Source organism: Aquimarina brevivitae (genome assembly GCF_004216895.1).
In the GTDB taxonomy this organism is placed as follows: domain Bacteria; phylum Bacteroidota; class Bacteroidia; order Flavobacteriales; family Flavobacteriaceae; genus Aquimarina; species Aquimarina brevivitae.
Window position 1 is genome coordinate 1 of record NZ_SGXE01000001.1, and the last position, 115343, is coordinate 115343.

The 115343-nt window shown below is 36.5% G+C and carries 94 protein-coding genes, 1 tRNA gene and 1 pseudogene (1 of these 96 running past the window's edge); 42 read left to right on the forward strand and 54 right to left on the reverse strand.

Annotation, left to right across the window (positions count from 1 at the left end; genetic code table 11):
• Positions 1 to 271 precede the first annotated feature (271 nt).
• The 11 genes and pseudogenes from EV197_RS00005 to EV197_RS00055 all read left to right on the forward strand — a co-directional run bounded on the left by EV197_RS00005 (position 272) and on the right by EV197_RS00055 (position 10085).
• Positions 272 to 847, forward strand: a pseudogene (locus EV197_RS00005) (REP-associated tyrosine transposase).
• Between the two features lie 430 nt (positions 848 to 1277).
• Complete coding sequence (locus EV197_RS17245) at positions 1278 to 1556, forward strand: transposase (RefSeq protein ID WP_341273002.1); 279 nt, start codon at positions 1278 to 1280, stop codon at positions 1554 to 1556.
• 685 nt (positions 1557 to 2241) lie between these two features.
• Positions 2242 to 2862 (forward strand): hypothetical protein, encoded by a 621-nt coding sequence (locus tag EV197_RS00015; RefSeq protein WP_130284684.1) that lies wholly within the window; start codon positions 2242 to 2244, stop codon positions 2860 to 2862.
• Between the two features lie 175 nt (positions 2863 to 3037).
• Positions 3038 to 3775 (forward strand): hypothetical protein, encoded by a 738-nt coding sequence (locus EV197_RS00020; protein WP_130284685.1) that lies wholly within the window; start codon positions 3038 to 3040, stop codon positions 3773 to 3775.
• Between the two features lie 197 nt (positions 3776 to 3972).
• The gene (locus EV197_RS00025) at positions 3973 to 4902 is read left to right on the forward strand and encodes a hypothetical protein (RefSeq protein WP_130284686.1); all 930 of its coding nucleotides are present in this window, start codon (positions 3973 to 3975) and stop codon (positions 4900 to 4902) included.
• A gap of 2 nt (positions 4903 to 4904) precedes the next feature.
• On the forward strand, positions 4905 to 5375 hold the full coding sequence (locus EV197_RS00030) for a hypothetical protein (protein WP_130284687.1): 471 nt from the start codon (positions 4905 to 4907) through the stop codon (positions 5373 to 5375).
• Positions 5376 to 5419: 44 nt separating this feature from the next.
• Positions 5420 to 6649 carry a hypothetical protein gene (locus EV197_RS00035; RefSeq protein WP_130284688.1) on the forward strand — a complete coding sequence of 410 codons (1230 nt, stop codon included), beginning with the start codon at positions 5420 to 5422 and terminating at the stop codon, positions 6647 to 6649.
• A complete protein-coding gene (locus EV197_RS00040) occupies positions 6637 to 6948 on the forward strand; it encodes a hypothetical protein (protein ID WP_130284689.1) in 312 nt (103 codons plus the stop codon). The genes EV197_RS00035 and EV197_RS00040 overlap by 13 nt, the downstream gene beginning before the upstream one ends.
• A complete protein-coding gene (locus tag EV197_RS00045) occupies positions 6942 to 7406 on the forward strand; it encodes a PulJ/GspJ family protein (RefSeq protein ID WP_130284690.1) in 465 nt (154 codons plus the stop codon). The genes EV197_RS00040 and EV197_RS00045 overlap by 7 nt, the downstream gene beginning before the upstream one ends.
• A gap of 2 nt (positions 7407 to 7408) precedes the next feature.
• Complete coding sequence (locus EV197_RS00050; protein WP_130284691.1) at positions 7409 to 8539, forward strand: type II secretion system F family protein; 1131 nt, start codon at positions 7409 to 7411, stop codon at positions 8537 to 8539.
• Between the two features lie 94 nt (positions 8540 to 8633).
• Complete coding sequence (locus EV197_RS00055; protein ID WP_130284692.1) at positions 8634 to 10085, forward strand: pyridoxal phosphate-dependent decarboxylase family protein; 1452 nt, start codon at positions 8634 to 8636, stop codon at positions 10083 to 10085.
• A 1-nt stretch (position 10086) separates the two neighbouring features.
• Here the strand turns inward: EV197_RS00055 and EV197_RS00060 are convergent, their stop codons facing one another.
• Complete coding sequence (locus EV197_RS00060; protein WP_130284693.1) at positions 10087 to 10881, reverse strand: DUF2797 domain-containing protein; 795 nt, start codon at positions 10879 to 10881, stop codon at positions 10087 to 10089.
• A gap of 117 nt (positions 10882 to 10998) precedes the next feature.
• Here EV197_RS00060 and EV197_RS00065 point away from each other — a divergent pair, with 117 nt between their 5' ends.
• Positions 10999 to 12537: a GH3 auxin-responsive promoter family protein gene (locus EV197_RS00065; RefSeq protein WP_130284694.1), complete on the forward strand. Its 1539-nt coding sequence runs from the start codon at positions 10999 to 11001 to the stop codon at positions 12535 to 12537.
• A 160-nt stretch (positions 12538 to 12697) separates the two neighbouring features.
• Positions 12698 to 13006 carry a hypothetical protein gene (locus EV197_RS00070; RefSeq protein WP_130284695.1) on the forward strand — a complete coding sequence of 103 codons (309 nt, stop codon included), beginning with the start codon at positions 12698 to 12700 and terminating at the stop codon, positions 13004 to 13006.
• 87 nt (positions 13007 to 13093) lie between these two features.
• Here the strand turns inward: EV197_RS00070 and clpX are convergent, their stop codons facing one another.
• The 8 genes from clpX to EV197_RS00110 all read right to left on the reverse strand — a co-directional run bounded on the left by clpX (position 13094) and on the right by EV197_RS00110 (position 21452).
• Entirely contained in the window at positions 13094 to 14326 is a 1233-nt protein-coding gene (gene clpX / locus EV197_RS00075; protein WP_130284696.1) for an ATP-dependent Clp protease ATP-binding subunit ClpX, read from the reverse strand.
• A gap of 41 nt (positions 14327 to 14367) precedes the next feature.
• Entirely contained in the window at positions 14368 to 15042 is a 675-nt protein-coding gene (gene clpP, locus EV197_RS00080) for an ATP-dependent Clp endopeptidase proteolytic subunit ClpP (RefSeq protein ID WP_130284697.1), read from the reverse strand.
• Positions 15043 to 15144: 102 nt separating this feature from the next.
• Positions 15145 to 16467 (reverse strand): trigger factor, encoded by a 1323-nt coding sequence (gene tig / locus EV197_RS00085; RefSeq protein WP_130284698.1) that lies wholly within the window; start codon positions 16465 to 16467, stop codon positions 15145 to 15147.
• Positions 16468 to 16559: 92 nt separating this feature from the next.
• Positions 16560 to 16901 (reverse strand): phage holin family protein, encoded by a 342-nt coding sequence (locus tag EV197_RS00090; protein WP_130284699.1) that lies wholly within the window; start codon positions 16899 to 16901, stop codon positions 16560 to 16562.
• 104 nt (positions 16902 to 17005) lie between these two features.
• Positions 17006 to 18589: a G-D-S-L family lipolytic protein gene (locus tag EV197_RS00095; protein WP_130284700.1), complete on the reverse strand. Its 1584-nt coding sequence runs from the start codon at positions 18587 to 18589 to the stop codon at positions 17006 to 17008.
• Positions 18590 to 18593: 4 nt separating this feature from the next.
• Complete coding sequence (locus tag EV197_RS00100; RefSeq protein WP_130284701.1) at positions 18594 to 19841, reverse strand: OmpP1/FadL family transporter; 1248 nt, start codon at positions 19839 to 19841, stop codon at positions 18594 to 18596.
• A gap of 120 nt (positions 19842 to 19961) precedes the next feature.
• The gene (locus EV197_RS00105; RefSeq protein ID WP_130284702.1) at positions 19962 to 20729 is read right to left on the reverse strand and encodes an alpha/beta fold hydrolase; all 768 of its coding nucleotides are present in this window, start codon (positions 20727 to 20729) and stop codon (positions 19962 to 19964) included.
• 6 nt (positions 20730 to 20735) lie between these two features.
• Positions 20736 to 21452 (reverse strand): pyridoxine 5'-phosphate synthase, encoded by a 717-nt coding sequence (locus tag EV197_RS00110; protein WP_130286161.1) that lies wholly within the window; start codon positions 21450 to 21452, stop codon positions 20736 to 20738.
• Between the two features lie 98 nt (positions 21453 to 21550).
• On the opposite strand from EV197_RS00110, the gene EV197_RS00115 reads away from it, so the two are divergent.
• The 8 genes from EV197_RS00115 (at position 21551) to murI (ending at position 29631) form a co-directional block, all read left to right on the forward strand.
• Entirely contained in the window at positions 21551 to 22207 is a 657-nt protein-coding gene (locus tag EV197_RS00115; protein WP_130284703.1) for a CBS domain-containing protein, read from the forward strand.
• A gap of 34 nt (positions 22208 to 22241) precedes the next feature.
• Positions 22242 to 23126, forward strand: a complete 885-nt coding sequence (locus tag EV197_RS00120; RefSeq protein ID WP_130284704.1) for an NAD kinase — start codon at positions 22242 to 22244, stop codon at positions 23124 to 23126.
• Positions 23127 to 23226: 100 nt separating this feature from the next.
• Positions 23227 to 23910, forward strand: coding sequence for a type IX secretion system protein PorG (porG, locus tag EV197_RS00125; protein WP_130284705.1), 684 nt, complete (start codon positions 23227 to 23229; stop codon positions 23908 to 23910).
• A gap of 3 nt (positions 23911 to 23913) precedes the next feature.
• A complete protein-coding gene (locus EV197_RS00130; protein WP_130284706.1) occupies positions 23914 to 24651 on the forward strand; it encodes an isoprenyl transferase in 738 nt (245 codons plus the stop codon).
• A 4-nt stretch (positions 24652 to 24655) separates the two neighbouring features.
• On the forward strand, positions 24656 to 27322 hold the full coding sequence (locus tag EV197_RS00135; protein ID WP_130284707.1) for a BamA/OMP85 family outer membrane protein: 2667 nt from the start codon (positions 24656 to 24658) through the stop codon (positions 27320 to 27322).
• Positions 27323 to 27357: 35 nt separating this feature from the next.
• Positions 27358 to 28191: an OmpH/Skp family outer membrane protein gene (locus tag EV197_RS00140; RefSeq protein ID WP_130284708.1), complete on the forward strand. Its 834-nt coding sequence runs from the start codon at positions 27358 to 27360 to the stop codon at positions 28189 to 28191.
• Positions 28192 to 28237: 46 nt separating this feature from the next.
• Positions 28238 to 28747: an OmpH/Skp family outer membrane protein gene (locus tag EV197_RS00145; RefSeq protein WP_130284709.1), complete on the forward strand. Its 510-nt coding sequence runs from the start codon at positions 28238 to 28240 to the stop codon at positions 28745 to 28747.
• An 86-nt stretch (positions 28748 to 28833) separates the two neighbouring features.
• A complete protein-coding gene (gene murI, locus EV197_RS00150) occupies positions 28834 to 29631 on the forward strand; it encodes a glutamate racemase (RefSeq protein WP_130284710.1) in 798 nt (265 codons plus the stop codon).
• Between the two features lie 4 nt (positions 29632 to 29635).
• Here murI and EV197_RS00155 read toward each other — a convergent pair whose 3' ends face one another.
• Both EV197_RS00155 and EV197_RS00160 read right to left on the reverse strand, forming a co-directional pair.
• Positions 29636 to 30373 carry a LytR/AlgR family response regulator transcription factor gene (locus EV197_RS00155; protein WP_130284711.1) on the reverse strand — a complete coding sequence of 246 codons (738 nt, stop codon included), beginning with the start codon at positions 30371 to 30373 and terminating at the stop codon, positions 29636 to 29638.
• 12 nt (positions 30374 to 30385) lie between these two features.
• A complete protein-coding gene (locus tag EV197_RS00160) occupies positions 30386 to 32599 on the reverse strand; it encodes a tetratricopeptide repeat-containing sensor histidine kinase (protein ID WP_130284712.1) in 2214 nt (737 codons plus the stop codon).
• Positions 32600 to 32819: 220 nt separating this feature from the next.
• Between EV197_RS00160 and EV197_RS00165 the strand changes: the two genes are divergently transcribed.
• Positions 32820 to 33995 carry a vWA domain-containing protein gene (locus EV197_RS00165; RefSeq protein ID WP_130284713.1) on the forward strand — a complete coding sequence of 392 codons (1176 nt, stop codon included), beginning with the start codon at positions 32820 to 32822 and terminating at the stop codon, positions 33993 to 33995.
• A 60-nt stretch (positions 33996 to 34055) separates the two neighbouring features.
• Here the strand turns inward: EV197_RS00165 and EV197_RS00170 are convergent, their stop codons facing one another.
• Entirely contained in the window at positions 34056 to 35087 is a 1032-nt protein-coding gene (locus EV197_RS00170) for a PorP/SprF family type IX secretion system membrane protein (RefSeq protein ID WP_130284714.1), read from the reverse strand.
• A 238-nt stretch (positions 35088 to 35325) separates the two neighbouring features.
• Here EV197_RS00170 and EV197_RS00175 point away from each other — a divergent pair, with 238 nt between their 5' ends.
• From EV197_RS00175 to EV197_RS00200, 6 genes are all read left to right on the forward strand, one after another.
• Positions 35326 to 36231, forward strand: coding sequence for a NifU family protein (locus EV197_RS00175; RefSeq protein ID WP_130284715.1), 906 nt, complete (start codon positions 35326 to 35328; stop codon positions 36229 to 36231).
• 103 nt (positions 36232 to 36334) lie between these two features.
• Entirely contained in the window at positions 36335 to 36535 is a 201-nt protein-coding gene (locus tag EV197_RS00180; protein WP_130284716.1) for a dodecin family protein, read from the forward strand.
• Positions 36536 to 36614: 79 nt separating this feature from the next.
• The gene (locus EV197_RS00185; protein WP_130284717.1) at positions 36615 to 38642 is read left to right on the forward strand and encodes a thioredoxin domain-containing protein; all 2028 of its coding nucleotides are present in this window, start codon (positions 36615 to 36617) and stop codon (positions 38640 to 38642) included.
• 34 nt (positions 38643 to 38676) lie between these two features.
• A complete protein-coding gene (locus tag EV197_RS00190) occupies positions 38677 to 39453 on the forward strand; it encodes a hypothetical protein (RefSeq protein WP_130284718.1) in 777 nt (258 codons plus the stop codon).
• A gap of 220 nt (positions 39454 to 39673) precedes the next feature.
• Positions 39674 to 40384: a hypothetical protein gene (locus EV197_RS00195; protein WP_130284719.1), complete on the forward strand. Its 711-nt coding sequence runs from the start codon at positions 39674 to 39676 to the stop codon at positions 40382 to 40384.
• A 227-nt stretch (positions 40385 to 40611) separates the two neighbouring features.
• Positions 40612 to 41316 (forward strand): hypothetical protein, encoded by a 705-nt coding sequence (locus EV197_RS00200; protein WP_130284720.1) that lies wholly within the window; start codon positions 40612 to 40614, stop codon positions 41314 to 41316.
• On the opposite strand, the gene tsaB is transcribed toward EV197_RS00200, so the two are convergent.
• The 34 genes from tsaB to EV197_RS00370 all read right to left on the reverse strand — a co-directional run bounded on the left by tsaB (position 41270) and on the right by EV197_RS00370 (position 85065).
• Positions 41270 to 41932: a tRNA (adenosine(37)-N6)-threonylcarbamoyltransferase complex dimerization subunit type 1 TsaB gene (gene tsaB, locus EV197_RS00205; RefSeq protein ID WP_130284721.1), complete on the reverse strand. Its 663-nt coding sequence runs from the start codon at positions 41930 to 41932 to the stop codon at positions 41270 to 41272. The genes EV197_RS00200 and tsaB overlap by 47 nt on opposite strands.
• 57 nt (positions 41933 to 41989) lie before the next feature.
• The gene (locus EV197_RS00210; protein WP_130284722.1) at positions 41990 to 43252 is read right to left on the reverse strand and encodes an efflux RND transporter periplasmic adaptor subunit; all 1263 of its coding nucleotides are present in this window, start codon (positions 43250 to 43252) and stop codon (positions 41990 to 41992) included.
• 48 nt (positions 43253 to 43300) lie between these two features.
• Positions 43301 to 44698: a TolC family protein gene (locus EV197_RS00215; RefSeq protein ID WP_130284723.1), complete on the reverse strand. Its 1398-nt coding sequence runs from the start codon at positions 44696 to 44698 to the stop codon at positions 43301 to 43303.
• A 108-nt stretch (positions 44699 to 44806) separates the two neighbouring features.
• Positions 44807 to 45919 (reverse strand): efflux RND transporter periplasmic adaptor subunit, encoded by a 1113-nt coding sequence (locus tag EV197_RS00220; RefSeq protein WP_130284724.1) that lies wholly within the window; start codon positions 45917 to 45919, stop codon positions 44807 to 44809.
• A gap of 27 nt (positions 45920 to 45946) precedes the next feature.
• A complete protein-coding gene (locus EV197_RS00225; RefSeq protein WP_130284725.1) occupies positions 45947 to 47206 on the reverse strand; it encodes an ABC transporter permease in 1260 nt (419 codons plus the stop codon).
• A 1-nt stretch (position 47207) separates the two neighbouring features.
• Positions 47208 to 48452 (reverse strand): ABC transporter permease, encoded by a 1245-nt coding sequence (locus EV197_RS00230; protein WP_130284726.1) that lies wholly within the window; start codon positions 48450 to 48452, stop codon positions 47208 to 47210.
• Positions 48445 to 49146 carry an ABC transporter ATP-binding protein gene (locus EV197_RS00235; RefSeq protein WP_130284727.1) on the reverse strand — a complete coding sequence of 234 codons (702 nt, stop codon included), beginning with the start codon at positions 49144 to 49146 and terminating at the stop codon, positions 48445 to 48447. The genes EV197_RS00230 and EV197_RS00235 overlap by 8 nt, the downstream gene beginning before the upstream one ends.
• Before the next feature lie 191 nt (positions 49147 to 49337).
• On the reverse strand, positions 49338 to 49478 hold the full coding sequence (locus tag EV197_RS00240) for a hypothetical protein (protein ID WP_341273003.1): 141 nt from the start codon (positions 49476 to 49478) through the stop codon (positions 49338 to 49340).
• Positions 49479 to 49542: 64 nt separating this feature from the next.
• Complete coding sequence (locus tag EV197_RS00245; RefSeq protein ID WP_130284729.1) at positions 49543 to 50085, reverse strand: DUF420 domain-containing protein; 543 nt, start codon at positions 50083 to 50085, stop codon at positions 49543 to 49545.
• Positions 50078 to 50812: an SCO family protein gene (locus EV197_RS00250; RefSeq protein WP_130284730.1), complete on the reverse strand. Its 735-nt coding sequence runs from the start codon at positions 50810 to 50812 to the stop codon at positions 50078 to 50080. Before EV197_RS00250 ends, EV197_RS00245 begins: the two co-directional genes overlap by 8 nt.
• Before the next feature lie 6 nt (positions 50813 to 50818).
• Positions 50819 to 51472 carry a thioredoxin domain-containing protein gene (locus tag EV197_RS00255; protein ID WP_130284731.1) on the reverse strand — a complete coding sequence of 218 codons (654 nt, stop codon included), beginning with the start codon at positions 51470 to 51472 and terminating at the stop codon, positions 50819 to 50821.
• A 125-nt stretch (positions 51473 to 51597) separates the two neighbouring features.
• Complete coding sequence (locus tag EV197_RS00260) at positions 51598 to 51957, reverse strand: cytochrome C oxidase subunit IV family protein (protein WP_130284732.1); 360 nt, start codon at positions 51955 to 51957, stop codon at positions 51598 to 51600.
• A 22-nt stretch (positions 51958 to 51979) separates the two neighbouring features.
• Complete coding sequence (locus EV197_RS00265) at positions 51980 to 52960, reverse strand: cytochrome c oxidase subunit 3 (protein WP_130284733.1); 981 nt, start codon at positions 52958 to 52960, stop codon at positions 51980 to 51982.
• Between the two features lie 48 nt (positions 52961 to 53008).
• A complete protein-coding gene (locus EV197_RS00270) occupies positions 53009 to 53590 on the reverse strand; it encodes a cytochrome c oxidase subunit 3 (RefSeq protein ID WP_130284734.1) in 582 nt (193 codons plus the stop codon).
• The gene (gene cyoE, locus EV197_RS00275) at positions 53581 to 54483 is read right to left on the reverse strand and encodes a heme o synthase (protein WP_130284735.1); all 903 of its coding nucleotides are present in this window, start codon (positions 54481 to 54483) and stop codon (positions 53581 to 53583) included. The genes EV197_RS00270 and cyoE overlap by 10 nt, the downstream gene beginning before the upstream one ends.
• A 171-nt stretch (positions 54484 to 54654) precedes the next feature.
• Positions 54655 to 55398, reverse strand: a complete 744-nt coding sequence (locus tag EV197_RS00280; RefSeq protein ID WP_165388966.1) for an energy transducer TonB — start codon at positions 55396 to 55398, stop codon at positions 54655 to 54657.
• A 246-nt stretch (positions 55399 to 55644) separates the two neighbouring features.
• Complete coding sequence (locus EV197_RS00285; protein ID WP_130284737.1) at positions 55645 to 56370, reverse strand: energy transducer TonB; 726 nt, start codon at positions 56368 to 56370, stop codon at positions 55645 to 55647.
• Positions 56371 to 56501: 131 nt separating this feature from the next.
• Positions 56502 to 56921 (reverse strand): VanZ family protein, encoded by a 420-nt coding sequence (locus EV197_RS00290; protein WP_130284738.1) that lies wholly within the window; start codon positions 56919 to 56921, stop codon positions 56502 to 56504.
• Positions 56893 to 57273, reverse strand: coding sequence for a glycine cleavage system protein GcvH (gene gcvH, locus EV197_RS00295; RefSeq protein WP_130284739.1), 381 nt, complete (start codon positions 57271 to 57273; stop codon positions 56893 to 56895). The genes EV197_RS00290 and gcvH overlap by 29 nt, the downstream gene beginning before the upstream one ends.
• A gap of 117 nt (positions 57274 to 57390) precedes the next feature.
• Complete coding sequence (sov, locus tag EV197_RS00300; protein ID WP_479722828.1) at positions 57391 to 64542, reverse strand: T9SS outer membrane translocon Sov/SprA; 7152 nt, start codon at positions 64540 to 64542, stop codon at positions 57391 to 57393.
• Positions 64543 to 64547: 5 nt separating this feature from the next.
• Positions 64548 to 65129 (reverse strand): Holliday junction branch migration protein RuvA, encoded by a 582-nt coding sequence (gene ruvA, locus EV197_RS00305; protein ID WP_130284741.1) that lies wholly within the window; start codon positions 65127 to 65129, stop codon positions 64548 to 64550.
• 118 nt (positions 65130 to 65247) lie between these two features.
• Positions 65248 to 67557 carry an NADP-dependent malic enzyme gene (locus EV197_RS00310; protein ID WP_130284742.1) on the reverse strand — a complete coding sequence of 770 codons (2310 nt, stop codon included), beginning with the start codon at positions 67555 to 67557 and terminating at the stop codon, positions 65248 to 65250.
• Between the two features lie 127 nt (positions 67558 to 67684).
• Positions 67685 to 69637: a trehalase family glycosidase gene (locus tag EV197_RS00315; protein ID WP_242610667.1), complete on the reverse strand. Its 1953-nt coding sequence runs from the start codon at positions 69635 to 69637 to the stop codon at positions 67685 to 67687.
• A gap of 110 nt (positions 69638 to 69747) precedes the next feature.
• On the reverse strand, positions 69748 to 70671 hold the full coding sequence (gene queG, locus EV197_RS00320; protein WP_130284743.1) for a tRNA epoxyqueuosine(34) reductase QueG: 924 nt from the start codon (positions 70669 to 70671) through the stop codon (positions 69748 to 69750).
• Between the two features lie 21 nt (positions 70672 to 70692).
• A complete protein-coding gene (locus EV197_RS00325) occupies positions 70693 to 72024 on the reverse strand; it encodes a cytochrome P450 (protein ID WP_130284744.1) in 1332 nt (443 codons plus the stop codon).
• Between the two features lie 12 nt (positions 72025 to 72036).
• Entirely contained in the window at positions 72037 to 73059 is a 1023-nt protein-coding gene (ruvB, locus tag EV197_RS00330; protein ID WP_130284745.1) for a Holliday junction branch migration DNA helicase RuvB, read from the reverse strand.
• A gap of 158 nt (positions 73060 to 73217) precedes the next feature.
• Positions 73218 to 75035, reverse strand: coding sequence for a cytochrome c oxidase subunit I (locus EV197_RS00335; protein WP_130284746.1), 1818 nt, complete (start codon positions 75033 to 75035; stop codon positions 73218 to 73220).
• A gap of 44 nt (positions 75036 to 75079) precedes the next feature.
• Positions 75080 to 76156: a cytochrome c oxidase subunit II gene (locus tag EV197_RS00340; RefSeq protein ID WP_130284747.1), complete on the reverse strand. Its 1077-nt coding sequence runs from the start codon at positions 76154 to 76156 to the stop codon at positions 75080 to 75082.
• 40 nt (positions 76157 to 76196) lie between these two features.
• Positions 76197 to 77516 (reverse strand): quinol:cytochrome C oxidoreductase, encoded by a 1320-nt coding sequence (locus tag EV197_RS00345; protein WP_130284748.1) that lies wholly within the window; start codon positions 77514 to 77516, stop codon positions 76197 to 76199.
• 37 nt (positions 77517 to 77553) lie between these two features.
• Complete coding sequence (locus tag EV197_RS00350; RefSeq protein WP_130284749.1) at positions 77554 to 78228, reverse strand: c-type cytochrome; 675 nt, start codon at positions 78226 to 78228, stop codon at positions 77554 to 77556.
• A 5-nt stretch (positions 78229 to 78233) separates the two neighbouring features.
• Positions 78234 to 78767 carry a DUF3341 domain-containing protein gene (locus EV197_RS00355; RefSeq protein WP_130284750.1) on the reverse strand — a complete coding sequence of 178 codons (534 nt, stop codon included), beginning with the start codon at positions 78765 to 78767 and terminating at the stop codon, positions 78234 to 78236.
• 4 nt (positions 78768 to 78771) lie between these two features.
• Positions 78772 to 80511 carry an NrfD/PsrC family molybdoenzyme membrane anchor subunit gene (gene nrfD, locus EV197_RS00360; RefSeq protein ID WP_130284751.1) on the reverse strand — a complete coding sequence of 580 codons (1740 nt, stop codon included), beginning with the start codon at positions 80509 to 80511 and terminating at the stop codon, positions 78772 to 78774.
• Between the two features lie 35 nt (positions 80512 to 80546).
• The gene (locus EV197_RS00365) at positions 80547 to 83669 is read right to left on the reverse strand and encodes a TAT-variant-translocated molybdopterin oxidoreductase (RefSeq protein ID WP_130284752.1); all 3123 of its coding nucleotides are present in this window, start codon (positions 83667 to 83669) and stop codon (positions 80547 to 80549) included.
• A gap of 64 nt (positions 83670 to 83733) precedes the next feature.
• A complete protein-coding gene (locus EV197_RS00370) occupies positions 83734 to 85065 on the reverse strand; it encodes a c-type cytochrome (protein ID WP_130284753.1) in 1332 nt (443 codons plus the stop codon).
• Between the two features lie 218 nt (positions 85066 to 85283).
• Here EV197_RS00370 and EV197_RS00375 point away from each other — a divergent pair, with 218 nt between their 5' ends.
• Positions 85284 to 85751 (forward strand): SPOR domain-containing protein, encoded by a 468-nt coding sequence (locus tag EV197_RS00375; protein ID WP_130284754.1) that lies wholly within the window; start codon positions 85284 to 85286, stop codon positions 85749 to 85751.
• A 71-nt stretch (positions 85752 to 85822) separates the two neighbouring features.
• On the opposite strand, the gene infB is transcribed toward EV197_RS00375, so the two are convergent.
• From infB to rimP, 3 genes are read right to left on the reverse strand one after another with little or no spacing between them, the layout of a single operon-like run.
• A complete protein-coding gene (gene infB / locus EV197_RS00380) occupies positions 85823 to 88594 on the reverse strand; it encodes a translation initiation factor IF-2 (protein ID WP_130284755.1) in 2772 nt (923 codons plus the stop codon).
• Between the two features lie 46 nt (positions 88595 to 88640).
• Positions 88641 to 89873: a transcription termination factor NusA gene (nusA, locus tag EV197_RS00385; protein ID WP_130284756.1), complete on the reverse strand. Its 1233-nt coding sequence runs from the start codon at positions 89871 to 89873 to the stop codon at positions 88641 to 88643.
• A 12-nt stretch (positions 89874 to 89885) separates the two neighbouring features.
• Positions 89886 to 90386, reverse strand: coding sequence for a ribosome assembly cofactor RimP (rimP, locus tag EV197_RS00390; protein ID WP_242610668.1), 501 nt, complete (start codon positions 90384 to 90386; stop codon positions 89886 to 89888).
• A gap of 166 nt (positions 90387 to 90552) precedes the next feature.
• Between rimP and EV197_RS00395 the strand changes: the two genes are divergently transcribed.
• A complete protein-coding gene (locus EV197_RS00395; protein ID WP_341273006.1) occupies positions 90553 to 91386 on the forward strand; it encodes a universal stress protein in 834 nt (277 codons plus the stop codon).
• A 203-nt stretch (positions 91387 to 91589) separates the two neighbouring features.
• Here EV197_RS00395 and EV197_RS00400 read toward each other — a convergent pair.
• A tRNA-Gln gene (locus EV197_RS00400) sits at positions 91590 to 91662 on the reverse strand.
• A 185-nt stretch (positions 91663 to 91847) separates the two neighbouring features.
• Between EV197_RS00400 and EV197_RS00405 the strand changes: the two genes are divergently transcribed.
• Positions 91848 to 95156: a glycosyltransferase family 117 protein gene (locus EV197_RS00405; RefSeq protein WP_130284757.1), complete on the forward strand. Its 3309-nt coding sequence runs from the start codon at positions 91848 to 91850 to the stop codon at positions 95154 to 95156.
• Between the two features lie 78 nt (positions 95157 to 95234).
• A complete protein-coding gene (locus EV197_RS00410) occupies positions 95235 to 95876 on the forward strand; it encodes a polysaccharide deacetylase family protein (protein ID WP_341273007.1) in 642 nt (213 codons plus the stop codon).
• Here EV197_RS00410 and EV197_RS00415 read toward each other — a convergent pair.
• A complete protein-coding gene (locus tag EV197_RS00415; RefSeq protein ID WP_130284759.1) occupies positions 95857 to 96153 on the reverse strand; it encodes a thioredoxin family protein in 297 nt (98 codons plus the stop codon). The genes EV197_RS00410 and EV197_RS00415 overlap by 20 nt on opposite strands.
• 70 nt (positions 96154 to 96223) lie before the next feature.
• Complete coding sequence (locus EV197_RS00420) at positions 96224 to 97462, reverse strand: metallophosphoesterase (RefSeq protein ID WP_130284760.1); 1239 nt, start codon at positions 97460 to 97462, stop codon at positions 96224 to 96226.
• A gap of 406 nt (positions 97463 to 97868) precedes the next feature.
• Between EV197_RS00420 and polA the strand changes: the two genes are divergently transcribed.
• Complete coding sequence (gene polA, locus EV197_RS00425; RefSeq protein ID WP_130284761.1) at positions 97869 to 100691, forward strand: DNA polymerase I; 2823 nt, start codon at positions 97869 to 97871, stop codon at positions 100689 to 100691.
• 98 nt (positions 100692 to 100789) lie between these two features.
• Positions 100790 to 101623 carry a TerC family protein gene (locus tag EV197_RS00430; protein WP_130284762.1) on the forward strand — a complete coding sequence of 278 codons (834 nt, stop codon included), beginning with the start codon at positions 100790 to 100792 and terminating at the stop codon, positions 101621 to 101623.
• Here EV197_RS00430 and EV197_RS00435 read toward each other — a convergent pair.
• Positions 101620 to 102804 carry a serine hydrolase domain-containing protein gene (locus EV197_RS00435; RefSeq protein ID WP_130284763.1) on the reverse strand — a complete coding sequence of 395 codons (1185 nt, stop codon included), beginning with the start codon at positions 102802 to 102804 and terminating at the stop codon, positions 101620 to 101622. The genes EV197_RS00430 and EV197_RS00435 overlap by 4 nt on opposite strands.
• Positions 102805 to 102862: 58 nt before the next feature.
• Positions 102863 to 105550: a DUF5916 domain-containing protein gene (locus EV197_RS00440; RefSeq protein WP_423190643.1), complete on the reverse strand. Its 2688-nt coding sequence runs from the start codon at positions 105548 to 105550 to the stop codon at positions 102863 to 102865.
• 278 nt (positions 105551 to 105828) lie between these two features.
• Between EV197_RS00440 and rplM the strand changes: the two genes are divergently transcribed.
• The 8 genes from rplM to EV197_RS00480 all read left to right on the forward strand — a co-directional run.
• On the forward strand, positions 105829 to 106284 hold the full coding sequence (rplM, locus tag EV197_RS00445; RefSeq protein ID WP_130284765.1) for a 50S ribosomal protein L13: 456 nt from the start codon (positions 105829 to 105831) through the stop codon (positions 106282 to 106284).
• Entirely contained in the window at positions 106284 to 106670 is a 387-nt protein-coding gene (gene rpsI, locus EV197_RS00450) for a 30S ribosomal protein S9 (protein ID WP_130284766.1), read from the forward strand. The genes rplM and rpsI overlap by 1 nt, the downstream gene beginning before the upstream one ends.
• Positions 106671 to 106797: 127 nt before the next feature.
• Complete coding sequence (rpsB, locus tag EV197_RS00455) at positions 106798 to 107601, forward strand: 30S ribosomal protein S2 (RefSeq protein WP_130284767.1); 804 nt, start codon at positions 106798 to 106800, stop codon at positions 107599 to 107601.
• 141 nt (positions 107602 to 107742) lie between these two features.
• Positions 107743 to 108564, forward strand: coding sequence for a translation elongation factor Ts (gene tsf, locus EV197_RS00460; RefSeq protein WP_130284768.1), 822 nt, complete (start codon positions 107743 to 107745; stop codon positions 108562 to 108564).
• Between the two features lie 441 nt (positions 108565 to 109005).
• Positions 109006 to 109713: a UMP kinase gene (gene pyrH / locus EV197_RS00465; protein WP_130284769.1), complete on the forward strand. Its 708-nt coding sequence runs from the start codon at positions 109006 to 109008 to the stop codon at positions 109711 to 109713.
• Between the two features lie 50 nt (positions 109714 to 109763).
• On the forward strand, positions 109764 to 110327 hold the full coding sequence (gene frr / locus EV197_RS00470; RefSeq protein ID WP_130284770.1) for a ribosome recycling factor: 564 nt from the start codon (positions 109764 to 109766) through the stop codon (positions 110325 to 110327).
• A gap of 91 nt (positions 110328 to 110418) precedes the next feature.
• Positions 110419 to 112866, forward strand: coding sequence for a DUF5686 family protein (locus EV197_RS00475; protein WP_130284771.1), 2448 nt, complete (start codon positions 110419 to 110421; stop codon positions 112864 to 112866).
• Between the two features lie 87 nt (positions 112867 to 112953).
• Positions 112954 to 115343, forward strand: partial view of an efflux RND transporter permease subunit gene (locus tag EV197_RS00480; RefSeq protein WP_130284772.1) — the 5' portion only. Its footprint extends 22 nt past the window's final position; the window shows 2390 of its 2412 coding nt (coding positions 1-2390); it begins with the start codon at positions 112954 to 112956; the stop codon falls past the right edge of the window.

Here is a 115343-nt window from a genome sequence, read left to right on the forward strand (position 1 = left end):
TAAGTCTATAAACTTTGCGGCGCTCCTAATTCACCTTTATCGGTTGGGCTGTTATCCACAATTAATGAGGTTATCAACAAAGAAAATAAAAAGAAACAAAAACAAAAGAAAATCAACCACTTACATCAATATTAACTTTGTTAAATTATCTCTATGTGAACAACTATACTAAACTAAGGGCTAGCGCTCGACTCCTGTCGAGTGCCGTATAAGAGTAAGAAATCAAACAAAAGCTATTTCAATAAGAAGTAGCTTTTGTATTTTTAGACATATGAGTAGGAAATACAAGTTTGATAATAAAAATGGTCTGTATTTTGTAAGCTTTGCAACCGTGTACTGGATAGATGTTTTTACCAGGCAAGTCTATTTTAATGTACTAGCAGATAGTATAAAATACTGCAGGAAAGAAAAGGGTATGGAATTGTACGTATATTGTTTTATGCCAAGCCACGTACATCTTATTTTTCGTTCATCAAACGAACAACCCGTGGAATTATTGAGGGACTTCAAGAGGTACACATCCAATAAGGTTATTGAGTCAATATCAAGAAATCCACAAGAGAGCAGAAAAGAATGGTCCCGATAGCTATCGGGATGGATGTTTGAGAGGGCTGCAAACAATAAATCAAATGTAACTAAATATCAGTTTTGGCAGCATCATAATAAACCAATTGAATTATGGACAGATAAAGTTATTCAACAAAAGATTGATTACATTCATAATAATCCTATAGCGTCAGGTTTCGTAACCGATCCTGTGGATTGGAAATATTCCAGCGCAAGAAACTTTCAAGAAGACGAAACAATTTTACAAATAGATAAAACAGGATTTATTGAACTTGATTAGTATTATGTTTAGCATATTCGGCACCCGACAGGAGTCGAGCGCTAGCCGAGGCTGGTATTGTAAGTAAAGCTTCACATTATATCTATTCAAGCGCTTCAAATTATGTTAATGGAAATGGTAAAGTAAACATTATGCTAGCTAACAACCCTGTTGTAAATGTACATAGTGATAATGATTTTTGGAAAAGTATCTCTTGGTAACCATAAAATTGAGACCGCGAAGTTGCAAACTTCGCAGAGCTAAGACCAGCTCTTCGAAGTTTGTAACTTCGAAGCACATTATAAACAGCCAATAGACTTTTAAGTATAAAACTGTGGTATTCACTAAAATTAGTACTACAGTTATGTCTTATTATAATTTACAACTGCGAAGTTGCAAACTTCGCAGAGCTAAGCTTCACAGAACCTGATTTTATTACTATATTTCTTCAATGCAATTAGATGGCTACAAAATAAGAGAGCAATCAAAACCACATTTTATAACATTAACCGTTGTAGATTGGATAGATATATTTACCAGAAAGATTTACAAAGACACTATTATTGATAATCTCAACTACTGTATACAAAACAAAAGTATGGTATTCTATGGTTATGTCATTATGAGTAATCACGTTCATATGATTTTGCAAAGTGACAATAATGATTTATCTGGGTTGATAAGAGATTTCAAAAAACATACAGCAAAAAAGATCATACAACAAATTTAAAATGAACCTGAAAGTAGAAGAGTATGGATACTAGAATTATGTGCTAAAGCTACTGAATCTCACAATCGAAATAAAGAGTATCAATTTTGGAAATACGGCAATCATCCCGAAGAAATTTACAGTCAAAAATTTCTGTGGTCTAAACTGGATTATATTCATCTTAATCCGGTTAGAGCTGGTATTGTAAGTAAAGCTTCACATTATATCTATTCAAGTGCTTCAAATTATGTTAATGGAAATGGTATAGCAAACATTATGCTAGCTGACAACCCTGTTGTAAATGTACATAGTGATAATGATTTTTGGAAAAGTATCTCTTGGTAACCATAAAATTGAAACTGCGAAGTTGCAAACTTCGCAGAGCTAAGAAGAGCTAAGATCCCAGATCTCACAACGCTTCTGGACCGAAAAGAGAATCTCAAGCATCCGTCATCCGACTTCACACCCCTGTCATCCACCCCCCCCATCTTCAATCAGCTTACATCAGACATCTGTCATCGGACCTCAAACACCTAACATCAATCATCCGTTCTCCTTCACCCGTCAACAAACACCTAAAACCCGTCACCGGTCATCGGACCTCAAACAACCACCACCCGTCTACCAACCTCCAAATTTGCATAGTATACATAACCGCTTATCTTTGCACCAACCAAAATAATAATAAACGCTACAACCCCATGCTATGAAAAAGATACGCCCCTACCTTATTATCATTACCTGCCTGATCTGTGTACACGCCTACAGCCAGCGCAATAAAGCAATTCTGGTTTTTAAGGACGGAACCAAAATTGAAGGATTAGCAAAAATTAACCGCGCTGGTATCATCAAATTCAGAAAAGCCAAAGGAGAAAAACGAGTAAAATACAGTTTCGAAACCTTACAATATGCCACCCTTTATGATCGAGATGGAGGCAACACCTACTTTCGCTTAAAGGTAAAAGGACAATCCAGTCCCGAAATTTTACAACGCATGCAGTCAGGCAAAGTATCCTTATATAAAATTAATACCTCTGGTGTAAACACCATGATGATGGGTGGCGGTGCCGGTGGTGGATTTGGAGCCCCTATGGTCATGACTACACCCTACTCGATTAATGATTATTATGTAAAGAAAGAAGGAGAAGAGGCCGTGACGCACTTAGGCTCCACCCAATTGTTTAGCAAAAATTTTAAAAAAGCTGCTTCCGATTACTTTGCGGACTGCCCAGTATTGGTTGAAAAAATACAGCAAAGAGAATTTAAGAAAAAAGACATTGAAGCGATAGTTCGATTTTACAATAGTCAGTGTACAATTATGAAATAAGTACGTCTTTTGAAATACATCAACTACCTGACATCGATCATCCGTATACAAAAAAATCCCACTTTTAAGAGTAACAATTGTACTATCCAAGACACATACCTATAGAAAAAGCCAAGATGCATTGGTATAATCCTAGTACATCACGTATCTTTGTCCGCTAATAGCTATGATTTCAATGAACTACATACGATTTGGTTACTGCATATTAATGATGTTAGTACTCTCCGGGTGCTCTATTTTACAACCTAAAGATGCTACCCCAACCTATACCCCTAAAGGTGATATTGCGGTTTTGGGCGCTATCGGCACTGAGGATAAGCAGTTGTTAGCCACAGAATTTACCGTAAACGCATTACCTCAATATCTCCAGGGGATCCGGGTGTATGCTACAGCGAAGCCATTTAACAAAAATGCGTACAAAAAATTACTTAAATCTCCCGAGGCTACAAAAGTTCCGGTAAAGTATGTAGATTCTATACCCAATAAACCCAATTATTTACAGCTGCAGCTTATTGATCGCATTGCTGTGCTCGAGGCGCTAAAGACCAGCGCAAATAGCAGTATTGCTAACTATATTGAAACACAGAACGACAGCAGACTGGTTAGTGCAATAACTGTAGTATTTCCTAAAACCGTACAGGATGAAATTCTTAAGGCAGATGCCTTGTTTTTGCAAAACAACCGCTATAAACAATATGAACTTGCTTTGGTAAAGGACGGCAATAGGGTTCAACAAATTTCGTTACAAGAGGCAGTGGTATTTGACTATGAGTTGTCTTGCTTCTGTTGGGGTGAAAATAAACGCAGAAAAATAGTGCTACAAGCTTTAGTAGATACTAACGATTCCTGTCCCAAAGGTACTTACCAAAGTGCGGACAAGGCCAGGGATAAAATGGATTATTTTAAATTATAAATTGGCGTAGGCCATAATCCTATTACTAAGAATAAACACTCAAAAGCTTCGAGATTCAGGAGCTTATAAAGGATAAGCGACGCGAAGTTTTGAGAGTGGTTTTTGGTTTACCAAAAAATTCCCTGTAAAAGGTACCCTTTCTTTTGGTTCCGTTTTCTTTGGGCAGGCAAAGAAAATGAACAATATATCAAAATATTATGAAGAAATATTTTATCTACATAGGTATAACAATTATATCGCTTATTAGCTGCGAAGAAATACTTATCGAAGAAGACTTATCTGATGATACCGTTACCCTAATCGCACCAGTTGATGGATCCACTGTAGCGAATGCCAGTGTTAATTTTAGCTGGGAGGCTGTGGATCCGGCTACGTCGTATCGTTTACAAATTGCCAGACCTTCTTTTGCAAGTGCTGTACAGGTAGTTAAAGATACCACCTTAGCACTAACAAGTTTTAGTACCACACTTACTAGCAATACCTATGAGTGGCGAGTCCGAGCTCAAAATGCAGGGTCTAACACCGTCTATACATCTGCGGCATTTAGTGTTACCGAAAGTGATAATTTTCCTGCTAGAGATGTAGTACTGCTTAGTCCACAGAATAATCAAATCATAAATACTGCGACAATTACCTTAACCTGGGAGCAAGTTACAGATGCTACTACCTACAGAGTACAACTGTTAGATGACACCAATCAGGTCATTGATGAACAGGCAGTGACAACAACTTCCGCCCAGTTTGTTTTTCCTGAAGGTACCACCACCTGGCAAGTACGTGCAGAAAACGATACCCAAAATACTTTATACAGTTCGCGTACCATTACAGTAGATAGCACTAATCCTGCAAAACCGGTTGGTACTACTCCTGCAAATCAGGCTACACTAACAAGCACATCGGTCGATTTTTCGTGGACCAGAGAACTGATTGAAGGTACAACGGAGTTTGACAGCATTTATGTATATCGCGATCAGCAGCTTACCGATCTCGTTACTAAAGATCAGGCCACTGCTCCTACAACCATTACACTAGGCGCGTCCTCAACCTACTTTTGGGTGGTACAAGCCTTTGACGAAGCAGGTAACGAAAGTGAAACCAGTGATACACTCACCTTTTCAATCAATTAACGATGCTAAAAGGTAAAAAAGGTTTATACATATTATTGCCATTAGTGCTTTTGATCTGGGGAGCGATTATCTACCAGGTCGTAGATGCTTTTGCGGATGAGGATCCAATACTAACCAATGCAGCCATAGTCAACGTTAAAGATATAAAGGTTAATGAAAGGAAAGCCTTTACCTTAAGCACAGTAGACCGGGATCCTTTTTTAGGAACCGTATACAAACCCAAAAAAGTGACACCTTCACCAACCCGAAGACCTAAGGCTACCTCTATTTCCTGGCCAAGCATTCAATACAAAGGCGTAGTAAGCAATGGAGATGCTACCCAGGCTATTTTTTTGGTGAGTATCAATGGTACTGATCAGTTAATGCAACTTGGAGAAACGATGGCTGACATTACCCTGGTAAATGGAGATCAACAAAAGATTAAAACCCGGTACAAAGGAAAAATCAAAGAGTTTACTATTCTTAGCAATTAATACAAAAAACGATTAAAACAAGTATTAAAATAAAAGCCCAGGCGTTGCAGTTTGCGCTATTAGTTTCGGTAATAGTAGCATTACTATTGGGCGCCTTTATTTTATTAACCCATACACAATCTGTTTTTAAAATTAAATCAGATGAGTTAATCACAGCCTATGAGGAATTGAATACGGCACTGCTTCAGCTCCCAGAAAAGATTACCATTAACGATACAATAAGAGAGGAAAGTCCCAACAGTGTAACAAAGCTGCACCTGAGCTATTATGGTTTATGGCTTAAGGCACACGCCCAGGTTACTAAACACGGACGCTCCGTTGCCAAAACGGCGTTAATCGGTTCGGCCAGTATACCTCAATCACCAAATCTTTATCTGTGCAATACCAACGCTCCATTAGTGGTTGTAGGCAGCACCCGATTAGAAGGTAATGTTTATCTCCCGGAACAAGGTATCAAAGCTGGTAATATTGCTGGCAATTACTACCAGGGTACGCGCCTGTATTACGGCACTGCATATCAAAGTAGTACAACATTACCAGAATTGGACCCACAATGGATAGCATACCTCAATGGCTTAATTGATCCTCCACAACAATCGCGGGACACCTTTACAACCTTAACTAATGAGGTAAAAAATAGCTTTCAGCATCCTGTTCGCTATGTTTTCAATCCTGATCCCGTATTTATCGGTAATCAAAAGTTGTATGGCAATATCATTATACAATCCTTATCTAGTGTGACCATAAGTGCTGCTTCAGACCTGCAAGACGTTATTATCGTTGCTCCGAGAATTAAGATTGAAAATGGGGTAACCGGAAGAATGCAGCTTTTTGCTACGCAAAAACTAGAAATCGGCAGTAATTGTCAATTGAACTACCCATCTTCGGCATTACTCTATGATACCCAGGTAAACAAACCCACAAACAATACGGCTATAGATAGAGCACCAGATTTTAGGATTCAACCTAACACCGAAATCCAAGGCACAGTGCTTTACCTGAAAAAAAGTAAAGAACGAACCAGTAATGTAAAAACCAACCTTAAAATTGATCCCGAAGTAATGATAACAGGAGAAGTGTACTGTCAGGGTAATTTAGATATGTTGGGTACTGTGCAAGGGGCTTTGTACACCCAGCAATTTACTGCGAATCAATCCGGATCGATATATCTCAATCATCTATATAACACTAAAGTACTGATTAATCCTGTTGAGGACTATGCAGGATTACCCTTGGGAAACCAAACACAACGGCTGGCCAAATGGTTATACTAAAAAAAATAAAAGCAGCTACCCTGGTGGAAACGCTAACCGCTTCCGTTATCATAATTATTGTTTTTATGATCGCCAGTCTTAGTTTCAATACTATTTTTATCAATCATCAAAAACGAGATCATTCCGCAATTGACAATCGCCTCAAAGAGTTAACCTATAAAAGCAGGCACAATGTAATCCAACTGCCGTATCAAGAACGGTTTGCGAATTGGGATATATATATTGAAGTACAAAACGAAGCGCTACTAATATCAGCAGAACGGAACGGGTATACCATCACAAAAAAACAAAAATGGTGAAACACGCTAACAAAATAAAAAGCTTTACCTTAACAGAGATGATGGTTGTTCTGGTCATATCTGCTATAGTAGTTGGATTAGCATTTACCATTCTAAGTATTGTACAAAAAAACATGGTGAGTATCGAACAAAACTATAGCTATGCCACCGAACTTACGCAACTCGAAGTTGCGCTTACTGCTGATATGAATTCATGTACTCAGGTAGCCTGGATCGCCAAAGAAGATAAATTACAGTTTTCATCTCCAGTAGCAACAAGAAGTTATCGGTTTTATCAGGATAGTATCGTTAGCGATATCAATACATTTAAGGTCGCCGTAAAAGAAAAATCGTTTTTCCTTGAAGGTAAAGACGTTGCCTCAGGGAGCATTGATGCGATAAAGCTAGAGTTTGACAAAACTACCAAGGAGTATTGTATCTTTGTCTACAGAAAAAACGATCCTGCAATACATTTCTGAATATGGGTATTAAAGTATCAAATACTAAAAACAAAGTAAAAAAAGACAGCGATTTTGATATTTCAGAATTACTGACTAAAGAAATTACACTCTTTGGTAAATCCTTTAATACGAAAAAGAAAGAACAATTTTATTCAGAATTAAGTGTGTTGCTTAAATCGGGGATTGATCTCAAAAGTGGATTAGAATTACTGGCCGAAACTCAAAAAAAACAACACGATCAGCAGTTGTTTGCTGCTATGACCAACCAATTAATTGATGGAAGCTCCCTATCAGAAATCCTGAAGAAGGATAGCAATTTTAGCGATTATGAATTCTATGCGATTAAAATCGGAGAGCAAACCGGAAGATTAGCACAGATTACCGCAGAATTAAGTGAGTTCTACAAGCGCAAAAATGAGCTAAAAAGAGAGATTGTATCAGCGCTAACGTATCCCGTAATTGTATTATGCACAGCACTATTGGTAATTTATTTTATGCTAAAATATGTGGTTCCCATGTTTGTCGATATCTTTAAACAAAATAACGTAGAACTACCAGGTATTACCAAAGCTATAGTCAGCTTTGCTGAATTTACAGAACAACATGGATTACTTATACTGGTGCTACTTTTGTTGATAGGTATAGGCAGTCGATTTGCCGCAAAGACCGAAGTGTATCGTAAAATCACTGGCAATACACTGCTAAAATTACCGGTATTGGGTAATTACTTCAAAAAGATCTATCTCGCCCAGTTTACACAAGCATTATCCCTGTTGACCGCTGCCAAAATACCTATGGTGGACAGTATAGATTTGGTTAAAAATATGATTAACTTTTATCCGCTTCAAAGTGGACTACAAAAAGCGAATCACGCAGTGATATCTGGTGAAAAACTAAGTACAGCGTTTGGCCAAAACCCAATTTTTGACAGAAAAATGATCGCCCTCATTAGAGTAGCCGAAGAAACCAATCAAACCGAGTTTATTTTCCAAAAGCTGAATGAGCAGTATAATACTCAGGTAAAATATCAATCGCAAGTGATCTCCAATGTTCTAAATCCTTTTCTAACAATCCTAGTAGGGTTGATTGTGGGTGTTATACTCATCGCTATGTACTTACCGATGTTTAGACTGAGCAGCGTTATTGGTTAAATGATAAAATATCAACTAGTACGGGTGCTATTCGATAAATTATCTCAATTAAAGTACCTTTGCACTGCAAAAGAGTAGTAAAAGGATATTTGTAATGAAAAAGAGCGAATCAAACGACAAATTGGAGCTATCCAAGGCAGCCATGAAGGAATATGGCTATAAGGTGATCGACTTAATCGTTGAGCACTTTGACACCCAAGATCAAAAAACTCCGGTAAGCCAAGCCACTCGAAAGGAAATGGATAACTTATTGGCCGAGGACATTCCGATGACACCCACAGATAGTAATCAGGTCCTCGATTTTGTTATGGAAAATGTGATACCACACAGTAATATCGTATCCCACCCTAAATCCTATTCTTTTGTCCCCGGTCCTAGCAATTACATCAGTACTATGGCTGATACCCTGGCCACTGGATTCAATATTTTTTCTGGAGGCTGGGCGGCTTCTCCTGCTGCTGCAGAAATAGAGATTATTACCATGAACTGGTTGTTGAAAATTTTTGGTTTTCCACCAAAAAAAGGAGGCGGTATCTTTACCAGTGGGGGTTCCATGGCCAACCTTACAGCCTTAGTCACCGCTCGGAGAATTAAATGTGGTGAAGACTTTTCCAAAGCCACCATATACCTATCGGACCAGGCACACTCATCGAATATCAAAGCGATCAAAGTAATTGGTTTTAAAAAAGAACAAATCCGTATCATACCTACAGATTCTGAATTTAAGATTGGACTTAACAAGTTAAAAAATGCGATCGCCAAGGACCGCATAGCAGGCTATCATCCTTTTTGCATGATCGCCTCTGCTGGCACAACTAATACCGGAACCGTTGATCCATTAGATGAGATTGCCAAAATTTGTAAAGAAGAAAGCCTATGGTTTCATATTGACGGCGCCTATGGTGGAGCGGCCATTTTAGCAGATCAGGGTAAAAAAGCATTAAAAGGCATTAAAAAAGCGGATTCATTAACCGTTGATCCACACAAATGGTTTTTTCAGCCGTATGAGATTGGTTGCCTGCTCGTTAAAAATCACAATTGGTTAAAAAACACCTTTACCGAAAAACCAGAGTACCTCAGAGATGTTGAAGGTAACACCTCGGAAATTAACTTTTTTGATCACGGCATTCAACTAACCCGAAGGTTTAGAGCGTTAAAATTCTATATGTCTCTTAAAACATTTGGACTTTCTTCTTTTCAAAAAGCCATACAATACAATATTGATTTAGCAGAGCAAACTGAGGCCTTATTAAGGAAAAGCGGCGAGTGGGAAATCGTTTCTCCTGCCACCTTGGCTATTATCAACTTTAGATATCATCCTATTGCAAAGCAGTTAACAGAGCATCAATTGGATACTATAAATCAAAGCATATCCAAAAAAATAACTGACAAAGGCGAAGCGCTACTGGTGACCACTGTGCTTCAAGGTCAAATCGTATTGCGTATGTGTTTAATCAACCCAAGAACTACGCTAGAAGATGTAAAATCAACCATTACCCAATGTACCCTTTTTGGACAGGAAGAAATACAGCGCTTGGGGTATTGATTTATTGAACTTCAAGACGAACTACATAGCCTTCGCTATTGCGTACGTTGAAGACTGTATTGTCTTCAAATATTAAATATTGTCCTTTGATTCCTTTTAAAACACCACTGTAATCGGGTGTTTTTTCAAGGTTCAGGCTTTTTAATTTTGTTGGATATTGTAGTACCGGGAAGTGTATTTCCGTTTCCTTGCCATTATCAATAAAATACTCTTGTACTTCTTCAGGGATAAATTCTTTTAGCTTTGCCTTAAAAGCAACCAAATCCTCGTCCACTACTTCATTTTTTAGCATGGTTCGCCAATTGGTTTTATCAGCTACCTGATCCTTTAATGCTACTTCGGTTATACCGGCTAAATAACGATTAGGCACCTCAACAAGCTCAATAGCTTCGTGTGCGCCCTGATCAATCCAACGTGTAGGCACTTGAGACTTTCGGGTCACTCCTACTTTGATATTACTAGAATTTGCTAAATAGACAATATGTGGCTGCAACTGCATCTTTTTTTCATAGGCTAAATCTCGATCCTCTTGGTCCAGGTGAGCCGTACTTAATTCTGGTCGTATTACCCAATCCCCGACCTGCGGTTGATTATAAAAATCATCATAGCAATAGCCTTGTCTAAATATTTTTTTGTCCTTTCCACAGGCCAAACACTGATACCTGACGAATGAAATCGACAATTGCCTGTTTAATAACTGATTGACGTGTATAAAATCCGTGTCAAAAATTAAATAATATTGAATAGGATCTCCGAATTCCGTTTTCATCTTGGTTAATACCCCTTCATAGTTCATAAAAAGTCCGTGTTTAAAATGTAGTCTGTTATAAAATGAAATATTTTTTATTATTTTAGATTCCTAAGACTAGGTAATAAAAGACATCTTAATTTTTGTCTAAAGATACATTAAAAAATGCCAATTCCTTTAGTAAACTCTATAGCCAGCTGGTTTTTGAAGAAACGTTTTCACCAGATGGAACTATTCCTAAAGTATCCTAATGAAGTGCAATTAGAGTTGTTGCACGTTCTTTTGGATACAGCCAGAAACACGGAATTTGGCAAAGAATATGGCTTTAGCAGTATTCATAATTACGAAACTTTTAAACAACGTGTCCCCATACGATCCTATGAGGATTATGAGCCTTATATCGAACGTTGCCGGCACGGTGAAAACAATATTTTTTGGCCATCCACCATTAAGTGGTTTGCCAAATCCAGTGGGACTACCAATGCCAAGAGTAAGTTTATACCCGTAAGCCAGGACTCGCTGGAAGATTGTCACTTTGCTGCCGGTAAGGACTTGTTATGCATGTATCTTAACAACAACCCTGAATCTCGCTTATTTACAGGAAAAAGCTTACGCTTAGGCGGCAGTAAGGAATTGTATAAAGAAAACGGTACTTATTTTGGTGATTTGTCGGCAATAATTATTGACAATATGCCTTTTTGGGCAGAGTTTAGCTCTACACCGAGTAACGAAGTTTCTTTGATGAGCAATTGGGAAATCAAGATGCAAGCCATCGTTAATGAAACCATATTAGAAAATGTGACCAGTTTAGCAGGAGTACCTTCTTGGATGTTAGTTTTACTTAACAAAGTATTAGAAACCACAGGTAGAGAGGACCTTTTAACGATTTGGCCTAACCTAGAAGTGTATTTTCACGGAGGCGTAAGTTTTGAGCCCTATAGGGAACAGTATCAAAAAATTCTTCCTAGACCAGATTTTAGGTACTACGAAATATATAATGCTTCAGAAGGGTTCTTTGCCATACAAGATCGTAACGACTCCACTGAGCTCTTATTGATGTTGGATTATGGGATCTTTTACGAGTTTATTCCTATGGATACCTATGGTACGCCTGAAGAAATAGTGATACCCCTTAGCGAAGTAGCAATTGGTGTCAATTACGCCATTATCATAACCACCAATGCCGGGCTATGGCGTTATAAAATTGGAGATACGATTCGATTTACCTCTATAAACCCTTACAGAATTAAAATATCCGGACGTACGAAGCATCACATTAATGTGTTTGGAGAAGAACTCATTATTGAAAATGCAGAAGAAGCATTACGCAACACCTCGCTGGCTACTAATAGTGAAATCGTAGACTATACGGTAGCACCCATCTTTATGAAAGGTAAAGAAAAAGGTGCCCACGAGTGGATTATTGAATTCAAAAAGAAACCCGAGTGCCTTAACGAATTTGCACAAATTCTTGATGACAATTTAAAGCGTGTTAATAGCGACTACGAAGCAAAACGTTTTAACAACACTACTCTTACAATTCTACAATTAAAAGAAGGTCGAAAGAATTTATTCTACGATTGGTTAAAAAAACATGATAAGTTAGGCGGACAACATAAAATTCCCCGGTTATCCAATTCTCGCACCTATGTGGATCAATTATTGGAATTGAACAAGGCAAATACACTTACCTCCGACCTATAAAGATACGGGGTTCACTTATTTTTTTGAAGTTTTTGCTATAATTTGAGCTTTTTATCCTGTAAAAAAAACGCTTTATCTAAAACTTATCTATTTGTTTTTATCGCAGATAAAAACATACTAAATTTAGAATCAGAAACTTAACCCTAAGCTTTTTTGCCAGATGAAAACAACCAGTACATTTATCGTTTTATTTTTTCTTGCTCTGAACATATTTGCGCAAGATAACGAGATACAAACTCAAAACGTACAAGAAACAACTACGAATTACAAGGCAACTAAGAAATGTGTTAAGTTTAATGCTGAAGAAAAGGCGTGTTTCGCTGAAAAATCAAAATTAAGTTTTTACGAATCCTTAATAAGTGAAAACGGTTTTAATATTCACCTAAAGGATAGTGATCGACTAGCCATTCGAAAAACTAGAGAAATTATTGAAAAAAAGCGTAATCAAACCTTATATACTGAAAAGTAAATCTATATAAAATACATAACTGGTAACAAAAAAGAAACCTGAAATCATATGATTTCAGGTTTTTTAGTTTTAGTATCTTTCAACCAATTAAGATACTGCTTTAAGCTTTTTCACCGTAAGCTTATTCAATTTCTGTTCTGCATAATCCTTTGTTACTTTAAAGGACTTCTCTTTACTTTCAGGAAGCTCATACATCGCATCCGTTAAAATAGCCTCGCATAGGGAACGCAAACCACGAGCACCTAATTTATATTCTACTGCTTTTTCTACAATATATGCTAAAGCACCTTCAGTAATGGAAAAGTCAATATCATCCATTTCAAACAGCTTTATATACTGCTTGATAATGGCATTTTTAGGCTCTGTAAGAATAGATCGAAGTGTTTTATTATCCAATGGATTCATATAAGACAACACCGGAAGTCGCCCAATAATTTCAGGAATTAATCCAAACTCTTTCAAATCCTTCGGGATGATATATTGCAATAAATTGTTTTTTTCAATACTATCTTCAGTTTTTGAAGCACTAAAACCAACAGCTTGCATATTCAAACGTTTCTGAATGATTCGCTCAATACCATCAAAAGCTCCACCGGCTATAAATAAGATATTTTCGGTATTTACTTCAATAAACTTTTGATCCGGATGTTTTCTGCCTCCTTTAGGCGGTACATTAACAACAGTTCCCTCTAAAAGTTTTAGCAAGGCTTGCTGCACCCCTTCTCCAGATACATCTCTGGTGATACTAGGATTATCGCTTTTTCGTGCAATCTTGTCGATCTCATCAATAAAAACAATACCGCGTTGTGCTTTCTCTAGATTATAATCCGCCGCTTGTAACAATCTGGTAAGTATACTTTCTACATCTTCACCTACATAACCGGCTTCAGTTAATACCGTAGCGTCTACTATAGCTAAAGGCACATTAAGCATTTTCGCAATAGTTTTAGCAATCAGGGTTTTTCCGGTACCAGTTTGCCCAACCATAATGATATTACTTTTTTGAATTTCAATATCATCATCAGATTGTGGCTGTAATAATCGCTTATAATGATTATACACTGCTACGGACATTATTTTCTTCGTAAACTCTTGACCAATAACATATTCATCTAAAAACTTTTTGATTGCCATTGGTTTTCTCAACATCAGCTCATTGCTCAGCTCTCCTGTATCATCTTCTTTCGCTTCTTCTACAACAATACCATGTGCTTGCACGATACATCTGTCGCAGATGTGGGCATCTAATCCCGCAATTAGTAAATTTGTTTCAGGCTTTTTCCTACCGCAAAATGAACATTCTAAATCTTCTTTAGCCATATCTTTCTTTTTTTGAGTAAACTAGTAGAGATCTTACTTTTTTACTCCCTGGTTAAAATTTCATCTATCATTCCGTACTCTAGGGCTTTATCTGCTTTCATCCAGTAATCTCTATCACTATCTTCATACACTTTTTCAAAAGTTTGACCTGAATGCTTTGCAATTATTTTGTACAGTTCGTCCTTTAATGTAAGGATTTCTCTTGCTGTGATCTCTATATCGCTTGCTTGTCCTTGTGCTCCTCCTAGTGGTTGATGAATCATCACCCTACTATGTGGAAGCCCTGAACGTTTACCCGTTTGTCCTGCACATAATAGTACAGCTCCCATAGAGGCTGCCATACCAGTACAAATGGTAGCTACATCTGGCTTGATAAACTGCATGGTATCATAAATACCTAAGCCAGCGTATACACTACCGCCTGGAGAATTAATATATATCTGTATATCCTTAGATGAATCTACACTCTCTAAAAAGAGTAATTGCGCTTGAACAATATTTGCTACCTGGTCATTGATACCTGTTCCTAAAAAAATGATTCTATCCATCATTAATCTTGAAAAGACATCAAAAATAGCAATATTCATTTGGCGCTCCTCGATAATATTGGGAGTCATTCCCAGAGGATTCATACTACTGATAATATCATTATAGTAATTACTATTAATTCCGTGATGCTTAGTCGCGTATTTTTCAAATTCTTTACCGTAATCCATATTTTTCTATTCCTGAATTTATCTAAATAAAAAAGGCGTTAACCTAATACTGTTTAACGCCCTAAATATAAGTATAAAATTCATTATAAGCTGTAACAATAACTATTTGTACACTTCTTTTACAAATTCATCAAAGGTTACTTCTTTAGTTTTTAACTTTGCATTTTCTTTATAAAAATCAAGTAATTTCTGGCTCATCAACTGCTCTGACATACGCTTTACCTCATCTTGATTTGATAAAATTCTGGCTGCAATATCTTCCAATTCTTTGTCCTCTGGAGCGTTTTGACCAAATTGAGCCATTTGCCTTTTGATCAAATCCTTAGCGAAATCTTTCAATTCTTCAAAAGTTACCTGAAGATTGTTATCGTTAATAATCTTACCTTCAATTAACTGATAGCGTAATCCCTTCTCACTTTTTTCATATTCGTCCTTCGCTTGATCTTCAGTAAGTTCCTCCTCACCGGTGGCTCTAATCCATTTCTGTAAAAAGTCTACTGGTAATTCAAACTTTGTATTTTCTAATAAATGCTCTGTAATATCATTTAGCAACTGCTGATCTGCTTGTTGTGAAAACTGCTTTTCTGCATCTTCTTTTATACGCTCCTTTAATTCAGTAACTGTTTTGATGTTACCAGGACCATATAATTTATCAAATAACTCCTGATCTAAATCTGCAAGCTCTTGCTTATTGATTTCAGCTATGGTAAATTCAACTTCTACATCAAGATCTTTTGCTTTGTCCTCTTCAATTTTAAGGGCAGCCATTACATCTTTATCCTCGTTGAATAATCCTTTAGTTTTTAAGGTTAAGGTATCTCCAACCTTAGCACCTACAAACTTATCGATGTTCTTTTTGCCTTTTATGGCATCTAGGCTAACTGTTGTTTCATTTTCAATATCTTCAGCTTCATTAGTAAAAGTACCTCTTACTAAACTATCCTTGTCAACAGCTTCCTGAGAAATTAATTTACCATATTGCTTTTGGATGGTCTTTAATTGATTCTCAATCATTTCATCGCTAGCAACAATCTTATATTGTGTAATTGCTTTTTTGCTTTTAAGATCAACTTCAAATTTTGGCGCTAAACCTAATTCAAATTCAAAAGAGTAATTATCAGCATCCCAATCGAAGCCTTCCTTTTCTTTAGGTAGTGGATTACCTAACACATCAAGTTTTTCTTCCGTTAGGTATTTGTTTAATGCATCCTGAAGCAACTTATTCACCTCATCGACCAAAACAGCCTTACCATATTGCTTTTTTACCAAGCCCATAGGCACGTGTCCTTTTCTAAAACCTGGTATATTCGCATTTTTGCGATAGTCTTTTAAAATCTTATCAACTTTATCGCTATAATCTTTTTTATTGATATCTACTGTAATTACAGCATTTAAATCGTCTAGTTGCTCTTTAGATATATTCATTAGCTCTACGTATTTGTACTAAAAATCGGGTTGCAAAAGTAATACTTTTTTACAACCCGACAAAGTTTTAACTTCTTGAAATACAGTTACGTTTAATCTTTCTTTAATCCCGAATGTAGTATGGATTGAAAAAATGACAATAACAGACTAAAGATCAAAGCCCACAGCCATCCTGAAACTGTGAATCCATCAATAAAATAATCTGCCAATAAAATAATAGCAGCATTAATAACCAGTAAAAATAACCCTAGGGTAATGATGGTTACTGGCAAGGTTAAAATCACAAAGATGGGCTTTAAAATTGCATTAAATAAAGCCAAAACCAGCGCAACTATAATGGCTATCCACAAACTTTCTACAGCAACGCCTGGCAAAACCTGAGCTAAAATTAATACCACCACTGCGCTTAATACTATTTTTAATAAAACTTTCATACGTAAGATCTAATTTAAGAATTAAAGTATTTAAAAATACATCAAAAAAAGAAAACCGCTTTGCAGTTGCAAAGCGGTTTTTATTATCTATTAGAAATATAGTACTAATTCACTTCATTACTTAAGGTTATCGTTCCATAATCTCCAGGATTAACACTTGGCAAACTAGCTCCGTAAGTATTTTCAATTGCCTCTATAATTCCATTAGTAACAATAGCATGTCCTCTTGGAGTAGGATGTACGCCGTCTAGTGAAAAACCACCACCGGTCACAAAATCAGAAGTAACTACACCTCCGTCAAAGGGTATACCGGTATTAGCCAAAATAGCCAGGTCAGCCGCAGCATCATAGAACGCCAATCCATTCTCTTCTGCTACTGCTCTAATACTTGCATTATATGAAGTTCTTGCCGCAGAAATTAAAGCTTGTTCCGCTGCCGTTAATACGTATTGATCTTCTAGAGGAAAAGTAATTCCATTAACCGACAATTGACCTGCCTGCTCCTGAGTTAAACCAAAACTTACTAGCTCTGTCAATCTATCAGTATTTAGCTGTGCAATCGCTGATGAACTTGGCAATACCAGTAAATCATTTGCGTTTGCTTGTCTTGCCTGCCCGTATTGTGCTCCATAAATAGCAGCTAATTCTGCTCCAAAGGTTGGTGTTAATACTTGGGTTAACTGTGCTGAAATATCTGTTAAAGACTCATCTTTAATAACTACAGCACTAGCTGCGGTAGTAGAAAACTGAATTGATCGTTCTGGCACCCCTAAAAATGCAAACGCCTGGTTTAAACCTGCGTATGTTGCATTTAAAGTTGGTATTTGCGGACCAAAATCAGGGTTAAGCGGGCTTAATGGCGCAAACGGCACTGTAGTGAAATAAGGAATAGAGGTTACATCTGGTAAACTCAACACAACTCCCTTTGATCCACTTGCTACTAGTGTTCCTACCATGGTTCTGTATACATTATCAAAAAGGCCTGGATCTGTAATATCATTTCCTCCATAAGTAGAAGGATCTGGATTCCCAGTTTGATCAACGCCAACCCCACCAGAAGTAGCATAACTTAAGATATCATTATTTCCAATCCACAAGCTAAAAAATGTTGGGCTCTGTGCTACAGCATCTCCAAGAATACTTGCATTATCTGCACTAGCAAAGCGTGCATAGTAGGGATTAGCTAGGCCAATTGGCACATTAGCCGTATTACCATATCCTTCTGTAACTAAATGAAAACTTTTAGCACCTGGAGCACCAAGGTTATTAAATGATCCTGTCAACCTATTTGCTATGTCGGTTGTAGGTGCTGCACCAGCATATCTTGCAGGACCGGGATTACCATTTTCATCAATTGCCAAAACAAATCGATTAGGTGTAATTTGATTACCTCCTAAAAGCAATCCTCCTGTATTATCTTCTACTAATGGTTGTGTAAAATCACCACCACCTGCTAGCTGAAACTGTTGCGCTAATAGGTTAGGATAAGAATTTTCTTGTCCTGTAATATATAATGCCCCATCAGCATAACCCGCTGTTAAAGAATTTCCTAAAGCTACATAAGTGCTGAAATCAGCTTCTCCACTAGCGTATATACCAGATTCTTCTATTGGATTGTCAAACTCTGGCTCACAAGCAACTAATCCTAAAGCCAGAATTGCAAAATATTTTATAGTGTTCTTAATCATTATTTTATAATTTATAAGTTAAACCAAGTCCTGGTGCAAATGCACTGGATTTATAGGTTCCTTCAAATGGAACTTGCTGACCGTTTTCTTCATAGTAATCATAAGAAGCATTAACCTCTTCAAATCGCAAATAAAAGAAAGATGCATCAATAGCTAACTTAGAATTAATAGCAAAACTAAGTCCTCCTGTAAATCCATCAGAATCATTTCTTGGTGTTTCAGGAGCAAAGTAACCTGGTTGTACAGGAGATTCATCTCTGTAATATCCTGCTCTTAATGAAATTTTATCCGTTGCTTTGTATTCCGCACCAAAACGATATACCGACGAATTTTTATAATTTCTTGGGTTAATGGATGTTGCACCGTTACCAAACTGAAGATCTAAAGATTCATACACATCCCAGAACTGTCTGTTGTAATCAAAGGCAAATGTCCATTTTTCTCCATACTGATACGAAACTCCGATAGTTAACTCAGCAGGTAATGGTAGTTCTGCACTAAATGTAGTAGTACCATTTGCTGGCGCTGCCGGTGAATTAGGGAAATTAGCAAAAGTTGCTTCTCCACCTTCGGCTTCTAATATAATCTCGCTTCGGTAGTTAAATCCTACTCTAAAATTGTCTGTTGGAGAGAACATCGCTCCTACACTCCAACCCCAGTTAGTAACCCCAGAATCATCTACTGTAATATTTGCACGATTCCCTTCAAGGTCGGTTGTCGTACGATTGGCATTTCTATTAAAATTAACCGATCCAGTTACATAGATAGGTCCACCACCAATACTAAAGTGGTCAGAAATTTTAAAAGAAACGACCGGCTGTACAAATATAGCGGCCAAATCAATATTGTTCACCAGGTGTGATCCCGACCAATCCGTTGGCCAGCTTACTTCACTACCATAAGGAGTATACACCCCAAGACCAACAGCCATCCAATCATTAACCTGGTAAGATCCGTATAAATTTAAAGGAGTACCTACAGAGCTATCTGTTTGAAAAGAAGTACCAAATTCTTCATTTTGATAGATAACATCGGTAAAAATACCACTGGCACCAGCACTCACATTAAGTTTGTTTTCTAAGTAAACCAGACCCGCCGGGTTAAAAAATACAAGTTCAGCATTGTCAACCACAGCTACCCCAGTGTGCCCCATTGCAATGGCTCGTTGCCCCTGTACACCTACCCTATACCCTCCGGCAAAAGTGGTGTATGAAGCCAAGACCAATACAACTAATAATAAAAGTTTTTTCATAATAAATTAAGAATTGTTTTTGATTTTAGAATTCTAGAAATTTGAGGAACCAAAATTACAGGAAAATACCAATCTACCAACGGATTCATTAAAATATTATGCATACATAGTAAATTTTAATTATTTTTTGAGAAACCTTAAAACTTCTTCTAAAAATAGATCCGGCTGCTCTGCGTGTAACCAATGTCCAGCCCCTGTGATTTCTACAAGTTGATACTGTGGAAATTGCGCTTGTATCAAAGCTTCGTCCGCGGCTTCAATATATCCGGAATTTGACCCTTTAAGGAATAATGTACTACCTTCAAACGATAAATCTGAATCTAATACCTTACCGACTTCTTCGATATTTTTGATAAGCGAGCTAAGATTCATACGTAATCCCAGTTCTCCTTTCTTTTTCCAATATAGATTTTTTAATAAAAACATTCGTACTCCAGGCTCTTTTACATATTCAGACAGTGCTTTATCGGCTGCTCCTCTACTTTTGATAACACTAAAGTCCAATGCATCTAGACCCTCCAATATTTTCTGATGATGCTGTGGATAATGCTTTGGTGCAATATCGGCAATAATAAGTTGGTCCATATATTCTGGAAATAATGAGGCAAACAACATAGCCGTTTTACCGCCCATCGAATGTCCTAAAAGTTTTATCGAGGACAAACCCTTTGCTATGCAATATTCTTTTAGATCATCCGCCATGAGCTCATAACTAAAAGCATCACTATGAAAGCTCCTACCGTGATTGCGCTGATCTATTAAATGCACCTCATATCCTTCTTCTGCTATTTTTCTCCCCAAAGTCTTCCAGTTATCACCCATTCCAAGAAAACCGTGTAGAATGATAAACGGTTTACCTGTTCCTATCACATTAGCATATAATTCCATAGTCAATTATTTTAATTTATTGAGATACATATTAACCACGTTATCAAGACCCATATAAATGGATTCGCAAATCAAGGCGTGACCTATAGACACTTCTAATAAGCCAGGAATATTCTCTTTGAAATATTTAATATTATCCAAAGAAAGATCATGCCCCGCATTAATTCCCAGGTCTATAGCATTAGCTACAATAGCACAATCCCGGTAGGGTTTAACCGACGCATCTCCTTTGCCTGCGGCATAGTCTTTGGCAAAATCTTCGGTATACAACTCAATTCGATCTGTACCTGTTTGTTTAGCTCCCTCAATCATAGCCGGAACAGCATCCACAAAAATAGACGTTCGTATGCCATTGGCTTTGAATTCTGAAATCACCTCCTGCAAAAAAGCCTTATGTTTTATCGTATCCCAACCAGCGTTACTGGTTATTGCGTCTTCAGCATCTGGCACCAGTGTTACTTGTGTTGGTTTAATTTTTAATACCAGGTCTACGAATTTAGCTATAGGATTCCCTTCTATATTATACTCTGTGTGCACCACCGATTTTAAATCTAGAGCATCTTGATATTTAATATGCCTTTCATCTGGTCGAGGATGTATAGTGATTCCTTGTCCGCCAAATCGTTGTACATCTTTAGCTACTTGGATCAAATCAGGAACATTACCTCCTCTTGAATTTCGTAACGTAGCAATCTTATTGATATTAACACTTAGTTTAGTCATCATTTTTTGTCGTTTATCTAAAAAAACAAAAATACAAACTTGAGTGTGCCTTGATTGTATATTTTTTGATTAATTTGCATACGTAAGGCAGTCAATCTATGAAAACGAATTTGTACATAGTAAGAGAAATTGAACCATTAACTACGGATAGTACAGTTAAAGAGGCGCAAATTCACTTTAATGAACTTACCTATACCCATTTCCCCATTGTAAAGGATGGAGTGTATCTGGGTTGTGTATCCGAAGCTGACATCAGGTGTTATGAATCCGACAAAAAACTCAGTGAATATCAATATGCATTAGAACATTTTTTTGCCAGAGAAAACGACAACTGGTTAGATATCCTCGAATCTTTTGCACAAAATCAATCCAATATTATTCCTGTTCTGGATGATGACAACAAATACCTTGGCTTTTTTGAGCTAAGTGATATTATGAACTTTTTTAACGACACTCCTTTTTTAAGCGAACCTGGCAACGTACTCATCGTTGAAAAAGGAGCGATGGACTATTCATTCAGCGAAATCGCTCAAATAGTAGAGTCCAACAATGCCAAAATTTTAGGTTTATTCATATCTAAACTAGAATACGATGTAGCTGAAATCACCGTGAAAATAAGTGATGCTGACATTAATAATATTGTACAAACGTTTAGAAGGTATAGCTACAACATCGTATCAAAACATCAAGAAGACACGTTTTTGGAAAACTTAAAAGAGCGATCAAAATATTTAGATAAGTATCTAAATATGTAAGCCGACAACCACCTAACCAAAACAAACTTATTTCATGAAGATCGGAATTTACGGTCAATTTTACCACGAAAACTCAGGGATTTATATACAGGAGTTACTAGATATACTCGACAAAAATAATGTCGAAGTTGTCATAGAAAAAGACTTCTTGGCCTTAATAAATGCCAATGAAACCATACATAAGTCCTATTCCCACTTTAGTACTTTTGAAGAATTAGACAACACCTATGATCTTTTTTTTAGTATTGGTGGCGATGGAACTATATTAAAAACCATTACATATGTGAGAGACCTGGGTATCCCAATCGCAGGTATCAATACCGGACGGTTAGGATTTTTAGCCACGATCCAAAAAGAAGATATAAAAAACAGCATTGATCTTATTCTCAACAAAAAGTATCATATATCCGCAAGAAGTCTCTTAAATATTCAAACTGATCCTCCTAGCGAAGAATTTGGAACATTAAACTTTGCCATGAATGAAATAGCGGTAAGTCGTAGAAATACTACTTCGATGATCACCGTACATACCAGTTTAAACGGGGAGTTTTTAACCTCATACTGGGCTGATGGTTTAATCGTTTCGACTCCTACGGGATCTACTGGATACTCACTGAGCTGCGGAGGACCTGTAATTATGCCAGACTCAGAAAACATTACACTTACTCCCATTGCTCCTCATAACCTTAATGCTCGACCGCTAGTGATACCTGATGACAAAGAAATTACGCTACAGGTTTCAGGAAGAGAGGATACTTACCTGGTTTCCTTGGACTCAAGAATTCATACCTTAGCCAATGAAACGATTGTGCGTATTAGAACCACACCCTTCAAAATTAATATGGTGGTTTTGGAAGGAGATAGTTTTTTAAAAACATTGCGGAAAAAAATGCTTTGGGGTGAGGATAAGCGTAATTAAACAATAAAATTAAGTAAAAACTGTTTTTAAAAACAGACTATTTGGCACAAATTCTTGTGTAGTAAACTTAATTGTTATATTTGCAAACTTTTGAAAATCTATGAGATACTTAGCAGCAATCATATTTATATTATTTTTTGGTCAAATTTCATCGGGTCAAACTTACGAAGTTGGGCTGATGTTAGGAGGTTCTAATTACATCGGTGATGTAGGTTCCACTTATTATTTAGCGCCAAACGATGTTGCTTTTGGAGTTATTGGAAAATGGAATCGCAGTAAAAGACACGCATTTAGAGCTTCTTTTCTATATGCAGAATTATATGCTAACGATGCTAACGGTGATACCAGAAGAGAACAACGAGGCTATAGTTTTAATAATGCTGTTAAAGAATTCTCCGTGGGTCTAGAGTTTAATTTCTGGGACTGGTACTTATATGATTATGAGTCTCAATTCACTCCCTATCTGTATACAGGTTTAACAGGTTTTAATTATACCGCTAAAGCCTTAGACCCTACCAATGGTAATCAAATTAGTGCCTATGGTGATAAGTGGAGTGCAGCTATTCCCATGGTTTTAGGAATAAAAAAGACGATTGGTCGACAATGGATATTAGGCGCCGAAATTGGGGCTCGATATACATTCACTGACAATTTAGACGGGAGCAACCCGGATAGTGATAATGGAAATGGTTTTGGTAATCTGGATAATAATGACTGGTATGTTTTTGCTGGCATCACATTATCCTTTACCTGGGGTAGAATGCCCTGCTATTGTGCTTTTTAAGAAATGATTACTAAAGAACAACTAACACATAACATCCCTCAGCATATCGCCATTATTATGGATGGTAACGGCAGGTGGGCTAAACAAAAAGGCTTATTTAGAGTTGCTGGACACGAAAACGGCACTAAAGCAGTAAAAGAAGCTGTTGAAGGGTGTGCAGAATTAGGGGTTAAATTCTTGACTCTTTATGCCTTTTCCACCGAAAACTGGAACAGACCTAAACTGGAAGTAGAAACCTTAATGAAGCTTTTGGTTAAAGCACTCAAAAAAGAGATCACCACCCTTCAGAAAAATAACATTAGGCTTAATGCTATTGGGAATTTAGATCTGCTACCAGAAAAAGCAAAAAAAGAACTGTTAGAAGTTATTGAGAAAACACAAGAAAATAAGCATATGACGCTAACCCTAGCTTTGAGCTATGGAAGCCGGGAAGAACTCGTAAAAACTATACAAGAAATAAGTATTAAAGTTAAAAATAACGTAATTTCGCCACATTTAATAAATGAGGCAGTCATTAATGAGCATTTGTATACCAAAACGCTACCTGATGTAGATTTATTGATACGCACTAGCGGGGAAAAGCGTATCAGTAATTTTTTGTTATGGCAAATAGCATATGCAGAATTATATTTTACAGACATATTATGGCCAGATTTTAAAAAACCCGATTTATTTGAAGCCGTAAACAACTATCAACAAAGAGAAAGAAGATTTGGAAAAACAAGTGAGCAGCTTAGTTAAGAAAATGATAAGAAAATTACCTATTACCAATTTCATCACATTTTTATTAGTATTATTTACTCTACATATTTCAGCTCAAAACTTACCTGAAACCAATGGCAAAATATACGAACTAGGTGAAATCAAAGTTACCGGTACTACAACGTATAATGAGAGTACCGTAGTTACTTTTACCGGTTTGAAAAAAGGGGAGCGTATTGCCTTGCCAGGAGATCGTATCAGTCAGGTGATTAAAAAATTATGGGATCTAGAATTATTCAGCGATATCAATTTTTACATTACCAATATTGATGGTGATGTTGCTGATATTGAAATCAACATTAAAGAAGTTCCTGAGTTAAATGAGATCAAAATCACTGGTGTTAAAAAAAGAAAAGCCGAAGAGCTCATTAAAGAAAATGGCCTTACTAAAGGTGCTAAGGTGACAGAGAATTTAGTAACTACTACCAAGAATTTTATTGCCAATAAGTATAAAAAAGAAGGGTTTTTAAATACTAAAGTTGCCGTAAATCTCTCAGAGTTTAAAGATACTATTCCTGGAAACAAGGTAAATATGCTGGTCAGAATTGACAAAGGAGATCGTGTAAAAATCAGCAATATCTATGTAGAAGGAAATGAAAAGTTTTCGGACAGCAAGGTCAAGAAAGCCATGAAAAACACCAAAAAGAAAAAGTTTTGGAGATTCTGGAAGCGATCAAAATACATCAAAGACGATTATGCTGAAGACAAAGAAAATATCGTAAAGAAATATAAGGAAAAAGGATATCGAGATGCTCGTGTAGTTTCTGACACCCTGATTAAAAAAGAAGACGGTGATATTGCTTTACAACTTGAAATTGAAGAGGGTAACAGATATTATTTTGGTAATATTTCCTTTATCGGAAATAGTGTTTATACGGATAAGCAGTTAGCGCGCCAATTAGTGATTAAAAAAGGAGATGTATACAATGGTGTTTTATTAGAAAAGCAAATCGCAGATGGTAGCAGACCTGATGCCGATGACTTAACCAACTTATATCAAAATAATGGATATCTATTCTCTAATATTGACGGAGTAGAAACAAAAGTGTACAATGATACCATCGATTTTGAGATACGAATACGAGAAGGCAAATTAGTTCACTTTGACCATATCACAGTTACTGGTAATGATAAAACCAACGATCACGTTGTTTATAGAATGCTTCGAACAAAACCAGGAGAAGTCTATAGTAAAGATGCCGTAGTTCGAACCATAAGGGAATTAGGACAATTAGGATTCTTTGATCCAGAACAATTAGAACCGCAGTTTCAAAATGCAAATCCACAAGATGGAACGATAGACATCAATTACCCTGTAGTAGAAAAAGGTTCAAGCCAGATCGAGCTACAAGGAGGTTTCGGCGGCGGAGGTTTTATTGGTACACTTGGACTAGCCTTCAACAACTTTTCGCTTAGAAATATATTTAACAAAGAAGCCTATAGTCCATTACCGATGGGAGATGGGCAAACCATGCGATTAAGAGCACAAGCCAGTCAGTTTTTTCAAACCTACAGTTTGTCGTTTATTGAGCCTTGGTTAGGTGGTAAAAAACCATATCAATTATCTACCTCAATATCACATACCGTACAATTTTTATTCAATAACCGTACAAGAGATGTAGATAGAGATAGACGCTTCTTAATTACCGGAGGATCAATCGGTGTTGCCAAAAGGTTAAACTGGCCAGATAACTACTTTACCCTTTCGCAGGCTGTAAGTATACGTCATTACAACTTAAAGAACTATAATACCGGTTTATTTACCTTTGGTAATGGATCCTCTAATGATGTGTCCTATACCGTAGGTATAAATAGAAATAATACCCGTATAAACCCAATATTCCCAACAGGCGGTTCGGAGTTTAATCTAGTAGCTAAGCTTTCCCTACCTTATTCTATCTGGGATGGGGTTGATTATAGTGCTTTGTCACAAGAACAAAATAATTTAGAAGCTGAACAAGAAGAAATTCTTAGGGATAATCCAGGCATCAGCAATAATCCTAATATAAATCCACAAGCCTTTGACCGATTGCAGGAAATTAACGGGGAAATCGGTGATATTGATCAAGAGCGCTTTGATTGGTTAGAATATTATAAGATCAAATTTGACGGAACCTGGTATACCAGTCTTTTTAAACTTGGTAATCAACCGTTAGTTCTTAAAACACGGGCTGAGTATGGATTCTTAGGTGCATATAATAATAATAGAGGTAACATTCCTTTCGAACGGTTTTTCTTGGGTGGTGATGGTTTAGGAGCAACCGCATTAGATGGAAGAGAAGTTATTGCCCTTCGTGGATATCCAAACCAATCCATTGTTCCGTTAAACAGAGCTGATGACAGTGATTCAGGATTAGATGGGGCAACAATTTATAATAAATATTCGTTAGAATTACGATACCCAATTACTCTTAAACCTTCAGCATCCATTTACATGCTAGGATTTATTGAGGGAGGTGCATCGTATGACAGTTTTAAAAGTTTTAACCCATTTTTATTAAATCGTTCTGCCGGTGCAGGTATTCGTATCTTTATGCCTGCTTTCGGTTTATTAGGTATTGATTTTGGATATGGATTTGACCCTATCCCTGGAACCAATACTGGACCTAATGGATGGGAAACTCATTTTATAATTGGTCAACAATTTTAAATTTGGCACGATTATTTCTATAAACACAACAGATCATGAAAACACAAGTTCTTTTAATCTTAGCGGCCCTAACTTTACTTTTCTCTACAAGCGAAATACTGGCGCAACGAAGTATCAGAATTGGGTATATAGACATGGATTACATTTTAGAAAATGTACCTGAATATAACCAGGCTGCAGCAGAGTTGGAGTCCAAAGTGCAAAAGTGGAAAGTAGAAATTGAAGCTGAATTGAAAGCGGTTGAGCAAATGAGAAAAGATCTAAATAACGAAAGAGTATTGCTAACCAAAGAATTGATCGAAGAAAGAGAAGAAGATATTTTGTTTAAAGAAAAAGAAATATTAGAATATCAGCAAAAACGATTTGGTCCTAATGGAGATTTATTTCTTCAAAAGAGAAGGCTAGTACAACCTGTACAAGATCAGGTTTTTGTAGCGGTGCAGGAAATTGCCAAAAATAAAAGATACGATTTCATTTTTGACAAATCTGCAGATTTGGTTATGTTATACTCCGCCGATAGATATGATATTAGTGATCAGGTTTTATTAAGAATCAATAGAGCTTCTAAAAGAAAGCAGGTCACGGAACGAAGAGAGAAAAAACAAGTAGAACGAGCTGAAGAACGAAATCTAGAGCAGGAAAATGAAATTAGCGATAGAGAACAACAAGCCTTGGAGCGACAATCTGAAAGAGAGCGATTACTAGCAGAACGCAAGGCACAAAGAGATTCAATAAGAGCAGCGAAAAAGAAAGAGTTTGAAGCACGAAGAGCGCAATTATTAGAAGCACAGCAGCGAAAAAGAGATTCGATAAATGCGCTTCGAAACGAAAACCAAGAAACAGAAGACGAAGACAACGATAATAATTAGAAAAACAATCAATTTTAAAATTTATACACACTTAATATTACTGAAAATGAAACAGATTAGAACACTATTAGTAGCTTGTGCATTGGTATTAGGAGCATCTGGATTTGTTAACGCACAATCTAAAGTAGCACATATTGCTTCTCAGGAATTAGTAGAAGCTATGCCTGCTTTTAAAGCCGCTAAAGCTGAGATTGAAAAGTTAAACAAAACCTATGACGCTGAAATAAGAAACATGGTATTGGAATTACAAAATACGATGAAGAAATATCAAGCAGAGGCACCGAATAAAACGGAAGAAGAAAATACAAAAAGAGCTCAAGAAGTTCAGGCAACAGAAAAAAGCATTGGTGATTACAGACAAAATGCTTTAAAAGATCTTCAGAAAAAAGAAATGGAATTACTAAAGCCAATCTATGAGTCTGCTAGAGTTGCTATTCAAAAGGTAGCTAGAGCACAAGGCTTTCAATACGTATTGGATTCCACTACCGGAACAGGTGTAATTATGGCTGATGGAAAAGACCTAATGGCAGATGTTAAAAAAGAATTAGGTATTTAATACATACCTCAATTGTATAGAAATTCAAAAAACAGTGGGTAAAAAACCCACTGTTTTTTATTTTTAGCAAACGTAAAATTGTTATAATGAGCCATGATGCTATAGGTATTTTTGATTCAGGTATTGGAGGTACTTCCATATGGAAGGAGATACATCAGCTATTACCACAGGAAAATACTATCTATTTGGCCGATAGCGCCAATGCACCTTATGGAGAACGCTCTAAAGAGGAAATCATTGAGTTGAGTATTAAGAATACCGAAAAACTGTTGGAGCTAGGTTCTAAAATAATTGTTGTTGCCTGTAATACAGCGACCACTAACGCTATTAAAATTCTTAGGAATAGGTACCCCATCTCCTTCATAGGTATTGAGCCTGCTATTAAACCAGCAGCGTTGCAAACCAAAACCAAGACTATAGGGATACTAGCTACCAAAGGAACACTTTCAAGTGAACTTTTTTCAGAAACCTCAGAAATTTATGCGAAAAACATAGAAGTCGTCGAAGTTATAGGTAGCGGTCTGGTGGAATTGATCGAACAAGGTGAGCTGAATTCAACATTAATACGGAATAAGCTCCTGGATTTCATTCAACCGATGATTGCAAAGAACATTGACCATCTGGTCCTAGGGTGCTCTCATTACCCATACCTGATTCCCTTGCTTCAACAATTACTTGACGATAAAGTAACCATTATAGATAGTGGGCAAGCAGTTGCAAGGCAAACTCATAAGATTTTAGAGCAATCAAAATTACTGAATAGCTCAGCTAGTGAAGGTAATTGCCTATTCTATACAAATGCTTCATTAGCCGTACTTAAAAATATCCTGCAAGCCAATAACCCTAACTATTCACGGATTACGGTTCAACAATTGGATTTTTAGTTAGTTATACAAAGTAATCCAACAACCTGGATTTCTTGGATGATGAAACTGGTAATTCCTTACCTGAACTCAGAACTACGCTTCCTCCTTTACCTTTTTTAAACTTCTTAACCGCAGTAACATTTATAAGATAGCTTTTATGAATCCTTGCAAAACCCTTATCCGTTAAAAGATCTTCAAAATACTTTAAGGTTTTGCTGACCAGTTTCTGACCCTTATCCAAATATATCTTAGTATAATTATCATCTGCTTCGCAGTATAAAATCTGCGCAACACTGAGAACATCAAAGCCCTCTTGAGTAGGGACAGTAATTTTATCGGATACTATTTCAGTTTTTGGAGTCAGCACTTTATCAGATAAAGCTGCTTCTTTCTCTTTAATTTCTATAACGTGCTGAACTGCCTTGATTAATTGGTCAATTGCTATAGGTTTCAGTAAATAATACGTGGCTTGCGCGTTTAGCGCCTCTACAGCGTAATGATCATATGCAGTAACAAATACAATCTCAAAATTCCGTTCTGGAACTTTTTCTATAAAATCAAATGCATTACCATAGGGCATTTCCACATCCAAGAATAAGATATCAATCTCATATTTTACTTTTTCTAACAAGGAAAGTGTTTCAGCTACACTTTCGGCTTGTCCGATAACGGTCACCGATGGACAATACTTTCTCAGATAATTATCTAAAATTTTTCTACTATTAATCTCATCATCGACTATGATTGCTTTTAAATTCATAGCGTATTGGTATTAGTTTTTGTCTTTCTTTAAAACCAGGCGAACCACTGTACCTTCTCCATTATGCGTAAGATCTTCGACCTCAACGTCCACTTTATCCTTGTACATAGCATTAAGAATAGTAATTCGCTTTTTAATATTACTCATTCCCTGTGAGCGCTGTCTTTTTTGATTAGCCGTCTTTAATTCTTTTGACCGTTGTCTTCCTATGCCATTATCAGAAATCAGAATTTCGATAGAGTGCTCATCAAGTTTGGTAAAAGCTATCGTCAACTGACCGTCGTTTTCTTTATACCGTAGTCCGTGCCATACTGCATTTTCTACATAAGGCTGCAGAAGCATTGGTGGTATCACATATTCATCAACAGCAATAGTAGGATCAATATGTATTTGATAATCGAATTTATCTTGAAATCTAAAATGCTCTAACTTAACATAAAGTGAAATGAGTTCGATTTCTTTAGACAATGGAATAAAATCCTCTTCACTATTTTCTAAAACTGATCGCATTAATAACGAAAAATCAGTCAAATATCTATTGGCAGCCAATTCATCATTAGTAGCAATAAAAGTATTTACTGAATTTAAGGCATTAAAAATAAAGTGAGGATTCATCTGTGAACGTAATGATTTTAATGCCAGTAAGTTATTTGCGTATTTTTGCTGTCGAATATTTCTATACATCAAATAACCCGCTAATAAAAATAGAAGCATGACTCCTATTAAGGCATAAATTATAACCTTTTGCTTTACAGCTTGCTGTTTCGCCAATTCTTGCGAAGCTAATACCAGATTATACCGATTTTCGTTGAGTTCCCTATCTTTTTCTAAAGTAGTAATTCGGTTAGCTCTGGCAACCAACTCACGACTTAATCTAGCTGCCTGAGCAATTTCTTGTTCTTTTTGAATGTATAACTTATCAATTATAGCTTCATACTCTTCAAACACTTCAGAAGCCTTTTTCAACTCCCCTTTCTCTCTATACACCTCACCTAGTTTTCGGGTTGCATCTTTTTGTACTACTAAATCATTTCGTGATTCCGCCTCTTTTATACTTTCTTTTAAATACGGTATAGCCTCTTCATACGCTGACTGTGCCGCAAAAGCATTTGCAATTTTATAATTTTGAACCTGTGGTGTTATAGTTCTATCCTCTTCTGTAGTAGAGGTTGTATCACTTTTTGTCTCACCCTCTAACTCCTCAATATCTTTCAGTGCCTGTTGACGTAAGGCTATCTCTTCCGTATACCGATTACTCTTACTATACATATCGGCAGCTCTGGAGCGTTGTCTTGCTACTGCCTTTTTACTCGTTTTTTCTGCTAATTGAACGGAATTGTCTAGATATGAATTTGCTTCGCGCATTTTACCTTGTTTTTGCAAAACCTCGGCTAGTTTAGAGTTAATCTGGATTATACGTTCTGAATCGTTTAATGATTTCGCTAAATCTAATGCCTTTGTATAATAGGTATTGGCACTATCAAAGCGGTCTAACTTATCATATGCATCCGCAATACCTTCGTATATCTGTACTAACTGCCCTTTATCTTTTACTTTATTTAGTAGATCTTTGTAACTTTTTAATGCCTTATTGTAGGAACCATTCGCATATTGCACCTTAGCCATTTTTAATTGTACGGTACTATCGTAGCGATTAGACAAACTGGTCAAATAATTACTTGCTGCTAAATCAGGTTGATTCCAATACCCATAAATATCACCCAATAGCTCATATAAGGTAGCTTTCTTAGCATCTGCTTCCGAATCATCATCTGTGATAGATTCTAAAGCCTTTGCTGCAAAGTCAATGCTAGTTGCTGCATCTTTTTTTAGGTTTGTACGTGCTGATTGAATATTATATTGATACAAAGAGCTTTTGCGCCTTGCCGCTGATGGCTGATTTGCGACCACTATGGGATTTTCTTTTACTTTGATATCAATTCTATCGGATGAAGTTACGGTATGGAAGATCGTCTCAAAGCTTGGGTGCCTGATTACCAATTGATCTCCAATAGTTGCTTGTATTCTAAAATTACCAAATTGATCTGACACATAGGCTCCCTTGCCTAAAACCTGTATTTCAACATCCTGTACTGGTTTTAAGGTTTTAGCTTCCTTTACAGACCCCTTGATATCAAAAAGTTCCGGAATACTTGCCTCAGCTTCCACCTGAGCAAAAATAACAAAGGGACAAAGGAATAGTATAAGCGCTATAATCTTTTTCATTACTACTCTAATTACCAGTAAACATAAACTATTTGTGCGGGATAATAAAATACAGGATAACCCAAGACCAAAGATATATGCCAATTACCAGTAGTTTTCAATAGGATTACTAATTCAAACGATGGGTTTACTCATCTAAAAACAGCTATAACTCATTCTTCATTTTTAGCTCAAAAAGTTGACACTACATTTATCAACGAATCCTTAAAAAAACAAAACCATGAAAAGTAAAGCCATACTTCTTATAGCACTAGCCATTGTATTTCATTGGTCGTGCAATGCTAACAGCAAAGCTGATCATTACACCACATCATCTAATGATTACAACACTACCGAATTGTTTACAGTTAAAACCAACCCCAAGACAAGGAATATCCAAGTCGCGCTATTGTTGGATACAAGTAACAGCATGGATGGTCTTATTGATCAAGCCAAAGCACAATTATGGAAAATTGTTAATGAGTTATCCTATGCTAAGTGTGGTGATTATGCTATAAAACTACAAATAGCATTATATGAATATGGCAACAGTGGTTTGCCCTCAACCGAAGGTTATTTAAGACAGGTACTCCCCTTTTCCGAAGATCTCGATGAAATCTCTAAAGAACTTTTTGGGTTAACGACCAATGGGGGGAACGAGTTTTGTGGCAAAGTTATCGCTTCTTCAATTAATGAATTGGATTGGAAAAATGGTGACAAGCACTTGAAACTAATATTTATTGCGGGCAATGAACCTTTTACACAAGGCCCTGTAAATTACAAAGATGCTGCAACCGACGCCTTGGAAAAAGATATTTCTATCAATACGATTTATTGTGGTGATTATCGACAAGGAATAAATACACATTGGAAAGACGGAGCTGACATCGCCGAAGGAACCTATACTGCGATTGATCATAATCAAAAAACAATACATATAGCCACACCGTATGACAACGTTATATTGGAACTTAATAATAAGCTAAATAACACCTATATCCATTATGGCGATGCTGGCAGAAAGAAAATGGAACTACAGGCCCAGCAAGATAGTAATGCCCGTTCTTACAGTCCAGCTAATGCGGTAAGCCGTACGGTAAGTAAATCGTCAAGATTTTATAAGAATAAGAGTTGGGATTTAGTTGATGCGGCGGAAGCTGAGGAGTTTGATATTTCTGAAGTTGCGGAAGAAGAATTGCCCGCTCAATTACAAAATAAAACCACAGCTGAAAAAGAAGCGTTTATCAATGAAAAGAAGCAGGAGCGACAACAGATCCAAGATAAGATTCAGGAATTGAATAAAAAACGTATCTCCTATATAGCAAAAAATAAAGAACAAGAAGGGGGAGGACTTGAAAACGCACTAATTAAAGCCATCAAAGCACAAGGCCAGGAAAAATCATTTAGTTGGGAGTAAGTGTAAACTAAGTTTGGGTGTTTTTAATCAAGATGGCTTGCCATAAACTAGCAGGTCATCTTAATTTTTGCTATTAACCGCGGGACAATTACAATCCCAACGTTCTTCACGCTTACCAAAATCGTAACCTAAGGTCAACTGATGAAACCCACCGTTACTAAGTACCACTGAGTTTGATTGATAACTAAACGTATAGCCAACCATCCATTTTTTATAATTTACCCCAATAAAAGGTGTAAAATATTGTAATTGTTGACTTTCTATGGAAGTACCATTTTGTGAAAACTCAGCGCCATCTAAACTTCTACGATAGGATAGTCCACCCCATAATAAGGCGTTCTCTAATCCGTAGTAGGCTTTAAGATTTAAATCAAAGGTACTTTCCTGTGTTTCGTCGGTAGCTTGAAACATCATACTTGGTTCTAAACTCCAAGGTCCATAAACACTAAAAGTATATCCTGTAGAAAATATGTAACGTCTTTGATTGTTAGAATCTCTTACTGAAATATTAGGATCATCTGTATTATCAAAAATATCCCTAGCTGTGGGTAATAAATTTTTAACCGTAAAATGTGCATACCAATCTAAATAATTGTATGACATCCCGAAATCAGCATTAAAGTAAGCATCCTTTTGTACGCGATCTAAAATTACTGGATCTGGGTCAAAAGGGTCGTCCAAACCTCTTAAATCAACATTTGATTGGATGATAGCACCACTTAAACCAAAGGAAAGCATATTTAGATCCGTTCTGTCTCTTGAAAAAAGCAAGTGATACGCAAATGTGGCATAAAAGCCAGTTTGTGAAAATCTTCCATTTTCATCTCTATAAACAACGCCACCGAGACCAACTTTATCACCGGTTCTAAAATTAATATTTGCAGACTGAGTACTTGGTGCATTGTCTACATCAAACCATTGCTTCCTGGCTGTCAATCTTATTTTGTTAGCATTACCCGCTCCAGCCATTGAAGGGTGGATCAGATATAAATTATCAGATAGATAATCTGCGTACACAGGAATTCCTTCTTGCGAATAACTTGCAATTGAAAATAAGGCAATAAACAAAAAGAGAGATTTATAAATATTCATCCTTGTAAAGTCGATAATTTTTAGGGCCAATTGATACTTAAATTAAACTATTAAAAACAGTTAATATTGTGGGCTTTAGCATTTCTTTATCAAAAAAGATAGTTTATTGCCGTGCCAAATATAAAATTTTTTTTACTAGTCCACCTAAAAGATTGGTTCTAACTATAGATACTATGAATATCTCAATGAGTTATTTTATTAATTCAGTACTCTTTTCACTAAATTTGCAAAAAAAAGTATGGAACAAGCGTATACCATTACGATAGAGCCTACCTCAAATGCTAGTATCGTTAAATTTGAAGCCAATCAGTTTTTAACTAATTATGATAGTTTTGAATATGAAAATATAGATCAAGCCAAAAATTCTCCCTTAGCGCAACAGCTATTTCATCTACCTTTTGTAAAACGAGTTTTTATTGCTCAGAACTTTGTTGCCATTGACAAATATGATATAGTGGAATGGAACGATGTACAGGATGAAGTTGCACAACAAATAGAAACCTATCTCAATAGCGGAAAAGCCATACTAACAGCAACGGAAAACACTACAAAAGTGCCTGTTACTGTTTATGCAGAAAGCACTCCTAACCCCGCGGTCTTAAAATTTGTGGCTAATAAAAAACTGGTAACTGGCACACACGAGTTTAAGAATATAGATGATGCTAAAAATGCACCATTAGCCCAATCTCTATTTCATTTTCCTTTTGTCAAAGAGATTTTTATTGAGGATAACTACATCTCAATAAACAAATATGATATGGCAGATTGGAATGATATTACCTTAGAGCTGCGAGAATTTATTAAAAATTACATTGAAGAAGGTAAGGAAATAATTAATGCTACTCAAGTACAGCAAGTAAAACAAAAAGAAGAACAATCCGTTACGGATTTTGATAATTTGGATGATGTATCAAAAGATATTGTTAGTATTATCAATGAGTATATCAAACCAGCAGTAGCCAGTGACGGCGGAAATATTGTATTTGATTCTTATGACCCAGCTAGTAAACGAGTAAAAGTCATTTTACAAGGTGCATGCAGTGGTTGTCCATCTTCTACGTTCACGCTTAAAAATGGAATTGAAAACATGCTTAAAGAAATGCTTACTGGAAAAGTTGAAACTGTTGAAGCTATTAATGGGTAATTCTTAATTTTTTAATAAAAAAAATAAATACGCTGCGATAAAGTTTTAAAACCAATACCAAACGCTTAACTTTAATAGGTATTAATTTTAAAATTTTCACACAATGGCAATAGTTAAAGTAATCGAGGTTATCGCAACTTCAGGAAAAGGATGGGAAGACGCAGCAAAAAACGGAATAAAAGAAGCTGGAAAAACCGTTAAGAATATCAAATCTGCCTGGGTTTCCGATCAGAAATTAATAATAAAGAACAATGAAATTACAGAGTATCGAGTTATTTTGAAGGTTTCCTTTGAAATCGATTAAACGTAATTAAGTTACATATACAAGCACCCTCTCAAATATGGGTGCTTTTTTTATTAAACATATTGACCACCATACATCTATGAGTTCATCCGCTAATCAACTTATCAACGAAACTAGCCCCTACTTACTCCAACACGCTTATAATCCTGTTGACTGGCGCCCTTGGAATCCAGAAACACTACAAATAGCAAAAGAAAACAACAAACTAATAATAATCAGTATTGGGTATGCAGCTTGTCATTGGTGCCATGTTATGGAGCATGAAAGCTTTGAAGATAGTGATGTAGCCACCCTGATGAACAAATTCTATGTACCGATAAAGATCGATCGAGAAGAACGCCCCGATATTGACCAGGTATATATGTCAGCAGTTCAATTGATGACAGGTCAAGGTGGTTGGCCTTTAAATATAGTAGCCTTACCGGATGGAAGACCTATATGGGGAGGCACCTACTTTCCAAAAGAAAATTGGATGCAGGCATTAGAGAAGATAGCACTCTTGTTTCAACAACAACCAAAGAAATTAGAGGAATACGCTGATAAGCTACAGCAAGGCATGTTTACCCTTACTACTATTGAAGGTACATCTTCCAATGACTACACAGCAATTCTTTCTGAATCCATTTCTAAGTGGAAGACCTACTTAGATAATGAATTGGGAGGCATAAATCGAGTACCTAAATTTATGATGCCTTGCAATTACAAATTCTTACTGCACTATGCACATCTGAAGAAAGATAACAACCTACTTGATCATGTATTACTAACCCTAGATAAAATGGCTTATGGCGGTATCTACGATCAAATTGGAGGTGGTTTTTCTAGGTACTCAACTGATGAAAAATGGCATATCCCGCATTTTGAAAAGATGTTATACGATAATGCACAAATAGTTAGTCTGTATTCCGAAGCTTTTAAACTGACTCAAAAACCATTATATAAAGAAATCGTATATCAAACTCTGGATTTTATAGCAGAAGAACTAACCGCTCCCGAAGGTATATTTTACAGTGCACTCGATGCAGACAGCAAAGATGCTACCGGAAAAAGCAAGGAAGGCGCATTTTATGTTTGGACCAAAGCAGAATTAATAGAATTATGTTCAGATTCATTTTCGCTATTTAGCACATATTACAATATTAATAGTTATGGTTATTGGGAGGAAGAAAACTATGTATTAATACGCACACAATCGGATGAAGATTTTTGCAAAAAACAAGGCATTACACAGCAGCATCTCGCTGAGTTGAAACAACATTGGAATACTACTTTAAAAAAGGAGCGTGCAAAACGTAACAAACCCCCTTTAGATGATAAATGCTTGACAGGTTGGAATGGATTAATGATATCCGCTTATATTGATGCTTTTACTGCTTTCAAAGAAGATAAATTTAAGGATAAAGCCATATGTTGTGCCAACTTTTTGGCAAAGCATCTAATTGAAGAGAATGGCAGTCTCTATCGAAATTATAAAAATGGAAAAGCCACCATCAATGGGTATTTAGAGGACTATGCTACACTTATCCAGGCTTTTATAAAAATGTATAATATTACATTGGATCCAAAATGGTATCGTTTAGCTAAAAAGCTAAGCTCATATACCATAACTCACTTCTACAATACTGAAAAAAGATTATTCCATTTTACATCAGATCTGGATCCAAAGCTAGTGGTAAGAAGTATTGAATATGAAGATAACGTAATTCCGTCTTCTAACTCTATTATGGCCACAAACCTATTCTTACTTGCTAAATTTGAGAACAATCTAGATTTTAAAAATATCAGCAATAAAGCCCTACAAACCATATTGACCAAAATAGAAGATTATCCAATGGGCTACGCCAATTGGTTACAGCTATTATTACATAACAGCGCTAAATTTTATGAGCTAATCGTTGTTGGTGATTCAGCCAATGAACAGATCAAAAAGCTACATCAACGCTACCTACCTCATACTTTAATAACGGGAAGTACTGATAAAGATGCTGAGCTAATCCTTTTTAGTCAAAAATACAAAAGCGGTAAAACCTTAATTTACTTGTGTACTGATCAAGCTTGCCTTAAAACAACAGAGAATATTTTTGATATTGACTGGAAAAATATCTAATTTAATACCTGTCATTCAACAAATTATCTTAGTCATGAGGAATTACTTATTTTTATCAACGCTACTATTTATTTATCTTTTTATAACTCCTATTATTGTATACGCCCAATCTGAGCTCAGAGCAGCATCAGACCTTGCAGGAGGTTACAACTTTTCTGTTAGAGATACCTATAATGCACAACGCATTAAAGATGAGTTCCTCAATAGTATGATCAAAGAAACTACTATTGCCTTAGAAGATATCAAAGGCTCCCCTTTCTATACGGAACAATTTCTTCCAGGAACTCTAGTAGATAATCTAACCGGCAAGGTTGCTGAAGTATTCCTACGCTATAATGTGTATAGCGATATATTTGAGGTAAAGTACGATTTAAATTCTTCAGAAAGTTTTGGATTTATACAAAAACCAGGCTTAGATTGTATAATGGACGGTACAAAATTTATATATACTTCCTTTAAAAACCATAAAAACGTTAGTCAATCAGGATATTTACAACAAATCAACAAATTTGACAGTGACATCACTCTGCTCAAGCGAAACTATCAAAAGCTTCATATGCCAAAACCTGCCAAAACATCATTAGAAAAAGATGTTCCAGCTAAGCTAAGTAATCATCAAGAATATTATATCGCAATAGCCAATGAAATTTCACTATTGAATTCTAAAAAATCAAAAATTCATAAGGACTTTCCCAAACATCAAGCAGAACTTAAAAAATATGTCCAAAAACAAAAATTGAAATTCAAAACTGAAAAGGACTATACTATACTGGTGAGTTATTATGACTCATTAATTTCTAACAAAAAATAATATGTAAGAATTTTCTTATTTATTACAACGTTATAACCATAATTATTATTAAGAAATTTAAAGCACAAATCTTCTAAACACCAAGTAAAATAAGTCAATAAGGTCTATTTTAGTTTTGTATATAAAAAAAATTAGATTGTTAAAGTTTTAGTGTTTTGTCGAATTTTATTGTGTTTTGTCGAATTTATTCATACATTTCAATTCTTAAAACTTAATAATTATGAGAAATTCTTATGTATCTTCCCTAATAATAATGCTGTTTGTTTGTTTACAGTCAACGGCTCAATTATCTCAAAGCATAGCTAGACCCATACAGAAACCATCTGCATTTAATGACTATGACGGAAGTGTATACGAACGTGTTGCTTTTAGAAAAGCGGAGATATCAGATAAACAACATGGAACTCATATCGCCGAATTGAGATATAATATCCATACGGACGCTTTAGAATACGAAAACGATAATGGATACTTCGAACTCTACAAGCGAACTACGCTCAACGTAAGATTTGACGACGAGTATTTTTATTATTGTAAATTTAAGAATGAGCGAGGAGCTGACAGAGAAGGCTATTATGTTTTAATTGAAAAGCATGAAAATTACAGTATTTATAAAAAATACGACCTTGAGTTCAGAGAGCCTAAAAGAGTAACGATGACTCAAGTAGAAGAATCTGGTAAAATTAATCAAGTCATAACTTATTATCTTGAAGAACGAGGGGTAATCACTGAATTACCTATGCGCAAAAAGGATTTCTTGGCCATCTTTCGTGATAAAGAAACCGAATTGGAAGATTATATGAAAGAAGAACGCATACGTCTGCGCAAAGAAGAAGATCTTATCAGAATTGTAAGCAGATATCATGCCCTTAAAAATATTGATGGGGACATCTCTAACGGACTTTTAACCAACAGAAACGGTATTGACTAATTCCTATAAAGAAATATATATTTAAAAGCCATCATTGATGGCTTTTTTTATGATTTCATAATTTCTACTATTTATTTCAATAAAATTTGCTTTTATGAATCTTATAATGAAAGGCTACTAAAATTAAGGCTTTCCAATTATTTTTACGGTAAAAACGTATTTTGTCTATTTTTTTAGCTCATTTATCGATATTATTTTGTAGTTTAGCGTATCAAAACCCCAATGTTATGAGAAAACTACTACAAATTATAATTGTACTATTCACTGCTAGTGGTATGGCGCAATTACCGCAAGAACTTTTAACTGCGACAGAAAAAACTACGGTATTTGATTCTTATGTTGGATCTATCTATTCCAACGACGATTATCAGGGAGCTACAGTAGTTGCAGAAAAAACAGGAACCTTTAAAGTACCTGTACGTTATAATATATTTAATGACGCTATAGAATGCGAAGATGGTTCTCAATTGTATGAACTTGCTAAGACCCCAACTACACACGTTCGTATTGGTGATGACTATTTCTACTATTGCAAATTTAAAAGCGAACGCGGTTTCAACAAAGAAGGATATTATGTTTTGGTTGAGTTAACTGATTTCTACAGAGTCTATAAAAAATATGAGTTAGACGTCACTGAAGCTAAGGCTATGGATGCCAATACTGGTGCTGCCCAAATTGCAAAAATCGAAACCAGAGAAACCTATTTTTTAGAAGAAAATGGTACTATAGTTGAACTTCCTACCAATAAAAAAGATCTACTCGCAGTATTTTCTGATAAAGAAGAAGCGTTAAAAGAGTATATGAAAGAAGAACGTATCAAGCCAAAAAAAGAAGAAGATCTACTTAAATTCGTAGCCAAGTATAATGGCTTAAGGAATTTAGATGCTAACCCGACACGAAGTCTTTTAAGTAATAGGGTTCAAAATAACTAAGATCGACAAATTTTTTGTTTTGAAACGATTGAAAACCTAAGATTGCCATCTCCTTTGCAGATGGCAATTTGTTTTTAATAAAAACTGCATTTGGGTGTTGACATAGCTCTTCAAACTTATCAACACCATTACCTATAAAAAAGACTTTGGATTCATTAAGGTAGGTAGCAAATGATTGTTCCGTTACTATTTCTGCTTGAGTTGCTCTTAGTTGCTTCTTTGTTTCAGCAGAAATTACAGTAGAATATACTTCCATTCTTCTCGCATCTATCATAGGTACAACGATTCCTTGATTCTCTTTGACCTGTAACGCTAAGGATTCAAGCGTGGGGATTGCTATTAATGGCTTATCCAAAGCGTAGCATAACCCCTTAGCTGTTGATACACCAATGCGTAACCCTGTGTAAGATCCTGGCCCTTTACTAACAGCGATAGCATCTAGCCGATCCATTGCTACACCAGTTTCCATTAAAAGCTCTTTGATGAAAACATGCAGAGATTCTGCGTGAGAATAGGTTGCACTGTTATCTTCTTTTACTCCAAGTAAATTTCCATTATCAGAGATTGAAACCGAACAATTGGTAGTGGCTGTTTCTATGGCTAAAATAAAACCCATCTTTATCATATAAATTTAGACAAAGATAAGTTTATTAATTTGGAGAGTAAACCGAAATTATTCTTTAGTCTTTTCGGTGACCTTATCTCCTGTTTTTAAAGTTTTAGTAACTACATTATAGGGTCCAGTTATCACCTTATCCCCTTCTTCTAATCCTTCCAAAATTTCAATATTGGTATCATCTTGTATACCTGTTTTAACCACCTGAAGCTTGGCCTCATCACCTTTGGCGATAAAGACACATTCAAATTTTTGTTCAACCAATTCGTCTTTTTCTTTATCTTCAAAAGATTTGGTCGCACTAGTATCATTCTTAATAACAATTGCACTAATCGGCACAGCTACGATATTATTTCGAGTTTTGGTAATAACATCTACAGTAGCCGTCATACCAGGCCTAAAAGGTGAGTAGTTTTCTGGTTTGCCTTCGATAAGATCCGCGTAAGACTCCTCTAAGATGCGTACTTTAACTTTAAAATTAGTAACCTGATCTGCACTTAAAGCATTCTCAGCGGAATTAGCGATTTCTGTAACGATACCTTTAAATTCTTTCTTTAAGTACGCGTCCACCTCTACGATAGTAGAATCCCCAATGGCTACCTTAACAATGTCGTTTTCATTAACATCTACCTCAACTTCCATATTGTTTAGATTTGCCACTCTAACAATTTCCGTTCCTGCCATTTGCTGAGTTCCTACAACCCGCTCCCCTAACTCTACCGAAAGTTTAGAAATTGTTCCACTCATGGGAGCGTATATAGTTGTTCTGCTAAGGTTATCTCTAGCTTCGTTAACTGTAGCTTGCGCACTACGAACGTTATAAAAGGCGGATTGCTTGGATGCTTCTGCCACTTCATAAGCGGAAACGGCTCTATCCCATTCTGCTTTAGAGATAACTCCTTTATCAAACAGACCTTTATTACGTTCGTAACTATATTTTGCTTCTTTGAGACTTGCTTCTGCTTGCTGTAAACCCGCTTTAGCATTTTCTAAAGTAGCTTGTGATCTATTTAATCCTGCTTGTATAATATCTGGATTAATCTTGACTAGTAGATCCCCTTTTTTTACTTGCTGCCCTTCTTTTACGGGTAATTCAATTATTTCACCAGATACTTCTGATGATAGTTTTACCTCTACTTCAGGCTGTATCTTTCCTGTAGCAGCTACTGTTTCCACGATATCCAAACGCTCAACAGATTTTATAGTCACTTCTTTAAAGTTGCCGGATTTACCAAACCACCCTGCTTTTTTACCTGCAATTAATAGCACGACAAGAATGACTACAGAAATGATAATATAGAGTAATGTTTTTCTACTCATGACTTTTGTGTTTTTTAGGATCTATGGTTTTTAAAGAATTTTGCGCTTTTAGAGTTTCATATCTGCTACTTTAATTCCAAAGTACAGTTCTAAAACTTTTAGTTTAAAGATATAATCAAATTTATTTTGCACCAATTGACTCTGCGCATTCTCAAGTCTAAACTTGGATTGACTAAAGTCAAATGCATTGGTCAAACCAACATCGTATCGTTCTTTAGCATACTCATAAGCTCTTTCTTGTGCTTTAACTGCTACCTGAGACGCTTCATAAGCCTCTGCAGCACCCTTTGCATCTAAATAAGCTTGATACACATTACTATCTAAATCTAATTCTGCCTGCTCCAATTGAAATGCAGCTCGCTTTACACTTACTTTACTACGTTTTACTTGGTTTCTAACGGAAAAACCGTTAAAAATAGGTATGTTAAGTGAGACTCCATAACGATAACTTCTATTGTCTGAAAATTGGTCCCATATTGGATCGGGATCAGTTAATACCGGTGTTCCATCAGCAGGATTAAAAACAGGATCGCCATTGTCATCACGTAATATCTGATCCCTATCTGTTTCAAAGGTATTTACTCCTGCAGAAAAGCTTAGTGTAGGATAATATGCCCCTCTGGCTATTTGTAAATCTTTTTCTGCGATTAATTTATTTTGTTCTGCAATCTGTACTTCATATCGATTTTCTTTTGCATTGGCAATAACACGTTCTACGGGAGTATTTAGCACCTTGGCATCAGGCATCATATAATCTTCATCCGCAATATCAAAAGTTTCGTAATCTTTAATTAGTAGCGTTTGTGCTAAACTAATTTTAGAAATCTGTACTGCATTCTGCGCTTGTACAATTCTGGTAATTTCATCAGCTGATGTGGCTTCAATTTCTAATAAATCTCCCTGCGGTAAGACCCCTGCCTCCACCAAATCCTTAGTTCTTGTTAATTGTTCTAAGGTAATTTCGTGTTGTTTTTCTATTACTTTTAGGGATTCTTTGTTTAGTAATATCTGCAAGTAACTATTCGCTACAAACAACGCAATATCATCTTTAGATTTCCCCAAATTGTATTGACTTAAAAGTTGGTTTAACTTAGCTCTCTGAAACTGACGTATGTTTCTTAGCCCATCAAAAATATTAAGGTTTAGATTTGCTGCGTAGTTCGAGCTTCTGATGGTTTGTTCTATATTGGTTCCAGTTCTAGGATCATTTACAAGACCTGAATTCCAAAAGTTAGATGCCGATGCATTTAAAGTTGGTAAAAAACCACCAAATGCATCCGATTTTGCAATATCCGCTGTTTCAATATCTAAAGCAGACTGCTTAATACTTATATTATTTTCTAATGCGTATTCTACACATTCTCGTAGTGTCCATTGCTTATTTTGAGCACTAATTTTTGAAAAACCTATAAGTAATAGTAAAAGTATTGCGGTATTAAATTTCATTTGTGTGCAATTATTTAATAAATATGATGTTGTAAAATTACCAAAGATTACTACTCATTCTTTGACTATATGTATACAATACATATGTGTTGTTACAATTTATTTGAATTAATTTCTAAACTCTGGTTTTTTAATCTGGTTCCAGACCTTTATTTTGTCAGATGCAGAGACCCCTTCTTTTACCTCTACATTAATTCCATCGCTGATACCTAAGACCACATCTTTTCTTTCAAATTGTTGATCTCCTTTCTGGATTTCTACATAAGGTTGTTGTGTTTTGGGATCATATTGTACCAACGCTTCTTTTAGCGCGATGACACTATCTGCCTTAGCCAGTATAATTGAAGCGTTAGCGCTTAAGCCAGCTCTGATGAAGGTTGTATCATTTTTATTCAGCGTACCTTTTATTTCAAATTGTATAGCACCATTTTCTTCAACTCCCTTTGGAGCAATGTAGTCTAATATGGCGTTAAACTTTTTGTTTTCTATAGCACCTACGGTAATTTCAAGAGGAAGGCCTTCTTTAATTTTTCCTACTTCACTCTCGTCTACTTTTCCTTCAAAAATCATATTACCTACATCAGCAACCGTAGCAATTGTAGTACCATCATTAAAGTTATTCGCTTCAATCACCTGATTCCCTGTCTTAACTGGTACTTCCAAGACCATTCCAGACACTGTAGATCTAATATTAGTGTTAGCAGCACTTGCCAAGCCTTTAGCCGTTCCTGTTTTAACAATTTGGTAATTCTGCTGCGCAGATTCATAACTCTGTTTTGCTTGTTGATAAGATACATCGACCTGGTCAAATTCATTAGCCGAGATCACCCCTTTATCAAATAATTCTTTTTGTCGTGTATACACTTTTTGTTGGTTTTCTAACGCTATTTTTGCAGACTCCAATGCGTTTTTGGCGCTTTGCAAAGAAGAAACATTGGGGACTACCCTTATTTTAGCGATTAAATCTCCAGATTTAATTTTTTGACCTGGCTCAATATAAATCTCTTCTATGATACCAGAGATATTTGGTTTGATCAACACTTCCTCTTTGGGAACAATACTCCCCGTGGCCACCGTTTTTTTCACGATATTCTCTGTGGTTGGAGACTCTGTTTGATACACTACCGGGTCTTCTTGATTTTTAGAATACAAATAATACAGCGCTCCTACGAAGAACACTACTATAAAAAGTAAAATGATAATGGTAACAACTTTTTTCACCTTTGATTGCTTTATTTTTGGTTAAATTTATTCTGTTCGTAATGCATCTACGGGTTTTATTCGTATTGCATTTTGTGCAGGCAGTAAGCCTGCTAATAATCCTGATATGATTAAGATAGACAATGCTATCATCACTACCCCCAGATTGATACTGGGATTCGCAAACATATCCACTGGCCCGCTACTATCCAGTATATAATTAATGAGATAGATGAGACCTGAACCCAGTATGATACCTACCATACCAGATATAATGGTTAAAAATACTGACTCTAATAAAATTTGTCCTCTTATAGACCAGGGGGTGGCCCCAATGGCACGTCGAATTCCTATTTCTTTGGTTCGCTCTTTTACAACTATCAGCATGATATTGCTAATACCGATTACTCCGGATATAAGCACTAAAATTCCAATAACATACCCAACAATCCGCAGTGCAGTAAATAAGCGTTCAATTTTTTGATATTGTGCATACAAGTCAAAATTACCAATAGCTCTGTTGTCTTCAGGGTGTATGGTATGTCGCTCTTTAATAATATCAAAAACTTCAGTTTTTAATTCTGTAATGGAATAACCATCCTTAGCTGTGATCGCCATCCAACCCACTTTATCTCCTCTATTAAAAGCTTGGGAAAAAGAAGTGAAAGGAACGTAGATTTCCTTTTGAGCCTCTTCCGCATCACCATTGTTTGATTTTTTCTTGTAAGTACCAATGATCATAAAGTTTACCCCATTGATTTTTATATAATCACCTATAGGGTTTTCATTGATTTCGAACATTTCTCTTTGCACCCCTTCGCCAATTACAGCTACTTTTCGTTTTTCATCAATATCGCCATAATTTACAAAGCGACCCATAGTGATATCCATAGGTTGTTGTTCAATTATTTCAGGATAATCGCCGTATACATTATACGCACCCGTTTTCAAGCCTCGTACTACATTATTAGATCCTCCAAACCCTCCTAATTGATTTCTGGGAGAAACAAATTTCAGCTCTGGAACATTTTGTTTTAAGGCTTCAACATCATTTACTCGATAGTTGAACCTTCTTCCTTTTGGTAAACCCTTATACGGTTTAGAAGCAATCTGAGTCCACATAAACATCGTATTGGTTGCAATGCCATCAAAATCCTTTTTTACACCATTTTCTAAGCCTTTACCAGCAGCCAGTAACACAATAAGGATAAAAATACCCCAAAGTACCCCAAAAGCGGTTAGAATGGTTCTAAACCAATTGCTGGTTAAGGCTTCTATTATTTCACTCCATCGATCTCTGTTAAACATATTATTCGTCTCTTAGTGCTACAATGGGTTTTATCTTTGCCGCTCTTCTTGCCGGAAAAAAACCTGCTAAAGCACCAGCAAAAATGAGTATAAACACTGTAGTCAGCGCTACATTAAAGTTAACCGAAGGATTAACAATATAATCTACTTCAATATTTGGCCCTACGAGTTCTAGCAAGCCCGCTCCAAACAACAAACCCGTAAAACCAGCAATTGCAGTAACGAAAATAGCCTCATGAAGAATCATTGCAATTATCGACCAGGGTTGTGCCCCAATAGCTTTACGAATACCTATTTCGCGGGTTCGTTCCTTTACAATAATCAACATAATATTACTCACACCTACTACTCCTGCTATAATTGTACAAATTCCAACCACCCAAAAGAAGAGCTTTATCATCGTTATCAAATCAAAGAAGCGCTTGACTTCGGTAAGCGTATTAAATACGTTGATTGCACTGGTATCTTGCGGTGCTACGGTATGTCTTTCTTTTAATATCTTTTCAAGTTCTTCGGAAAATACTTTGGACTGAGCAAGGGTTTCTTCAAAGGTGTTTTGTGGCTGCATGGTAAAACCCATATTTCGGATTACATTTGACCCATTGTAAACACGCTGGGATGTGGACAAAGGAATAAAGACTCTATTTTCTTCTCGCTCTCCTCCTGGATCTGTATAGACGCCAACCACTTTAAAGTTAATACCTGATAATTTTACAATCTTGCCTATAGGATTTTCCTTTTTAAAAAGATCTTGCTGGACTCTATAACCGATAACTGCGACTTTTTCGATATTCCTATGATCTTCGATATTCAAAAATCGTCCTGCGGTCATCGATGCATTTTCGATAAACTGATAATCTGGGTAGACGCCTTCAATGCGATAGCTTCCATTTTCTTTTTTATACGATGCTAAACCCGACCAGATCCTGTTCACAGAAGATTTATATTCTAAATCATTTTCAAACTTTGTTTTAATAAAATCAAAATCTTCATTTTTCATCTGGATAAACCTACCCGGATTTAAACCTTTATACTCTACTGAGGTTACGCCGGACCACACTGATACTCTATTTGATGCATCTTGCTCAAACTCTTTGCTAATACCATTCTGCATGCCCTGACCCAGGGCTAATAAAATCACAAGAATAAAAATTCCTGAAGCCACAGAAACTCCTGTAAGAAATGTTCTAAGTTTATTTTTTCTTATCGTATCAAATATCTCTTCCCAACGTTCAATATCAAACATTTGCTGAAGCTTTAACCTGTTCTACCTTAGAGTCGTCGATAATAATACCATCTTTGAGATTCACAATACGTTTGGTCATATTGGCAATATCCCTTTCGTGAGTAACAATTAAAATGGTTTTTCCTTCGTCATTTATCCCTTGTATCAAGTCCATTACTTCGTAAGAAGTTTTAGTATCTAGGGCTCCTGTTGGCTCATCTGCTAATAAAACTTTAGGCTCCGAGGCTAAGGCTCTCGCTATTGCCACCCTTTGTTTCTGCCCTCCTGAAAGTTCGTTTGGTAAATGATCAGACCAGTTGGCAAGACCAACCTTTTCTAGATAGTGCATGGCTTTTTCCGTTCTTTCGGCACGCTTAACTCCTTGATAATATAATGGCATAGCCACATTATCCAAGGCACTTTTATAACCAATAAGATTGAAGGATTGAAATATAAAACCTAGAAATTTGTTGCGATAGCGTGCAGCAATTTTTTCGTTTAAGTTTTTTATCGGAATTCCATCTAGGGTATAACTACCGGCATCAGCTTCATCCAGCATTCCCAGTATATTTAAAAGTGTAGATTTTCCTGAACCCGAAGACCCCATTATTGCAACTAACTCTCCCTCTGCTACATTGAAGTTAATCCCTTTTAACACATGCAATTCATTGCTACCCATTTTATAGGATTTATGCAAGTCCTTTATTTCAATCATCCTTGTTCTCTTTTGTTTCTACCAACAGCCTAACGCAATACCTAAAAGAGCCTTCAGTCTTAAAAATAAAGAAAAAAGCAGATGGTTAGCGCTATCTCTTACTATGTAAGACTACTAACCTAAACTATTGTTACAGTGTGAGCTGTTAGTAAAATGTTAAATAAAAGAGTACGAAGTGATTAGTTTTCGATTTATGATTTTTTTGACTTGAATACAAAATAACCCACCACTGCTACCAAAATATATGGAATTACCATAAGATACATAATTCCATTGTTTACCCCTTCAGCTACTTTTTGATCAGAACCACTTTCTAAGACTGCTCTACACATAGCGCATTGAGCGCTAACTATAGGCGAGGACAAAAGTCCTACTAGTAGTATTATGTATCTTTTATTAACCATAGTATGGTGAAATCATTAGATAGACGATGACTCCTGTAATTGCAACATACAGCCAAATCGGAAAGGTAATTCTTGCTATCTTTTTGTGTTTATCAAATCGCTCCGCCAAAGCTTTTACATAAGTAACCAGCACAAACGGGATCACCACTATTGAAAGGATTATGTGTGTAATTAAAATAAATAAATACACGTATTTTATAACGCCCTCTCCACCAAACTTAGTGGAATCACTGGTCATATGATAAGCAACATACATCACCAAAAACAACACGGAAAATACAATTGCCGTGGTCATTAATTTTTTATGCAATTGGATTTTATTGTTTTTTATTGCCCATAGCGCCGCCAGCAATACAACCGCAGTCAATCCATTTATAGAAGCATAGATTGGAGGTAAAAAGGTTAGCGGTTCAACATCAAAACCAAGCTCTCGCAAATTAACACCGAACAATGCAGCAACCGCTAATGGAATCACCACGGATAGTACAATTATCCACTTGTTATACTTTTTTTCGATATCAGTAGTATTATTCATTTTCTTTCAACAATTTCTTAATGTCTTTTAATAAAATATTGATTTGTTCCTCTTCGCCATTCTCATCCATTTTTTCGTCTACACCAATAGTACCTCGATAATAGATGATTGGATTACCTGATGCATCATATCTGGATCTTATATAGCCATCTTGATCAATTAGGGCAAAGTATCCATTGTGTTCAAAACCTCCGGGTACTTCTGGGTTTTCTGCTGCGTAAATATTGAAACCTGCATTCGCTAAGTCATAAATATCTTCTCTATCGCCAGTAAGCAGGTTCCAGTCGGGATCTGTAATATCGTATCGTTCTTCATACACTTTAAGTCGAGTTGGGGTATCAAATCTTGGATTAATCGTAAATGAAGCAATGCCAAAATCCTCATACTCCTTCAACTCATCTTGAAGGTACACCAAATTATTGGTCATTTTTGGACATATGGTTGGGCAGCTAGTAAAGAAGAAATCTACAACATATACCTTCCCCTTGTAGTCATGATTGGTGATAAGGATACTATCTTGATTCAAAAAAGCAAAATCCGGTACCTTACGCGGCTTACCATTGATTTTAATGTACGCTAACTTTTCATTGGTCACTGGGTTCTCTGCACTCATTCGGTCATTGCTAATCACCGAGGTGTCTTTTATGCGATTTACTATTCTTGGAATAAAGATAATTCCAAAAATTAAAATCACGAATGATATGCCTACATAGGAGTATTTCTTCATTACATCTTAATTTTTACGATCTGCCTTATATTTTTTTAGGGCTAATCGATATTCTGCTAAAATGACCTTAACATCATCTTCCATTACATTTGTAATATCAGCAACCGAGCTTGCATCGTAACCATATATCTTTTTATCGTCGATTGAGCCATCTCTCCCTCTTAAATTGCCATCTTTATCTATGATAAATACGTAATTTGTTGCCATTCGGTTGTCTAAGGTATATGGTGTCTGTAAAGAATTAAAAAAAGATTGAATTTGCTCTGTTGTTCCAAATAAAAACTTCCACTCTGATACATCTGTAATCGCTCCTAATTCCTTCAACAACTCTTTGGCAGCCTCCTCGCTACCGTAGGGCAGCACCATTACGAACTGAAAATCTCTAAATTCATGATTTTTTTTATAAATCTTTTGATTGAGATTAAAAGCATTACCCTGCTTATTGTAAATATCTTCGCCTAGAAAACCTAAAATAGTGATCTTATCTTGTAGTTTTATTTCCTCATCGTTTGATAAACCCGAAAAGCTTTGTACACTTTTTACATTTTGATTTAGAACTGGAAGTTTGGCGAAATTATGCACTCCAGAGGCAAAAAATAAATAAGCCACTAACGGAAGAATAAATAAAATCCCCAACACCAAATATTTCTTTTTTCCCATATACTTCTATTCTCAAAAGATAAGCGCCTAGCGGTTTATCTTTACTATAATTAGGTGCAAAAATAAAAAAGACGGTTCAAAATAACCGTCTTTTTATAATGCTTTAACTTATTTCTAAAAAGTGTTTAGAAGTCCCAGCTTTTATAACCAGACTTAAACACTTCGTATATATAATCTCCCTCTGTTAATAAGATAAAAATCAAATAACATATAAGAAAAATTGCTGTCCAGACCACTGATCTTCGTAATCCTTTAGTTTCTCCTTCCATATGCATGAATGCCCAGGTGATGTAGTAGGCTTTCCAAATCGTAAGGATAATAAAAATCCAGTTTAAAAGTTTCATACTTACTAAGTATGTTTCTACTAAAAAGGCAGGTTTAATAATACCCAATATAACTTCTACAATGGTAATCACAGAAAGTATAATAAATACATTCCAGATTCTCTTATTGTTTGATTCGTGATGCGCTGTATCGTGTGCCATTATTACGTTATGCTTTTATTAATTAAACTAGGTAGAAGAATGTAAATACAAATACCCAAACTAGATCGACAAAGTGCCAGTACAATCCTACTTTCTCCACCATTTCATAATTCTTTCTTCTTTCGTACGTTCCTAGAATTACGTTGATAAAGATGATGATATTAATTATCACACCAGAAAAAACGTGAAAACCGTGAAATCCAGTAATAAAGAAAAAGAAGTTGGCAAAAAGAGGAGTACCGTATTCATTATGAATTAGGTTTGCACCTTCTACTATACCCACTGCGTCAGTATTTAATCTGCGCAACGACTCTTCTCTTGAAAGTACAGTTTTTTCGCCTGTCTCCGTTAACTGTTGCGTTCTTATCAATAAATCTGTGTTTTTAACAAAACCAGCCTTTACTTCATTTACGGTGTAAGTAGGCAATGTATTTTCACTATCGTACCAAATTCCATTCTTATCCTGATGCTGCTCTCTTACATCGGTTATGGGTATAGCAATTTCATCAAGTGCTACACGGTGCCCATCTTTGTCCACAAATTGTAAGATTTGACCCCCTTTGGTTTCTACCGCACCATATTCACCTTTAATAAAGTTTTTCCACTCCCATGCTTGCGATCCTACGAAGATAAGACCTCCTATTATCGTCCAAAACATATAAATGATCACTTTATTCTTTTTCATATGATGCCCTGCATCCACAGCCAATACCATCGTTACCGAAGAAAAAATCAGTATAAATGTCATTAACGCTACGTAATACATCGGAGCATCCACCCCGTGTAGAAAAGGAAAGTGATTAAAAACTTCGTCCGCAATTGGCCAAGAATCTATGAACTTGAATCTTGAAAAGCCATAGGCCGCCAAAAATCCTGAAAATGTCAAGGCATCGGATAAAATAAAAAACCACATCATCATTTTACCATAACTGGCTTTTAGTGGTTGATTACCACCACCCCAGATTTTACCTTCCGTACCTGTCTTAGTAACAGCTGTATCCATAAAAAGAATTTGGTATTGTTAAATTTTCCACAAAAGTAAGCAATTTTCTTATCTAAAGAAATATAAAAATAAAAAGAGATAAACCCACAAAAAGTCTACGAAATGCCAATACATAGCACCTAGTTCTAAACCAAGGGTTTGCCCGGGTTTATATTTTTGTTTAAAATGATTATAAATTACGACAAAAAGAACTATCAGTCCACCTGCAACGTGGGCCATATGGGTTACTACGATAATAAACATAAAGGTAGTAACGATATTAGACGTAGGTCCTGTAAAATAAAAACCTTGCTCCATTAACTCAGAAAATCCCATAAATTGCAAAACTACAAATAGAATTCCCAAAACAAGCGTCAATACTAATAGCGCTGTAGCAAAAGGTCGCTTATCCACATCAATTGCCTTTTTTGCACCATAAAATGTGAAGCTACTTAACAATATTACCGCAAGGCTAATCGTAAATGCATTTGGAAAGTTTAAATCAATCTTCCAATCCTCTCTTCCCTGGCTAACCACCCACGCACTTGTTAATCCCGCAAAAACCATGGTCATACTGATCATAGCAAACCACATCATGGTTTTTTTTGATCTTTTAATTTTTTCTTGTGTAGTTCCCTCTGTTAAATCCATTCTCTTATAAACTTATCCGCTACAAAAATCAACTGCAGCAGTGTTATATATATTACACTAGTTATCATCAATTTTTTGGCACTAATTGCATCTTTTTTTTGATACAATTGAAAGGCAGCACGCAATAGAAATATACCTAATACTAAAACGATTACACCTGCTACTGGGGTCAAATATAACTTACCTGTAAGACCTAGTACTGGCACAAGCGAGGTAATAACTGTCCAAACCGTATACATTATGGTTTGTATTGCGGTACCTGTATTACGCTCCCCTGTAGGCAGCATAAAAAACCCTCCTTTTTTATAATCCTCAAATAAAAACCAACCTATTGCCCAAAAGTGAGGGAATTGCCAGAAGAACTGTATCATAAACAAAGTTCCTGGTTCAATACCGAAATTACCGGTAGCAGCGACCCATCCCAACATAAAAGGAATAGCCCCTGGTATAGCACCTACAAATACAGCTAAAGGTGTTTTAGTTTTTAACGGGGTATATAAACTTACATAGCAAAATATTGAAATCGCCCCAAACATTGCTGTAATAGGATTGATAATATACAACACAATTATCCCTAATAATGTAAAAACTGCTGCAATTATGAAGGCTGTATTCACCGACATTCGACCGGAAGGTATAGGTCGATTCTTAGTTCGGTCCATAAGACTGTCCAAATCACGTTCGATGATTTGATTAAATGCATTAGAGGCACCTACCATAAAGTATCCTCCTATGGCTAATAAACCAAGTGTTGCCCAATTGATCGTATCAACACCCAATAAATAACCGGCTACCGAAGAAAAAACAACACTTAGCGCCAAGCGCATTTTGGTTATTTCCTTAAAATCTTCAAGTACTGAAACTTTAGTAGTATTGATCTGGGTTATGCTCAAATTTTGCACTTTATTCTATTGCTAGTTAAAAAAGTGGTGCAAAGATAAGTCTTAGCCTTGTTTTAGACAACTATTAGAATTTTAATTCCCTTTTTTAACATCATTTCAGAAGATTAGCTATAAATAAAAAAGCTTTCTGCGAACAGAAAGCTTTTAGGTACCACTCTTAGCTTATTGAATTTGAAAAATAATCGGTAATTGATATTTGACGGTTACGTTTCTGTCACGCTGTTTACCTGGTGTCATTGCGGGAAACTTTTGGACCACACGAATGGCTTCTTTCTCTAGCAAAGGATGCGTAGACCTGGCTTTGATGTTTCGAATTGTTCCATCCTTATAAACTTCGAACTGTACGTAGATTCGTTGTAATCCTGATAATCCAAGATCACCCGCTAATGAGGTGTCAAATTTCTTAGAAACTAATCTTTTAATTTTTTGAGAAAAACAAGATGCTTTTTCTTCATTCGTTGACAACCCTTCGCATCCTGGAAAAATTGGCACTGACTCCACTCCTATAAAAGGTATTGGACCTATTTCCTCCTCTTCTTTAAGATCCTCAATATCCGAAGTCTTAACACCAGAATTAGCAGGAGCTTTAGTAGTTTTATTTTCGAATTCTTTTTCGAAGCTAGCGATTTCTTTATCGTCATCTATTTGTTTAAACTCCTGTGGTTGCTCTTTAGGCCTTTTAGGTTTTTCTACAACGGCTTGTTTTTTTGGTTCTTTTTCAACCATAAAAACTTCATTCCAACTGTATTCCTCTTCAACAGGTTCAGGTTCTGGAGGGCTAACCGTTACCGGAGCAGAAGTATACACCTCAAACATTACATAGGTAAATAAAAGACTTGCGATAAGTCCGATCTGAAAGTTGACAACTGTACTTTTTCGTACATTTGCATCATGCTTGTTACTCATACTATTTAGTTTTAACGTTACAATTAAAATCGAATCAACAAGCATACCAAAAAAAGAATCCCGTTAACAAAACTGTTACGGGATTCTGAGGTTATTTCCATATTTGATGTAACCAATCACATAAGACTTCACTATATGTTAGCCAATGAAATTTATACTAAAAGTCATTAAAATAGGTTTGTAATTCAATAAAAAAAGCCCCTATAAATATAGGAGCTTTATATATCAAGTATATTATTACTCTATTTATTCTTGAACCTGGAATACTATAGGTAGTGAGTATAATACCCCTACAGACTTACCACGTTGTTTACCCGGTGTCATTTTAGGCAACATCCCGATAACTCGCTGTGATTCTTTAGCTAATCTAGGGTGTGGCGCTCTTGCCTGTACCCCTGTTACGTTACCATTACGATCGATTTTAAATCGAACATAAATTCTTTGAATTCCTGATAAACCTAACTCTGAAGCAAGATCTGTATTAAATTTACGAGTCACAAATTTTTTCACTTTATCACTCATACACGCTTTTTTAGCAGCGTTACCAGCCTCATTTTCACATCCTGGAAAGATTGGCACATTTTCAATTACAGCAAATGGTACATCAGCTATTTCTTCTTCCACTTCAACATCCTCAACTTCTTCGATCTCTACGATCTCTTCTTCTTGATTGGTTTCTGTAGACTCGATAATTGTTTCTTCTACTTCTTCTTCATCCTCTACCACATCAATAATCTCCGGCGCCGGTGGTGGCGGTGGTGGCGGTGGTGGCGTATTAAAATCCTGTGTAATTGGAACATCTTCTTCTTCCAATTCATCTAAGTTTAACTGACCAATATCGGTATTGGTACGGTCATAGGTTTTCCATTCTATTGCCTGCCAGGTAATAAACAGAACCAGAATAAGACCCGCTTGTAAAAAGTAAACGCTCCATCTGGATAAATCTGCTTTAGGATTTTTCTTGGGTTCCATATTACGTATTTATTATAGGTTTGCTAAAATAGCCATTTTCTTTAAAAATTTCCAAATATTAAACAGAATGTAAGATAAAAACTTAAAATTTAACGTATCCACCTCATATTCCTCAGCAGCATTAACCACATCTATCGTTTACTATTTTTCCATTTAAGAACTGACTGTTTACTGATAATCAAAATAATAACAACAAAAACAATGCCACTTGTATTAGCTAAGGCATCTTTATAGTCCATTGTTCTATAGGTGGTTAAAAAACCTTGTGCTACTTCCATAAGAACACCATAAAAAGCACAAAATATTGCTACTAAGGCTAAAATTTTAGTGTAAGTATACTTTATTTTAGTAGAAAAGAATGCACAAAAAAACCACACCAAAGCTAAAATCGCATAAGCTACAAAGTGCAAAACTTTATCGCCGTTATCCAGATCAACATCAAAAGGTGAAAGTATAAACTTATAGAGTGAAGCTGCTGTCAGTAGTATCGTAAAACTACTTGCAACCGCTAACCAAATAATGCTATGCCCCAATAAGCTCTTTATACGCATCTGCACTTAAAAGATCATCTATCTGACTGCTATCAGCAATTTTTACCTTTATCATCCACCCATCTCCATAAGGATCCGAGTTCACTGCTTCGGGTTCATTTTCTAACTCTTCATTAAACTCTAAGATTTCTCCACTTAGGGGTAAGTATAAATCAGAAACGGTTTTTACTGCTTCTACGGTACCAAAAACTTCTTCCTGGTCCATTTCCTCTCCGACTGTTTCCACCTCTACATAAACGATATCTCCTAGCTCACCCTGAGCAAAATCGGTGATACCCACGGTAGCTACATCGCCATCGATCTTGATCCATTCGTGATCTTTGGTGTATTTTAAATCTGAAGGAATATTCATTCGAAACTATTTTTAAGATTAGTATTATTTGGACACGAAAATAATCCTTATTTGGTTTTTTTCATTACAAACCAGCCAAAAATTATTAAAAGTAAGTTATTTACTAGTTTAGGGTTACTAATTCCCGAAATTATAGCGCAGTGTAAACCCACCTCTTATCGTAGTTTGAGGAAACGCCGTTGAAATCGAATACTCTGAAAAGGTATGATCATAGAAAAACAAGGCGGTTAAATTTTTACTTAATGCATAATCCGCGGTAAACTTAATACCGTATATATCCTGACCAGCAGTTACCTGTGTATTATCGACATCTAAATATCTAATTATCGTTTCGTTTTGCCTTAAAGATAAATCTGCTCTTAGATTAAGGTCACTTTTAATGACTTGCTTTCTTCCTGAAATCTTTGTTGAAAAACTTAAATCGCTTAATCTGTACCCTAATCCAATTATATACTCATTTCCTTGTATCTCCGTCAACAAATTATTTGCAAAACTCAAGGATAGCGCTCTGTCCTTTTTCCATTCTGCCAACACCTTTACGGAGTTTTTCATTTCCATATCCAAACGTATTAACGGACTAAATTGTTCCGTTAAATTTACATTCGAATACAGAATCGGGTTTTTAAAATTACCAGATTGATCTACCGCTTCAGGGTTTGATCGATCATAATCCAAATTGGTCTGAAATTGATTTATACTATAATTTGCACGATAGCCATGAGTCATAGAAAAACGCTTGAATCTATTCCTAAACCATTTTAGGTTCATTAACCCAGTATACTTAATATCCCAGTTTGGTAGCGGTATATCGCGCAAAGCTCCTTTTTGTATATTGGATGCATCACGCCCTGAGTACGCCGCCAAGAATGAAGGCAATAATACTGCCTGATTGGTTTTATTGAAGCCTACAGGATAGCGATACCCATTAGGTTCTACTTCATCACTACGCGGAAAAGAACTGGTTCCATAAAAATCTGTAGCCAAACGGTCGGCAACGATCTGCCTATTTTGTCTAAATTCATCAAAGGCTTGCGAATCAAATTCATCGCTTTTCGCAAAAGCGGTTTTAATTAATAAGGTAGAAATCGTAAAGTTACCAAAGGTGTTTGGTGCCAGAGATTGGTATTCCAAATTATTATCAATCTCTAGAATTCTGTAATTTTCTGAATACGTTTCAGCATAATTTCTATTGGCGCTGATATCAATCGTTAAATCTTTAATAAGACCCAATGAAGCCTGTACATTAAATTTACGCCCTTCTACCTCACTGTACTGTTGGTTAAAGTCCTGATATAAGGTCAACCAACCGTTTCTGGCCGCGATGTCTCTAACCTCAGCTTGACTACCAAAGGTAAATCCTGCAGTGGGTTTTAGGGTACCTATAAAACCTGGTTCCCGGATATAACCTGGTAGATAAATACCGTTATCTTGCTGATAATTAATATTTACCTTTTTTACTGCAGTAACTACATCTATTACTGTATTCAGTGCTTTATCTAAAGTAGTTAATTTATTAGACTTTGGTTTTTTCTTTTTGTTTTTAGACTTATCATCAGTGGTCTTTACCACCGCTCTTGTTTTTGGTTTTGATCTCCCTGGTCGTTTTTTTCTTAAACCAATATATCGGTAAAAGGTATTCATATCCAGGGAACCATTTAGCGTATGCACATTGGCATTTTGTATGGTATTACCCTGATCAGGAATATCTTCTAAAGTTCGTAAGGCTTCACTGGCTTTTGTCCACTGAAAATCTCCTGTATAGGAATAGGTAGCTCGTATAAATTTAAATAGTGGAATTTTATTAATCGGCAACTCATAATTAACCTGTAACTGCTGGCTATGGAAGTTAGGGTCACCTACATCAAAGAAGCCACTCCATAAATCTATAGAGTTGATCACTTGCCCCTGGTCGTCTATAAAGTTTTTTACAATCCTATTGTTTGCTGATGTAAAACTAAAGTTTAGGGATTTTGTTAGATTGTGATTGATTCCATATTGCCAGTCGAATAAAAAATTACGCTGAATTAGGGCGGGTGTACCAATATCATCTGGCCCTAGCGTAATATCTCTAAAAACCTGTTCGTTGTATTGTCTATTAATATTAGAGCTAACGGTTATACTCGTTGGTAGAATATTAAAATTGAAGTCTCTTAATAGATCAAAATATTTACTCTTCCCTAAAAGCTTCACGTTTTTTAACGGTTTTATTTCTTTGGGCTGAAAGCTAAAATCATAGGTACCCCCTAGACGCACACTTTGATCCAAGGAGTTTTTAATTTCAAAATCTCGATGATCTGTTTGGTTGTAGGTACCAGAAAAAGAAAAGTTTTCTACATCATATGGCATTGGCTTTGATTCTCCTACCCGTTCCTTACGTAACCCAATGACGTTAAAACTTTGTCTTTTAGTATATGAGGTGTTTACATTAAGGATAGAATCCTTTGCGCGTTCTGTAGTGGCATTATTCAATTGATCTTCGAGCTCCAAATCCTCGTAAAATTGATCAAACTGCGGTGTAATTAATTCTTCACCACGACTGTAATTAAATGGCACTTTGATCCCCCATTTCTTAGGCAGTAACTGTCCAAGGTTAACGTTGGTGGTTACATTATACTGTTTGGTATCTTCTCTACTACGCTCATTAGGTCCTTGCTCCAAACCTCCGAAACCTATGGTAGAAACTCTACCGGCTGCATTAACATTAGCAAAATCTGCTATATTTCCATCAAAACTACCTACAGCAGCCCAACCTCCTTGATTTTTAAGGTCGCTTAGTCGCATTTCATTGAACCAAACCGAACCAGACTGTGTAGCTCCACTTTGGTTTTTGATCCCGACCATCATTACCCTAACATCCCCAAAACTCGGATTACCTTTGATCCCAACATTGAGATTATTTGGACCTGGAAAAATATTGAGTTCTAAGGGATTTAAGGCTTGATCGTTCAACACTCTAGCTTTAACATCCCTCAAAAATTCTAAGGGGAGATTTAATCGGTTGGCTACTGGCCAAACATCATTTGCATTTCTATCACTAAGGGCTGAAACCTCTAAAGGCAATTCAATTTCATAAAAGTTATTAGTGAAATCATTACCCATTCGAACAAAAGCTGTGAGTTGCCCATCACTAAGTGTACCTCCCGGAACGGGTTCTGCGTGTAAAAACATTTCTAAGTTTTCATACTGACGCATATCCACATTAAAGTTCTTATACACTCCTCTTGCATCTCCATTTCGTAATTCATTCACCGTAAGCGCTAACGAACGCTCATCCTCTCTGATAGTCGTATTATTATTCACCAACTCTTCTCTACGAACTCCAGGCGGAGTTACATAGTTCGGTGTTTCTTCTTCACTTACGGAAGTTACAATGACCTCAGAGTCGCCAAATATATTTAAACCATTGGTAGGGTTTGTAGTGGTATTACCCGCCTGTACATATCTTCGATAATCACCTCTTACCAGATCCAAGGTACCAAAACGCAACACTACAGGAGAGTCAAACTCAGTCACAAACATCCGCATAAAACGAATGGATCTAAAATCATTTATATTTCTAGCGGTGGTGGGTTCGTAGATTGGTATTTTAAAACGCACCCAACGTGTTTCTAATGTGGTTCCATTGGCTGCTCGTATATTATTTAATACTCGAATATCTGTTATGTATCCCGTGTTGTTATCATTACCAATGTCCATCCCCTGAAAAAGTGGCACTTCGTACTCATAATAACTATCGATGGTATTCATGGTATTATCGCGGTTCACATCTTCTACCGTGGGTAGCGTAGTATTCCCTCGATCATCATTAGTTACGGTAACGGGCGAATTTCCCTGTACGTTGTTATAATTTAAATACCGTTCTAATATGCCTCCTTCAGCCTGCAAATAATATTGATAATTATCCGCGGCAGGGTCGTTTTCTGGGGTTGAATAATTGAAAAAAGCTGCTTCGTCTGCATCATCTAAACCATCATACCCTACATCTTGGTTTGTTCTCGCAGGTCCTTCCGTATCAAACGCATAAATCAGCGATTGATTACGAGGCACTCTTCCATAAAAATTGTTTGGATTGGATATCGTACCGGTGTCAGAACCATCATCAGGCAAACCATTTTCATATTGCTTTCTTCCGTCTTTTAAAACGTCTTCACTTACATTACCTAAATTAAAGACAACCTTACCACTAGTAGATTGGGTTAAAGGCGGAATGGTTCCACTGGAACCCGAATAAAATGGATCCAACAACCAAAACTCAATAAACTCCACATTAGCTTGCTCAAAATTGGTAGAAGTCAATTGGCGCATGATACCACCGAAATTAGTTTCAGGTTGGTCCAAAGTATTATCTGCCTCAGCTATTGGGTCAAAATTATAGGGTCCTCTTTGTAGCGGATTATAATTTAAATCTAGTGGAAACAATGCTAGGGTTTGACCCTGTACAATATCGGTATCCGGAAAAATTTCGGAATTAAATACTCGACGCGTAGCATTACTGGATAAGTCTGTATCAGAAATACCGCTGGGGCGACCATTACTGTAAAAAATAGGGTCGATCGAATACCAGGCTAATTTTGCTCTATTAAAACCTGACTCTACACCTGCCTGTACATCAGTTGTACTTCTTGGATCAAAACCAATAGGGACACTCGATAACTCCCAGGACAATGGAGCACTGACATCTATGCGGGTTTGAGCACCTTCAAAGTCATCGATATACGTCGTTACCTTTCCATCAAAATCTGCACCACGTGGAGCACCCGCAATTAGATAAGCGGCTTCAGCTCGTACTGAAATATTAGAGGGTACGTCTGTATCAATATTTGGTAAATGATTTACCATTCTAGTCAAAAAAGGCACCTCTGTAGCATAGCTTAGGTTGAAGCCAAGCATGGTATTATTAATAGGCTCGTAATTATAACTTGACTTTTGGGTGATCGGTCGTTCATTTAGATTTAAAAATGTTCCCCCAATCAATAAATCGTCACTAAAACGATGCTCAATATTGATCCCAGAGAATCGCTTGGTTTGTTGCCCAAACACTGCATTATTTTCCGTAGAAACATTAATAGGTGTATTAGATGCTAATAAAGCTTCATCCAGGATTGTAACTCTACCCAACTGATAGTTCACGGTATAGTCTACTCCTTCTTGAAGCACCCTACCACCAGCGGTAACGGTAACCGACCCTTGAGGCACATTAAAAGCACCTAATGGAATACCGTCTTGACCAGAAGATTTATAGGTTCCTTTTAACTGAAAATAGTTTTTATCTGCCCCTTGCTGCTCGGCGATGATCTTGGTTTCTGTATATAACTCTCTAAAGACATATTGCGCCTGATTACCATTATAGGTGTTAGGGTCATTATAATTGGTGCCTGGTGAACCGTCGTCTAATTTTTCAAACAGATGTTCTCCAAAGGGTTCGACAGTAGTAAAAATAATGCGCCCGTTCTCGGTATCAATAGTCAGGCCCGGGACATAATCGAAGAATCCATCCCCTCCAATCACCGGGTCATTATTTGGGTTTAATCGGTCTAAGTTAAACACACGTAGTAAGGTGGTTTCTGCCACACCTTCTGGTAATGGCCCAGCACCCTCTGCAGCGGTAATATAATTAAGAGGAGAAGGGTTGGTATATAAGATATTCATCCTAAAGTCCTCTCGCTCTAATCGAAACGCGCCCGTATTATAGATGTTTTTCATCATTAAATCCCATATCGGCAAATCGACATTGGTAATAGGACTTTTCAACATTTTTACTACTAAATTCTGGCCTGAACCTACATTGTCCGGGTTACCTGAATTTTCACCTACCGTTGCATCAACACCGTCTTGCGAAAATTCACCGACCTGGTATACGCGTCCTCCCACGGTATATTGAAAGGCAACCCCCAGAACTTCATCATTATTCAATTTTTGATTCAATGAGATATATCCAAGCTGTGCGTTTAATGAATATTCGTTAGGGCTTAATCTTCTGGCACCTTCCAGAATCGCATAATCTCTACCTTCTTGGGCAGATATGGTTCTAAATCCTTGTTGTACCGTGGCTATATTTCGTATACTTGGTGTTAATTCTCCACTAGAGTTAGCAATCAAAAACGGATCTAAATCATTATTACTATTATCAGCGAAGGATCCTGCCGGTCTATTAAACAAACCTGGTGGAATCGTGTAATTACCATCAACCGGTGACTCCCCTAAATCTTGTAAGGCAACAATATTCCTGGCATCGGCTAAATTTTGAGCACTTGTAGCTCTATTGGTTACCCAAACTTCAATTCTGGTAATTTTTATATTATTATTAATAAATGGATAGCTTTGCAAGGCTTGATCGTAATTATCCCTAAAATAATGCGCTAAGAAATAGTGACGGTTGTCATCATAATCCAGTGCAAATACTTCAAAATCCTGTACTGTCCCACCTCCCTGTACACTAACGGATCGTGTTTCGGAACGTTGCTCAGAGAACACCCCGGTCACCAAGGTGTTACCAAACTGCATACCTAGTTTTACTCCAAAAAGGCTTTGCGCTCCCTGAATCAAAGAACTGTTCAAAGGCATATTGACATTACCGACCTCTATACTACGAATAATATCATCCTCTGTAGGTGTATATTCTAACTTAATTTGATTTTGAAAATCGAATGTAGATTCGGTATCATAATTGGCATTTATCTGCAAACGCTTACCAATTTTACCCAACAAACTTAAACTTATCCGCTGGTCAAAATCAAAGGTGAAGTTACTTCGGTTTCTGGGTGAAAATGCAGGGTTGTCTTGTTTGGTATATAACATTCCTAGATCCATCTCTACCGAACCTTGTGGAATTATTTCTATCTCATTACCTCCGAAAATAGATTCAAAGAAATTGGAATTGACATAAAAGATCGGCAATAAATTCTTTCGTTTTTCTTCACTACCCTCCGTCTTACCACTAAACGCATCTATCTTTTCTTTAAAGTAATTTCTTCGTTCTTCTTCTTCAACTAAGGCTTCATATTCTTTTCGCGTTAAAAACAAGGGGTATTTTACATTAAAATCACCCAACATTTCTTTATAAATATACCTATTGGTGATAGGATCATATTCGTACTTGGTAATGATACTCGTAGGATCAGGTAGAGTAATCCTTCCCAAAGAATGCGTAGTGCTCGTAGAATCCCTAACGGTTTCAGTGTCCTGAGCATGCAGTACAGTGAAGTTAAGTGTAATCAAACAAACCAGTACTTTACAAAAAGTATTTTGTAGATGCTGTGAAGAATTCAAGGTAATTATAAATTTTTTAGTGCTTGTTTAATAATAGTTTCTACTGTTTCTTCGGGGTTAGTTTGTACAATTTTATCTACAGCTTTCTCAGCCTGTTTGCGGTTAAATCCAAGGGTTTCTAAAGCAGATAACGCTTCTTCTTTATTAGTATTGTTTTGAGTAACCGAAACTTCATCAATATCATAGACTTTAAGAATCTTATCTTTTAACTCGATGATAACGCGTTGCGCTGTTTTGGCACCGATTCCTTTAACGGATTGAATTGTGGCTACATCCCCACTGGCGATAGCATTTTTGACCTGATCAGGATGAAGGGAAGAAAGCATTGTTCTTGCTATACTAGCACCTATTCCTGAAATAGAAATTAACAATCGAAACAATTCTCTTTCAAACTTATCCGCAAAACCAAAAAGGGTATGAGAGTCTTCTTTTACCTGTAGGTGGGTGTATAGTTGAATATTCTCGCTATCCGTTAGAGATGAGTAGGTATGTAATGAAATATGAAGTAGATACCCTACTCCGTTAACATCAATAACGACATCCGTAGGATTTTTCTCTACGAGTCTCCCTTTAATGTGTGTGATCATGTATTTGCAATGCGTTAGGTATCCAAATGTAATAAAATTCTGGTATATACATAATTTAAAACAAAAAGCTTTGAAAATTGAGTTTTCAAAGCTTTAGTTATTCTATAAACCTGTATTGTTACAATTCTTTAGACATCATCATATAATCGCGTTCTCTTTTCTCCTTCTGTTGTGCATCAATTACCGCTACTGCTACAATATTAATGATCTCGTCTACACTAGCACCTAATTGAAGAATGTGCACTGGTTTGCGCATTCCCATCATAATTGGACCTATTGATTCTGAGTTATTCAATTCTTTGAGTAGCTTATAATTACTATTGGCTGAATCTAAGTTAGGAAATACCAGTGTGTTCACTTTTTGCCCGTTCAATTTAGAGAAGGGAAACTTCTTTTTGCGCATTTCTCTATTCAAAGCAAAATCTAACTGTAATTCACCATCGACCACCAAGTTAGGGTGATATCGATGCAGATACGCTACCGCATCTCTGACTTTCTTAGAGTTTGGATGTTTTGAAGAACCAAAATTAGCATAAGATACCATAGCCATAACTGGTTTTACACCAAACATCTCCACTGTTCTTGCGGTCATTTGCGCAATCTTAGCCAATTCCTTGGCATCAGGATCGATATTAATAGAAGTATCACTAATGAACAACGGCCCCTTACTGGTAATCATCGCGTTCATTGTGGCGATTCTGGCAGCACCTTTAGCCAAACCAACTAAATCTAACATTGGTTTAACAACGGTTGCATAACTACGAGAGTAACCCGTAACCACAGCGTCTGCGTCACCTTCGTTAACCATCATGGCTGCAAAATAATTGCGTTCTCTTAGCAAACGTTGGGCGTCATATAAAGTGATGCCTTTGCGTTTATGATTTTCCCAATACTTCTTTGCGTAGTAATTTTTATGCTCTGCTTCTTCGTCAGATTTTGGATCAATAATCACAATACCTTCAGCATCAAAATCGAGCTCTTTCATCAGCTCTAGGATCACATCTCTTCTTCCTAACAATATCGGGTGAGCAATACCTTCTTCATTGACGGTTTGAGCTGCCTTTAGTACATCCAAGTGATCTGCTTCGGCGAACACCACTTTTTTAGGATCGGTCTTGGCACGGTTTAATAGCAAACGCACTAGTTTATTGTCATTACCCATGCGTTCTAAAAGCTCGTCCTCATATTTTTCCCAATCGGTAATTGGTTCAGTAGCGACACCACTTTCCATAGCTGCTTTTGCCACTGCTGGAGGCACTTTAGCAATTAATCGAGGGTCAAAAGGTTTTGGAATAATATATTCTCTGCCAAAATTTAATCGAGTTTCTCCATACGCAATATTTACCTGTTCTGGTACAGGCTCTTTTGCCAATTCGGCTAAAGCTTTGACGGCTGCCATTTTCATTTCTTCATTTATAGCCGTTGCTCTGACATCTAGCGCTCCTCTAAAAATAAACGGAAACCCTAATACGTTATTCACCTGATTAGGATTATCACTTCTACCTGTAGCCATTATGATATCCTCTCTGGTATCAATAGCTAAATTATAATCAATTTCGGGATCTGGATTAGCCATGGCAAAAACGATTGGATTAGCAGCCATTGAATTTAGCATCTCTGGCGATACTAAGTTAGCCATGGAGAGTCCAATAAACACATCTGCATCTTTTAAAGCATCTTCCAAGGTTTCTAAATCCCTATCTGTGGCAAATTCGGCCTTTTCTTTGCTTAGATTGTCTCTATCTTTTCTAATGACGCCTTTGCTGTCGGTCATCACAATGTTTTCATCTTTAGCTCCAAATGCCTTATATAATCTGGTACAAGAAACCGCTGCTGCACCTGCACCACTAACCACTATTTTTACTTCTTCAATGTTTTTATCTGCTAATTCTAAGGCATTGAGTAAGGCTGCAGCAGATATGATTGCAGTACCGTGCTGATCATCGTGCATTACAGGGATATCAAGCTCTTCTTTAAGCCTTCTTTCTATTTCAAAAGCTTCTGGTGCTTTAATATCTTCAAGATTAATTCCTCCGAAGGTAGGCGCTATGTTCTTAACCGTTTCAATAAAAGCATCTACATCCTTAGTATCCACTTCAATATCAAAAACATCGATATCAGCAAATATTTTAAACAATAAGCCTTTTCCTTCCATCACCGGTTTAGAAGCCTCAGGACCGATATCACCAAGACCTAATACTGCTGTACCATTAGAAATAACGGCCACCAGATTTCCTTTTGCCGTATAGCGATACGCATTTGCCTTATCCTTTTCAATCTCTAAACAGGGCTCTGCAACCCCTGGGGAATATGCTAAGGAAAGATCTCGTTGACTAGCATATTTTTTAGTTGGAACAACTTTTATTTTACCTGGAGTAGGTTTAGCGTGATACACTAATGCCTCTCTTCTTTTACTTTCTATACTCATACGCATTAAGATAAATGTGCGAAACTAAGATTACAAAGTTACAAGTCTGCATGAGATGCGGAAATTTAAAGTATACTATCTTCAAAAAAATCCATAATCTTGACTATTTCTTTGTTTTTATTTGATTTCATTGCATATTATTTTCCTTAAAGGCTTTTTCTTTAAAAATTATATCAGGATCAATAAGGTTATTTAAATCTTCAATCCTATTTTCATCCAATAGGTGTAGCCCTAATTGATAAGACGCATTCATCCACCCAAACCCACTACTTGTTATATAATCAAAGTCCGTCCCTACATTACCATATTCCGCATATACTTTATGCGTACAGTTTACTACATCATATTTTTCAGGAATTGTACCGTTATACTCTACTGCGTTTTTTGTAATCATCCATAGCCATCTATATATCAATTGCTGAGCCTCCTGTTTATAGCCATAATTTAACAAACCCCTCCACAGTATCATTTGATGCGGTGCCCAACCAAAAGGGTGATCCCACTGTCGCTGTGGTGCGTTGGATGATTCTGAAAACTTTGTGGTCCCAGCCACCCCTCCTTTTTGTACTAAATTTTTAAAAAGATGGTTTACCATCGTTGCTGCTTGTTGCTCTGAACACAAACCAGCCCACAACGGGTAATAGTTAGTAGCTGCTATGACTTCTTCCTGTTGTTGTTTGGTATGGTTATAATCATAAAAGGTGCCTTCTTGCTCGTTCCACATCAGTTCGTTCATTAATTTTTTTCGCTCCTCTGCTTTTTCTTTCCAATATTGAGCATCATATGTGACATCCCGGAACTGAAATGAATTGTCAAAAGCTGTCTCTATGAGATAAGCGATATCCATTTCGTACTTAAATAACAAACTATTCAACCCCACCGTATTAAGATCAGCGCATATGGCTACCAACCTATTTGAGGTGTCATGACCACTCTCTCGCATTGATCTATCGTGGCTAAAGTAACTATCCACTTGGGGTTCCTTAACCTTACCTTTTTGATACTTATTTACAAAATCTTCAATAGTTGTCTGATATGTTAAAGCATACGTTTTTAGTACCTGATTATAGTGACCTTCTTCTGTTTCTGGTGGGATACCTATACCCTGTGCAAAGTACCTGTTTAAGCCATTCTCGGTTTGTCGAATACCCTTTTGCATCCAAACTTTAAAATATTCCATAAGTATTGCCTGTAACTGCTTTTGTAACCAAGACTTGGAAGTATTCGTATTATTTTCATAAATGGCTCTAACCAATGAACTATAAAATGGCGGTTGTGTTCTGGTAAGGTAATAGCTTCTATTAGCATTCAGAATTTTACCATAGTGATTGATCTGATAGGCAAAATTATCAGCCATAGCAATAACCAGATCCTCTCTATGATCTACCAATAATCCCAGGGATTCAAAGTAGCTATCCCAACCATACATTTCATTGAATCTACCTCCAGGAACAACAAAAGGTTTCCCTTTTAACTTACCTTGCGCTATGGTATAGTCTAAATTTAAAATTCCGGGTTTTGAGTTTATACTTTTTACATATTGTGGGGTTATATTTTTTGGCAATTGCACGACAGCAAGCCTGGAGATATTTTCTTGTAATCCGTTAAAGTATTGAAAAGCTTCAGTATCCTTATAAGGAATATAGATTCTCAAGGTATCTACTGTGGATTTGGTATCCTGAAGAACTTTCTCCAAACCTGCTTTATCAATCGATCTTGTCAAGGTATCCCAATACTGGTTAGCTATCAATCTTGAAATTCTAAAGGCTGGTTTTTCGGTTATTCGATCGAGCCTTAATGTATCTATCTCACTACTGATCGCCAATTCTTGTAGTAGATTAGAAAGGTGATATGTACCTTTTATTGTTATTTCAGCACCTGATTTAGTTTTAAACGTAAAAGATTTAGCACCTTTATCCTCCACTGTAATTTTATTATCACCATCTGTATCTTCTTGTTGAAGAAGCGCTTGCATAATCGTTGTATACTTCTTTTGCTCATCATTTCTCGTGGCACAACCAAGACATACAATTAGCAATAATATATAAAGCTTACAGTCATGAAGCTGATATGGTTTCATAATTTCTCCTAAAAAATTAAAATTTTTTGTGCTTAATTACTAAATTAGAATTCAGCTATTTAAAAGATAAAGAGACTTTTTGGAAATTTTGGTAAGAATTGACTTAAAATCTATTTCAGAAACTTAATATTGCGCATCAACCCACTGTACTTTGTCCTTTTTACCGCAGATTTTTTAAATATATCAGCAAACACCTCTTGTGTAAGCTCGATCCAATCTTGTTTATTCATAGTTAGTAAAGCTGGATTTGGATCAAACAAAGGTTCGGAATGTGGTTTGGAGAAACGGTTCCAGGGGCATACATCCTGACAAACATCACAACCAAACATCCAATTATCGAATTTGCCTTGATACTTCGTTGGCAATTCATCACGTAATTCGATGGTAAAGTATGAGATACACTTACTCCCATCAACTACATAAGGTTCGGTTATCGCCTGCGTAGGACAGGCATCAATACAAGCTGTACAAGAACCACAATGATCTGTAACAGGAGTATCGTATGCTAACTCCAAATCTACAATGAGCTCGGCTATAAAATAAAATGACCCAACTTGTTTGGTCAATAAATTACTATTCTTGCCAATCCAACCCAAACCACTCTTGGCTGCCCAGGCTTTGTCTAATACTGGGGCGGAGTCTACAAATGCTCTACCGTGTACTTCACCAATATTTTCTTGTATAAAATGCAGTAACGCTTTAAGCTTGTCCTTAATTACAAAATGATAGTCTTTACCATAGGCATATTTAGAAATCTTAGGAGCTTCCGGATCTTTTTGGGTCTCGGAAGGAAAATAATTTAAGAGTAAAGAAATAACACTCTTACTGCCTTCGACCAACTTTGTAGGATCGAGTCGCTTGTCAAAGTGATTTTCCATATACTGCATCTCCCCGTGCATTCCTTTTTGCAACCAGGCTTCAAGTCTAGGCGCTTCTTCTTCCAAAAACCCAGCTTTGGCAACACCACACGAAAGAAACCCAAGCCGTTTCGCTTCGGATTTAATCAGCACCGTATGCTTTTCAATGGATTTCAATGGTCGCTAGCTTAAGTTTAGTTAAATTGAAACATTTACACGTGGATGAAAAGACAGCTGTGAGCCTTTAGGTTTTAATGTTATCAACGGCTGAATGGCTATGGTATTAGTATTCGTTTTAATTTGATATTTTGAAACCAATGAATTAATAACCATAATCATTTCGTACATCGCAAAATTACTACCTATACACATCCTTGGACCTGCACCAAAAGGAAAGTAATAATCTGCGTGTTTTTTGGCTGTATCAGAAAATCGATCGGGATTGAATTCCTCGGGGTTATCCCAATGATTTAAATGCCGGTGGATTTCAAAAAATGATATCAGAATAGTTGTTCCTTTTTTTATGTGCAGCTCGTTGTACCTGTCATCAGCTATAGCCACACGATCCGAAAAATAGGCAGGTGGATATAACCGCATTGCCTCCTCTATGCAGCTAGCGGTGAATTCAGATTTTTTTATATGCTCCATAGCTCCAAGAGACTCTTTTTTCAGGGCCGACTGCTCTTCGAAGAGCTTTTCTTGAATATCCTGGTGTTGCGCAAGAAGCATTGGTGTAAAGGTGAGTGCATTAGAGGTAGTCTCGTGCCCCGCAGTAAATAATATTAAGATCTCATCAATTAGTTGGTCATTGTCCATATCTGTTCCATCGTCATATCGTGCCTGTAGCAACATGTCTAATAAATCATCGTAATGCTCCTCTGACTTTCTTCTTTCTTCAATTAATTGATGGAGAATGGCTCTTGCTTCTTTAGTGTCTTTTAGCGCACGTCGCACAGTGCCATTTAGATAATACCATATTTTTTTGTAAGGTTGTCTTATTTCTTTGATTAATGTCTTTTGTGCTTTTTCAGTAATTTCTTGCAAACGCTGAATTTCGTTGTCAATCCCTTTATAACTAAACAAGCTTGCTGCGACCACTTTAAAAGCTAAATCACTCATTAATGGATAAATGGCTATGCTTTGATCATTTGGAATTTTTTGCAATTCTTGTTCAATAACTAATTGCATCGTCGAAATTAGCATCTCTAATTTCTTTTTATGAAATGCTGGTTGTATTAACCTTCGTTGCTTTAACCATTTGTCTCCATTAGCAGTTAACAAGCCTTCTCCTATATAACGTGCTAACTCTTTGGACTGCAATGGTGATTTATGGTAATTTCTATGCTGTTGCTGGAGCATGTGTTTTGCTAAACCTGCATCTCTGGTAAAAACAACACTATTGCCAAATCCGAGATTGACTCTGAAAGTATCCCCATGTTTTTCAAAATTACGTTTGTGAAAAGGTAGTGGATTCCTTAAGATATTACCTGCATTTTTAAGTACCTCAAAAAAAGAAACGGTTTGTAGCATCAACTTATATTTTTAGAACAATCCTCCCTGGATACCGCCCTTTAGTTTACCTAAATGTTTATATGCTGCCTCAGTAACTTCTCTGCCCCTAGGCGTTCTTACAATAAATCCTTGTTGTATCAAAAAGGGTTCATAGACTTCTTCAATCGTTTCTGCACTTTCGCTAACTGCAGTTGCCAGTGTAGTTATACCTACAGGCCCACCTTTAAATTTATCTATTAATGTGGTCAGTATTTTATTATCCATTTCATCTAAGCCAAAAGCATCAACATTTAATGCTTTGAGAGCAAATTTTGATATCTCCATATCAATTTTACCATTCCCTTTTATTTGAGCAAAATCTCTTACCCTACGCAACAAGGCATTTGCTATTCTTGGTGTCCCTCGACTTCTACCAGCGATTTCGATTGCCGCTTCCATAGATATGGGCACATTTAATATATATGCACTACGCTGTACAATAGTCGATAACAATTCTGTGGTGTAGTATTGTAACCTACTCTGTATACCAAATCTTGCTCGCATCGGAGCCGTTAATAAACCAGATCGGGTTGTCGCTCCAATGAGTGTAAAAGGATTTAAATTGATTTGCACCGTCCTTGCATTAGGACCACTTTCGATCATAATATCAATTTTGTAATCCTCCATAGCTGAATATAGATATTCCTCTACTATGGGACTTAAACGGTGAATCTCGTCAATAAATAAAACATCACGATCCTCGAGATTGGTTAATAATCCAGCCAAGTCACCAGGTTTATCCAATACCGGACCCGAAGTAACTTTAATATTGACACCTAATTCATTAGACAAAATATGTGCTAAGGTTGTTTTACCTAATCCAGGAGGACCGTGGAATAGTGTATGATCTAAAGCTTCATTACGCATATTAGCCGCTTCTACAAAAATCTGAAGATTTTCTAGCACCTGATCCTGACCTGTAAAATCTTCAAAGGAAAGCGGTCGCAGCGCTTTTTCCATATCCAATTCTTCTCTTGAATAGTTATCGCCAGTAGGGTCTAAGTTTTCATTCATACACAATCCTTTATACCGATTTAATAGTTCCGGTAACTATCATTTTATTATTAAGCTATCTTCTTACAAAGATACTAAAATGAAGATCCCAAAAGCTGTTAATACAAAAAAAGCCCTTTCCATAAGAAAGGGCCTTTATTTATATTCTTAAAAGAATTTTAGTGGTGTAATTCTTCCTCGTCTTCTTGTAAAGGAATGGTTTGAGACACCCAGTCTTGACCAGCGATTACATACTCACCATTATCTTTTGTCTTACTATAATCGTATGGCCATCTGTATACTGAAGGAATTTCTCCTGGCCAGTTTCCGTGGATATGTTCTACTGGAGTAGTCCACTCTAGTGTATTAGAGTTCCAAGGATTTTGCTCTGCCTTCTTACCATAGAACATAGAACGGATAAAGTTATATAAGAATACCAACTGCGCAGCTGCTGTGATCAATGCAAATATTGTTATTAGCACATTAGTATCTGCTAAATCATCGAAGTACGGAAACTCTGTATTTTTATAATAACGTCTTGGTAATCCTGCCATACCTATAAAGTGCATCGGGAAAAATACCCCGTAGGCTCCAATAGCGGTTACCCAGAAATGTACATAGCCTAAATTTTTATCCATCATACGTCCGTACATCTTAGGGAACCAGTGGTACACCCCAGCAAATAATCCATATAATGCAGAAATACCCATTACTAAGTGGAAGTGTGCTACTACGAAATACGTATCGTGCACGTTAATATCAAGTGTACTATCTCCCAGAATAATTCCAGTTAATCCACCTGTGATAAATGTTGATACTAAACCAATCGAAAATAGCATAGCTGGATTCAGTTGCAAGTTACCTTTCCATAAGGTCGTGATGTAATTAAAAGCCTTTACACCAGATGGTATAGCAATTAATAAGGTTGTAAATGTAAATACCGAACCTAAGAATGGGTTCATCCCTGAAATAAACATATGGTGACCCCAAACAATTGTTGATAAAAAGGCAATCGCTAAAATTGAAGCAACCATCGCACGATAACCAAATATCGGCTTTCTTGCGTTTGTAGCAATAATTTCAGAGGTTATTCCCAAAGCAGGTAATAATACGATATATACCTCAGGGTGACCTAAGAACCAAAACAAATGCTCAAATAATACCGGTGATCCACCTTGATTGTGTAATACCTCGCCCTGGATAAATATGTCACTTAAATAAAATGAAGTTCCAAAACTTCTATCCATAATTAGTAACAACGCGGCAGATAATAGAACCGGGAATGAAATGATACCGATAATCGCAGTTACGAAAAACGCCCAGATCGTTAAAGGAAGTCTTGTCATAGACATTCCTTTTGTTCTTAGGTTTATTACAGTAACTACGTAGTTCAAAGATCCTAGTAAAGAGGATGCGATAAATATCGCCATAGAAACTAACCAAAGTGTCATCCCTGTACCAGAACCTCCTATAGCCTGTGGTAAGGCACTAAGTGGTGGATATATGGTCCAACCTGCAGAAGCTGGTCCAGCCTCAACAAATAAAGAAATAACCATAATTACACTACTTAAAAAGAATAGCCAGTAGGAAACCATGTTAAGGAATCCTGAAGCCATATCTCTTGCTCCAATTTGCAATGGAATTAATAAGTTACTAAAAGTACCACTAAGTCCTGCTGTAAGAACAAAAAATACCATAATAGTACCATGTATGGTAACTAATGCCAGATAAATACTTGGATCCATAACACCATCTTCACCGAATTTTCCTAAGAAAATTTCGAAGGCAGTAAATTTATGGTCTGGCCATGCTAACTGTAACCTAAATAAAAGGGACATAGCAATTCCAATTATACCCATTATAAGACCGGTAACTAAGTATTGCTTAGAGATCATTTTATGATCCTGGCTAAAAATATACTTTGTTATAAAGGTCTCTTTATGATGATGTCCGTGATCGTCGTGCGCGTGATCATCTGCATGTGCTATTGCTGACATATCTTTAGTTATTTTTTAATTATATAATTTTTCTTTTTCTTTTTTTAATTACTTGCCTGAGCTGACATCTGCTCACCAAAAGTTTGTTGTTCCTTTAACCAAGCATTATAGTCCTCTTCTGGCTCAACCACAATTTTCATTTGCATATTGTAGTGTGAAGCTCCACAGATTTTATTACATAGTAAGTAGTAATCAAACTCATAAGTTTCTAATCCCTCATCACCGGCAGCAATTAAGGCTTTACTTTTTTCTCTTCGTATATCATTGATTGTGGCTACTTTCTCTACCATAAACTCAGAGTTTCTCATCTCCTCTGTTGTTTTGGTTGGTGTATATGAGAATTCGGTAATCATACCTGGCACTACGTTCATCTGTGCTCTAAAGAATGGCATATACGCAGAATGTAATACATCCTGAGAACGCATTTTGAAAATTACTTTTCTATTTACTGGCAAATGCAGTTCATTAACAATTTTATCATCTTTTCCGTACGAATCAGACACATCTACTCCTAAGGTATTCACACCTTCGATGAAACGAACATTAGCCTTACCTAATACATTATCTTCACCGCCATATCTAGCTCTCCAGTCAAACTGGTAAGCGTATAACTCAATTATTAAAGGATCACCGTCTTCTTCGTCTATATTCATAATATCTGACCAAGTGAACAAACCATAAATAATTAATGCAGATAATACAATTACTGGGATGATCGTCCAAACAAACTCAAGCTTATCATTATCCGCAAAAAACAATGCCTTATTGGTTGATTTACCTCTGTATTTAAACGTAAAATAGTGTAATAATCCTTGTGTAATTATTTGGGTAATCATAATAATTACTAAAGAAATTAACATCAGTTGATCATACTCTACACCATGCTTCGAAGCCGATTCAGGTAGAAAGAATGAATTGTATGCAGAAAAGCAATATATGGTTAACACGTAAATAAAGATTACGAAACCAAGCATTAGTTTACCTTGAGTATCATTGTCTTTATCATTTGCCACTTGAGAAGTATCAACATTTTTTAATTGTGATAACTTAAGAATCTTAGACATTTGCCAAAATGTGATCCCAACAAGTGCTACAACTATTATAGTTAATAATACAGTCATTTTTATCTATCTTCTATTTTAATTCTATTCTATCTATTGTTTAGTAATGGTAATGCTTACTTTCTTCAATGTAAGGATTACCTTTAGCTAATAACGGTGCTTTAGTTAAAGCTCTAAATACTATGAAAAGGAATAACCCTAAAAATAATAACACAGCACTAATCTCGCTTAAACCAATAAACCAAGATTCTCCTACTGTGGCAGGCATCACCATATTAAAGATATCAATATAGTGTCCGCAAAGAATAATAACACCAGCCATTACCACAAACCAGTTAATGCGTTTAAAGTCACTATTCATTAATACTAATAATGGAAATATAAAGTTCATTACTAGCATACCGAAGAATGGCAGTTTATAGTCTTCAATTCTTGTTATAAAGTAAGTTACCTCCTCTGGAATGTTTGAATACCAAATAAGCATAAACTGCGAGAACCATAAGTATGTCCAGAAAATACTTATCCCGAACATAAACTTAGCTAAATCGTGAATGTGACTATTATTTACAAACTCCAAATATCCTTTAGATTTTAAGTAGATCGTCATCAATGCTATCACTGTGATTCCTGAAACGAATAAACTAGCAAAAACATACCATCCAAATAAAGTACTGAACCAGTGTGGATCGAAACTCATAATCCAATCCCAAGACATCATCGATTCTGTGTAAATAAAGAACACTAAGAAACCTGCAGATATCTTGAAACTTTTCTTATACCATTTATTACCTGTTGGTTCTTCGTCTTGCTTTCTAGAAAACTTTACCGCAAAGTGACGATATAATATCCAACCTCCTAAAAAGATTAATGCTCTAATAATAAATCCTGTTCCATTTAACCACCCAGATTTACCTTGAATAAGTTCATCGTGTTTTACCACCTCTGGGTCAGCCCAAACAAATAAGTGATTAATGTGGAATCCAGACAATGCAAGTATTACAAACATAATGATACCTCCAGGTACCAAATAAGCCGTAATCGCTTCCATTACTCTAAATAATACTGGTGACCAACCTGCTTGTGCTGCAAATTGAATAGCATAAAAAGCCAATACTCCTAACGCTATCATAAAAAAGAAAAACGCAGCAATATATAAAGAAGCCCAAGGTTTATTTTGCAACTGATGCAAAATATGCTCATAATGTGCATCTCCACCATGCTCTTCTTTAGCATCATGTGAGTTATCATCATGTGTTTTAACCTCTGCATGACCACCACCGTGATCATCATGAGAAGCTAGCTGTTGTTTTACATCTTCTATAGAATCAGGAGATGTAGCAAAACCAGCCATTAAGCCCACTGCTCCTACAACCATACATATGATTGAAAATAATCTAAGTCTATTGGATAGCGTATACATATTTTTATCTAATATCGTTTTTCTGTCTTCGTCTTAATTATTCGTTAGTTGTTTCCTCAGCTTCTTCGGCAACTGCTACTTCTGGATCCGCATTCACTGCAGGTATCATATCAGAAGGCGCATCACTTTCATCCAGCTTATCAACTCTTGGTGCTTTACCATCTAATTCGGCTTTTAGCTTTTCAACATAAGCCACTATCTGCCAACGCTCTTCAATACTTGTTTGAGATGCGTAAGAACCCATAGAATTAATACCATAATACATTACGTGATAAATACTTCCTTCAGTAATGGCTCTACCCGCATCATTGTATGCCGGAACACCCAGTATTTTTTCTCTTTGCACAAGAATACCTTGTCCATCTCCTTTTGCACCGTGGCAAACTGCGCAATAAATATCATATAATGCTTTACCTTCTGCTAAATTTTCTTCGGTGTATGCAATTGGATTCTTCAATGAATCTTTTGCAGTTTGATAACCTTTGTTAGAATTCTCAAAATCATAAGGCATCCATCCTCTAGGAACTGATCCCTCTACTGGCAATTTAGCCTCTTGATCGTTTTCGAACACATTATATTCCCCATATGTTTCATATCCTACAGATTCGTACATATTAGGCATATATTGATAGTTTGGCTTTCTCTTATCCTGGCAGGATAAAAGCGTAAAAACCATCATTGTTACTGTTACTATTTTTAGCGTATTCTTCATTATTACTAATGGTTATCCTTTTCAACGATTTTTATTTCTACTGCACCTGTGTCACCTAAGAAACTAGTCAATTTTTCAACATCATGATTTGCAACATCAACTTCCATCAAAAAGTGATCATCGGTTGTTCTTACATCAGGATTTTCTGCTTTTTTAAAAGGCCATAACCTACTTCTCATATAGAAGGTGATTACCATTAAGTGCGCCGCAAAAAATACCGTAAGTTCAAACATAATAGGAACGAAGGCAGGCATATTTTCTAAGAAACTAAAACTTGGCTTACCACCAATATTTTGTGGCCAATCTTCGATCATAATGTAATTCATCATAGCAATGGCTACTGATAGTCCAACACAGCCATACATAAATGCTGTGATTGCTAGTCGTGTGTGTGGAAGTCCCATAGCCTTATCCAATCCGTGAACCGGAAAAGGAGTAAAAACTTCTTCTATATGATAACGCTCTGAACGCACTTTTTTAACAGCGTCCATTAAAACATCATCATCTGTATATAAAGCATGTATAACCCTTGATGCCATACTATTAGTTATTTTTAAGTTTAGCTGCCTGACCTGCCCAATCATCACGTTGTGCTCTTCCTGGGAAAGATCCGGTAATTTTATCTAATAAATTATATTCAGTCTCTGTCATTTTGCTTACCTGATCAAAAGTATAAATACCAATTTGATTCAGTTTTTGTTCCATAACAGGTCCAATTCCATTCACCTTTTTGAGATCATCTGCCGTATCTGTATCTGGATTGAAAGTTCCCAGATTACCTAACAGATTATCAATATCTTCTTCAGAAGCAGTGATAACATCTTCAGTTTTTACACTCTCTTCAATAACATCAGAAGAAACTTTAGCTCCCGTCTTTGGCAATTCATCTCTATGATCAATACCTGCAGCTCTTAACTTCTTGTACTTCTCACCAGAAGATTTAAGAATAGACTTCACTTCTGCTTGAGCGATTACCGGGAAGGTTCTTGCATACAATAAAAATAATACGAAGAAGAATCCAATTGTACCAATAAAGATACCGATATCTACGAAAGTTGGCGAGAACATCGTCCAAGAAGATGGTAAATAATCTCTATGGAGCGAGGTAACAATAATCACGAAACGCTCAAACCACATTCCTATATTAACGACTATAGAAATTATAAAAGAAAACATTATACTTCTTCTAAGCTTAGGGAACCACATAAACTGCGGAGAGAATACGTTACAGGTCATCATAGCCCAGTATGCCCACCAATAAGGTCCAGTTGCTCTGTTTAAGAAGGCGTATTGTTCGTATTCTACACCTGAGTACCAAGCAATAAACAGCTCCGTAATATAAGCTACACCAACAATAGAACCAGTAATCATTATTACAATGTTCATTAACTCTATATGTTGAATGGTAATGTAATTTTCTAAATTAGATACCTTTCTCATTATGATAAGAAGGGTGTTCACCATAGCAAATCCAGAGAAAATTGCTCCTGCAACGAAATAAGGTGGAAATATCGTAGTATGCCATCCTGGAATAACAGAAGTAGCAAAGTCAAAGGATACAATGGTATGTACAGAAAGTACAAGCGGAGTAGCTAATCCAGCTAATACCAATGATACTTCCTCAAAACGTTGCCAATCCTTAGCTCTACCACTCCAACCGAATGATAACAAACCATAAATCTTTTTGTTAAACGGTGTTATCGCTCTATCGCGTATCATTGCAAAGTCAGGTAGTAAACCTGTCCACCAGAATACCAACGAAACCGATAGATAAGTAGAGATCGCAAATACGTCCCATAAAAGCGGTGAATTAAAGTTTACCCATAACGAACCGAATTGGTTTGGAATTGGTAATACCCAATACGCCAACCATGGTCGACCCATATGTATGATCGGGAATAATCCAGCTTGAATTACTGAGAAAATTGTCATTGCTTCTGCAGAACGGTTAATAGCCATTCTCCATTTTTGACGGAATAATAAAAGTACCGCTGAGATTAATGTACCTGCGTGACCAATACCTACCCACCATACAAAGTTGGTGATATCCCAGGCCCATCCTACAGTTTTATTTAATCCCCAGACTCCGATACCTGTCGAAATCGTGTATATTATACATCCTATTCCCCAAAGAAAAGCAATAAGTGCGATGGAAAATACTATCCACCAGGATTTATTCGCCTTACCTTCAACCGGTGCAGCAACGTCCACAGTAACATCGTGATAGGTTTTATCACCGGTTACTAAAGGTTTTCTTATAGGTGCTTCGTAATGAGACATAATCCTTTATTAATTGAATTTATTCTTTAATTAGTTAATTAGGCTTCTGATGTATTTCTTACCTTAGTTTGATACATCACATTAGGCTTAGTTCCTACGTGCTCTAAAAGATGGTACATACGATCATCCTCTTTAAGCTTAGCAACCTTACTTTCTTTATCGTTAATATCACCAAATACGATTGCCCCTGATGAACAAGCCGCTGAACAAGCCGTCTTAAATTCACCATCTTTGATCTCTCTTCCTTCGCGTTTCGCATCTAAAATGGTCTTTTGTGTCATTTGCATACACATAGAGCATTTTTCCATAACTCCTCTTGAGCGTACAGTAACATCTGGGTTAATTACCATTCGACCTAAGTCGTTGTTCATATGGTAATCAAACTCATCGTTTTGGTTATATAAGAACCAGTTAAATCTACGTACTTTATAAGGACAGTTGTTTGCACAATATCTTGTACCTACACATCTGTTGTATGCCATGTGGTTTTGACCTTGTCTTCCGTGAGAAGAAGCGGCTACCGGACATACTGTTTCACAAGGTGCGTGATTACAGTGCTGACACATCACAGGCTGAAATACTACCTGTGGATTATCAGACGCACTTTCCATCTCACCAAATTCAGATAATGAACTTCCTAATCCAGCAATGTTATCTTTCTTAGTATCATCCCCTTCAAAGGTTTCTTGAGAAGAATAGTATCTATCGATACGCAACCAGTGCATATCCCTAGATTTTCTTACTTCATCCTTACCAACCACAGGAACGTTGTTCTCCGCGTGACACGCAATTACACAAGCTCCACAACCTGTACAGGCGTTTAAATCAATAGATAGATTAAAGTGATGCCCTACTGAACGATCAAACTCATCCCAAAGGTCTACCTCTGGTGAGGTTACTTCGTACTCAATATGATTCTTTGACACTTCTGGAATACTATTCCAATCGTGTTTATCTTTGGTGTTAAAAATCTCTAATGTAGTCTCCTTAACGATATCGCCACGACCCATTAAAGTATTATGCAACTGAACACAAGCAAACTCGTGTACACCCTCTGCTGCTTTAACCGTAACATCCTGTACGTTATTAAAGTCTTGATATAAAGGATAAGCATTTACACCTACCTGCATTTCTTCTTTTAGTCCCTTCTTCTTTCCATATCCAAGGGCTAGTCCAACCGTACCTTTTGCCTGTCCTGGTTGAATGATTACTGGTACCGTAACAGAAGTTCCATTTACAGTAACAGTAGCATAACTACCATTTAAGGCTCCGTTAGCTACATTTTCATTCATCAACCCTAACTTCTCAGCATCTGCTCGTGACACTAATAAGTAGTTATCCCAAGAAGCTCTTGTGATTGGATCTGGCATTTCTTGAAGCCAAGGGTTACTCGCCTGCTGACCGTCTCCTAACGAAGTCTTTGTGTAAAGCGTAAGCTCCATACCATTAGATTTCGCTGTAGACAATCTTCTGGCGGCTGCAGCAACGTTAGGTTCACTTGAAGCCACCATAGCTTCGCCCTCATTGGTTTGCTCACCTTCTGTGGCCGCAAGAGCATCTGTTAACTCTTGCTTAGCCATTACCGGCTTCACAAGCACCCCATCGTGCAATGCTTTACTCCAGGAAATATTACCTAAAACTCCTGACCAAGTATCTTTAATATAGTCTACATAAGCTGTTTGATTACCCGTCCATTTTAATAAAGTATCCTGAAACTGTCTGGTATCAAATAATGGCCTAATAGTAGGCTGCATTAGACTATAACTTCCTTTCTTAAATTGTACATCACCCCAAGACTCTAAGTAATGTTGTGTTGTAGCTACATATTGACAAGCTTCTGCAGTCTCATCCATATGCATAGAAAAAGCAACCGATACCGATACTTTTTCCATTCCTGATTTAAATGCATCAACATTTGGCAAAGAATACATTGGATTAACTCCTGCTACCAGAAGTCCTCCTACTTTACCTGCATTCATATCTTTTACTAATTGCGCCACAGCTTTAGCATTACCCTGGCGAATCATACGAGGTGTATCCGCGTTGAATGCTTTACTAGCGATAGCCTTATTGATAGCTAACACTACTAACTGTGCATCCACATCCTGTACTCCAGAAACTACTACAGCATTTTTACCAGCTTTTTGAATTTGCTTAGCAGCTTTCACTACTTCCGAATCCAAATTAGGATCTAATGTACTTTTTGATCCAGCACCTGTAACATAGGCATATAATGCAGAAAGTATTTTTTTCTGATCTGTAGGTGTTACTGCTACACGCTTATCTGCGTTAGCACCAGTTAAGGATAAATTAGATTCAAACTGAATATGCTTTGACATTTTTCCGTTTTGTGGAATTCGGCCTTTTGCATAACCACTATCATATCCACCACCTTGCCAATCTCCTAAGAAATCAGCACCTACACTCACAATAGTATTTACTTTAGAAAAATCATAATCCGCTAATGCGCGCTCTCCATACATTTTCTCATACGCATCTAATGCTTCTGACGAAGAAACCGCATCGTATACTACGTGCTTTACATTAGGGTATTTTCCTTTAAACTCTTCAATCAATCTTGATGTAGAAGGACTCGCAAAGGTTTGTGTCAATAACACAATTTGTTTTCCTCCGACAGCCTTAAGCTTATCAGCAACTTCTTTATCAAGGTCTGCCCAACTAATATCTTTACCTTCTTTCTTAGGGCCTTGTAGCCTTGTAATATCATAAAGTGAAAGTACCGAAGCATGAACTCTAGCATTAGCACTACCATTTGTAGTTGCCAGGTCGTTGTTCTCTACTTTAATTGGACGCCCTTCTCTTGTTTTAATTAGTACGCTAGCAAAATCATAACCATCCGCAATAGTTGTTGCATAATAATTAGCAACTCCAGGAACGATACGCTCTGGCTGTACTACGTAAGGGATTGATTTTTTTACAGGACCTTCACAAGCTGCTAAGGTTGCAGCAGCAGTACTGAATCCCACATACTTTAAAAAGTCTCTACGCGTAGTAGAAGATTTTTCTAGAGATGACTTATCTCCTAAAAACTCATCCGTAGGAATCTCCTGAACGAATTCATTTTGTTGTAGCGTCTCAACAATAGAACTGTCTTGATTTAGCTCTTCAACACTTTTCCAGTATTTCTTGTTTGATGACATATATAATTGATATTAGCTTCTTAATTAGTTATTTCTTCTTTCGTAATTGTATTAAGAGAAGAAATTAATAATGACATTTTCCACATTCTAAACCTCCCATATCAGCAGCGGTAAATTGCTCTACACCATATTTCTTAGAAAGTTCTTTGTGAATCTTTTCGTAATATTCGTTATCTGCAACATTAACATTAGTTTCTCTGTGACAGTTAATACACCATCCCATTGTTAATGGAGCGTTTTGATACATAATTTCCATTTCTTCCACAGGTCCGTGACACGTTTGACATTCTACACCTGCAACACTTACATGCTGAGAGTGGTTGAAATATGCAAAATCAGGAAGATTGTGTATTCTTACCCATTTTACCGGTTGTGTTTCACCAGTATAGGCCTGTGCAGCAGGATCCCATCCTACAGCTTTGTATAATTTTTGGATTTCACCATCATAAAACTCTTTTGAGTATTCTTCTGTAGCTGTACCTTCTGCTACTTCAGCAATCGATTTATGACAATTCATACACACGTTAAGCGATGGAATACCTGAATGCTTAGATACTCTAGCTGAAGAGTGACAATATTTACATTCGATCTGGTTTTCACCCGCGTGTATTCTATGAGAATAATGTATCGGCTGCACTGGTGCATAGCCTTGATCGATACCTACCTGCATAAAATATCCATACACAAAATATCCACTAGCCAATAACAATATGATTGCAGAAACCAATACTAAAAATTGATTTTGAACAAATGCCTTCCATAATGGAGTTCGCTGTGGCGACTCAGGCAATTCAATGTTGTTAGCCACTGCAAAACTGCGTAAGGTTTTGTTCACCAAATACAATACAATGACTAGCATTAAAAACACCACTGCTAACACACCTAAGATAACATCGCTAGATACTCCTCCTCCACCTGTAGTTTGCGTAGTTGTTACTGCCGCAGCTGTTGGCTCGGGTTTTGGCTCCATTACATAAGCCAAAATATTATCAATATCTGTGTTAGACAATTGAGGAAAAGCATTCATCGATACTTTATTGTACTCTTCCCAGATTTTTACCGCTTGCGGATCACCTGAAGCGATCAACTCAGCACTGTTTTTTACCCATTTGTAAATCCACTCTCTGTCGTACTTATCAGCCACACCAAATAAGGCAGGACCTACTGCTTTCTTGTACCGCTTATGACAAGCTGCACATAAAGATTTAAATAATTTTTCACCAGCAGCAACATCACCAATCGACGATGCTTGCGCCGCAGCTTCAGGTTGCGCTTCAGCCTCAGTAGCTGGTGCTTCAGCAGTTTCCTGAGCTAAAGTATTGAAAAATGTAAATAAAAAAACAGTTCCTAGAACTAGGAGTTTGGAAGCAAAATTTCGGTTTTTCACCTGTTTCATATTATCAAGTAGAATTAACTTCTTAATGTTTGGTATGATTTTTTCGATACTACTACCGAATACAAATCATCACTATAAATTTGACAGCAAAAGTACTATATTAAGTCGATTTTGGAAATGTTAGTGTTCCGTTAATTACTAATTTATAATTATTCTAAATAATAAATTTTAAGTATTTTGAGTTAATAAGCTTTACCTTTGTTCTAAATCTATTTGAAATGAGAATTTTAACCAAAAAAAACATTTATATTTTTTCGATTTTAACGTTTTCAGGCATTACAGTAAGTGCTCAAAACAACCCAAAAAATTCTGTAGCGGACTCATTAATTAATCAATTTATTACTCAAAAAATTGATTTTGGGCCTCAACAAGAGGCTACGGTAACTATTAATGAAGATCCAAGAATTAAACGGTTGGCGGATTTAAAAATCCAAATGGAAAAGGAAGGAAAATTCAGCGATCGTTATAAAGTGCAGTTATATAATGGAAGCTTAAATAAGGCGAATGAAATCATTAAAAAAGCACAGGAAATTTTTCCAGATTGGCCTTCTACCATTAAATACGAAACTCCAGATTATAAGGTATGGATTGGCAACTTTAGAACCAAACTAGAAGCAGATCGTGCCCATCGAAAAATACTAGAAGAATTTCCTAATGCCATTCGTTTTAAACCCAGAGAACTATAATTTAAACAACATAACTACATTAAAAAAGCCCGAATGATTCGGGCTTTTTCGTTTATTAATTTTCTAAAACTTTATAGTTTTTTCTTCACTGCTACTTCTTGGTATGCTTCTACAACATCACCAATTCTAATATCATTGTAGTTCTTAATTTGAAGTCCACAGTCGTAACCTTTGCTTACCTCTTTAACGTCATCTTTGAATCGTTTTAAAGAAGCTAACTCTCCAGTATATACCACTACACCTTCTCGAATCAGGCGGATACCTGAATTTCGATAGATCTTACCGGTTTGTACCATACAACCAGCGATGGTTCCAACTTTCGAGATTTTAAAGGTTTCTCTGATCTCCGCAGTACCAGTAACTTCTTCCTTAATCTCAGGAGAAAGCATACCTTCCATAGCGTCTTTAAGGTCATTAATCGCGTCGTAAATAATAGAATATGTACGGATATCGATTTCTTCTTTATCAGCGACCATTCGGGCATTTCCTGCTGGTCTCACATTAAATCCGATGATAATCGCATCAGATGCCGATGCAAGTAACACATCACTTTCAGTAATGGCACCTACTCCTTTATGAATAATGTTAACGTGAATCTCTTCTGTTGACAGCTTTTGGAAAGAATCCGTTAAAGCTTCTACCGATCCATCCACATCACCTTTAAGAATAATATTTAATTCTTTGAAATCACCTAAAGCAATACGTCTACCAATTTCATCTAAGGTAATATGACGCTGTGTTCTAACCGATTGCTCTCTATGTAATTGAGCTCTCTTCGAAGCAATATCTTTCGCTTCTCTTTCATCCTCGAGCACATTGAATTTATCACCTGCTTGTGGTGCTCCATCCAATCCTAAAATGGAAACTGGAGTTGAAGGCCCTGCTTTCTCTACATTGTTCCCTCTTTCATCTTGCATAGCTTTGATCTTACCGCTATTCTTACCGGCTAAAACATAATCACCAATCTGCAAGGTTCCATTTTGCACCAAGACTGTAGATACATATCCTCTACCTTTGTCTAGGAAAGCTTCTACAACAGTACCATTGGCCAATCGATTTGGATTCGCTTTAAGATCTAATATTTCTGCTTCAAGCAATACTTTTTCTAAAAGTTCTTTAACACCAGCACCTGTTTTAGCTGAGATATCGTGAGATTGTATTTTACCTCCCCAATCTTCAACTAACAAATTCATGGATGCTAGCGCTTCCTTAATTTTATCTGGATTAGCTGTCGGCTTATCTACTTTATTTATTGCAAAGACAATCGGTACACCCGCTGCTTGGGCATGACTAATCGCCTCTTTTGTTTGTGGCATCACATCATCATCCGCTGCAATTACGATAATTGCAATATCCGTTACCTGTGCACCACGCGCACGCATTGCTGTAAAGGCTTCGTGACCTGGTGTATCTAAGAAAGCGATTTTTTGACCTCCTTCTAACTGAACTCCATAAGCACCGATGTGCTGGGTAATTCCACCACTTTCACCAGCGATCACATTTTCTTCACGAATATGATCCAGTAATGAAGTTTTACCGTGATCTACGTGACCCATCACAGTTACGATCGGAGCTCTGAATTCTAAATCCTCTGGAGCATCTTCAATTACCTCAATAGATTCTTCAATATCGGCAGTAATGAAATCTACTTCGTATCCAAACTCATCGGCTACGATAGACAAAGTCTCTGCATCCAATCTTTGGTTCATGGTTACCATGATACCTAAAGACATACAGGCAGATATTACCTTAGTCGTAGACACATCCATCATCGTTGCCACCTCAGAAACCGTAACGAATTCCGTTACTTTAAGTATCTTACTATCCTGTTCTTGCTGCGCTACATCATCTTCAACCTTTTGACGGTGTTGATCTCTTTTGTCTCTCCTATATTTAGCAGCCTTAGACTTATTGGATTTACCCTGAAGTTTTTCTAGGGTTTCTCGTACTTGTTTTTGTACTTCTTCTTCGCTAGGCTCCTCTTTTACAACAGCCGGACGTCTTCCTTTTCCTCTATTTTGGTTCTGATTACCACCTCTTCTTCTTGGATCAGTACCTCTAGACTTGTTACCGCCTTTAGTATTGTCCTTACTAATTCGTCTACGTTTCTTTTTACCATCCGAAGACTTATCTGACTTGTCATCTTTTTTCTTGGCCGGTTTTTTGAATTTAGACAAATCTATTTTTTCTCCTGTAAAGTTAGGACCGTCTAATTTTTTATATTGAGTTTTAACCGTATCTGAATCAGATGCTTCAGGCGTTGCTGCCTTCTCTTCAGCCTTTTCTGGCTTTTTGGAAGTTTTAGGCTCTTCTTTAACCTGTTTTACTTCGGTTTTTTTCTCCTTTTCCTCTTTTGGAGCTTGTTGCTTAATTTTAAGCTCTTTCTTTTCTGGTCGATTAGAAACCGTTTCTGGCTCTTTTTTAGGAGGTGTATCTTTTTGGGCTGATTTTTCCTCTTTTGTTTCTTTGGAGGATTCATCTTTAGATTTATCCTCTAAATCTATCTTACCTACAGCTTTAGGTCCAGATAGATTAGCTTTAGCTTTTATGACTTCTTGCTCCTCTGCTTGTTTGCGCTTTTCTTCTTGCTCTTGCTCAATCTGCATTCTAAGCGCTTCCTTCTCTTTCCTTTTTTCTTCGCCAACTTCTTTAGAAGCTACCTTCTTGCTTTTGTCGGTTTGAAACTCATCAAACAAAAGCTGGTAGATCTCTGAAGAAATCTTTGTGGTAGGACGCGCATCTATCTCGTGACCTTTTGAATTCAAAAAGTCAACAGCCCGGTCTAGCGAGATATTGAATTCACGTAATACCTTATTTAATCTCATTGTTTTTGCTTCAGCCATAAATGCTTCCTTAATTTTATGCTCAAATATAATTTAATTGCTTTTATTAATCTTCAAATTCTGATTTTAATATCTGAATCACTTCAATTATTGTTTCTTCTTCAAGGTCCGTACGTTTTACCAGATCCTCTACATCTTGCTCTAAAATACTCTTAGCTGTATCTAATCCTATTTTAGCAAATTCTTCAATAATCCAAGCGTCGATTTCATCAGAAAATTCAGTTAACTCTACATCTTCCTCTACGCCTTCTCTAAACACATCAATCTCATAACCTGTCAATTGACCTGCTAATCTTATGTTGTGTCCACCACGACCGATTGCCTTAGACACTTCTTCTGGTCTAAGCATCACCTCAGCTCTTTTATTTTCTTCGTCAATTTTTACCGAAGTAATCTTAGCTGGGCTTAACGATCTTGTTATATATAATTGTATGTTATTCGTATAATTAATAACATCAATATTTTCATTACCTAACTCACGCACGATTCCGTGGATCCGTGATCCTTTCATCCCCACACAGGCTCCAACAGGATCGATTCTATCATCGTATGAATCCACCGCTACTTTAGCTTTTTCACCAGGAATACGAACTACATTCTTTATAGTAATAAGCCCGTCAAATACCTCAGGAATTTCTGATTCAAATAATTTCTCCAAAAATACTGGTGAAGTTCTGGACAGTATAATAGAAGGTTTATTTCCTTTTAATTCTACTGACTCAATAACTCCTCTTACATTTTCTCCTTTTCTAAAGAAATCGGAAGGGATCTGACGATCCTTTGGTAAAATAATTTCATTGCCTTCATCATCTAAAAGAATGATGGCACGGTGTCTTATATGGTGTACTTCTGCAGTATAGATTTCTCCTTCAAGATCCTTAAACTGTTTGTATACATTGGTGTTATCGTGTTCGTGTATCTTAGAAATTAAATTTTGACGCAATGCTAATATAGAACGTCTACCTAAATCGATCAACTTTACCTCTTGAGAAACATCTTCTCCGATTTCAAAATCAGGCTCTATCTTTCGAGCATCTGTTAATGCAATTTCTTGATTATCATCTTCTACTTCGCCATCAGCTACAACAACTCTATTTCTCCATATCTCTAAATCTCCTTTATCAGGATTTATAATGATATCGAAATTATCATCACTACCAAATCTCTTCTTTAAGGCATTTCTAAATACATCTTCTAAGATCGCCATTAAGGTAACTCGATCTATTAATTTGTCATCTTTAAACTCCGAAAATGATTCTATCAACGCGATATTTTCCATATCCATTCTAAATTAAAATGTTATCATAACTTTAGCTTCTCGTATATCTTTAAATGCAATGTTGGCTTCTTTAGTTACTGTAACTTTACCCTTACCTACCGGTTTAGGCTCTCTGGTTTTCCAAACTAAAGTAATACCATCATCAGTTACTGAAACTAATTCCCCTTCGACTTTATCTTCTGCAGTCTTTACCTTTAACTTTCTGCCTACATTTTTTTGGTATTGTCTCTGGTGTGTTATTCCTTCAGAAACTCCTGCAGACATCACTTGCAGTGCAAAATCTTGCTCCTCTCTGTCAAGGTTATGTTCTACAGCCCTACTCACAGCGATACAATCATCCACAGTAACACCTTGGTCACCATCAATGATCACTTCAATGCGATTATCAGGGTGCACTTTTAAATCAATCAAAAATAAAGATGGATTTTCTTGTAATGCCCCCGCTACTAATTCTTCAACCGTATTCTTTAATGACATAGTAAGATAAAAAGAGGGGACTTTTCGTCCCCTCATCCTGGTTTTTTAATTTCAACGCTGCAAAGATAGTAATAATATCTTACTTTCAAAAAATAGTTGATAATCAATTTATTTTGTAAATTTAAATAGTCTTACCAATGAATTTCGGTAATTTCTAACAACACAATTGTACTAACTTAATTTACTTAAATAAAAGAACATTATGATAAAAAATATCCTTGTACCCACGGATTTTTCTGAACAGGCACAAAGCGCTCTAAATGTTGCGGCTCAGATTGCCCGTAAGAACAATGCAAAAATCTACTTGCTACATATATTAGAGCTGCCTTTACACCTAACCGATCTAATGGCATCTAGCAATCCTGCACCTGCACCTGAAGCTATATTCTTTATGAAGCACGCACATAATAAATTTGAAGAAATGCTTGCCGAAGAGAATTTAAAAGGACTTGAGATTGAAGAAACAGTAAGTTTTGAAGGGGTAATGGAAGGTATCATTGAATCTAGCGAAAAAAATAATGCCGATATTATCATAATGGGATCACACGGATCCTCTGGATTTGAAGAACTTTTTATCGGGTCTAACGCCGAAAAGATTGTAAGAACTTCAAAAGTACCTGTATTGGTCGTCAAAGAAGATTGCGACATTTACGGCATTGAAAACTTTGTGTACGCTACTAACTTTGATGATGAGGACAAACCATCTTTAAAGTCCGCTAATGATTTTGCTAAGCTCATCGGTGCAAAACAGCATTTAGTATGGGTTAATACCGCCAATGGTTTTAAAACTACCCACGACATCCATGAAAAAATGGATAAATTCTTAGAGGGCATGGACATTGAAAACCATACCTTAAACGTATACAATGATATTTCTGTTGAAAAAGGCATCTTTAATTTTGCGGAATCGATACAGGCTGGATTAATTGGTATAAGCACACACGGAAGAAGAGGACTTTCCCACTTCATTAATGGCAGCCTAAGTGAAGATGTAGTAAATCACGCAAAACGCCCTGTACTTACTTTTAAGATTTAAGAACACCTTAAAGAACAAATAACAAATTAAACCATTAAGAAAAGGAACACTACATTGTGTTCCTTTGTTTTTTTAATAAACCTTTTTAATTTGAATGACAATACCTTAAACTCCCGATTTAGTATTCCGCTTTAGTATAATGACTCTTATTTATGGGTACAAAAAAAGGAACTCACATTGCTGCAGTTCCTTCTTTTGGTATGTTGGTCTACTAGGGCTCGAACCTAGACTCTTCTGGACCAAAACCAGACGTGTTGCCAGTTACACCATAGACCAATGCTTGATTGCGGGTGCAAATTTAATACATTCTTTTAGGTCTGCAAATATTTTTTAAAAAAAATCACATTATTTTTTATCCTTTTGAAAAACAAAGCGCTTAACTAACCGTTTACCAAAAAAAGCAATTAAAAAGTATTTTTATTACTAAATTCGCCACACAATAGATAACAACAAGATCATATATGGATACTTTCAATTTTTCCAAGTGGAATAAAATTTTGGGGTGGTTTGTTTTTGCAATAGCACTTTGTGTTTATAGCCTCACCGTAGAACCTACCGCAAGTTTTTGGGATGCTGGAGAATATATCGCAACCTCATCTAAACTACAAGTAGGACACCCACCAGGAGCGCCTTTATTTCAAATGATTGGAGCAGCTGCCTCTATTTTTGCAACAGATCCAAGTCAAATTGCGTTTGTGGTGAATATGACTTCCGCTTTTGCCAGTGCATTTGCCATATTATTTATGTTTTGGTCCATCACCATACTTGTGCGCAAATTAATTCTGGTTGAAGAAGAAATTACAACTTCCAAAGCCATTGCTGTACTGGGAAGTGGGCTTGTGGGGTCGTTGTCGTTTACCTTTACAGATAGTTTTTGGTTTAATGCTGTTGAAGCCGAGGTATATGCCATGGCCACGTGCATCCTTGCTGTTCTTTTTTACCTGGGATTATTGTGGGAACGAGATATGCATAAACCTCGTGGTAACAAATGGTTAATTCTCATTGCATTTATTGTTGGACTTTCTTTTGGCGTACACTTTATGGGATTACTCTCTATCCCCGCTATTGGTTTACTGTATTACTTTAAAAACTATAAAACTATAACGGCAAAGAATTTCATCGTGGCTAATGTAGCTGTGGTAGCAATCTTGCTCTTTATTTTTAAATTGTTACTCCCTTCAACACTCCAATTATTTGGTTGGTTCGAAGTGGTTTTCGTTAATACATTTGGATTACCCTTTAACTCGGGGACTATATTTTTAGGCATCGTCATTGTAGCTCTATTTTATTACTTACTCAAAATCACAAGAAAAAAAGAATACCCACTACTTAATACAGTGATTCTTTGTGTGGTCTTTATATTTATTGGTTTTTCTTGCTGGATTATGTTACCAATAAGAGCCAATGCAGGTACAGTTATCAATGAAAACAATCCAAATAACGCAAGGGAATTATTAGCGTATTATAATCTAGAGCAGTATCCGGAAACGCATTTATTTTATGGCCCACAGTTTACTGAAATATATGCACAATTAGACCCGGACAATCCTTATAAGGATGACAAACCTATCTATGAAAAAAATGAAGAAACGGGTCAATATGAAGTAATTAATGATTGGAAAAACGCCAAACAAAATATAGATGATGCACATAAATCCATATTACCTAGGATGTGGAGCACGGAGCACATTGCTAACTATATGGAATATACTGGCCCTCTAAAATTTAAGATACGCCCGGAATATCAAAGTGAAAATGAATTGCTCACCGCGGTAACTCAATTTAAGCGAGAGTATGCTGTTGGTAAATTGGACAATGAAGATTATGACCGATTTTTAAGAGAATTCGGCGAATACCTAATTGTTGAGAAGCCCTCGTTTATAGATAACGTACATTATCTCTTAGAATATCAGATGGGATATATGTACTGGCGTTATTTTATGTGGAATTTCGTAGGAAGACAGGATGATGTGCAAGGTCAGGGCTCTGACCTACACGGAAACTGGCTTAGCGGAATCAATTTTATCGATGTTGCACGATTAGGTTCGCAAGACAATCTACCTAGTGATGCATTAAAAAACAAAGCCAGAAACACCTATTATTTCCTTCCTCTATTGTTAGGGCTTTTAGGTTTAGTTTTCCAAGCTACCAGAGACAAGAAAAATTTCTGGATCCTCTTAGTATTCTTTTTATTCACAGGTCTGGCCTTAAAAATATATTTAAATGAGCGACCTTATGAACCTAGAGAACGAGATTATGCCTTAGTCGGCTCCTTTTATGTTTTTGCCATATGGATTGGTTTCGGCGTTTATGCCTTATTTGACCTTCTTCGACATAAGATTAGCGGTAAAATACTAGCACCCGCTGCTACTGTAATTTGTTTGTTAGCAGTACCCGTGCTCTTAGCTGCGCAAAACTGGGATGATCACGATAGATCTGATCGATACACTGCTCAAGCTATGGCGAAGATGTATCTTCAGTCGTGTCAAGAAGATGCTATCTTATTTACAATTGGTGATAATGATACCTTCGCGCTTTGGTATGCTCAAGAAATTGAAGGATACAGAACCGATGTACGTACAATTAACACGAGCTTATTTGCTACAGCCTGGTATATTGATCAAATGAAAAGAGCTGCGTATGAGAGTAAGCCGATTCCTTCGCAATTTGAACATAAATTCTATGCATACGGTAATAATGATGCTATTTATTACAAACCAGTTACCAATGATACTATGCTCATTAAAAATTGGTTGCGTTGGATCGAAACTGATGACAAGCGTACCAAAGGACAGGTAGGCAGTGGTAAATACGTCAACACTTTCCCTACCCAACATATTAGAATTCCTGTGGATAAGGAAGCAGTACTTAAAAATGGTATAGTTCCTCAGGAAGATGCGGATCTGATTGTAGATTATATTGATATTCATCTCAAAGGAAGTATCCTATTTAAAAACAGATTGATGATGTTGGATATTATTGCCAATAACAATTGGGAAAGACCAATATACTTCACCGGTGGTAGTTTTGGTGACGATGATTATTTATGGATGAAGGACTATCTACAACTTGATGGGCTAACCTACAAATTGGTACCAATTCGTACTCCTATTGACCGTAGAAATCCTTTTGATATGGGTAGGATCGATACAGAAGTGATGTATGAGAATGTAAAAAGCTGGGATTGGGGTAATAGCGAAAGTCCTGATATTTATCACGATCCTGAAACTCGAAAAAATGCCATTACCTATAGAAGTAATCTGGCACGCCTGGTTGAAGCATTAATTGCTAAAGGAAAGATAGATAAGGCTAAAGAAATATTGGATTTGGGGATGGAGAAATTACCCATAGAGTATTATGAATATTATACCCTATTAGAGCCTTATATCAGTGGTTATTATCAAATTGGCGAAAAGGAAAAAGCTCGAGAGTTGTGGTCCAAAACTGCAAAAAAATATCAAGAGCAATTAAACTACCTGGGTAGCTTAAATCTCGAAAGGCAATACAACTATGCAGAAGAGATTGTAACCAACGTAGAACGTTACCGAGGGTTAATCGACCTGTTGCTAATCAATCAAGATAAAGATATGATGGACCAGGAAATCGAAGTCTTTAATAAACACCTAAGAATGTTCGAAAGGTTGTATTCTACTGAAGAACAGTATGAAGACCCTGAAGTATTACAAAAACAGCAAGAGGAACTTATTAAAGAATTTCAGGATACCCAACAAATCCAGGATACGGTAAGCGACTCCTTGTCGGTTCAATAATGATTTTTATATAAGAGCCTTTTCATAAGGCTCTTTTTTTTACACATGAAAGGTATTCCAGCAAAAACACCAAAACTCTTGAAATGGCTATTTCCCAAATACCGTTGGAGCTTTGCTGTCGATGCCCAAGATAAAGTGGCTTACCTAACCTTTGATGATGGTCCAATTCCTGAAATTACTGAATATGTACTGAAAGAATTAAAAAGATACAATGCCAAAGCCACCTTTTTCTGTATTGGACAAAACATAGCAAAACATCCAAATATTTTTTCGGAGATCATAAGCCAAGGACATCAAATAGGCAATCACACCTATGATCATTTAGAAGCTTGGCGCACAGGTACTGAAACGTATATTAGTAATGTTCTTTTGTGCCAAGAAGAAATCCAAAAAAACTGGAATAGCACTAAAACTAGTGCGCCAAAATTGTTTAGACCTCCCTATGGCCAAATAAGCAAATCAAAATGCACTCAGCTAATTGCCTTAGGATACGAAATAATCCTTTGGGATGTTTTATCTAAAGATTGGGTAACAAATAGAAAAGAATCCTACTATGTTAATAATGTGATAAAAAACACATTACCGGGTAGTATCATTGTATTTCACGATAGTCTTAAAGCAGAGCGGAATTTAAAAACTACATTACCTAGAGTACTTCAAGAACTAGGTAAGCAAGGGTATCGATTTGACCCTATCCCTGTTAAAAGTACTCTTTCATAATTCCGATTAACGTATTGGCGTCTTGTTCACCGCTTTGTCGCCAAACCATTTCACCTTTTTTATAGATCATTAAAGTAGGCAAACCTTTAACCCTCAGCGCTGTAGCTAACTCCTCGTTTTTGTCGACATCGATCTTAATTACTTTACCTCTATCCCCAATTGCAGCAGCCACATCTTTGAGCACTGGGTGCATAGCAGTAGAAGGTTCATTCCACTCTGTGTAAAAATCTAAGAGTACCGGAATTTCAAGATCAATTAACTCTCCAAACTTCGACATTGTTTATAATTTTAAACCGCTATAAAATCACGATTTTATTAAACACGGTAAATATACTATTTTATCTTTATTATGCAGTAGGGTTTTTCTTTCTCAATTCAATTACCGTAATTTCCGGCCAGATTCCAACCCGCCCTGGAAATGCGTGGAAACCAAACCCTCGGTTGACATTCAAATATCTACCCATTTCTGTATACATCCCCGCCCATTGCTTATAGACATACTTCACCGGGCTCCATTTCACAAAACCTGGTATTTCTATACCAAATTGAAAACCGTGAGTATGTCCACTTAAGGTAAGATGGTAGTGATCTTCGTGTCTTTTTACTTCATACTCCCAGTGCGATGGATCGTGACTTAGCAAAATTTTAAAATCCTCTTTTTCTACCTGTTCTGAAGCCTTAGTTAGATCCCCTGCTTTTTTAAAATTATGCCCCCAATTTTCTACTCCAATTACTGCAATACGTTCATTATCCTTTTCTACAAAAACACTTTCATTAAGCAATAATCTGAAATCGATTTTTTGATGTACTTCCTTTATGGCTTCAAAATTTGCATCCTTAGCCTCTTGTGTTTCCCAAGTTACATATTCACCATAGTCGTGATTTCCTAAAACCGAAAACTTTCCGTGCTTGGGCGTTTTAATTTTTTTAAAGACATCAATCCAATCATCCATTTCCTCCGCAACTGTATTTACAATATCTCCCGTAAATAGCAATAGGTCCATTTCTTGTTGATTTATAAGATCTATAGCATATTCTATTTTGCCTTTTTCATCAAAACTACCAGAATGAATATCTGATATTTGAAGTATTCTATACCCATCGAAGGCATCTGGTAGATCGTCGAAATCCAACACGTGTGTAATTACCTTATAATTGTATTTCCCCCAAAAAATTCCATGCAACAGCCCTGCAAAGGGGATAGCAGCCACGCCTAAGGCTAATTGACTGACAAAAGTTCTTCGATCTGGCATATACTGGGGAGCTTTACCTTGAAAAAAAGTATTGCTTAAATAATTATATCCCGCAACACATACCCTAACGATATCTTCGCCAAACATAAATAGCACCAAGATTAGCTTAGGCACTAAAGTGGCAAATAAAAACCCACTAGCCCTTAATGTATATTTGGTAGGGCCTACACTTCGGTCATAATTGGCAAAAATAAAAATGACGTAGCCTATGATAGCAAGGGATAGTACTAGATAACCTATCTGTATAATTTGATTCTTCGTTATCGTTTTTATAGCCTGATAGGCATAAATTTCGATAATTACATATAAGGAAATAAGTATAATCCAACGCATAAACACTAGTCTTTATCTTCCACAAAACTATTGGGAGTTTTGTGCTTAGAGTGAACTTTTAAGTTAAAATTAACGCTATTTATAGCTAACTTTATAAGAAATCCAATTTTTTGGAGTTATAGGTATATAATTCTTACTATTTTTTTCTTTAGATAAAAAATAATTATTCGTACCTTCGTCCCTAGCGCCTACAGTACTATGGGCAATTGAATTTGAATTCGTCTATCGTTAAAAATATTTAAGATAATTGATAACATAGTTATCAATTTTATTTTGGGGCGAAATGCCGTCAGTCCTTGACGGCATTTCTTTTTTAAGCCATTTAGTAAACTCCTATAATATTCTAAATTCGTGTCCATTTTTGGAATTCTAATTTTTATATTGCAATTCATAATTTTTTAAAGCGATCATGTCACAAAAACGTCTTTTTCTTTTAGATGCCTATGCATTAATATTTCGTGGTTATTATGCACTTATCAAAAATCCCAGAATTAATTCTAAAGGTCAGGATACCTCAGCCATTATGGGGTTTGTCAATTCACTCTTTGACGTCATTAAAAGAGAGAAACCAGACCACTTGGCGGTAGCCTTTGATAAGGATGGAAGCGCAGATAGGGTTGAAATTTTTCCGGAGTATAAAGCTAATAGAGACGAAACACCTGAAGCTATACGGATTGCAGTTCCTATCATACAGGATATTTTAAAAGCGATGCATATTCCAATCATAGAACGGTCTGGTGTAGAAGCAGATGATCTTATTGGTACAATCGCCAAACAAGCTGAAAAAGAAGGGTATCAAACCTATATGGTGACACCGGATAAAGATTATGCACAGTTAGTTTCTGAAAATATTTTTATGTACCGCCCAGCAAGAATGGGTAATGGCATTGAGATTTGGGGTATTCCTGAAGTTCAGAAAAAATTTGAGGTAGAACGTCCAGAGCAGGTCATTGATTACTTGGGTATGATGGGAGATTCAGTGGATAATATTCCTGGACTACCCGGTGTAGGAGATAAAACTGCTAAAAAGTTTATTGCGCAATTTGGTTCTATGGAAGAATTATTAGCCAATACTGATCAGCTCAAAGGCAAAATGAAAGAAAAGGTAGAAGCCAATAAAGAGCTAGGAATGCTTTCTAAAAAACTAGCAACCATCATGATCGACTGTGATGTGGAATTTGACGCTTCAGATTATGAACTTTCAGAGCCAGATGCACAGAAAGTTCAAGAGATATTTGAAGAATTAGAATTCAGACGGTTAAAAGACCAGTTTATAAAGATTTTCTCAGGTGAAGAAACTTCTACCACTCAAGTAACGAGCACGAGCACCGCAAAAAAACAGGCTGCACAAGCTGGAGCCGGTCAGTTTTCACTCTTTGGAGAAGAGGGTAATGATATTGAAGAATATTCATCTCGAAAAACGATTGAGAACACCTCTCACTTCTATCAAACCGTACAGCCAGGAATGGCGATGAACTTATTTATCCAAAACCTACTAAAGCAAAAAAGTGTCTGCTTCGACACCGAAACCACTGGTTTAGATCCGTTAACAGCCGAATTAGTTGGTATCGCTTTTAGCTGGGAAACCGGAAAAGGATTTTATATCCCCTTTCCTGAAGCAAAGGATGAAGCACAAGAATTAATTGAAGAACTACGACCATTCTTTGAGTCTGAAACCATCGAAAAAATTGGACAGAACTTAAAATACGATATTAAAGTTTTGGCCAAATACAATGTGGAAGTCAAAGGCGATTTATTTGATACCATGTTAGCCCACTATCTGATCAATCCAGATATGCGCCATAATATGGATGTATTGGCTGAAACCTATCTTAACTACACTCCGGTTTCAATTACAGATTTAATTGGCAAAAAAGGTAAAAATCAAAAATCCTTCAGGAGTGTACCGATTGAAAAACAAACCGAATATGCAGTAGAGGACGCTGATATTACCTTTCAATTAAAAGAACACTTTGCACCCGAGCTAGAGGAAGCTAAAACACTTTCCTTATTTAGAGATATTGAAATTCCATTGCTCAAAGTATTGGCGGCTATGGAAATTGAAGGGATCAATCTTGATAAAGACTTTTTAAACTCGCTATCAGAAGCCTTAGATCATGATATCAAAAATTTAGAAGAAGCAATTTATAAAGAAGCAGGCGAAGAATTTAATATTGCATCGCCTAAACAATTAGGTGTAATATTATTTGAAAAACTTAAGCTGGTTGATAAACCCAAAAAAACCAAAACGGGTCAGTATTCTACTGCAGAAGACGTATTGAGTTATTTGGCTAAAGATCACAAAATCATTCAAAATATTTTAGATTATCGTGGACTAGCCAAACTAAAAAGTACGTACGTGGATGCTTTACCCTCTCAGGTCAATGAAGCCACTCATAGAGTGCATACCGATTATATGCAGACCGTTGCGGCAACAGGAAGACTAAGTTCTAATAACCCTAACCTGCAAAACATACCGATCCGTACAGAAAGAGGAAGACAGGTACGAAAAGCATTTGTTCCCAGAAATGAGGAGTATACCTTATTGGCAGCGGATTACTCTCAGATAGAACTTAGAATCATTGCAGCACTTAGTAAGGAGGAAACGATGATCGAAGCCTTTAAAAAAGGAGAAGATATTCACGCTTCAACAGCGGCCAAAGTATTTAATGTACCGATTGAAGAAGTAACTAGAGAACAACGTAGCAATGCAAAAACAGTAAACTTCGGGATTATCTATGGGGTTTCTGCTTTTGGTTTAAGTAATCAAACAGATCTTACCCGTAGCGAATCAAAGGAATTGATTGACACCTATTATAAAACCTATCCCAAGCTACGCAATTATATGAGCGATCAAGTTGATTTTGCCAGAGAACACGGTTATGTATCCACGGTCTTAGGAAGACGACGTTACCTTAAAGATATTAATTCTGCCAACGCTGTGGTCCGTGGAGCGGCAGAACGAAATGCTGTTAACGCACCTATACAAGGTAGTGCCGCTGACATCATTAAAATTGCCATGATCAATATCCAAAAAAAGCTCAAAGAAGGGAACTATAAAACCAAAATGTTATTACAGGTACATGATGAATTGGTATTTGATGCGTATAAAACAGAATTGGATGAGGTCAAGAAGATGATCAAAACTGAAATGGAAAACGCATATACCCTAGAAGTACCCTTAGACGTGGATATGGGCACAGGAAACAATTGGTTAGAGGCGCATTAATTGAAATACGCAACGTTTTTTTACATATCATTAATGCAATTGATGTAAATGATTTTATCAAAATTCTATATTTGCACACCAAACCAATTCAATAAATAATGGAACAACTTTTTACATTAGACAGCTTGATCACCCTTTTTATGCTGGTGTTGCTTCAGGCAGTGTTAGGTTTTGACAACTTATTATACATCTCATTAGAATCGAAAAAGGCCCCAGCAGCAAAGCAAAGCTTTGTGCGCAAAATGGGCGTTGGACTGGCAATCATATTAAGGATCGTACTGCTGTTTGCCCTGATGTCCTTGATTCAGTATTTCCAAAAACCATTTGCCGCGCTACACGGTAATGATATCCTGGAGTTTGAATTTAATGTGCATAGCGTAATTGTACTAGCCGGGGGTGTTTTTATCATCTATACAGCAGTTAAGGAAATATGGCATATGATGCTTTTCCACGAGCACGAATCCAACGAAGAAAGTAGCAAAAAAGGATCCATCAATATGATCATATTTTGGATCGTTATTATGAACCTGGTATTTTCATTCGATTCTATCCTAAGTGCGTTAGCACTAACCAGTGGTATGGAATACGCTTCTCAATTAACACTAATGACCATTGCTATTGTAGCTGGTGGTATATTAATGATTGTTTTGGCTGATAAAGTATCTAACTTTTTACAAAAGAACAGAATGTATGAGGTATTAGGACTTTTTATACTTCTTATTGTAGGGATTATGCTGCTATCAGAAGGAGGACATTTAGCACACCTACACCTATTTGGCAACCCTATTACCCCAATGAGCAAAACTACCTTCTATTTTGTTATTGTGGTTTTAGTGCTTATTGATATTGTTCAAGGACGTTATCAAAAAAAGCTCTTAGCACAGAAAGAACTTCGAGAAAACAGTTTTAAAAATAAAAAAGCAGACCTCTAGTCTGCTTTTAGTTTTTTATAGAAATCATAATAATTCAAGAAGGTTGGTATTACGGGGCCATTAAACTGGTTCGGCCCATTAAATAAAATGCAGATACCAATTTTATTTTCGGGATCGATCATCAATTGAGTTTTGTATTCGTTTACATTACCTCCGTGATATATAATTCGTCTACCGTGGTAATCCAAGATGCGCCATCCCATTGCATAATAGGAGTCCGTTACCCCTTCCCATAAATTGACATAGGTATCTTCATTACTTGTACAAATTCTCGGGTTAAAGATGTCTTTTAAACTGTTTTCGGATATGATATCAGGTCGATACCCTAGTAACACTTTGAGATAGGCGCCCATATCAGAAATTGAAGCATTGATCCCACCGGCAGCAGGTACATTATAGTACCCCTTGTGCAACTTTGTCAAATAATAGGTGTTAGAGTAATGATTATACGTATGTGGCTTGGCTACATTCGTATTATCCATAATATCATGGTAGGTTAAGCTTGCATTGTCCATACCCGAAGGATTAAATAACCGTTCTTTCATAAGTTGCTGGAAAGAATTTCCGGTTTGGGCTTCCATAACCTTTTCAATTACCGAAAACATCGCATTCTGGTATTCATAATCCACACCTTCTTCATCAACCACTCCCTTATACCTGAATTGCTTTATCAATTGGTCCCTGGATACACCTCTACTGATCAATCGGCTAAACGTATACTTATACAAACCAGTGGTGTGCGATAATACGTGATTTACTTCTAGTCGATTGGATTGGCCGTGATCCTTTAAACTGAACTCAGGAAGTACTTTTTTAATTTTTTGATTCCACCGCAACTCACCTTTATCGACTAGATTACCTGCCAAGACTGCAGTGACTCCCTTTGATAAACTGGCAATTCTAAAAACGGTATGGACATCTACTGAATCCGTAGTATGAATCCTTTTGACACCAAAACCTTTTTGATATACCACCGTAGAATCTTTGACTATCACCACAGCGGCACCTGGACACTCTGATACGTTAAAATTAGTGGTAAAAAACTTATCGTACTGTTCTAAAAACAAAGTGAAACTGTCTTCCTTAACCACTTCAGGCTCCTTCAAATTGACCTCCTCTTTTACTGCATTGTCCTGACAAGAAAAAAACAAGAATATCCCTAGAAAATAATAGTATTTCATATACCGCAACTCTTTTGGGGTGCAAAATAATCTTTATTTGTCTTTGTATCAAAGAAACTTAAAGTACAAATCTGTAGGTAGCCTTAATCAGAAAGGTATTTTCTGGTTGTTGATTTAAAATCTGATTATCTAAACTTCTAAATAAATTATTTTGTGCATCCCCCAGTCCGTTGATCCCTTGAGACCATACCAAGAAAATCTCAGACCCAGGAATATACTCCCAGCGTACAACCAGATTAGATCTAAATTGTACAAAAGCAAAGTCAGGATCTGAAAAGGAATAATCTGCCCCTCCTCCATCTTCGTCAATCGTGTACCGCCCATTAGCATATGAAATTTGGTCATCTTCATATAACGTTACACGTTGATTTAAATCCTCGGCTGTAGCATCATTAACAAAATTGAAATCCGTATACCGACCTCTAGATATAAAAGGCTGACCATAGTATTGTATGGTAAGGTTAGGATTGATATTATAATTTAAACGGATACTAGCGCTTAAGGTCTGCTGGTCAATATTAGCAGTAATATACCTTGGTGTTCCATTGAAATCCGTCTCCGTAACATATTGTGTTTTATTAGGGTTACGCTCAAACTGTGGGTTCAACGAAAGACTAAATGCATCAAAAGGCTGATAATTTAAACGGAGTTCATATCGCTGTAGTGAAAAATTATTCTGCTTAGCAGATGAATTGACGTGACCTAGAGTAAAGTTAAACTTCTTACTCTGATCAGATCCAAAGTACACAAACGCAAAATTTTCTTCAGAAAATCGAAATCTTGGGCCTCCTCTTAAAAAGGTATTGGTAAAAATTCTTGGTTTATGACCCAATCCAACCTCTGTCCACCAATTATTTTGGTAATTGATATAATTATTAAATTCATACTGAATTCGATTGTAGTTGCCTTCAAAATCATAGGTAGTAAACTGGCTTAGATTAATATTAGCCCTTCTATACCATTTTGTGGGTTTTAAAAAAAGGTAGCGCAACCCTGCAAATTGTATGATTTCATCCGCCTGTCTTAAGAAACCAACATCATTCAGTTCTAATTCTGGCGAACGCCAAAAGAATCCTCCATCATACCTCAAATTGCCACCACCAGATCTACCCGCTGACAATTTACCGCCTGTACCTGTTAAAGAGGTCCTTGTAGGGTCAACCTCTACATGACTGGCATCAACTCGTTGAAACAAATGTGTTAATTCTTGCTGTGTAGCTGCTATGGCCTCCGGTGAACCTTTCACTTGACTTGCTACAATATTACCCTCGACAAAATATTTGCGATCTTTCCAATTATGTCTAAAATCTAACCCTCCGGTATACGCAGCCTCTCGTAGAAAGTTTAGGTTATTTTCTCGCAAACCGATTAATTCAGCGGTTTCATCTGTATTAGGATTAGTATAATCAATATTGAGTATATCGCTTAGATTTCGGTTCGTTGCTGTAAAAATACCGCCAATGTAGGTGTTACGGTCATTAAAATCCTTCTGTACCCTACCTACCAAATAGTTGGTCATGGGTTCAACGACTGCTTCTCTTCTATTACCATTTAGATCTTCAATTTGGGCTAACTCCCTTGCAGTTACACTTTCTAAAAGTCCTACGGACCATCCGTTCTTCGTCTTTCCACTAAATTTAGCCGCACCTAATATGGTAGTGTTTTGCGGTGTATCAACAAACTCTCTGTTAGTGGCATTACCCACAAAGCCTTGAGGACTTCTCCCAATTCTACGAGAGTAAAAGAGATTATCCTGACCATTAGCAAAACGGTAATCAAATATGTTTTTATTTTCTACAAAGAAAGGACGTTGTTCTCTAAAGAAAATTTGAAAACCATCCAGCGCAATAGCTGCTGGGTCTGCTTCCACCTGACCAAAATCTGGGTTAACCGTTAAATCAAGTGTAAGATCATTAGTTATCCCAATTTTAGCATCTAATCCCCCATTTAATTTGAAATCATCACCGTCTCGAAACGGATTTCCTTCCTCCTCAGGAAAAGTATCATACTGTACCACACCAAAGGGTTGTATCTCTAACTGATGTTGAGGTTCGATATCGATTAAACCATGAAGCTCTCCAAATTCACTTACAAAACCAGGAGCATCCGCAGGAATTCGTTGCCAGGCAGAGCGTTCTTGTTTTCTAAACAGCATTCTAGTGACTTGTAATCCCCAAATCTGCTCTTTACTTTTTCCAAACTTTAATTGACTTAATGGAATTTTTATCTCTCCTACCCAGCCCTTATCATCTATACTGGCGGATGCATACCAAATAGGATTCCAGCTACTATCCCAATTGTCTCCATTTTGACTTACAAACTCATCACCTTTAACCCCTGCAGCAGTAATTGTAAAAGAAAACGCAGTACGTTTGTCGTGATACGTATCTAAAATGATTGTTATTCGGTCTCCGGCAAAACCATCTCGGCGCGATAATCGTTTTTCAATATTTTCGGGTTCTTTATCAAAACAACGATACGCTACATATAAATATTTCTGATCATAAATAATTTTAAATCTGGATTCCTGGTCCGGTGGTGTATTTTCATCAGGATTACTCTCTATAAAATCCGCTGTCCAATCGATGATATCCCAAGCTTTATCATCCAGAACTCCATCTATTACCGGTGCCTTAGCAGCACCAAGCGCTTTTGTAGTATATACTCTTTTAGGAACGGTACTATCCTCATTTTGTGCTAGTAGCAACTGGCAACAAAACAAAAACAATAAAACATATATATTCACTGTTACTATTTTTTGATTGATTGACCCGCCTAAAATGACTTATTAAAACGATATTTGTCACACCCAATTCTTATTTTTAATAAAAGATTAACAAGATGAACGCTTAGTTCACTACTACTTTGAGGAGAAATTGAAGACCTAAACATAGGTTTCTGTATATCAAGGAATCATAGACTTAAATATTCTCAAAATCCTGTTTGCTATATAAATATATAATTGTACATTTGCACCCCTATTTACAATAGGAAAGGAATGTTTAATAAGTAAAATTAATAAGTGTGGACACATTAAGTTACAAAACAGTATCTGCCAACAAGGCCACTTCTAACAAAGAATGGTTACACGTAGATGCTGAAGGACAGACTTTAGGACGTCTATCTTCTGTAGTTGCAAAGCTACTTAGAGGAAAGCACAAACCTAACTTTACCCCACACGTTGATTGCGGTGATAACGTAATTGTTACTAACGCCGAAAAAATCAACTTAACTGGTAAAAAGTGGACGGAAAAATCATATATCCGTCACACAGGATATCCAGGAGGGCAAAGAAGTCTTACTGCTCAGGAAATGTTTGAAAAAAATCCAGAGCGTTTAATTGAAAAAGCGGTTAAAGGAATGCTTCCTAAAAATAAATTAGGTGCAGATTTATTCCGTAATCTAAAGGTGTATGCAGGATCAGATCACAATCAAGATGCGCAAAAGCCTAAAACTGTTAACTTAAACGAATTTAAGTAATGGAAGTTATTCACAAAATTGGTCGTAGAAAAACAGCTGTTGCCAGAGTTTATATTAAAGAAGGCTCAGGAAACATCACCGTTAATAAAAAAGACTTAAACACTTACTTCACTACAGGTACATTGCAGTACAAAGTCAATCAACCACTTGCTATGACTAGCAACGAAGGTAATTTTGACATCAATGTTAATGTATACGGAGGAGGAATAACAGGTCAGGCAGAAGCTGTACGTTTAGCCATATCCAGAGCGATGTGCGAACTAAACGAGGAGAATAGAGGAATCCTAAAACCAGAAGGGCTTTTAACAAGAGACCCAAGAATGGTAGAACGTAAGAAATACGGTCAAAAGAAAGCCCGTAAGAAATTCCAGTTCTCTAAACGTTAATCTATTAAAAAATGTATTTGTTGTTACCTCAATAAGAGGGTTAGTTTAGCATCTAAATATTCAAGGCCGTATCAATAGATAGCCACTTGAGTATTGCTAATTCAACAGAACGTAAACTATTACAAAAATGGCAAACAATATCGAAGTAAAAGAATTGCTTGACGCAGGTGTTCATTTTGGTCACCTAACAAGAAGATGGGATCCAAATATGGCTCCATATATTTATATGGAACGAAATGGGATTCACATCATAAACTTATATAAGACTGCTGCAAAAATTGATGAAGCTAGCGAAGCGCTTAAAAAAATTGCAGCATCAGGAAGAAAAATACTTTTCGTAGCAACGAAAAAACAAGCTAAAGAAATTGTAGCTGAAAAAGCAACACAAGCAAACCAACCTTACATTACTGAAAGATGGCCTGGTGGAATGCTTACCAACTTTGTTACTATCCGTAAAGCTGTTAAGAAAATGGCTTCAATTGATAGAATGAAAAAAGACGGTACTTTTAATACACTTTCTAAAAAAGAACGCTTACAAGTTGATCGTTTGAGAGCTAAATTAGAAAAGAACTTAGGTTCTATTTCTGATATGACCAGACTTCCGGGAGCATTATTTGTTGTTGATATCACCAGAGAACACATCGCTGTAAAAGAAGCTCAAAAATTAAACATTCCTATTTTCGCAATGGTGGATACAAATTCTGACCCAAGACAGGTAGAATATGTAATCCCTGCGAATGATGATGCTTCTAAGTCAATCGATAAAGTGATGACTTATGTCACTGATGCAATCTCTGAAGGATTAAATGAAAGAAAAGCCGCTAAAGAAGCTCCTAAAAAAGAAGCTAAGGCAGAGGCTCCTAAGAAAGAAGCAAAAGCAGAAGCTCCAAAGGCAGAAGCTGATAAAGCAGCTAAGCAAGAGGAAGAATAAACGTTCATCAACCATTTGGTTTTTTTGAATAGTTTAAACTTAACTATATCATAAAATTAAGGAGTCGTTTAGTTCTATACTTTTGTACATAATGAGCTAAACGACTCGTTTTTTAACAACACATATTAAACTTTAAGAGATATGGCAAAAATTACAGCCGCAGAAGTAAATAAATTGCGTAAAGCTACAGGTGCCGGAATGATGGACTGCAAAAAAGCATTAGTAGAAGCAGACGGTGATTTTGATAAAGCAATCGAAGTTCTTAGAAAAAAAGGACAAAAAGTAGCTGCTAACAGAGCTGATAGAGAATCAACTGAAGGTGCAGTTATCGCAAAAGTTAATGCAGAAAACAATAAAGGTGTTATTGTATCGCTTAATTGCGAAACTGATTTTGTTGGTAAAAATGATTCTTTCGTAAATCTTGCACACCAATTAGCAGAAATCGCATTAGCGGTAAGTAGCAAAGAAGAACTTTTAGCGCAGCAAATTGATGGTATTACTGTTGAAGAAAAGCTTACTGAGCAAACTGGAGTTATCGGAGAAAAGATAGAAATCGGAGACTTTAGAACATTAGAAGCTCCATTTGTAGGATCTTACATTCACGCTGGTAACAAAATCGGTGTATTAACTGGTTTATCTGCAAATGCTGATGGTGCTGATGTTGTAGCAAAGGATGTTGCTATGCAAGCTGCAGCAATGAACCCAGTAGCACTTAATGAAGATGGCGTAGATCAGGAAGTGATCGAAAAAGAAGTTGAGATCGCTAAAGATCAACTACGTCAGGAAGGAAAGCCAGAAGATATGTTAGATAACATTGCTAAGGGAAAAATTAAGCGTTTCTTCAAAGACAACACTTTAGTAAACCAAGCTTTTATTAAAGACAGCAAGCAAAGTGTTGCGGATTACGTAAAAACACTTGGTGATGTAGAAGTAGTTGCTTTTGAAAGAGTAGCTTTAGGATAAACATACATCATAATAAACATAAGAAAAAGCCGCTTCCAAGAAGCGGCTTTCTTCATGTTCGAAATATTAAGTAGGTAATCGCTAAGATATTTTTACTTTCTCATTTCAGACCCCTCTAAAATGTTACCCCAAAAAAGACTAACTCCCCAATTAGTCTGAAGCAAACGTTGTGGCACCTAAGTACTCCAACTTTACTTCGAAAAAACACCGGAGCAAAACCTTTCAAATATTTCGATTTCCCTAGTTTTTTGTTTTCTTTTAGCAAACTTAGGATATTAGTATGCACCAATCAAGCCTTTGATTGGGGGAAAAACACCCTTTTTAATCAGGGGATCTTTGACACCCTAATCTTATAATTTAAAATGAGCTGCTTGCTTTGCGCTTAGAAAGTATTTTGTAAATTGATAATATCACTATATTTGCACGACAGTAAATTGCAATATGAAATACAAAAGAATATTACTAAAGCTTTCAGGAGAAGCACTAATGGGTGATCGTCAATACGGAATTGATCCTAATAGATTGGCAGAATACGCTCAAGAAATCAAAAGAATTACCGCTGAAGGTGTCCAAGTTGCCATAGTTATTGGAGGAGGTAATATTTTTAGAGGTGTAGCCGGAGCAAGTAAAGGAATGGATCGTGTACAGGGAGACCATATGGGTATGTTGGCTACCGTAATCAATGGGTTGGCCTTACAAAGTGCACTTGAAGACGCAAAAATACCTACTCGACTACAATCTGCGGTTAAGATAAATGAAGTAGCAGAGCCCTTTATAAGAAGAAGAGCAATCAGGCATCTCGAAAAAGGCAGAGTGGTTATATTTGGTGGAGGTACAGGAAACCCTTATTTTACTACAGATTCCGCTGCAGTACTTAGAGCGATCGAAATCAAAGCTGATGTTATTTTAAAAGGAACACGCGTTGATGGTATTTACACGGCAGATCCTGAAAAAGATGCAGATGCTACCAAATTTGATTTCATAACATTTGATGATGTATTAAGAAAAGGCTTAAAGGTTATGGATACCACAGCATTTACGCTAAGCCAAGAAAATGAATTACCAATTATTGTATTTGATATGAATAAAGCTGGCAATTTATTTAAAGTAGTATCTGGAGAACCAATAGGAACACAAGTAAACTTATAAACCAAATTAGTTAATATTTGTATAGAACGAACAACTAAAATGTCTTAACAATGAACGACGAAGTAAAATTTATTCTGGATTCTACTAAAGAGGCGATGCAGGGGGCAATTACTCATTTAGAGAAGAAGCTATTAAACATTAGAGCAGGTAAAGCTTCACCAGCTATGTTAGGTAGCGTTATGGTAGAGTACTATGGAACACCTACTCCATTGAATCAAGTGGGTAATGTCAGTACACCAGATGCCAGAACGATTACAATTCAACCTTTTGAAAAATCCTTAATAGGCGAAATCGAAAAAGGTATTCTTGAAGCAAATTTAGGCTTCAATCCTATGAATAATGGTGAAAGTGTTATCATCAATGTACCACCATTGACTGAAGAGCGAAGAAAAAACCTGGTAAAACAGGCTAAGGCTGAAGCAGAAGAATCTAAAGTCGGAGTAAGAAACGATCGAAAGAACGCCAACAATGACATTAAAAAATTAGAAAAAGAAGGATTGTCTGAAGATATGGCCAAAAATGCAGAAGTTGATATACAAGCGCTAACAGATAAATTCATCGATAAAATAGATGCTATGTTAGCGATTAAAGAAAAAGAAATTATGACAGTTTAAGTATAGTAAAATACTATTGTTACAATAAAGTGTTTCGGTACTAACGAAGCACTTTTTTTGTATATTCGTTCAATTGAACCTTTTTCCTCGAATGCGTATATTTTTCCTTTATCTACTTTTGATACTACCACTTGGTGTTGTTGCCCAATTTAACATTTCAGGAAAAGTTATTGATATCACCACAGGCGAGCCACTACCCTTTGCAACCTTAAATACATCCGAAGGCTCCTATGCCTTAACCTCCTCAGAGGGTACATTTTTTATACGATGTAAAAAGCTGCCATTACAAATACAGTTTAACTACCTAGGGTATCATCAAAATACCATAACTGTCCAGAAAAAAAGTAAAAGAACAAATCTACTGATCAAGTTAAAACCAGATCATCAACAGTTATCTGCAGTAAAAATTGATTTTGAAGGTGGCATTGCGGCTAATATCATCAAAGAAGCCATTCAAAGAAAAGCACAAAACAATCCTGAAAAGAAGTTAAATAGCTATCGCTATAAAACATATAACACTTTTAAAATTACTGAAGACAATCAAGCTAGATTAACTTCTGCTGAAGACACTACGAATGTAGAAATGGAAAACCTATTTAATAAAGCACATTCGTTTTTTTCAGAAAAAATCAGTTTACATCAATACCAAAAAGGTAAAGACCGTAAAGAAACGGTTTTAGCGACAAGAATGACCGGTTTTAAAAAACCAGTTTATGACGTACTCGGCATAAACATTCAATCTACCTCTCTGTATAATGAAGACTACATCATCTTTGATAATCGATATGCAGGCCCTTTATCAAATAATGCTACTCGAAACTATTATTACAAAGTATTAGATACACTTCAGGGGCAGCGCCCAGCTTATGTAATTTTGTTTCAACCTCGTCGATCCAAAAAAGTAGCAAGTCTAGAAGGAGTACTGTATCTAGACATGCAAACTTTAGCCATTCAAAAGGCAGTCGCAGAAGTTCGGGGTAAACTAAATATTGTAGTAACACACGATTTCCAGTATTACCAAGAAGCCCAGGTTTGGTTTCCGCAAAGTCAAAAATTGACAATCAAGCCAGGATTTGGAAAACAAAAAGTAAGCCTGTTTGGTGGCCAAATCTCGGTGGGTAGTTTGCAAAACCGTAAAAAGGACAACATAAAAAATAACGACTTCCTTATTTCTCAAACTGACATAAAAGAAGTTGAACTTAATGCAGACCTAACGCTTAAAAGTATTGCTCCTGCCATATCCATAGCCCCTGAAGCCATTAACCGACCTGAATCCTATTGGCAGAAATATAGAACAGATACGATTTCAAAAATAGATCGTAATTCCTTTGGCGTTGTTGATAGCATCGTCAAAGCTCAACACATTGAACGGAGAATAGACGTAATTCAAAGTTTTAATATCGGTTACTATCCCGTAGGGTTTTTTAATTTTGATTTAACCTATCCTTTAAAATATAACAACTATGAGGGGGTAAGAACTGGTATTGGAGGGATTACCAATAAAAAGTTTTCAGAATTATTTAGACTAGAATCGTATTTAGTGTACGGTTTTAGAGATGGCAAATTTAAATATGGTATTGGCGGAGGGGTTTTACTTAACCAAAATAAAAGTTCTTGGTTAAATATTAACTACAAAGATGACCTAAGAGAAGTCGGAAGCTTTGCTTTCCTAACGGATCGAAGGGTGTATTCACTATTTGAGCCGCGATTAGTAAACATTGATTTCTATTACAAACACAGAACATATAGCACCAGCTTACAACATCGGATTTCCCCAAAATTACTAACCGAAACCCAAGTTTCCATTAGTGATATTGAACAAACAGGTGGATATCAATTTTTGGATGATGGCGAAGCATTTTCATCTTATAAAATGGCAGAATCCTCTATTTCTTTACGGTGGACTCCCTTTAGCAAATATCTTAAAACACCAACGGGATATAAAGAAGTCTATGACGGATATCCAAAAATAACGGCCCAGTACACTCAAGGATTTAAAGGATTTTTAGAAAGTAATTTTAATTACAGCAAAATTGCTGTTAAAGCGGAGTATGCCATTCAACGCTTAAATTTATCGCGAACCAGCTTTCTTTTTGAAATGGATATCGCCAGTGGTAATATCCCACTAACACATCTCTTCCACGCGTATCCTAATGCACCAACCAAGGAAACAGTATTACAACGCTTCTCTGTAGCCGGCAGAAGAAGCTTTGAAACTATGTATTTTGGTGAATTTTTTAGCGATAAATTAGCCACACTTCAGATCAGGCATCGTTTACCTCCGTTTAGAGTTTCAGAAAGTATAAAACCAGAATTGGTTTTAATCAACCGATATGCCATTGGCGATGTACGCAATCAGCAAAACCACCAAGGTGTTTCCTTCAACTCATTACAACACGGCTATCAAGAATCCGGTTTTGAAATCAACAAAATAATAGCGGGTTTTGGACTGAGTTTCGCCTACCGGTATGGGGCATATCATTTGCCAAGCTTTGCCGATAACCTATCTTTTAAGTTTACCTTTTATTTAAAGCTCTAACTAAGAAGATAAAACTCTGTATTCTTTCCTAAAAAACTACTTTATAAAATACCCTAAATCCTTACATTTGCAGTAGGAAAAAAAAGCATGGCAAGATTACTTACTCTAGGTTTTTGGAATACGTTAGCAAGTATAATTCTTCGAAATAGGTTAATAATTCTTATCGGGATCATAGGAATCACTGTATTTCTTGGCTTCCAGTGGAAAAATATGCGCTTATCTTTTTCGGAAGCAAATATGTTACCATACGACCATCCGGTGAATGTAGAGTACCAAAAATTTCTTGATAAATTTGGAGAAGAAGGAAATTTAATTGTACTGGCAGTTAAAGATAGTAGTTTATTTACACCCAAAAATTTCAAAGCCTGGAACGATCTCAATGCCTCCTTTAAACAGTACGAAGAAATCGATCTGGTAATTTCTATTGGAGACCTAAAAAAGCTTAAAAAAGAACAAAATCCTCAACGATTTGAACTCATACCCTTCCTAGAAGATACTGTTTTTTCTAAACAACAAATTGAAGGTTATAAAGACGAATTATTCAATAAGCTCCCCTTTTATGAAGGACTTGTATATAGTCCTAACTCCAAAACGATACAAAGTGCACTATATCTAAAAAAGGATATCGTAAATACCAGTAAACGTAAAAAATTCATCGAAAACACCTTGACCCCAAGAATACTAGAATTTGAAGATAAAACAGGTATGGATGTTAAGGTATCAGGAATGCCTTATATACGGACCTTAAATTCGCAGGGAATTATGGATGAAATTGAAATTTTCATCTTAGCTGCGTTACTGGTAACCTCTTTGATATTCTTTTTATTTTTTAGATCCTTTAGAGCAACCTTCATTTCAATGACTGCAGTGATTATTGGTGTAATGTGGGCATTTGGAATCTTAGGCTTGCTAGAATATGAAATTACCGTACTTACTGCCATTATACCTCCACTAGTAATTGTAATTGGTATTCCGAATTGTATCTTTTTGATTAATAAGTATCAGCAAGAAATTAAAAAACACGGTAACAAGGCGAAATCCCTACAACGCGTAATCACCAAAGTAGGTAATGCGACCTTAATGACTAACATTACTACAGCTTCTGGTTTTGCCACCTTTGCATTGACAGAAAGCAAACTCCTCAAAGAATTTGGTATCGTTGCCTCCATTAACATAGTCGCTTTATTTATTCTTTGTCTGTTGGTTATTACGATCATCTACAGCTACATGCCTCAACCCAAGGAACGACACCTAAAACATTTAGGAAAAAGTTGGGTGGAAAAACTGGTAGACTGGATGGAGCGTATGGTTAAAAATGAGCGTATTGCCATTTATTCCATATCTATTATCATATTAATTGTTAGTATTATCGGCATCTACACCATTAGGGTAAGTGGTAGTTTACTCGAAGATATGCCCAAATCCGCTGGGTTCTTTAAGGATATAGAGTTTTTTGAAGATGAGTTTGATGGTATAATGCCACTAGAAATTCTTATAGATACCAAACGAAAAAAAGGCGTACTTAAGCTATCAACGCTTAAAAGGATGAATGAATTGGAAGAAGTATTGGAAGAAATTCCTGAGCTTTCTAAACCAATTTCTATAGTAAATTTGGTGAAGTATGCTAAACAGACTTTCTACAACGGTAATCCTAAGTATTATCAACTACCTACTAGCCAAGAGCGAAATTTTATTTTGCCGTACGCCAAAAGTTTTGAAAATGAAGCTGGGGTAATGCAAAGCTATGTAGACTCTACGGGACAGTACGCAAGAATAACTGTATTTATGAAAGACATAGGTACGGAAAAAATGGAAAAAATTGAGGAAGCATTAGCACCAAAGCTTGAAAAATTATTTCCCAAAGAACGTTATGACGTTTCTTTTACTGGTAAGGCCCTGATTTTTCAAAAAGGAACCAATTATCTAGTATGGAATTTAACTTTCTCTCTAGGACTAGCCATTATATTAATAGCCATATTTATGGCCTGGATGTTTAGATCTGTTAAAATGATTATCATTTCCTTGATTCCTAATTTACTGCCGTTACTTATGACTGCTGGATTAATGGGATATCTAGAAGTTCCTATTAAACCCTCTACCATCTTAGTATTTAGTGTGGCCTTTGGTATTTCTGTGGATGATACGATACATTTTTTAGCGAAGTACCGGCAAGAATTAAAAGCAAATCACTGGCGCATTCGAAAATCAGTATTCGCTGCATTAAAAGAAACAGGGCTAAGTATGTTTTATACCTCAACTGTGCTATTCTTTGGGTTTTCAGTGTTTATGATTTCTAGCTTTGGAGGAACTAAAGCCTTAGGAGGATTGGTATCTACTACGCTACTTTTTGCTATGCTTTCAAATTTATTACTCTTACCTTCATTATTACTTTCGCTAGAAAGGAGTATTGCTAACAAAAAAACACTACGAGAGCCAGCGATTCAAATTGCGCCTAGTGATGATGAGTTACTCGAAGA

Bases quoted from the DNA above. Each gene is read 5' to 3' on its own strand.
- EV197_RS17245 (WP_341273002.1), top strand. From the start codon at position 1,278: ATGCAATTAGATGGCTACAAAATAAGAGAGCAATCAAAACCACATTTT.
- EV197_RS00015 (WP_130284684.1), top strand. From the start codon at position 2,242: ATGAAAAAGATACGCCCCTACCTTATTATCATTACCTGCCTGATCTGT.
- EV197_RS00020 (WP_130284685.1), top strand. From the start codon at position 3,038: ATGAACTACATACGATTTGGTTACTGCATATTAATGATGTTAGTACTC.
- EV197_RS00025 (WP_130284686.1), top strand. From the start codon at position 3,973: ATGAAGAAATATTTTATCTACATAGGTATAACAATTATATCGCTTATT.
- EV197_RS00030 (WP_130284687.1), top strand. From the start codon at position 4,905: ATGCTAAAAGGTAAAAAAGGTTTATACATATTATTGCCATTAGTGCTT.
- EV197_RS00040 (WP_130284689.1), top strand. From the start codon at position 6,637: ATGGTTATACTAAAAAAAATAAAAGCAGCTACCCTGGTGGAAACGCTA.
- EV197_RS00045 (WP_130284690.1), top strand. From the start codon at position 6,942: ATGGTGAAACACGCTAACAAAATAAAAAGCTTTACCTTAACAGAGATG.
- EV197_RS00050 (WP_130284691.1), top strand. From the start codon at position 7,409: ATGGGTATTAAAGTATCAAATACTAAAAACAAAGTAAAAAAAGACAGC.
- EV197_RS00055 (WP_130284692.1), top strand. From the start codon at position 8,634: ATGAAAAAGAGCGAATCAAACGACAAATTGGAGCTATCCAAGGCAGCC.
- EV197_RS00060 (WP_130284693.1), bottom strand. From the start codon at position 10,881: ATGAACTATGAAGGGGTATTAACCAAGATGAAAACGGAATTCGGAGAT.
- EV197_RS00065 (WP_130284694.1), top strand. From the start codon at position 10,999: ATGCCAATTCCTTTAGTAAACTCTATAGCCAGCTGGTTTTTGAAGAAA.
- EV197_RS00070 (WP_130284695.1), top strand. From the start codon at position 12,698: ATGAAAACAACCAGTACATTTATCGTTTTATTTTTTCTTGCTCTGAAC.
- clpX (WP_130284696.1), bottom strand. From the start codon at position 14,326: ATGGCTAAAGAAGATTTAGAATGTTCATTTTGCGGTAGGAAAAAGCCT.
- clpP (WP_130284697.1), bottom strand. From the start codon at position 15,042: ATGGATTACGGTAAAGAATTTGAAAAATACGCGACTAAGCATCACGGA.
- tig (WP_130284698.1), bottom strand. From the start codon at position 16,467: ATGAATATATCTAAAGAGCAACTAGACGATTTAAATGCTGTAATTACA.
- EV197_RS00090 (WP_130284699.1), bottom strand. From the start codon at position 16,901: ATGAAAGTTTTATTAAAAATAGTATTAAGCGCAGTGGTGGTATTAATT.
- EV197_RS00095 (WP_130284700.1), bottom strand. From the start codon at position 18,589: ATGATTAAGAACACTATAAAATATTTTGCAATTCTGGCTTTAGGATTA.
- EV197_RS00100 (WP_130284701.1), bottom strand. From the start codon at position 19,841: ATGAAAAAACTTTTATTATTAGTTGTATTGGTCTTGGCTTCATACACC.
- EV197_RS00105 (WP_130284702.1), bottom strand. From the start codon at position 20,729: ATGGAATTATATGCTAATGTGATAGGAACAGGTAAACCGTTTATCATT.
- EV197_RS00110 (WP_130286161.1), bottom strand. From the start codon at position 21,452: ATGACTAAACTAAGTGTTAATATCAATAAGATTGCTACGTTACGAAAT.
- EV197_RS00115 (WP_130284703.1), top strand. From the start codon at position 21,551: ATGAAAACGAATTTGTACATAGTAAGAGAAATTGAACCATTAACTACG.
- EV197_RS00120 (WP_130284704.1), top strand. From the start codon at position 22,242: ATGAAGATCGGAATTTACGGTCAATTTTACCACGAAAACTCAGGGATT.
- porG (WP_130284705.1), top strand. From the start codon at position 23,227: ATGAGATACTTAGCAGCAATCATATTTATATTATTTTTTGGTCAAATT.
- EV197_RS00130 (WP_130284706.1), top strand. From the start codon at position 23,914: ATGATTACTAAAGAACAACTAACACATAACATCCCTCAGCATATCGCC.
- EV197_RS00135 (WP_130284707.1), top strand. From the start codon at position 24,656: ATGATAAGAAAATTACCTATTACCAATTTCATCACATTTTTATTAGTA.
- EV197_RS00140 (WP_130284708.1), top strand. From the start codon at position 27,358: ATGAAAACACAAGTTCTTTTAATCTTAGCGGCCCTAACTTTACTTTTC.
- EV197_RS00145 (WP_130284709.1), top strand. From the start codon at position 28,238: ATGAAACAGATTAGAACACTATTAGTAGCTTGTGCATTGGTATTAGGA.
- murI (WP_130284710.1), top strand. From the start codon at position 28,834: ATGAGCCATGATGCTATAGGTATTTTTGATTCAGGTATTGGAGGTACT.
- EV197_RS00155 (WP_130284711.1), bottom strand. From the start codon at position 30,373: ATGAATTTAAAAGCAATCATAGTCGATGATGAGATTAATAGTAGAAAA.
- EV197_RS00160 (WP_130284712.1), bottom strand. From the start codon at position 32,599: ATGAAAAAGATTATAGCGCTTATACTATTCCTTTGTCCCTTTGTTATT.
- EV197_RS00165 (WP_130284713.1), top strand. From the start codon at position 32,820: ATGAAAAGTAAAGCCATACTTCTTATAGCACTAGCCATTGTATTTCAT.
- EV197_RS00170 (WP_130284714.1), bottom strand. From the start codon at position 35,087: ATGAATATTTATAAATCTCTCTTTTTGTTTATTGCCTTATTTTCAATT.
- EV197_RS00175 (WP_130284715.1), top strand. From the start codon at position 35,326: ATGGAACAAGCGTATACCATTACGATAGAGCCTACCTCAAATGCTAGT.
- EV197_RS00180 (WP_130284716.1), top strand. From the start codon at position 36,335: ATGGCAATAGTTAAAGTAATCGAGGTTATCGCAACTTCAGGAAAAGGA.
- EV197_RS00185 (WP_130284717.1), top strand. From the start codon at position 36,615: ATGAGTTCATCCGCTAATCAACTTATCAACGAAACTAGCCCCTACTTA.
- EV197_RS00190 (WP_130284718.1), top strand. From the start codon at position 38,677: ATGAGGAATTACTTATTTTTATCAACGCTACTATTTATTTATCTTTTT.
- EV197_RS00195 (WP_130284719.1), top strand. From the start codon at position 39,674: ATGAGAAATTCTTATGTATCTTCCCTAATAATAATGCTGTTTGTTTGT.
- EV197_RS00200 (WP_130284720.1), top strand. From the start codon at position 40,612: ATGAGAAAACTACTACAAATTATAATTGTACTATTCACTGCTAGTGGT.
- tsaB (WP_130284721.1), bottom strand. From the start codon at position 41,932: ATGGGTTTTATTTTAGCCATAGAAACAGCCACTACCAATTGTTCGGTT.
- EV197_RS00210 (WP_130284722.1), bottom strand. From the start codon at position 43,252: ATGAGTAGAAAAACATTACTCTATATTATCATTTCTGTAGTCATTCTT.
- EV197_RS00215 (WP_130284723.1), bottom strand. From the start codon at position 44,698: ATGAAATTTAATACCGCAATACTTTTACTATTACTTATAGGTTTTTCA.
- EV197_RS00225 (WP_130284725.1), bottom strand. From the start codon at position 47,206: ATGTTTAACAGAGATCGATGGAGTGAAATAATAGAAGCCTTAACCAGC.
- EV197_RS00230 (WP_130284726.1), bottom strand. From the start codon at position 48,452: ATGTTTGATATTGAACGTTGGGAAGAGATATTTGATACGATAAGAAAA.
- EV197_RS00235 (WP_130284727.1), bottom strand. From the start codon at position 49,146: ATGATTGAAATAAAGGACTTGCATAAATCCTATAAAATGGGTAGCAAT.
- EV197_RS00240 (WP_341273003.1), bottom strand. From the start codon at position 49,478: ATGTGTAGAGCAGTCTTAGAAAGTGGTTCTGATCAAAAAGTAGCTGAA.
- EV197_RS00245 (WP_130284729.1), bottom strand. From the start codon at position 50,085: ATGAATAATACTACTGATATCGAAAAAAAGTATAACAAGTGGATAATT.
- EV197_RS00250 (WP_130284730.1), bottom strand. From the start codon at position 50,812: ATGAAGAAATACTCCTATGTAGGCATATCATTCGTGATTTTAATTTTT.
- EV197_RS00255 (WP_130284731.1), bottom strand. From the start codon at position 51,472: ATGGGAAAAAAGAAATATTTGGTGTTGGGGATTTTATTTATTCTTCCG.
- EV197_RS00260 (WP_130284732.1), bottom strand. From the start codon at position 51,957: ATGGCACACGATACAGCGCATCACGAATCAAACAATAAGAGAATCTGG.
- EV197_RS00265 (WP_130284733.1), bottom strand. From the start codon at position 52,960: ATGGATACAGCTGTTACTAAGACAGGTACGGAAGGTAAAATCTGGGGT.
- EV197_RS00270 (WP_130284734.1), bottom strand. From the start codon at position 53,590: ATGGATTTAACAGAGGGAACTACACAAGAAAAAATTAAAAGATCAAAA.
- EV197_RS00280 (WP_165388966.1), bottom strand. From the start codon at position 55,398: ATGAGTAACAAGCATGATGCAAATGTACGAAAAAGTACAGTTGTCAAC.
- EV197_RS00285 (WP_130284737.1), bottom strand. From the start codon at position 56,370: ATGGAACCCAAGAAAAATCCTAAAGCAGATTTATCCAGATGGAGCGTT.
- EV197_RS00290 (WP_130284738.1), bottom strand. From the start codon at position 56,921: ATGCGTATAAAGAGCTTATTGGGGCATAGCATTATTTGGTTAGCGGTT.
- gcvH (WP_130284739.1), bottom strand. From the start codon at position 57,273: ATGAATATTCCTTCAGATTTAAAATACACCAAAGATCACGAATGGATC.
- ruvA (WP_130284741.1), bottom strand. From the start codon at position 65,129: ATGATCACACACATTAAAGGGAGACTCGTAGAGAAAAATCCTACGGAT.
- EV197_RS00310 (WP_130284742.1), bottom strand. From the start codon at position 67,557: ATGAGTATAGAAAGTAAAAGAAGAGAGGCATTAGTGTATCACGCTAAA.
- EV197_RS00315 (WP_242610667.1), bottom strand. From the start codon at position 69,637: ATGAAACCATATCAGCTTCATGACTGTAAGCTTTATATATTATTGCTA.
- EV197_RS00325 (WP_130284744.1), bottom strand. From the start codon at position 72,024: ATGCTACAAACCGTTTCTTTTTTTGAGGTACTTAAAAATGCAGGTAAT.
- ruvB (WP_130284745.1), bottom strand. From the start codon at position 73,059: ATGAATGAAAACTTAGACCCTACTGGCGATAACTATTCAAGAGAAGAA.
- EV197_RS00335 (WP_130284746.1), bottom strand. From the start codon at position 75,035: ATGTCAGCAATAGCACATGCAGATGATCACGCGCACGACGATCACGGA.
- EV197_RS00340 (WP_130284747.1), bottom strand. From the start codon at position 76,156: ATGACTGTATTATTAACTATAATAGTTGTAGCACTTGTTGGGATCACA.
- EV197_RS00345 (WP_130284748.1), bottom strand. From the start codon at position 77,516: ATGTATACGCTATCCAATAGACTTAGATTATTTTCAATCATATGTATG.
- EV197_RS00350 (WP_130284749.1), bottom strand. From the start codon at position 78,228: ATGAAGAATACGCTAAAAATAGTAACAGTAACAATGATGGTTTTTACG.
- EV197_RS00355 (WP_130284750.1), bottom strand. From the start codon at position 78,767: ATGGCATCAAGGGTTATACATGCTTTATATACAGATGATGATGTTTTA.
- EV197_RS00365 (WP_130284752.1), bottom strand. From the start codon at position 83,669: ATGTCATCAAACAAGAAATACTGGAAAAGTGTTGAAGAGCTAAATCAA.
- EV197_RS00370 (WP_130284753.1), bottom strand. From the start codon at position 85,065: ATGAAACAGGTGAAAAACCGAAATTTTGCTTCCAAACTCCTAGTTCTA.
- EV197_RS00375 (WP_130284754.1), top strand. From the start codon at position 85,284: ATGAGAATTTTAACCAAAAAAAACATTTATATTTTTTCGATTTTAACG.
- infB (WP_130284755.1), bottom strand. From the start codon at position 88,594: ATGGCTGAAGCAAAAACAATGAGATTAAATAAGGTATTACGTGAATTC.
- nusA (WP_130284756.1), bottom strand. From the start codon at position 89,873: ATGGAAAATATCGCGTTGATAGAATCATTTTCGGAGTTTAAAGATGAC.
- rimP (WP_242610668.1), bottom strand. From the start codon at position 90,386: ATGAGGGGACGAAAAGTCCCCTCTTTTTATCTTACTATGTCATTAAAG.
- EV197_RS00395 (WP_341273006.1), top strand. From the start codon at position 90,553: ATGATAAAAAATATCCTTGTACCCACGGATTTTTCTGAACAGGCACAA.
- EV197_RS00405 (WP_130284757.1), top strand. From the start codon at position 91,848: ATGGATACTTTCAATTTTTCCAAGTGGAATAAAATTTTGGGGTGGTTT.
- EV197_RS00415 (WP_130284759.1), bottom strand. From the start codon at position 96,153: ATGTCGAAGTTTGGAGAGTTAATTGATCTTGAAATTCCGGTACTCTTA.
- EV197_RS00420 (WP_130284760.1), bottom strand. From the start codon at position 97,462: ATGCGTTGGATTATACTTATTTCCTTATATGTAATTATCGAAATTTAT.
- EV197_RS00430 (WP_130284762.1), top strand. From the start codon at position 100,790: ATGGAACAACTTTTTACATTAGACAGCTTGATCACCCTTTTTATGCTG.
- EV197_RS00435 (WP_130284763.1), bottom strand. From the start codon at position 102,804: ATGAAATACTATTATTTTCTAGGGATATTCTTGTTTTTTTCTTGTCAG.
- rpsI (WP_130284766.1), top strand. From the start codon at position 106,284: ATGGAAGTTATTCACAAAATTGGTCGTAGAAAAACAGCTGTTGCCAGA.
- rpsB (WP_130284767.1), top strand. From the start codon at position 106,798: ATGGCAAACAATATCGAAGTAAAAGAATTGCTTGACGCAGGTGTTCAT.
- tsf (WP_130284768.1), top strand. From the start codon at position 107,743: ATGGCAAAAATTACAGCCGCAGAAGTAAATAAATTGCGTAAAGCTACA.
- pyrH (WP_130284769.1), top strand. From the start codon at position 109,006: ATGAAATACAAAAGAATATTACTAAAGCTTTCAGGAGAAGCACTAATG.
- frr (WP_130284770.1), top strand. From the start codon at position 109,764: ATGAACGACGAAGTAAAATTTATTCTGGATTCTACTAAAGAGGCGATG.
- EV197_RS00475 (WP_130284771.1), top strand. From the start codon at position 110,419: ATGCGTATATTTTTCCTTTATCTACTTTTGATACTACCACTTGGTGTT.